The sequence below is a fragment of the Micromonospora sp. RP3T genome (assembly GCF_003027925.1).
Taxonomy (GTDB): Bacteria; Actinomycetota; Actinomycetes; order Mycobacteriales; family Micromonosporaceae; genus Micromonospora.
On the sequence record NZ_PYPS01000001.1, the window covers coordinates 280,282 to 392,980 of the forward strand.

Here is a 112,699-nt window from a genome sequence, read left to right on the forward strand (position 1 = left end):
CAGGCTTCCACGGGCTTCCAGGGCCTGATGACCCGCTGGACCGAGGACACGAACAAGCTGCTCACGGCGATGGACAACATCGCTGACCTGCTCGACAAGTCCGGCACGACGCACCAGGTCAACGACGAGGAGCAGCAGCAGATGCTGGACAAGTTCCACGCTGCGCTCAACCCGTGATCCGCGCAGACAGGCAGAGGGGGAATCGATGAGCATCAAGGTTGACTACGCCGTCCTCGAGAGCAGCAACCAGCAGATGCAGGCCATCTCGCGGACCATCGACGAGAAGCTGGACACGCTGCGGGCCATGCTGACCAAGCTCGAGTGGGAGGGCCAGGACCGGGCCGCCTACCAGCAGCACCAGGCCCAGTGGGATGCCGCCGTGCGGGACATCAACAAGGTCCTCAACGAGATCGGCGGCGCGGTGGGCATCGCGCGCGAGAACTACATGACCACGGAGATGAGCAACTCCAAGGTCTGGGGCAACTGACCTCGACCGGTCCGGCACGGCTCCGCCCCGGCTCGCGTCGGGGCGGAGCCGTGCCGTGTTCCGGGCCCCGCGGCTCGGTTCCGGCTCGGCTCGGCTCCGCTCCGGCCCGGTCCGCCCGGCCCGGGGGCTATCCGCGTCGCCGGCCGGTCGCGCGTCAGGCGTCGCGTGGGACGTCGCGCCGGCCGGGGCGCCATCCGCGTCGCCGGCCGCGCACCAGGATCGGGCGCACCGTCATCAGTACGCCGGCCAGCAGCATGCCGACCACGGCGACCCAGACCGCCGCGGTGCGCTGCCGGGCCAGCGGGTCGGTACGCGGGGCGGGCGGCGGCAGCGCGCCCAGCGGCGGGTCGCTCCGGGTGCCCAGCAGGCTGGTCACCGCCCGGTAGGGATTGACCATCCCGTAGCCGACCTGCGGGTTGTGGCCCTCGGGCGGGTTGTCCGCGGTGCGGGTCAGTCGGTAGGCCACCTGGTCCGGGCTGATGTCCGGGTACGCGGCGCGCACCAGGGCCGCCGCCCCGGAGACGTACGCGGTGGCGAAACTCGTCCCGCCCTGCGGCTCGGCCCGGTAGCCCGGACCCTGCGGCGCGGGGCCGACGATGTTCAGCCCGGGGCCGGCGATGTCCACGTAGTCCGCGCTGACCGAGCTGCCGACGTGCCCGCCCTGCTCGTCGATGCCGGCCACCGCGATGACCCCCGGGTACGCCGCCGGGTAGGCCGGCCGGTCCTCCCGGTTCTCCTGCCGGTTGCCGGCCGAGGCGACCACCACCACGCCCTTGTCGAGCGCGTGGGCGACCGCCGACCTCAACGCCGGGTCGTCCAGCGTGACCAGGGACAGGTTGATCACGTCGGCGTCGTGGTCGACCGCCCAGCGGATCGCCCGGCCGATCTCACCCGGCACGTCCGGGTCGAAGTTCTCCTTGTTCTCCGCCAGCACCCGCAGCGGCAGGATCCTGGCCTCCGGCGCGATGCCGGTGTAGGGCGTACCGCTGCCCTCCCGGCCGGCGATGATGCCGGCCACCATGGTGCCGTGCCCGACCAGGTCGCACTGCCCGCGCAGGTGGACCAGCCGGTTGAAGTCCTCGCCGGGCAGCACCCGGTCGCGCAGCAACGGGTGGCTCGGTGAGACGCCGGAGTCGACGACCGCGACGGTGACGCCCCGCCCCTTGCCGACCCGCCAGGCGGCGGCCGGGTCGAGCCGGCTCAGCGCCCAGGGCGCCTCGGTGGGGGCCGGGCCGCCGGTGGGCCCGCACTTCGGCGCCGCCACCGCCGGGGCGGGCACCGCCGCCGTGCCGGCGACGAGGGCGGCCACCGCCGCTCCGGACAGGACGGAGCTGACCCGGTGGCCGGCCCGGGCACGTCCCGTCCGGCCCGGCCGCAAGCTGTCGCGCACGCGGTGAGATTACCGTCGTGGCCGGTCGCGTGCGGGCGCGGACGGCCGCCCGGTCGCGGTCAACGCTCGGGGGTGGCGTCGGTGGCCGCCGGTTCGTCGGCGAAGAGGTCGAGCAACGCCCCGACCTGCTGGTCGGCCTCGGCGGGGTGCCGGAAGCGGCCGTTCGGGTTGATCGTGTACTCGTTGCGCCGACCCACCCGGGTGCGGTGGAGGTAGCCGCCCGCCTCCAGGTCGGCGACGATCGCCTGGGCCGCCCGCTCGGTGACGCCCACCTCGTCCGCCACGTCCCGCAGCCGCGCGGTGGGGTTGCGCGCGATGGCCAGCAGCACGTGCCCGTGGTTGGTGAGGAAGGTCCAGTGCCGGCGGCTCCCGTCCTCGCCTGGTGTGGTCGCCATGGTGGTCATCGTATGGCGTTCCGGGCAGACAGCCGGAACCGGAGCGGGTCGCGTCATGACGCCTGAAATGCGTATCACGAAATCTTGACGTGCCTTCGGTCCCGTGTGACTGTGGGTCGCGAGGCCGACACCGCCGCCGGCCGGCCTGGTCGTTCCGCCCGAGGACAAGGTGAGCAGCGATGATCCCGAGCACTCCCGAAGAGGCACTCGCCGAACTGCGGGCCGGTAACCACCGGTTCGTCACCGGCGTGCCGCAGCATCCGAACCAGGACGCCGGGCACCGGGCCGCGGTCGCCGAGGGCCAGCACCCGTTCGCGGTGATCGTCGGCTGCTCCGACTCCCGGCTCGCCGCCGAGATCATCTTCGACCGGGGTCTCGGCGACCTCTTCGTGGTGCGTACCGCCGGGCACACCGCCGGCCCCGAGGTGCTCGGCAGCGTCGAGTACGCGGTGACCGTGCTCGGCACGCCGCTCGTGGTGGTGCTCGGCCACGACTCGTGCGGCGCGGTCCAGGCGGCCCGCGAGGCGGTCCGCACCGGCTCCGCGCCGGCCGGGCACCTGGGCGCGGTGGTGGACGCCGTCTCGCCCAGCCTGCTCCGGGCCGCCCGGCAGGAGGTCACCGACCTCGACGGCATCATCGACATCCACATCGCGCAGACCGTGGAGACGCTGCTGGCCCGCTCGACGGTGCTCGCCGAGCGGGTGGCCGTCGGAGCGTGCGCGGTGGCCGGCATGTCGTACCGGCTCAGCGGCGGCGAGGTGCGGACGGTGGCGCAGTCCTCGGCGCCGGTGCCCGCGCCGGCCGCACCGGCGGACCCGGCGCTCGCCGGCTGACCACCCCCGGACACACGGAAGGGGCCGCCCGGAGGCGGCCCCTTCTCGCGTACGCGTCAGAGCAGTGACATGTGCACGTGGTCGGTGTGGTTCGAGGGACCGCTGTACGAACTCCAGCCGGTCGCCGGGAACCAGATCTGCCGGTTCCAGATCACGTAGTAGATGCCCAACCGGTCGGCGTTACGGATGAGGAAGGCGGCCACCTCGTTGCCGTACCGGCGGGTGTCGTTGTTGTGCCACGGCGAGAAGCCGCTGTTCTGCAACGACCAGTCGCACGCCTTGCCCTTGGGGTGCTCCCACGGCCCGCCGGGGCGGTAGCAGCCCACGAAGCGGTTGAAGCCGGCGCGCTTGACCTCCTTGTACGCGTGCAGCGTGCGCGGCGTCACGCAGCCGGAGGTGGTCGGGTCGTTCTCGCTGCACGACTCGGACCTCCACCCGCCGTCGGCGGTGCGGCCGGGGCCGATCTTGGCAACCGGCGAGGTGGCCGAGACCAGGCCACCGGTGAAGTCCAGCCCGCCGACCAGCTTCAGCGCCTTCTGCGCCTCGACCTTCTCGCGGGCCATCGCGTTCGTCTGCTTCTCCTGCTCGCGCACCTCGGCGTCGAGCGCGAGCTTGGCCTGCTCGGCGCGCGTCTTCACCGCGTTGATGGCGGCGAGCCGCTGCGCGTTGAACAGGTTGAGTTCGTCCAGGGCGCTGGCCCGGCGGACGAACGAGTCGGGCGAGTCGCTCTCCAGCAGCATCGCCATCGCGCCGACCCGACCGGTGCGGTAGGACTGCGCGGCGATCTCGGTGACCTGCGGGCTGAGCGCGTCGAGCTCGTTCTGCGCCGCCTTCACCTCGAGCGCGAGCTTGAGCTGCCGCTTGCGCGAGGTGTCCAGCTTGGACTTGGCCTGGAGGTAGGCCCGGTTGGCGGCGGTGACGGCCTCGCTGATCAGCGGTGGGTCGTCGTCCTCCGAGTGCCCGGAGGGGTTGGGGGCGGCGGTGTGCGGGGCCGCCGACGCCGGGGTCGGCCCGACCAGCACGGCGAGCGCGGCGAGCACGGCCACCACGGGTGTCAAGCAGCGGCGCAGGGGTGCCGTCACAGTGTTCCCTTCCGTCGGCCGCCGACCGGGTTAGCTGACGGGTTCGGGACGGAAGCGGCCCCTACCGCTGACGCGGATTCACCCCATGTACCTGGTTCCCCGGCTCGCCCGGAGGCGATTGGGCGGCGGCACCGCAGGCGCGGGTGCGCGCCTTCGGCGGTGACCGGCAGCGAGGTTACCCGAGATGTCGACCGGGGATCTACGCCCGGAAGCCGACCAATCGCGAGAATTCGACATTGCCCAGCGTGACCAGCATCGCGTTTCACGCGCGCCGTCACGCTGCGGAGTGTCACCATGCGACATCCGTACTTCCCCGGCGGCCGGGCCACCGTTCGGCCGGCGTCCCGCCGAGCGCCTCCAGCGCCTCGCTGCGGGCCGCCGGGGGCCGGTCCGGCGGTGGCGGCGACGCCCCGGCCGCCGGCCCGTGCCGCCCGGCGGTGGCCACGACCGCGGCCAGCGCGGTGGTGAGCGGTACGGCGGCGATCAGACCGAGTGTCGCCACCGCGCTGCGGACGATCTCCTGGGCCAGGAACTCGCTGGTGAGGATCTCGCTCACCGGGCGGGAGTCGGCCACCAGCAGGAGCAGCAGCGGCAGCGAGGCGCCCGCGTACGCCAGCACGATGGTGTTGACAGTGGACGCGATGTGCGCCCGGCCCACCCGGGTGGCCGCCCGGTAGAGCTGCCGCCGGGACAGGCCGGGGTTGGCGTGCGCCAGCTCGGTGACGGTGGCCGCCTGGGTGACCGTGACGTCGTCCAGCACGCCCAGCGAGCCGATGATGATGCCGGCCAGCAGCAGCCCGTGCAGGTCCACACCGCCCTGGAACATGGAGAGCGTGGTGGCGTCCTCGCTGCCGAAGCCGGTCAGGTGGGTGGCGGCGGTGGCGAGCGTGCCCAGCACGCCGGTGACCACCAGGCTGCCGAGCGTGCCGAGCACCGCCACCGACGTCTGCGCGGTGATCCCGTGGGTCAGGTAGAGCACCACGAACATGATGAGCGCGGCGCCGACGATCGCCACCGGCAGCGGGGACCGGCCGGCGCCGATGCCGGGCAGCACGAAGCCGAGCAGGATGGCGAAGCTCGCCACCAGCCCGCCCAACGCGGCCAGCCCGCGCCAGCGCCCGAACGCCACGATCGCGGCGGCGAAGAGCGCCACCAACCAGATCAACGGCGTGGCGCGCTGGTGCTCGGCGATGTTGTAGGCCTTCACCGACGGGTCGGCCGGGTCGGTCAGCTCGACCAGGATCACCTCGTCGCCGACCTCGACGCGTGGTGCCCCGGGCCCGTCCGGGATCGGCGCCTCGACCTGCCGGCCGGCGTCCGGGCCCTGCTCCGCGGCGACCGTCACGGTGCCGCACCGGCCGCCGCCACCCTCGGGAGCCTCCGGCGTGGGCGGGCAGGGCTCGGTCACCACCCGGGTCACCGTGCCGTGGTGGCGTGGCACGTTCTCGGCTTCGGCCGGCTCCGGGCCGCCGCCCCGGGGCCAGAGCACCAGCGCCGCGAGCACGGTGAGCACGAAGAGCGGCACCACGGTCGCGAGCAGGAGCCGGCGTACGCGCGGCGGCGCGGCGGGGGCGGGACGGGTGTGGTCGGCGCCCACGGTGGCTCTCCCTACGGGTCGCGGCGCACCGGTTCACCGGCCCGGTCGTCCACCGGCCGGCGCGGACGCGTCCTGACCACGCCCGGGGTCGCCGCCGGGCCATGGTAGCCACCCCACCTGCGCGATCTTGCAGTTGTGGCCCTGGCGAACGGCGTGAAAAGGGCGTTTCGCGGGCCGCAACCGCAAGATCGACGGGGAGGGGGGCGGGGTGGGGTGGGGTGGGGTGGGTCAGCCACGTTTCATGAGGCGGCCCACGGCGGCCATCATCTCGGTCGCCATCTCGTCGGCGCGGCCGTCGGCGGCGCCCTCGTGCATGCAGTGCCGGGCATGGCCGTCGAGCAGGCCCAGCGCGACCTTGTCCAGCGCGGCCTGGATGGCGGAGATCTGGGTCAGCACGTCGATGCAGTAACGGTCGTCCTCGACCATCTTCTCGATGCCCCGGACCTGCCCCTCGACGCGGCGGAGCCGCGCGAGCAGTTGGTCCTTGCTGGCGGTGTAGCCCCGGACCGGGGTGGACGGCGTGGTCATGCGTCGAGGATACCGTACCCCTCGGGGGTATGATACCGTTCGACTCGTACCCCCAGGGGGTATCTGATCGGAGGGCGAGATGGACACCACCTACCAGGTGCGGGGCATGACCTGCGGGCACTGCGTCAACGCGGTCAGCACCGAGCTGAGCGCGCTGCCGGGCGTCACCGACGTCCAGGTCGACCTGGCCACCGGCCGGGTCACCGTCACCAGCCGGGAACCACTGGACGCGGGCGCCGTGCGCGCCGCCGTCGACGAGGCCGGCTACGACCTCGCCGGGGCGTGACGGGTCCGCGGACCCGCAGAACCGAGGAGGCACCATGCACACGGCGACGAAGCTGAGTGGCTTCGCGCTCGGCCTCGCGGCGGTGTTCGCCGGGGCGTACGGGATCGGTCACGTGGCCGGTCCCGCCGCCCCGGCCGCCGAGATCCGGCACGACACCACCGACACCGACCACGGAGCCGCCGGCCACGGCGACGGGGACCCCGGCCACGGCGACGAGAGCGCCGGCGGCGCGGACCTGCCCGGCGGCCTGCTGGTCTCCGAGCGGGGCTACACGCTCCAGCCGGTCACCGCCCCGGCCGGCGAGTTCGCGTTCCGGATCACCGGCCCGGACGGCGCACCGGTCACCCGCTACGACGTGGCGCACGACAGGCGCATGCACCTGATCGTCGCCCGCCGCGACCTGTCCGGCTTCCGGCACGTGCACCCGGAGCTGGCCGCCGACGGCACCTGGCGGGTCGCCTCGCCGCTCGCCGGGCCCGGCGTCTGGCGGGCGTTCGCCGACTTCACGCCGACCGGCGGCGAGCCGTTGACACTCGGCGTCGACGTCACCGTTCCGGGCCCGCTGGCCGCCCGGCCGCTGCCGGCGCCGGCCACCACCGCCACTGTCGACGGCTACACGGTCACGCTCGCCGGCACGCCGGAGCCCGGCCGCACCAGCCGGCTCACGCTCACCGTCAGCCGGGACGGTCGCCCGGTCACCGACCTCCAGCCCTACCTCGGCGCGTACGGGCACCTGGTGGCGCTGCGCCAGGGCGACCTGGCCTACCTGCACGTGCACCCGGAAGGCACGCCCGACGACGGGCGTACGCCCGCCGGGCCGGCGGTCACGTTCGCGGCCGAGGTGCCCTCCGCCGGGGCGTACCGTCTCTACCTGGACTTCCGCCACGGCGACGCGGTGCACACCGCCGAGTTCACCGTCCTGGCCGGCGCCCAGCCCGCGCCGGCACCCACCACCGCACCGACCCCGGACGCCGGACACGGCACGCCGGGGCACGGGCACAGTTGACCGGGGAGGTGTCGCGATGACCACCACGGGCAAGACGCTGCCGACCGCGCCGAACCTGATCGAACTCGCGATCGGCGGCATGACCTGCGCGTCCTGCGCCGCCCGGATCGAGAAGAAGCTCAACCGGATGGACGGCGTCGAGGCCACGGTGAACTACGCCACCGAGAAGGCCACCGTCCGGTACGCCGACGACATCGCGCCGGCCGACCTGATCGCCACCGTGGAGAAGACCGGCTACACGGCCGAGGTGCCGCCGCCGCCCGCCCGCGCCGGGGAGGTCACGGCCGCCGAGCCGGTGGACGAGCTGCGGGTGGCGCGTACCCGGCTGTGGGTCTCGGCGGTGCTGACGCTGCCGGTGATCGTGCTGGCCATGGTGCCGGCCTGGCAGTTCGACCACTGGCAGTGGGCCTCGCTCACGCTGGCCGCGCCGGTGGTGGTCTGGGGCGGGCTGCCGTTCCACCGGGCCGCGCTGGTCAACCTGCGGCACGGCGCGGCGACCATGGACACGCTGGTCTCGCTCGGCACGCTGGCCGCGTTCGGCTGGTCGCTCTGGGCGCTCTTCCTCGGCGACGCCGGGATGCCCGGGATGACGCACCCGTTCCGGTTCGACATCACCCGCGGCGACGGCGCCGGCAACATCTACCTGGAGGCCGCCGCCGGGGTGACCGTCTTCATCCTGGCCGGGCGCTACTTCGAGGCCCGCGCCAAGCGCACCGCCGGCTCCGCGCTGCGGGCCCTGCTGGAGCTGGGCGCGAAGGACGTGGCGGTGCTGCGCGGCGGGCAGGAGGTCCGAATCCCGGTCGACCAGCTCGCGGTCGCCGACCGGTTCGTGGTCCGGCCCGGCGAGAAGATCGCCACCGACGGCGTGGTCGAGGAGGGCACCTCGGCGGTCGACGCCAGCATGCTCACCGGCGAGTCGGTGCCGGTCGAGGTCGGGCCGGGCGACGCCGTGGTGGGCGCCACCGTCAACGCCGGCGGCCGGCTGGTGGTCCGCGCCACCCGGATCGGCGGCGACACCCAGCTCGCCCAGATGGCCCGGCTGGTGGAGCAGGCGCAGACCGGCAAGGCGGCGGTGCAGCGCCTCGCCGACCGGATCTCCGGCGTGTTCGTGCCGATCGTGATCGCCCTGGCCGCCGGCACGCTGGGCTGGTGGCTCGGCACCGGAGCCGGGCCGACCGCCGCGTTCACCGCCGCCGTGGCCGTGCTGATCATCGCGTGCCCGTGCGCGCTCGGCCTGGCCACCCCGACCGCGCTGCTGGTCGGCACCGGGCGCGGCGCGCAGCTCGGCGTGCTGATCAAGGGGCCGGAGGTGCTGGAGTCCACCCGCCGGGTGGACACCGTGGTGCTGGACAAGACCGGCACCGTCACCACCGGCCGGATGACGCTGGCCGAGGTGCTGCCCGCCGCCGGCGAGGACGCCGGCGAGCTGCTCCGGCTGGCCGGCGCACTGGAGGCGGCCTCCGAGCACCCGATCGCGCGGGCGGTCGCCGAGGGTGCGGCCAAGGCCGGGCCGACGCCCGCCGTCGGTGACTTCGCGAACGCCGAGGGGCTCGGCGTGACCGGCACGGTCGACGGCCGGAGCGTGGTGGTCGGGCGGCTCCGACTGCTGCGGGAGCGCGGTCTCGACGTACCCGAGGAGGTCGTGCGGGCCGCGACCGGCGCGGAGGCCGCCGGCCGCACGGCGGTCCTGGCCGGCTGGGACGGGCGGGCTCGAGGCGTGCTCGCGGTGGCCGACGCGGTGAAGCCGACCAGCCGGGCGGCGGTCGACCGGCTGCGCGGCCTGGGGCTCACCCCGGTGCTGCTCACCGGCGACAACGCCACCGTGGCCGGGGCGGTGGCCGCCGAGGTGGGCATCGACGAGGTGATCGCGGAGGTGCTGCCCGCCGACAAGGTGGCCGTGGTGGAGCGGCTCCAGGGCGAGGGCCGGGTGGTGGCCATGGTCGGGGACGGGGTCAACGACGCCGCCGCGCTGGCCCGCGCCGATCTCGGGCTGGCCATGGGCACCGGCACCGACGTGGCCATCGAGGCCGCCGACCTGACGCTGGTGCGGGGCGACCTGCTGGCCGCGGCGGACGCCATCCGGCTCTCCCGCCGCACGTTGGCGATCATCAAGGGCAACCTGTTCTGGGCGTTCGCCTACAACGTGGCCGCGCTGCCGCTGGCCGCCGCCGGGCTGCTCAACCCGATGCTCGCCGGCGCGGCGATGGCCTTCTCGTCGGTGTTCGTGGTGGCGAACAGCCTGCGGCTGCGGCGCTTTCGCCCGATCGGGTGACGCCGGGCACCGGCATGGTTGGGCGGGCGACCGGCTGGGTAACTCGTTGTCGTCACGCAACTGTTGAGCTGGAGGTTCCGATGGGTCTCGACGACAAGATCGACAACGCTTCCCAGGACACCGCGGGCAAGGTCAAGGAGGGCGTCGGCCGGGCGACCGACAACGAGCGCCTCGAGGCCGAGGGCCGCAACGACCAGGCCGGCGCCAAGCTCAAGCAGGCCGGCGAGAAGATCAAGGACGCCTTCAAGAGCTGACGTACGATCGCACACCCACCGGGCCGGCCTTCGGGCCGGCCCGGCGTGCTGCGTGGCCAGGGACGGTGGTGCCGACCCGACGCCGGGTCAGCGCGGCACGCGGTAGCGGATGTGGGTGACGGTGGGACCCGCGACCACCCGCTCCGGCGTCAGGGCCACGTCCAGCGGTCCGTCGAAGAGCGGCGTGCCGCCGCCCAGCACGATCGGCACCACGTGCAGCCAGAGCGAGTCGAGCAGACCCGCCGCCAGGTAGCCGCGTACCGTGCCGCCGCCACCGGCCACACAGACGTCGCGGTCGCCGGCCGCCTCCCGGGCCCGCTCCAGCGCCGCCTCGGCGCCGTCGGTGACGAAGTGGAACTCCGTACCGCCGGCCATCAGCAGCGACGCCCGCGGGTGGTGGGTCAGCACGAACACCGGGGTACGGAACGGCGGGTCGGCACCCCACCACCCGGTCCAGGCCCGGTCCCACGGCCCCTCGCCGCCACCGAACATGCGCCGGCCCATCACGTACGCCCCGACGCCGGCGGTCATCTCCTCGACCACCTCGGCGTCGACGTTGCGTTCCCCGCCGGTGAGGGCGTGCTGCGCGCGCCAGCTCTCGGTGGCGAACGCCCACTCGTGCAGCCGCAGGCCGCCCTGCCCGAGCGGATCCTGCACGCTCTGATCCGGCGCGGCCACGTACCCGTCCAGCGACATCGACAGTTGACTGGTGACCTCTCCCATGAGGGGTGGACCCGCCGGGTCGGCGGAACTCATCGCTCGGCGGCCAGCCGCGCGGCGCGTCCCTCCAGGTGACGCCGCTCGGGCAGGCTGGTGGTGGCCCGGGCGGCGGCCAGGTAGGCGGTCCGGGCGTCCGCCCGGTCACCGGCCAGTTCGAGCAGGTGGGCGCGGACGGCGGCGAGTCGGTGGTGGCCGGCGGTCCGGTCGTCGGCGTGCAGCGGCGCGAGCAGCGCCAGGCCGGCCCGGGGGCCGTCCACCATGGCCACCGCGACGGCCTGGTTGAGCGTGACCATCGGGTTGGGCGCGAGCCGGGCCAGTACCCGGTAGAGCGCCACGATCTGCGGCCAGTCCGTGGTCGCGGCGGTGGGCGCCTCCGCGTGCACCGCGGCGATGGCGGCCTGCACCTGGTACGGGCCGGGCGCCGACCAGGTCAACGCGTCGGTCACCAGCGCGATCCCCTCCGCCACGGCAGTGGTGTCCCAGCGGGTGCGGTCCTGTTCGGCCAGCGGCACCAGCTCCCCGTCCGGTCCGGTCCGGGCGGCCCGGTGCGCGTCGGTGAGCAGCATCAGCGCCAGCAACCCGGCCACCTCGCCCTGGTCCGGCAGCAGCCGGTGCAGCTCCCGGGCCAGCCGGAGCGCCTCGCCGGTCAGCTCGACCCGGTGCAGCGCCTCCCCGCTGGACGCGGTGTAGCCCTCGTTGAAGATCAGGTAGAGCACGCGCAGCACCGCGCCCAGCCGTTCGTCCCGGTCGGCGCCCGACGGGAGCGTGAAGCGTGCCCCGGCCGCCTCGATCCGCTGCTTGGCGCGGCGGATCCGCTGGCTCATCGTCGCCTCCGGCACCAGGTACGCCCGCGCGATCTCGGCGGTGCTCAACCCGCCCACCGCGCGCAGCGTGAGCGCCACCTGGGCGTTGACCGGCAGCGCCGGATGGCAGCAGAGGAACAGCAGCCGTAACGTGTCGTCCCGGCTCGGCGGTTCCTCGTCGGCGGGCGGGGCGACCGCCGCGTACGCCGGCTGCCGGACCGCCACCGCGACCTCGCGCGCCCGGCGGGCGTGTTCGCTGCGCCACTCGTCGGTGAGCCGGCGGGTGGCCACGGTGACCAGCCAGGCGCGGGGATGCTCCGGCACGCCCCGCGCCGGCCACCCGGTGGCGGCGGCGAGCAGCGCCTCCTGGACCGCGTCCTCGCAGGCGTAGAACTGGCCGTGCCGGCGGACGAGCACGCCGAGGACCTGCGGCGCGAGTGTTCGCAGCAGGTCCTCGACCGCCCGGGAGGTCACATCTCCGTCCCGGCCTGCTCCATCACCGCGCGCACCTCCAGCACGCCGAAGCCGAGCCGCACGTCCGGCCAGCTCGCGGCGATCTCGACGGCCCGCTCCGGCGTCTCGCAGTCGACCGTCAGATAGCCGGCGAACTGCTCCTTGCTCTCCACGAACGGGCCGTCGGTGATCTCCGCGCCGCCGCCCGCCGGGCGTACGGTCCGGGTCTGCGACGGGTCGGCCAGCGCCTCCCCGCCGACCAGCTCACCGGACTCGGTCAGCGCCTTCATGATCACGTCGACCTCGCCGAAGATCGCGGTGCGCTCCGCCTCGGTCAGCTCGTCGGCGAAGCCGGGCCGGTTCCAGATCAGCAGCATGTACTTCACGGTCCACTCCTCGGGTACGGGCCACCGTCGGCGGCGCCTCACGGACGGGTCGGAGCCGGCCGGCCCGATCCGACACGTCGCGTCATGGGGAGGGGTGGGAAGTTGTTCGGGCTCGGCGACGAAGACGCCCTGACCCTGCTGGCCGTAGATCAGGTTTCGGGCGTGCAGTTCCTTCACCGCCCGGTAGGACGTCGAGCGGGCGACGTTGTACAACTCACCGATCTCGGAGACCGAGGGCGGTTGTTGGCCCGGCGCATACTCGCCCGACCGGATCTTGGCCTCGATGTCATCGGCGACGCGCCGGTAATGGGGTGGTCGGGTCGGCGTGGTCAGCTCTCCTGGACTTCAGCGGAGATCATGCTGCCAGCCGAAACCTGGTCGGACAAGCGAACAACCCGGCAAGGTGGAGACAGTGGGAGATCTTGGAGCGAAGTGGCCCCTGGAGGGGCACGTGGCTTCCAAGATCTCTCTACTCTCGACATGCGAGAAGAGTGACCTACCATGTGGGAGGTCTGCGACGGGTGGCACGTCCGGCGGACGCTCGACGGTGAACTTCCACAAGCGCCCCGCTTGCAGCGTCGGTCAGCGTGGGCCGCGTAGGGGGCGGGGCGTGGGGCGAGGGCCGGCGTCCAGCGAGGCGCGGTCGGCGGCGGTGGTGCCGGAACTCCACCCCTCCGTGTCGCGCACCTGGAGCCGGTGCCGGGTGGTGCCGGGAAAGAGCTGGTCGGCGCGTTCCCGGACGGCGTCCGACCGGGCCGCCAGCACCGGCAGCAGCCGGTCGTCGGCGTGTTCCTCGGCCGCCGCCGTGCTGGCCGCCCGCAGCCGCTCCCCGATCCGCAGCGCGAACGCGTTGAGGAACGACTCGTCGTAACCCTTCGTACGCCGGCCGCCGCCCTTGCCGCGCCCACTGCGCTCGCCGCGTCCGCGCAGCATCGCGGCGGTGGCCTGCACCAGCAGCGACGTGTGCAGCAGCTCCACCGCGGCCAGGTCGGCCGGGAACCCGAGCACGGTGGCGAAGCCCAGGTCGTCGGACCAGACCGACTCGCACCGGTTCGCCGCCGCCACCTCCTGGATCAGCAGCGCCTTCGCCGCCGCGTACGGGGCGTCGGCGCCGAGGCGCATCCCGCCCGGCCGGTCGGGCCGCTCGGCGGTGGCGGCGAGCAGCGCCGCGTCGATGCTGTGCCGGGCCATCAGCTCCTGCGCCTTGGCGGTGAACGCCTCCGCCTCGGCCGGGTAGCCGCTCGACTCGGCCTTGGCCAGCAGCGCGCGTACCCGGTCGAGCATCCGGGAACCGGTGGGCGGCACGGCGGCGAGCGGGACGGCGGGGGCGCCGGGCGGTGGCCGGAGCACCGCGATCGGCGGCAGCGACTCGACAAGCACCAGCGCGTCGACCGCGTCCCGCAACGCGGTGATCCGGTCGCCGTCGGCGCGGCGGTCCAGCCAGCCCGCGTCGGCGTCCCAGCGAGCGTCCAGGTCGGTGAGCTGCTCGTCGAACCAGGCCGGCACCGGTGCGGGCAGCGCGCGCCGCTGGGCGGCCAGCGTGTCGCGCAGCAGCCGGGCACCGCGCGCGGTCAGCCGGCGGGTGGCGAGCCGGTCCACGTCGACCGGCTGCCAGCCGCGCGGCCAGAGCCGCCCGACGGCGCGGGAGAGCCGGGCGAGCAGTGCCGCGTCCACCGCCGCGCCGTCGCCCACCACCAGCCGGTCCAGGGCGCGCTCGGCGGCGGGTACGTCGGTGCCGCGCGCCGCCGCGAGGGCGTCGTCGAGCAGCGTCTCGGCTGGTGACACGGGTGGCTCCCCCTGGAATCCGACAGGCGGCAGGTCGTCCACCCCGGCACAGACGGTACCCGGCCCTTCCGTTCAACCGTCCGGACCTGGTATCCGTACTCCTGGCCGGAACACGGGCGGGGCGACGGACGGAGAGCGACGTGGGCGGGCAGGACCGGGGCGTGCACCGCCGCCGACGACGGTCGGGGGCCGGCCTCCACGCGTTCGCGGTGGTGCTCGTCGTGATCGGCCTCACGGCGATCGGCGGGTACGCCGTACGACGCCATCCGGAGCTGCTGGCCTCGGTCGGGGTGGACCGGACCGTGCCGGCGGCGATGCCGCCGGTGGCGACCGCCCCGCCGGTGAAGGTCGCCCCGTCGCCGGTCCCGGCAGCCGGCCGGGTGCCACCCCGCATCAGCTACCCGCTCCGGGGCGGAGGCGGGTTCCGCACCGCCGACACCGCCGGCGCGGTCGCCGGGCGCGGCGGTGAGCTGCTGCGGTACCGGGTCGCGGTCGAGGACGGCATCCGCAACGTGGACGTGGAGCGCTTCGCCCGGGAGGTCGCGGCGACACTCGCCGACCCGCGCGGCTGGACCGGTGACGGCCGGTGGCGGCTGCAACGGGTGGGCCGGGACGCGCCGGCCGACTTCACCGTGCTGCTGACCACGCCGGTCACCCGGGGCGAGCTGTGCGGCGACCCGAGCGACCGCTACACGTCCTGCCGCAACGGCGACCGGGTGGTGATCAACGTGGCCCGCTGGGTGTACGGCGTGCCGCACGTTCCCGACCTCGGCCTCTACCGGCACTACCTGCTCAACCACGAGGTGGGCCACCGGCTCGGCCACGGCCACGAGCGTTGCCCCCGCTCCGGCGGCCCGGCGCCGGTGATGGTGCAGCAGACGCTCGGCCTGCACGGCTGCGCGCCGAACGCGTGGCCGCTGGTGGGTGGCGAGCCGCTGGCCGGCCCGTCCGGCCAGTACGACGACCCGATCCCGGCCGGGGACCACTGACCCGCCGACCCGCCGGGTGAATACTGGCCGGGTGGAGAGCCGTCCCCGCCTGCTGCTGGTCGAGGACGACCGCGCCCTGTCCGGTCTCCTCGTCGACCTGCTCACCGAGGAGGGGTACGACGTCGACGTGGCCGGCGACGGCCACCTCGGGCTGCACCGGGCGCTGAGCCGGGACTACCAGGTCATGGTGGTCGACCGGGGGCTGCCCGCGCTGGACGGGTTGGAGCTGGTCACCCGGCTGCGGGCACACGGCGTCACCTGCCCGGTGCTGCTGCTCACCGCCCGGGGCGCGCTGCACGACCGGGTGGCCGGCCTGGACGCCGGGGCGGAGGACTACCTGGTCAAGCCGTTCGAGGTGGCGGAGCTGTCGGCCCGGCTGCGGGCGTTGCGCCGCCGCCACCCGGACGGCGCGAGCTGGTTGCCGCTGGGCCGTGGCCGGCTCGACGTGGGCAATCGTCGGGTCGTCGACGGCGCCGAGGAGATCCCGCTCTCCGCGCGCGAGTTCGCCGTGCTGCACGCCCTCGCCGGGCGGCCCCGCAAGGTATTCACCCGGGCCGAGCTGCTCAGCACCGCGTTCGACCGCGCCGACGCGCCCGGCACCGTCGACGCCTGCGTCCACCACCTGCGCCGGAAGCTGGGGCGGGACGCCGTCCGGACGGTGCACGGGCTGGGTTACCGGCTCGGGGCCGGCTGAGCGTGGACGAGGCCCGGCTCGCCCGTGCCCGCCGGCGCAGCGTGGCGCAGACCGCCGGCGCGATCGGGCTGGTCCTGCTGCTCGTCGGCGCGCTGATGTTCGTGCTGACCAGCCGGCAGGAGTCCCGGGCGTTGGACGGTGAGCTGACCCGGGTGCTGGCCGCCGCCGAGGACGTCGACGATCCGCCGCCGGGGCAGTTCCTGGCGCGGCAGCGTCCCGGCGACCCGGTCGTCGAGGTGACGCCGGGCGCGTCCCCCGAGCTGACCCGCGTGCTCGACGAGGCGGTACGCCGTCCGCCCGGCCGCCACGACGCGACGGCCGGCGACGACCGGCCGGTCCGGGTGGCGGTGGCGCGCCGGGCCGACGGCACCCGCTGGGCGGTCGCCGCCGAGCTGGCCCCGCTCCGGCGCCGGCAGGGGCAGCTCGGCCTCGCGCTGCTGGTGGCCGAGCTGGCCGGGCTGGCCGGTGCGCTGGTGACCGCGACACTGCTGGCCCGCCGGGCGGTCGCCCCGCTGGCCGCCGCGTTGGGCATGCAACGCCGGTTCGTGGCGGACGCCTCGCACGAGCTGCGTGCCCCGCTGACCGTGCTGCACACCCGGGCGCAACTGCTGGCCCGGCGGGCTCGGGAACAGCCGGCGGAGCGGCTGGCCGGGCAGCTCGACCAGCTCGTGGCGGACACCCGGGCGCTCGGCGAGGTGGTGGAGGATCTGCTGGTGTCGGCCGCCGCCGAGCACCAGCCGTTGCCGGACACCGCGGTGGACCTGACCGAGGTGGCCCGCGAGGTGGTGGGCAGCATGTCCGCGTACGCCGGCGAGCGGCAGGTGGAGCTGCGGCTGGTGGCGGCCGGCCCGGCGCTGGTCCGGGGCGCCGGCCCGGCCCTGCGTCGGGCGGTGACCGCGCTGGTGGACAACGCGGTCGGGCACGTACCGGCGGGCGGGCACGTCACGGTGACCGTGTCCCACCGGGACGGGCGGATCGCCGCCGAGGTCGCCGACGACGGGGTCGGGCTGGACCCGGCGGAGGCGGACCACCTGTTCGCGCGGTTCGCCCACGGCACGGCCGGGGCCGGTCGGCGGTTCGGCCTCGGTCTCGCCCTGGTCCAGCACGTGGCACAGGCGCACCGGGGCACGGTCGAGGTGGCCGGCGCGCCGGGGCGCGGCGCCACCTTCACGCTGCTGCTGCCACCGGCCTGAGCGGGCCCGGCGCAAGAACTTCGCAAGAAGTGCCGGGCACTGTGGGACCGAACCGGACAACCCCACCGCCGAGGAGATCATCGTGCCGGACTCCGTGAACGGACTGCCCCTGCATCCGCTGGTGGTGCACGCCGTGGTGGTCCTGCTGCCGCTGGCCGCGCTGGGCGTGGTCGCGTTGGCCGTACGCCCCGCCTGGCGGGGCCGCTTCGGGTGGCTCGTGGTGCTGGTCGCCGCGCTGGCCACCGCGGCGATCCCGCTCGCCACCGAGAGCGGGGAGAGCCTGGAGCGGCGGGTCGGTGACCCGGGTCGGCACGCCGAGCTGGGCGACCAACTGCTCTGGTTCGCGTTGCCGTTGCTGGTCGTCGCCGTCGCGCTGGTCTGGTTGCAGCGCCGGGCGGAGCGGCCGGCCGGTGCCGGGGCGACGGCCGGGCCCGGCGTGCCGGGCGTGCTGGTGGCCGTGCTGGCGGTGGTGGTGGCCGCGGCGAACCTGGTGCAGGTCTACCGGGTGGGCGAGTCCGGGGCGAAGGCGGTCTGGGGTGACGTTCCGGCGGCCACCGCGGAACACGGCGACTGAGCCGCCCGTCCCGGTGGCCGGGCCGCCGGACTGCGGAGCCGGTACGGCGGTGGTGAGATGGACCGCATGGATTACGTGACGTTCGGCTCCACCGGCCTTCAGGTGTCCCGGCTCTGCCTGGGTTGCATGAGCTACGGCGAGCCGGGACGGGGCACGCACCCGTGGTCGCTGCCGGAGGACGACGCCCGGCCCTTCATCAAGCAGGCGTTGGAGCTGGGGGTGAACTTCTTCGACACCGCCAACGTCTACTCCGACGGCACCAGCGAGGAGATCGTCGGCCGGGCGTTGAAGGACTTCGCCGACCGCGACGAGGTGGTGATCGCGACGAAGGTCCACGGCCGGCGGGGGTCGGGACCGAACCGGGGCGGCCTGTCCCGCAAGCACATCATGAGCGAGATCGACGCGAGCCTGCGCCGGCTCGGCACCGACTACGTCGACCTCTACCAGATCCACCGTCTCGACCCGGCCACGCCGATCGAGGAGACGCTGGAGGCGCTGCACGACCTGGTCCGGGTCGGCAAGGTCCGCTACCTCGGCGCCTCGTCGATGTACGCGTGGCAGTTCGCCAAGGCGCTCGGGATCGCCGAGCGGCACGGCTGGACCCGGTTCGTCTCGATGCAGAACCACTACAACCTGATCTACCGCGAGGAGGAGCGGGAGATGCTGCCGCTCTGCCTCGACGAGGGCGTCGCGGTGATCCCGTGGAGCCCGCTGGCCCGCGGCCTGCTGACCCGCGACCCGGGGGAGCGGACCGCGCGAGCGGACACCGACGAGTTCGGCCGCAAGCTGTACGCGCGCACCGAGGAGCACGACCGGGCGGTGGTCGACGCGGTGGGCCGGGTCGCCGCGCAGCGTGGCGTGCCGCGCGCCCAGGTGGCGTTGGCCTGGGTGGCGCGCCATCCGGCGGTGACCGCACCGATCGTCGGGGCCACGAAGCCGCACCACCTGACCGACGCGGTCGCCGCGCTGGAGATGGAGTTGACCGACGCCGAGGTGGCGGAGCTGGAGGCGCCGTACGTCCCGCACCCGGTGTCCGGTTTCTGAGCCCTACCGCGAGAACGAGGCCCAGATGTGCTTGGTGGTGTCGGTGGCGTACCAGCCGACGTCGAGCGAGATCGACTGGGCCAGGAACAGCCCGCGCCCACCCGAGTCCATCGGGTGGATGTCGGTCAGCTCCGGCACCGAGCTGATGTCGTGGTCCGCCACGTCGAGCAGGAAGCAGTCGTCGCTGGCGAGCAACGTGAGGATGGTCGGTGGCCGCCCGTGCCGGAGCGCGTTGCTGGACAGCTCCGTGGCGACGAGCAGCACCATGTGCGGCACCTCGTCCAGGTCCTCGCCCTGCACCAGTCCGTGCCGGTTCAGCGCGTCACGTAGGGAGGCGCGCACGTCGCGGAGTTCCTCGGGGGTGTCGAGCACCCACTGCTCCAGCTCAGCGGCCTGTGGCGGCGGCGGCGACGTGCGCAACTGTCCCATGATCTGTCTTTACCCTGCGTAGCGATCTGCTAAGCCCGGCCGTCCGTCGTCGGCGGGTCCGGGGCATCAGCGACGCATCAGCGCGAACACCCCCCAACCCAGATACTCGCGCTGGAAGCGGACGTACCGCAGCGGGTCCTCGGTCACCTCCCGCCGCAGCTCCGGGGCCAGTTCGTCGTCCGGGTTGGCGTCCAGCCAGCGGCGCAGGTTCAACCAGTGCGCGGCGGCGTAGCGGTCCCAGCTGTCCTGGTCGGCGAGGACCATCTCGACCAGGTCCCAGCCGCACGCGCCGAAGAGCCGGACCAGGCCCGGTAAGTCGTGGAACTCGTCCCGGGACCGCGCCTGCGAGCCGGCCACGGTCTCGGCGTCGGGTGGGTCCCGCCGCCAGTACGGCTCGCCGACCAGCGCCAGGCCGCCGGGGCGCAGCGCGCGGTCGAGCAGGTCCAGCGTGCCGGGGACGCCGTCGCCGATCCAGGTCGCGCCGACGCAGGCGGCCACGTCGACCGGGCGTTCGGCGACGTACGCGGCGGCGTCGCCGTGCACGAACCGGACCCGGTCGGCGACGCCCAGCTCGGCGGCGCGGTCCCGGGCGGCGGCGGTGAACGCGGTGCTGATGTCGACGCCGGTGCCGGTGACGCCGTGGTCCCGGGCCCACGTGCAGAGCAGTTCGCCCTTGCCGCTGCACAGGTCCAGCAGCTCCGTGCCGGGCGGGAGCCGGAGCACCCGGCCCAGCGTGGCCAGCTTGGCCTCGTCGATCGGATTGAGGACGCGCAGGTCGCCCTCGCGGATGGTGAAGCTCCGTGGCAGGTCCATCCGCCGGGACGCTAGTTCGGGCCCCGGCGACGGTCCAGGGGATTTCCGGGGTGGTCGGCCCACACCGCCCCGGCGGGCGAGGTGTCGACCGTACGGATATCTGCTGTGGTCGATGTCACGCTAGCGTGCCGGCACGCCGGTCGTCCCGCCGGCGCTCGGACGGGAGAACGCCATGAAGACACCGTGGAAGGCCGTCACCACCCTCGCCGCCGCGCTCCTGCTGGTCCTGCCCGGTGGCGTCGCCGCCCGGGCCGCGAGCACTCCGTACACGAAGGCTCCGGTCGCCGGCACGCTGCGCGCGTACCCGGTCTCCGCCGTCTACGTCGCCGGGGTCTCCTCCGGCGGGTACCTGGCCACCCAGCTCCAGGTCGCCTACTCGGCCCGGATCCGGGGCGCGGCGATCTTCGCGGCCGGGCCGTACTACTGCGCGCAGAACAGCGTCCCGCAGGCGCTCTACGGCTGCGGAGACAACATCTACCCCACGTACCTGGGCAACCTGGAGGCGTACACCCGCGCCTGGGCCTCGTCCGGCTGGATCGACGGCACCGGCAACCTGGCCGGCCAGCCGGTGTACGTCTACCACGGCACCAGCGACGCCACCGTGAAGAAATCGGTCACCGACGACCTGGTCCGCTACTACCAGGACTTCGGCGCCGGCGTTCGCTACGACTCCGGCGGTTCGGCCGGGCACTCCTGGGTCACGCCCTACGGCACGGTCGGCTGCACGGCCACCGCCTCGCCGTTCCTCGCCGACTGCGGCACCGACCCGCAGGGCGCGTTCCTCGCCCACCTGCTCGGCCCGGTCGCCGCGCCGAACACCGGCCCGCTCGGCGGCACGCTGATCCGATTCAGCCAGGACAGCTTCGCGGTCAACGGCTGGGCCAACGGGCTGAGCATGGACGGCAGCGGCTTCGCGTACGTGCCGGCCGCCTGCGCCGCCGGCACCACCTGCCGGCTGCTGGTCGCGCTGCACGGCTGCGCCCAGGGGTACGCCCGGGTCGGCACCGCGTTCGTCGACCGGGCCAACCTCAACCAGTACGCCGACACCAACCGACTGATCGTGCTCTACCCGCAGGCGATCGCCTCCGGAGTCAACCCGAACGGCTGCTGGGACTGGTGGGGCTACCTCGGCACGAACTACCCGATCAAGGGCGGTGCCCAGGTCGAGACCGTGCTGAACATGGTCCGCCGGCTGGACGGCTGACCCCGGGTGCGGCCCGGCCCGTACCCCGGGTCTGGGCCGGACCGGGTCACCTGCGGTACGGTCAGTTCATGGTCGTCGAGGAACATTGGTGGAACGGCGTCAACATCCCCCGCGGGCGCCGCGACGTCTACATCTGCACCGACGGACAGCAGTGGCAGGTCCAGGCCCAGATCGGCGGCGCCGCCGGCCGGTCGAAGATCCAGCAGTGCCCGAGCCGGGTCTCGGCGAGCATCCTCGCCGGGGCGTGGCGGTCGAGCGGCACCGGCTGGCGGGAGATGCCCCGCTGATCCGGGCACGGCGGTCCGTCCCGCCGCCGGGCACCGCCCGGTCGACGAGTGACGCGGTGGTCCCCCACGCCCTCGGCAGCTGAGCAGGATTGACCCACCCGGAAGCGGGTACGCCCGGCCGTGGCTGGTGCGGGAGCGGGCGGCGGTGACCAGGCCGCCGGGGACAAGGCCGCCGGTGACCAGCGCCTCGCCCGCCGGCTACGGGCCGTGCCGGCGCTGCTGACGGACCGGCTCCGCCGGGTACGCGCAGGCGCCGGGCTGGCCGCCCAGGCCGGGTTGGCCGCCGGCCTCTCCTGGTGGGCCGCGGATTCGCTGCTGCACGTGGCCCAACCGGTCTTCGCCCCGATCTCGGCGGTGGTGGCGCTCGCCGCCTCGGTGGGGCAACGCCTGCGCCGTACCGTCGAACTGGTGCTCGGCGTGGCGGTCGGCATCCTGATCGGCAACCTGTTGATCAGCCTGGTCGGGGTCGGCGCCTGGCAGCTCGGCGCCATCGTGGCGCTGGCCGTCCTGGTGGCCGCGTTCGTCGGTCGCAGCCCGGCGCTGGTGGTCCAGGCCGGCGCGACCGCGGTGCTGATCGGCACCCTGACGCCGACCATGCCGAACCTCGAAGCGCCCCGGGTGGTCGACGCGCTGATCGGCGGCGGCGCGACGCTGCTGGTGACCGCCGTGCTGCTGCCCCTGAACCCGCTGCGGATCATCAACCGGGCGGCCGGCCCCGCGTTGACGCTGCTCGCCGACCAGTTGGACCGCACCGCCGCCGCCCTGCGCGAGCGGGAGGTCGAGGGGGCGATCGCCGCCCGGGACCGGCTGCGCGACAACAAGGAGGAGATGGGCGCCTTCGGCGAGGCCGCGCAGGGCGCCCGGGAGGCCGCCACGCTCTCGCCGGTCTACTGGACCGCCCGGCAGGGGCCGCTCGGCCGGTACGCGAACTCGGTCGAGCCGGTGGACCGGGCGATGCGCAACAGCGGCACGCTGATCCGGCGGGCGGTCACGCTGCTCGCCGACGGCGAGCGGATCCCGGACGCCATGCCTGCTGCCGTGTCGGGGCTGGCCGAGGCGGCCCGCCGACTGCGCAAGGAGTTCGCCCGGGGCGTGGCGGAGCCGACCCGCTGCCGGGAGTCCGCGTTGCGGGCGGTGGCCGAGGCCGGGCGCGCGTACCGGGCTGGGGTGGACTTCTCCGGCGCGGTCGTGGTGGCCCAGGTGCGCACCGCGGCCAGTGACCTGCTGGTCGCCACCGACGTCGACCAGGACGAGGCGAACCGCCTGGTGCGCTCGGCCTTCGGTCCGCTCGACCCACCCCGGTCCGGCGAGCGCGCCGGCTCGGGGGCGGCCAGCCCCGAGGGCTGACGCGAGCGCGTCAAGGCGACGTGAAAACGGTCCGGCTCCGCGTAGCGGATGCGTCAAAGGTGTCGACGGCGGGCCGCCGGCCCGGCTGGTATGGCTGCCAGTGCGGGCGTTTCGGGCCCGCGGTCGGTTCGCCGGAGGCGTGTCGTGGCTGTGGTACGAGATCAGGAAACCGGAATCCGGGTGGCCGGCGGCGTGCTGCTGGTGGTGGGCTCGGCCCTGGTGGCGGCGGCGGTCTTCGCGCCGGGGGAACTGCCCGGCCGAGTGCTGCTGATCGCGATCGCGGTCGGGGCGTACGCCGCGGTGGTGGCCGACCTGCGCGCGGTGGCCGCGGTGACCGCGCTGGGCGCGGCGACGTTCGTCGGTTTCCTGGCCCACCGCTTCGGGGAGCTGACCGGCTCCGGCGACGGCTGGTCCCACGCCGTGCTGATCGGTTTCGCCGCGGTGCTCGGCACCGGTTACCGGTACGCCCGTTCGATCAACTCCGGCCACCACGACGCGCCGCGCCCGCCGCTGCGCCGGGTGCCCGGGCCGGCGGCCGTGATCACTCCGCCGGAGCGCGCCGAGGGGCGCCGCGCGGCCTGAGCCGGCCGGTGACAGGTCGCTGTCGATCGAGGTGGAGCTGGTGACCGGGTGGGGCCGCAACTGGTGGCCGCGCCCGGGTGGTGTCTTCGCCGCCGGTCCGGCGCACACGTTCGCGCAGGTGGCGGAGGCGGTGGACCGCGCGTTCGGTCGATCGGACCTGGAGCACCTGCGGATGGTCGTGCTGCCCCCGCTGCTCGCCTCGTGGCGTCCGCGTCGGCCGTGACCGGCCTCACCCCCACCCGGGGGCGGCGTGAAAGGCGCGTCAAGAAACCACCGCCCGGCGTGATGGTCGTGTTATGGCCCCTGTCCGTCCGCGTGAACTGGCGTTTTGATTGCCCGGCGCGACCGGGAGGCGGTCGCGAGGACATTTTCCGCTAGGAGAGGTCAGCCGTGTCTGACGTGCTGTTCGTTTTGCTGACGGTGGGGCTGTTCGCGGCTCTCGCCCTCGTGGTGCGGGGTGTGGAGAAGCTGTGAGCGCCGTCAACGCAGTCGGCCTGGTGCTGGCGATCGGACTGGGCGTGTTCCTGGTCGTCGCCCTGCTGTTCCCGGAGCGCTTCTGATGAGCATGACAACAGCCGGGATGCTCTTCGTGTTGTCGCTGGTGGTGGCGCTGGTGGCCGTCTACCGGCCGTTCGGCGACCACATGTACCGGGTGGTCTCCGGCACTCGGTCCGCCCGCGTCGAGCGGGGGATCTACCGCCTGGTCGGGGTCAACCCGGCCGTCGAGCAGACCTGGGGCGTGTACGCCCGCAGCGTGTTGGCCTTCTCGGCCGTCTCGATCCTGTTCCTGTACGCGTTCCAGCGGCTGCAGAACCACCTCTGGCTCTCGCTGGGCTTCGACCCGGTGGTGCCGCACGGCGCGTGGAACACCGCGGTGTCGTTCGTGACCAACACGAACTGGCAGTGGTACTCGGGTGAGTCGACCATGGGTCACCTGGTGCAGATGGCCGGCCTGGCGGTGCAGAACTTCGTCTCCGCCGCGGTCGGCATCGCCGTCGCGGTGGCGCTGGTCCGGGGCTTCGCCCGCAGTCGTACCGGCGAGCTGGGCAACTTCTGGGTCGACCTGACCCGGATCGTCCTGCGGATCCTGCTGCCGATCGCGGTGCTCGGCACGCTCGCCCTGATGCTCGGCGGCGCGGTGCAGAACCTCTCCGGCGGCACCGACGTGACCACGCTGACCGGCGGCAGCCAGACCATCACCGGCGGCCCGGTGGCCAGCCAGGAGGTCATCAAGGAGCTGGGCACCAACGGCGGTGGCTTCTACAACGTCAACAGCGCCCACCCCTTCGAGAACCCGACCACCTGGACGAACTGGATCGAGATCTTCCTGATCCTGCTCATTCCGTTCAGCCTGCCCCGGGTCTTCGGCCGGATGGTCGGGCAGAACCGGCAGGGCTACGCGATCGCCGCGGTGATGGCGATCCTCGCGCTGGCCAGCATCACCCTGACCAACGTGTTCGAGCTGACCGGCCACGGCACGGTGCCGCAGGCGGTCGGCGCGGCCCTCGAAGGTAAGGAGGTGCGGTTCGACGTGTCGAACTCGGCCACCTTCGCCGCCGCCACCACGCTCACCTCCACCGGCGCGGTCAACTCGTTCCACGACTCGTACACCGCGCTGGGTGGGATGATGACGCTGGGCAACATGATGCTCGGCGAGGTCGCCCCCGGAGGCGTCGGCGCCGGCCTGTACGGCCTGCTCATCCTGGCGGTGATCACGGTGTTCGTCGCCGGCCTGATGGTCGGCCGCACGCCGGAGTACCTGGGCAAGAAGATCGGCTCGCGCGAGATCAAGTTCGCCTCGATGTACTTCCTGATCACCCCGGCGCTGGTGCTCGCCGGCACCGCCGCCGCGTTCGCCACCGGCAACAACTCGACCGCGCTCAACGTCGGCCCGCACGGGCTCTCCGAGGTGCTCTATGCGTTCACCTCGGCGAGCAACAACAACGGCTCGGCGTTCGCCGGCATCACCGTGAACACGCAGTGGTGGAACACCGCCCTGGGCCTCTGCATGCTGCTCGGTCGGTTCCTGCCGATCATCTTCGCGCTCGCCCTGGCCGGCTCGCTGGCCCGCCAGCAACCCACGCCCGCGTCCGAGGGGACCCTGCCGACCCACAAGCCGCTCTTCGTCGGCATGGTCGTCGGCGTCACGGTGATCCTCGTCGCGCTCACCTTTCTGCCCGCGCTCGCGCTCGGCCCGCTGGCCGAAGGGCTGTGACCACCATGAGAGAGAAGGACATGACCACGTCTACGCCGGCGCCGCACGGCGCGGCGGACGCCGCCACCCCCGCCACCCCCGGCACACCAGCCACCCAGGGCAACCGGGTCGGCGGTGGCCTCCTCGACCCGAAGCAGCTGGTCCGGTCACTGCCGGACGCGCTGCGCAAGCTCGACCCGCGTACCCTGTGGCGCAATCCGGTGATGCTGATCGTCGAGATCGGCGCGCTGTTCACCACCGTCCTCGCCGTCGCCGACCCGTCCGTGTTCGCGCTCGCGATCACGATCTGGCTCTGGTTGACAGTGGTCTTCGCCAACCTGGCCGAGGCGGTCGCCGAGGGGCGCGGCAAGGCCCAGGCCGACACGCTGCGGCGGGCCAAGCAGGACACCATCGCCACCCGCCTGCTCGGCTGGACGCCGGGCGCGGCGGCCAACGGCTACCGCGACGAGGCGGTGCCCGCGCCGCAGCTCAAGCAGGACGACATCGTGCTGGTCGAGGCCGGGCAGATCATCCCGGGCGACGGCGACGTCGTCGAGGGCATCGCCAGCGTCGACGAGTCGGCCATCACCGGCGAGTCCGCGCCGGTGATCCGGGAGTCCGGCGGCGACCGCAGCGCGGTCACCGGCGGCACCCGGGTCCTCTCCGACCGGATCGTCGTGAAGATCACGCAGAAGCCGGGGGAGAGCTTCATCGACCGGATGATCGCCCTGGTCGAGGGTGCCAACCGGCAGAAGACCCCGAACGAGATCGCGCTCAACATCCTGCTGGCCGCGCTGACGATCATCTTCCTGCTCGCGGTCGTCACGCTCCAGCCGTTGGCGATCTTCGCCAAGGGCTACCAGGCCGCCGCTCCGGACACGCAGGCGATCACCGACGGCGGCGTCACCGGGATCGTGCTGGTCTCGCTCCTGGTCTGCCTCATCCCGACCACCATCGGCGCGCTGCTGTCCGCGATCGGCATCGCCGGCATGGATCGCCTCGTTCAGCGCAACGTGCTCGCCATGAGCGGGCGGGCGGTCGAGGCGGCCGGCGACGTCAACACGCTGCTGCTGGACAAGACCGGCACCATCACCCTGGGCAACCGGCAGGCCGCCGAGTTCCTGCCGGTGACCGGCGTGGACGCCGCCGCTGTCGCGGACGCGGCGCAGCTCTCCAGCCTGGCCGACGAGACCCCGGAGGGGCGCTCGGTGGTGGTGCTGGCGAAGAACGAGTTCGGGCTGCGCGAGCGCGAGCCCGGCCTGATTCCGCACGCCACGTTCGTGCCGTTCACCGCTCAGACCCGGATGAGCGGCGTCGACCTGGCCGGTGACGGCGCCGTCGGCGGCCGGCAGATCCGCAAGGGCGCCGCCGCCGCGGTGATGAGGTGGGTACGCGAGAACGGCGGCCACCCGACCGAGCAGGTCGGTGAACTGGTCGACGCGATCAGCGGCACCGGCGGCACTCCGCTCGTGGTCGCCGAGCACGTGGCCGGCGAACCGGCCCGGGCGCTGGGCGTCATCCACCTCAAGGACGTGGTCAAGGCCGGCATGCGGGAGCGCTTCGACGAGATGCGCCGGATGGGCATCCGGACCGTGATGATCACCGGTGACAACCCGCGGACCGCGAAGGCCATCGCCGACGAGGCGGGCGTGGACGACTTCCTCGCCGAGGCCACGCCGGAGGACAAGCTCGCCCTGATCAAGAAGGAACAGGAGGGCGGCCGGCTGGTCGCGATGACCGGGGACGGCACGAACGACGCGCCGGCGCTGGCCCAGGCGGACGTCGGCGTGGCCATGAACACCGGCACGTCGGCCGCGAAGGAGGCCGGCAACATGGTCGACCTCGACTCCGACCCGACCAAGCTGATCGAGATCGTGGAGATCGGCAAGCAGTTGCTGATCACGCGGGGCGCGTTGACGACGTTCAGCATCGCCAACGACATCGCGAAGTACTTCGCGATCATCCCGGCCATGTTCGCCGGCATCTACCCGAGTCTGGACGCGCTCAACGTGATGCGGCTGGCCAGTCCCGAGTCGGCGATCCTGTCGGCGGTCATCTTCAACGCCTTGGTGATCATCGCGTTGATCCCGCTGGCCCTGCGCGGGGTGCGTTACCGGCCGGCCGGCGCCTCCAAGCTGCTCAGCCGCAACCTGCTGTTCTACGGCCTCGGCGGCATCGTGGTGCCGTTCGTCGGCATCAAGCTCATCGACCTGCTCGTCCAGTTCGTCCCGGGGATCTCGTGATGCGCCTTCCCAGTTGGCTCTCCCAACACCTGGCCGCCCTGCGCGCGGTGCTCGTCTTCACCGTGCTGCTCGGGCTGGCGTACCCGCTCGCCCTGGTCGCCGTGGGCCGGATCCCCGGTCTCGACGCCCACGCCGACGGGTCCCTGATCGAGGCCGGCGGCAGGCCCGTCGGCAGCTCGCTGATCGGGCAGTCCTTCACCGACTCCGACGGCAACCCCGTCCCGCGCTACTTCCAGTCCCGCCCCTCCGCCGCCGGCGACGGCTACGACCCGACCTCCACCGCGGCCAGCAATCTCGGCCCGGAGAGCATGGTGGACACCATCACCAGCGACGAGGAGACCTCGGCGCAGAGCCTGCTCACCCAGGTCTGCGCGCGCAGTAAGGCGGTCGGCGAGTTGGACGGCGTGGACGGTCGTCGCCCCTACTGCACGCCGGACGGGGTGGGCGCGGTGCTGGCCGTGTTCCGCGCCGACGGCCTGACCGGCCGGATCACCCGCGTGGTGAGCGTCAACCAGGTCGCGCCGGCCACGCCGTTCGTGTCGACCTGGCAGGGCGTCCCGGTCGAGCTGGCCCGGCCCGACCAGGACTACGTGGCCGAGGGCGGCCTGATCACCCCGGTCCGTGGGGACGCTCCGGCGGAGCCGGCCGTGCCGGCCGACGCGGTCACCGCCAGCGGCAGCGGCCTCGACCCGCACATCTCCCCGGCGTACGCGGAGATCCAGGTGGCGCGCGTGGCGCGCGAGCGCGGCGCGGACCCGGCGGCGATCCGCGAGCTGGTCGAGGAGCACACCACCGGCCGGTCGCTCGGCTTCATGGGCGAGCCCGGCGTGAACGTGCTGGAAGTCAACCTCGCGCTGGACGAGAGGTTCCCGGCGCGCTGAGCCAGCCTGTTAAGCGGGGCCCCCGCCTCTACCGGATGCGTTAAGCGGGGGCCCCTCCTTATCCCCTGGAAGGATGGGGCGGTGGGCAGGGGTGAACTGCGGATCTATCTCGGGGCGGCCCCGGGGGTCGGCAAGACGTACGCCATGCTGGAGGAGGCCCAACGTCGGGCCGAACGTGGCACGGACGTGGTGATCGGTTTCGTCGAGACGCACGGCCGTGAGCACACCGCCGCCATGCTCGGCGACCTGGAGGTGGTGCCGCGTCGGTCGATGACCTACCGGGGCGTCGACTTCACCGAGATGGACCTCGACGCGGTGCTGGCCCGCCGGCCCGAGGTGGTGGTGGTCGACGAACTGGCCCACACCAACGTCCCCGGCTCCCGGCACGACAAGCGCTGGCAGGACGTGCAGGAGCTGCTCGACGCCGGGATCAGCGTGCTCTCCACGGTCAACGTCCAGCACCTGGAGTCGCTCAACGACGTCGTCGCCCGGATCACCGGCACCACCCAGCGGGAGACCGTGCCGGACCAGGTGGTGCGCGCCGCCGAACAGGTCGAACTGGTGGACATGACACCGGAGGCGCTGCGTCGCCGGATGGCGCACGGCAACATCTACCGGCCGGACCGGATCGACGCCGCGCTGGGCAACTACTTCCGGGTCGGCAACCTGACCGCGCTGCGCGAGCTGGCGCTGCTCTGGCTGGCCGACAAGGTCGACGAGCAGCTCGACGCGTACCGGGCCCAGCAGGGCATCTCGGACACCTGGGAGGCGCGGGAACGCGTGGTCGTCGCACTCACCGGTGGCCCCGAGGGCGAGACGTTGATCCGCCGGGCCGCCCGGATCGCCGCCCGAAGCAAGGGCACCGACCTGCTCGCCGTGCACGTGGCCCGCAGCGACGGGCTGGCCGGCGCGGACCCGGCCCAACTGGCCCGGCAGCGGGTGCTGGCGGAGAGCCTCGGCGGCACGTACCACCAGGTGCTCGGCACCGACGTGCCGGCCGCGCTGCTCGACTTCGCCCGGGGCGTCAACGCCACCCAGCTCGTGCTCGGCGCCAGCCGCCGGGGCCGGTTCGCCCAGGTGCTCTCCCGGGGCGTCGGCGTGACCACCACCGCGCTCTCCGGCCCGATCGACGTGCACCTGGTCACCCATCCCCAGGCCGGGCGCGGACGCCGTGGCGCGGCGGTGCCGGCCGCGTTGTCCCGCCGCCGGCGGCTGCTCGGGTACGCGCTGGCCGTGCTCGGCATGCCGCTGCTCACGCTGCTGCTGCGGACGCTGCCGGACCTCACCCTGACCAACGACATCCTGCTCTTCCTCGCCGGTGTGGTCGGCGTGGCGCTGGTCGGCGGGCTGTGGCCGGCGCTGGTCGCCGCGCTCGGCGGCTCGCTGCTGCTCAACTGGTTCTTCACCCCGCCGTTCCACACGCTGACCATCGCCGAGGCGGACAACCTGCTCGCGCTCGGCGTGTTCGTCGGCGTGGCGTTCGCGGTGAGCGGGGTGGTCGACGTGGCGGCCCGGCGTACCCGGGAGGCGGCACGGGCGTCCGCCGACGCGCAGACGCTGGCCACCGTCGCCGGCAGCGTGCTGCGTGGCGCGCGCCCGCTTCCGGCGCTGCTGGACCGGCTCCGGGAGACGTTCGGGCTGCGCGCGGTCAGCGTGCTCGAACTCGCCGCCGAGGCGGAGGGACGGCCGGCCCGGTCCCGCGACGAGGCCGCCTGGCGGGTGGTGGCCAGCGTCGGCGACGCGCCGCCGGGCAGTCCGGACGCGGGCGAGACGGTGGTGCCGGTGGACGACCGGCTCAGCGTGGTGCTCGCCGGCCGGCGGCTGGCGGCAGCCGACCGCCGGGTGGTCGAGGCGTTCGCCGCCCAGGCCGCCGTCGCGCTGCGCCAGGAGCGGCTCGCCGAGGAGGCCGCCACCGCCCGCCCGCTGGCCGCCGCCGACCGGATGCGCACCGCGCTGCTCGCCGCCGTCAGCCACGACCTGCGGACGCCGCTGGCCTCGGCCAAGGCCGCGGTGAGCAGCCTGCGCAGCCACGACGTCGAGTTCGACGCCGACGACTCGGAGGAACTGCTGGCCACCGCCGACGAGTCGCTGGACCGGTTGGGCCGGCTGGTGGCTAACCTGCTCGACATGAGCCGGTTGCAGGCCGGCGCGCTCGGCGTCGCCGCGACCGCGATCGGGCTGGAGGACGCCGTACCCCGGGCGTTGGACGAGCTGGGCCCGGTGGCGGCCGAGGTGACCACGGACATCCCGGCGGACCTGCCGGCGGCGCTGGCCGATCCCGGCCTGCTGGAACGGGTGCTGGTCAACATCGTCGCCAACGCCCTGCGGCACAGCCCGCCCGGCCGGCCGCCGACGATCACCGGCAGCGCGCACGCCGGCCAGGTCGAGGTGCGGGTGATCGACACCGGCCCGGGCATCCCGGAGGACCGGTGGGAGCACGTGTTCCTGCCGTTCCAGCGCCTCGGCGACCGGGACAACCGGACCGGGGTGGGGCTGGGCCTGGCACTGTCCCGGGGGCTCGCCGAGGCGATGGGTGGCAGCATCACCCCGGAGACCACGCCCGGCGGCGGTCTCACCATGGTGCTGCGGCTGCCCGCCGCCACCGAGTCGGAAGGGCCGCGGGAATGACGCGCATCCTGGTCGTCGACGACGAGCCGCAGATCCTGCGCGCCCTGCGGATCAACCTGCGCGCCCGGGGCTACGACGTCGAGGTGGCCGATACCGGCGCCGCCGCGCTGAAGGCCGCCGCCGCCCACCCGCCGGACCTGGTGGTGCTCGATCTCGGCCTGCCCGACCTGGACGGCACCGAGGTCATCCGAGGGCTGCGCGGCTGGACCACCGTGCCGATCATCGTGCTCTCCGGTCGGGCCGGCAGCGAGGACAAGGTCGCCGCGCTGGACGCGGGCGCCGACGACTACGTCACCAAGCCGTTCGGGGTGGACGAGCTGCTCGCCCGGATCCGCGCGGTGACCCGACGGCTGGCGCCCGCCACCCCCGGTGTTCCCGCGCTGCGCATCGGCCGGACCACCGTCGACCTGGCCGACCGCACCGTCACCCGGGACGACGGCACCGAGATCAAACTGACCCCCACCCAGTGGGCGGTGCTGGAGAAGCTGCTGCGCAACCCCGGCAAGCTGGTCAGCCAGCGGCAGCTCCTGCACGACGTGTGGGGGCCGGAGTACCAGCAGGAGACCACCTACCTCCGGCAGTACCTGGCCCAGCTCCGCCGCAAGCTGGAGGACGACCCGGCCCGGCCCCGGCACCTGATCACCGAGCCCGGCATGGGCTACCGCTACCGGCCCTGACGTTTGCGCCGGCCCGGGCGGGGGACTCGGCGAGCCGGTCGGGCAGCGGGGGAGGGGCATGGCGGGCAACCGGTTCGTGACGCCGCCGCCGGAGGGGTTCGGCCGCCGCCTGGACGAGCACGCCGTCGACGCCGGCGCGGCCGAGCCGGAACGGCCCGAAGGGCTGGTCGACAGCGGCGTCTACGTCGACGGGATCCGGCGCGCGTCGCCGGTCGGCCTCGCCGACACGTTCCGCTGCCTGCAACAGCTCGACGGCGGCATGGCCTGGATCGGACTGCGCCGGCCGAGCCGGGAGCAGATCGCCTCGCTGGCCGCCGAGTTCCAGCTTCCCGAGCTGGCCGTCGAGGACGCCATCAACGCGCACCAGCGACCGAAGCTAGAGCGGTACGGCGACACCCTCTTCGTGGTGCTGCGCGCCGCCCGCTACCTGGACGCGCGGGAGGCGGTCGAGTTCGCCGAGCTGCACCTCTTCCTCGGCCCCGGCTTCGTGATCACCGTCCGGCACGGCGGCACGCCCGACCTGGCGGCCGTCCGGCGGCGGCTGGAGGCGGACCCGACCGTCCTCGCGCTCGGTCCCGAGGCGGTCCTCTACGCCGTGCTCGACCGGGTGGTCGACGGCTACGCCCCGGTGGTCGCCGGCCTGGAGAACGACATCGACGAGATCGAGACCGAGGTGTTCGGCGGCGACCCGAACGCCAGCCGCCGCATCTACCAGCTCAGCCGCGAGGTGATCCAGTTCCAGCGGGCGGCGCGACCGCTGCTCAAGGTCGTCGAGGCGCTCTCCGGCGGCTTCGACCGCTACGGCACCGACGAGGAGCTGCGTCGCCTGCTGCGCGACGTGGCCGACCATCTGACCCAGGTGGTGGAGCGGGTGGACGGGTTCCGGCACCTGCTTCAGAACATCCTCACCGTCAACGCGACGCTGGTCTCGCAGGCGCAGAACGAGGAGATGCGCAGCCTCACCGCGGCCAGCTTCGAGCAGAACGAGGAGGTCAAGCGCGTCTCCGCCTGGGCGGCGATCCTGTTCGCGCCCACCCTGATCGGCACCGTCTACGGGATGAACTTCACCCACATGCCGGAGCTGGACTGGCGGTACGGCTACCTGTTCGCGGTCGCCCTGATGTTCGCCGTCTGCGCGGCGCTCTACCTGCTGTTCAAACGCCGCGGCTGGCTGTGAGCCCGACCGCCCGGGCGGGCCGCGCGACCGTCCACAGCACCGCGGCGCCGAGCAGCGCGGCGGCGGGCGCGACCACCAGCCCGTACCGGACGCCGGCCGAGACGCCGGCGAGCGCCGAGCCGGCCGCGCTGCCCACCACGAAGGCGGTGCTCACCCAGGCGAACGCCTCGGCCACCGTGCCGGGCTCGGCGAGCCGTTCGGCGGTGAGGAAGACGGCGGTCAGCACCGGCGGCAGCGCCAGCCCGCTGACCGCGAGCAGGCCGGCCATCGGCACCGGACCGGGCGCCAGCAGCAGCGGCAGGAAACCGACGGTGAGCACGGCGGCCAGCAGCGGCAGCCGGCCGGGTCCGCCCGGCCGGACCCGGGTCCAGCACAGGCCGCCGACCAGCGCGCCGGTGGCCTGCGCGGCCAGCAGCCACCCGCTGAGCCGCCGGCCGCCGGCCGCCTCGGCGTAGCCGGTCACCGCCACCGCGATGCTGCCGACCGCCGCGCCGACGCCGACCACGCCGAGCATCATCACCGCGAACCGGGGTACGCGCAGCGGCCCGGCCCAGTGCCGCACCGCGGCCACCCCGCGCCAGGACCGGGCGGCGGGGCTCAGCGCGTACACCGCGGTGCCGGCGAGCTGCACCACGGCGGCGGCGAACAGCCCGGCGGACGGCCCACCGACGGTCACCGCGAGCAGCGTGACCAGCGGACCCACCACGAAGATCACTTCCTGGACGGCGATGTCCAGCGTGTACGCGGTGGGCACCGTGCCCGGCGGCAGCAGCGCCGGCCAGAGCGTGCGCAGGCACGCCTCCAGCGGCGGGGTGCCGAGGCCGGCGACCGCCGCGCCGGTGACCGCGCCGGCCAGGTGCCCGCCGGTGAGCGCCACCGCGCCGAAGCCGAGCCCGGAGACGATCGCCGCCGCCCAGAGCACCGGCGGCTGCCGCCAGCGGTCCACCGCCCGGGCCAGCAGCGGGGTGCCCACCGCCATCCCGGCCGTGTACGCGGCGACCAGCAGGCCGGCGACGGCCAGGCTCAGCGACTGGCGGGCGAAGAGCAGCAGCGCCAGCGGACCACTGGCGGTGGGCAGCCGGCCGAGCTGGCTGCCCAGGAGGACGCGGGCGACCTGCGGGGCACGCAGCACCGCCCGGATGGAGACGTCGACGGACATGGGGCATCGCTCCCGGAGTGCGGATCGGGTGGAGGCGTCGGCTGCGTCGCGCGCCTCAGGGAGCGAAGTCGGCCCGGTCGGGATCGTTGCCGTAGAGCGGGAGGCCGGGTGTGATCCACTGCGCGAAGGCGGTCGCCGGGATCATCCGCCGACGTTAACCCATAGGGTGTCGGAATGGTTGACCGGCGGAGCGACGTGCCGGCCCAGCGGGGGGCGCGCCGTCCCGGCGGCGCGGAACGGGGACTGGCGGCCCGATGTGCCCGGATCGTCGCGTCCCGGCCGTTCGAGGTCGCGATCGTCGTGCTCATCATGGCCAACGGCGTGGTGCTGGGCATCGAGACGTACCCGCATCCGGATGCCACGGCGGCGGTGCTGCGCGGCATCGAGTGGGTGTTCCGGGTGGTCTTCGTCGTGGAGATCGCCGTCCGGGTGCTCGCGTACGGGCGCCGGCCGCAGGACTTCCTCCGGCACGGCTGGAACGTGTTCGACCTGCTGGTGACCGTCGCGATCTTCATTCCGTGGCTGCACGGCGACCCGGCCGTGCTGCGCTTCGTGCGGGTGGCCCGGGTACTGCGGCTGGTCCGCTTCTCGCCCGGCCTGCGCACCATCGTCACGGCGCTGTGGCGCAGCCTGCCCGGCGTGGCGGCGTTCCTGGCGCTGGCCGGCGTCACGCTCTACGTCTACGGCATGGCCGGCTGGCTGATCTTCGGCGACCGCTATCCCGAGCAGTACGGCGACATCGGCCGCTCGCTGGTGACGCTCTTCGTGCTGCTCTCCCTGGAGACGCTGCCCGACCTGCTCGAACAGGGCCTGGAGGTGTCGCCGTGGACGCTGCTCTACTACGTCAGCTTCGTGATGATCGCGGTCAACCTGCTGCTGAACATCCTCATCGCCGTCATCGTCAACTCGATGGAGGAGGCCCGCCGGCTGGAGATGACCGAGGGGCTGGCGCCGGACTACGACTCCGACGGCGACGGGGTGCCGGACGAGGTGGACCGGATCGCCATCAGCCAGCGCCTGGACGACCTGCGTACGGTCGTCGCCGAGTTGGAGCGGGAACTGCGGATCGACCGGGAGGACGCGCACCGGCGCTGAGGCGCGCCGGACCGGCTGCGCCGCTGTGCCACCGGGGGGACGGCTGCGCCGCTGTGCCACAGTGTGGAGTCGTGGACATGCTCACGGTACGCGGCCTGACCCGGCGGTTCGGACAGTTGACCGTGCTGGATGACGTGTCCTTCGGCCTGGCCGCCGGCCGGCTCGCCGTGGTGGTCGGGCCGAACGGCAGCGGGAAGACCACGCTGCTGCGCTGCGTGGTGGGCGCGGACCGCCCCGACGCGGGCGAGGTGCTGCTCGACGGCCGGCGCTGCTACGAGACCGATGCCCGGACGCGCGCCCTGCTGGCCGCCGCGCTTGACGACATCGACTTCTTTCCGGACCTGTCCGTCGTGGAGCACCTCGAACTCGTCGCGTACGCCCATGGCGGCTCCGGTGCGACGGTGGCCGAGGTGATCGCCGAGCTGGGGTTGGAGCGCGCCCGCGACCAGTTGCCCTCGACGCTGTCCAGCGGGCAGCGCCGGCGGCTGGCGCTGGCCTCGTGTTTCGTCCGCCCCCGCCGCCTGCTCGTGCTGGACGAGCCGGAGCAGCGCCTCGACGCCCGGGGCCGGGCGTGGCTGGCCGACCGGCTGCTGCGCGAGAAGCGGGCGGGCACGGCCGTGTTGATGGCGACGCACGACGCCGAGCTGGCGGCGGCGACCGCGGACGACCGGCTCGAGATCGGCGGCGGTGCGTGAGCACGGAACTCGGCGTCCGGCCGGGCAGCCCGCCCGACGCGCGTCGGCTCCGGCGCCGGCTGCGGCGGACCCGGCGACGCCACCGGACGGTGTCGCTCGGTGACGTGCTCACCGACGCCTACGTCCTCGTGCTCTTCGCCGGCATGTACGGCTGGGCGCTGGTGAGCGAGGTACGCGACTACCTGGGGTCGCCGTCGGGCCGGCAGGGCGATCCGGGGGACCGGTACTGGCTCGGGGTCGCCGCCGCCCTGGCCGTCGCCGGGCTCGCCTGGCGGGGCCTGCGGGCGGTGGGCCCGCTGGTGGTGTCGCCGGCCGGGCAGTCCTGGGTGGTCAGCTCGCCGGTCGACCGGCGGGGCTGGCTGTTGCCCCGCTTCGTCGTGCTGCTGTTCGCGGCGGTCGCCGGCGGTGGCCTGGTCGGTCTGGCCGCGGCGGTGGCGACCGGCGCCGGCGGCGTGACCGACCTCGCCGGCTCGGCCGTGGCCGGGGCCGCCTGCGGCACGCTGGCCGTGGCGTCGGCGGTCGTCGCGCAGGGCAGCCCGCGCCGGGCCGGGTGGGCCCGGTTCCTCGACGGAGGGCTGTTCGCCGCCGCCGCCGTGGTGGCGGCCGCGCTGGTCGCGGGTCACCTGACCGGGTTCTCCGTGCCGCCGCCGACGGCGTCCCTCGGCTGGGCGCTCGGGTCCGCGGCGGTGCCAGCGGTCGTGGTGGCCGTCCTCCGGGCGTACCGGGCGCTGCCGTCGGTGGACCGAGCGTCCCTGGTCAGCGGCGCCCAGGTGGCGGACGCGGCGGCCGGTGCCGCGCTGCTGCTCGACCCGTCGTTCCTCACCGGTCTGGTGGAGAGCCGCCGTTGGCGGTCGATCGGCGTGGTGTCGAGTCGCCGGTTCCGCCCGCTCGGCCGGTTCGGCGTGCTGGTGCAGGCCGAGCTGTGGCGGCCGGTCCGCCACCCCAGCGCGCTCGTGGTCTGGGTGGCCCTGCTGCTCACCCTGTACGCGGTCGCGGTGGCGCTGCCCACGCTGGCCGGCCCGGCGCAGGTGGTCCTCGGGTTCCTGGCGGTCGGCCGGTTGACCGGTGGCCTACGTGCCGTCGGGCGTTCCGCCGGCCTGCGCCGCTCGCTGGGCGGCGGGGACACCGTGCTCAACCTGGCGCACCTGGTGGTGCCGGCGGTGTCCGTGCTGATCTGGTACGCGGTGTCCCTGCCGATGGTGCGCGCCGGCGTCGGCGTGCTCGACGGGCTGCTGGTGCTCGGCACCGTGGCCGCTGCCTACCGGGCCGCCACCCGGCCGCCGATGACGTACGGCGGCGTCGCCGTGGACACCCCTGTCGGAATGATCCCGGTCGATCTCATCCGGCAGGTGGTCCGGGGACCGGACGTGGTCGGCGCGTTGATCGTGGCGCAGCTTCTCTGGCCCTGACCTGGGCCGGCCCCACGGGGGTGGGGCCATGACAGTTCCGTGAAGAAACGCGACTCGCGTTTCGGCGACGGGTCGGGCGGGGCACCGAACGAGACGTCAGCCCATCGGAAGAACAGGACGGCTCCCGTGGAAGTTACCGGTTTCCTCACCGCGATCATCATCGGCCTCATCATCGGTGCGCTGGGCCGCCTGGTGGTGCCGGGCAAGCAGAACATCCCGATCTGGCTCACCCTGCTCATCGGTGTCGTCGCCGCGATCCTGGGCACCCTCGTGGCCGGCCTGTTCGGCGTGGACGACACGGCCGGCATCGACTGGATCGAACTGCTGCTCCAGGTGCTCTTCGCCGCGGCCGGCGTGTACATCGCCGCCGGGGCGTACGGACGCCGCCGCCACTGACGTGCAAGGCGGGGCCCCTTGTTAACGCATTCTGCATAACAAGGGGCCCCGCCTAACGGCTACTCCCGCCAGCCGGTCACCTCGACACCCTTGGCGAGCTCCACCCGGAAGCCCAGCGTGATCTCCCCGCGGTCGCCCGGTGCCAGCGACAACCGCCAGGTCAACTCGCCCAGCTCGGTACGCTCCGCCGGCTGCGGCGCCACCGCCGTCTCGCGTACCACCACCGTCTCGTCGCGGGAGACCGGCAGTTGGTCGCGTACCTCGACCGTCGCCGGTCGCGGCGTGTGGTTGGCAACGGTGATCAGGTACTCCACCTCCCGCCGCCGGGTCGACCCGAGCGTCGCCTTCGTCTCGGTGCGCCGGTGCAGCTTCCGCTCCACCCGCAGCCGGTCGTCCACCCCGAGCGCCAGTTCGGTCTCCTCGCCGGGCGCCCACGTCGGCAGCCGGGTCGCCGCGACGAAGTCGGTGCCGTGGAACACCGCCGCCGGGCCGGGGAGCAGCGTGTGCGCCGACGTGTTGCGTACCGTCGCCCGCAGGTGGGCCTCGGCGGCGCGGACCGGCACGGTCACGTGGTCCAGCCGGGCCGGCAGCTCCAGCACCGCGATGGTGGCCCGGTGCGCGCTGCCGTCGGCCGGCACCGCCACGGGCCGGGCCGGCCGGTAGGTGGCCGCGCTGACCCCCTGCTCGACCTCCGCGACGCTCTCCCGCAGGCGCGGCTTGGGCGCCGCGGACCGGGCCGGACCGCCGCCGGCCGGCGCCGCGCCGGGAGCCGGCGGCGCCGGCATGTCCGCCGACATCGCGCGCGGTATCGCCGGCCGGAACCGGTCGAGATACCAGGGCGAAAGCTCGGGTACGCCGGCAGACGCCGCCGGCCGGGCGGTGGAGAGCCGCACCTCGCACGCCGGCCAGTCCTCCCCGGTGCTCTGGCTGACCAGCCCGAACCAGGTGACGGTCATGGTGTCCTCGAGCAGCCGCAGATCGTAGGAGGGCGTCCAGCGCGCGCCGTCCACCAGGTAGCTCAGTTCCAGCTCGACCTCGGCGTCGTCGGCCGTCACCGCGACGGTCACCTCGGCGGCCAGCCGGTCCGGTGCCCGCTTGTCCTGCGCGGCGCTCAGGTCGCGTTCGACCGCGGCCAGTTCCTCGGCCAGCTCGGTCCGACGCCGGTTCAGCCCGCGACGCCGGGCCCGGGAGTCGGCGAGCTGACCGGCGAGCGAGTCGGTGAAGGCCGCCACGTCGGTCGGCGCGGCGTCGCCGGCGGCCAGCGCCCTGGCGTACGTGCCGCCGGCGCGCTCGGCCAGCCGGGTGAGGAACTGCTCGCGCTGCTCCTCGATGCCGTCCGCGTCCTCGGTCCCGGCCAGCTCGTCGGCCAGGTCGCGGCGGCGCTGCTCCAGACCGGCCACCTGCGGGTCGGTGCTGCGGGCCTGCCGCCACGTGGTCACGTCGACGCCGAGCACGGTGGCCGCGCCCCGGCCGCCGACCCGGACCGAGTCGCGTCGCAGGCCGAGCGGGAGTGGCGCGACGCGTACCCGATGGTCACCGGCGGGCAGCCGCACGCTGCCGCGGCGGGTGACCCGGGCCCGGTCCGGATAGACGGTGACGCCGACGACGGGTGCCTCGATCTCTGCGGTCTCCACGGCGGCGAGGGTAGTTCAGCGGCGCCCGCGCCGTTCGGGCCCGGTTTTCCGGAGGCGGCGGTGAACCGGAGCCGGGGTCGCCGCGTCATGGGGGGCGTCGATCGTCCGGCACCGGGCAAGGCGGGCCGGACCGAGCGGATGAGAGGGACGGTGCGATGGGATCGAAGGACAAGAAGAACAAGAAGGACAAGGACGGCCAGAGCATCAAGATGCAACGGCTGAAGTACGACCAGCGGCAGCGGGAGGTGAGCGGGGGCCGGGCACCGTCGGACCCGTCCAGTTCCGACTCGGAGACGGCGCAGATCCGCGACACCGCCGCGCAGAACGTCGACAGGCCCCAGTTCCAGGCGCAGGACGACGGCCAGTCGGCCCAGTGGGTGCCGAACCAGTCCGGGCCCAACACGGTCACCTACGACCCCACCTACTCCTACTACCCGCAGTCCGGCACGCCCGGGTACACCGCGCAGGCGACGTTCGACCACGAGATGCACCACGAGGACGCGAACAACGTCTACCAGCACCCGGTCGACCGCGACCTCTACGGGGCCAACTTCCACCTGCCCGGCACCGACGCCGACGCGCCGGAGCTCCGCGCGTCCTACGCCCGGCAGGCGGACACCATCTCCGCCAACTGGGACGAGGTGCGCTCGGCGTCCACCCGTGACACGGGCATCCAGAACACTCCCGGCTGGGCGGACTACGTCGACCGGCGGGTGGAGTACGTCCAGGCGACGCCGCACCAGCACAACGAGAGCGTGGCCGCCGAGATGATCGGCACGCTGAACAGCGCCGGCCTCCAGGGGCCGGTGAACAACCAGGTCCGGGCGATCTACAACGAGGCGTCCCATCGGCGCGTGGCCGGCGGTGAGGTGGCCCGGGTCCCTCCGGTCGAGTCGGCCACCTCCACCCGGACGTCGGCCTACACCAACGTCGAGGCGAAGGGGAAGGGCAAGGAGCCGGCGCGGCGCAAGTAGCCACCGCGCGAGATGGAGAGGGACCACATGACCGAAGCAGTCGTCGACGTCGACCGCGCGCCGGAGCTGCCCGCGCCGCCCCCGCCCCCGCCGGCCCGCCGGTCGCCGTTCATCGTGCACCTGGACGGCGACGAGTACGACGCCGCGCTGGCCGGGTTGGCCGTCTGGGTGGAGCACCTGCTGCTCCCGATCTACGGGCGGGAGGTCACCTCGCGGGCGCCGTGGTGCCCGCGCTGGTGGGAACACGCCGAGGCGGTCGCCCTCCTGCACGGCCTCTGGTTGGCCTGGCAGGAGCTGACCGGGGTGGGGGGCGGGCTGTCCGGCCCGGCGTCCTGGCACCGCGACCACCTCAATCCGGTGATGTCGTCGTTGCGGGACCCGGCGGGCCCGTTCGCCGGGTGCAAGGCCGGGGTCCACCGCGACAAGGAGAGTCCGGAGGTGGAGGACTACTTCGCCGGGTGAGGTGTCGGCCGATGGGCGGGTCCGCGAACGTCGCGGATCCGCCCATCGACGTGTTTCCCGTCTTGGCAGCGGTGCCACACTCCGCTACCTTCATGGGAACGCTCCCATGAACTTAGATACATCTATGTGATCAGGAGGAAACACGTCGTGGCTATCCTCTCCCCGCTGCGCCGCAGATCCGCGGCCCTCGGCGTCGCGGCCGTCGCGGCCGTCACGGCCGCCGGCGTCAGCCTCACCATCGGCGACGCGTCCGCCGGCACGGTGTCCGGCTCGCTCTACCGCGACCCGAGTTCGGCGGTCGTCCGCTGGGTCGCCGCCAACCCCGGCGACTCGCGGGCCGCCGTCATCCGCGACAAGATCGCGAGTCAGCCGCAGGCCCGCTGGTTCGCCAACTTCAACCCGTCGACCATCCAGTCCGAGGTTTCCGGGTTCGTCGGCGCCGCCAACGCCGCGCAGCAGATCCCGGTGCTCTCGGTCTACGAGATCACCAACCGGGACTGCGGCGGGGCCAGCGCGGGCGGCGCGCCGGACCTCAACCAGTACCAGACGTGGGTGTCCAACTTCGCCCGCGGGCTGGGCAACCAGACGGTCCTGATCATCCTGGAGACCGACTCGCTGGCGCTCCAGACGTGCCTGAGCAGCGGCGAGCTCAACGCCCGCAACCAGGCGATCTCGACCGCCACCCGGACCATCAAGTCGGCCAACCCCAACGCCAAGGTGTACCTCGACGGCGGTCACTCCACCTGGAACAGCGCGAACGAGACCGCCAACCGGCTCCGGAACGCCGGCGTGCAGTACGCCGACGGCTTCTTCACCAACGTGTCGAACTTCAACCCCACCTCCAGCGAGGCGAACTTCGGCCGGGGCGTCATCTCCGCCCTCAACGGCATGGGCATCTCCGGCAAGCGCCAGGTCATCGACACCAGCCGCAACGGCGGCGCCAGCGGGGACTGGTGCGGCGACGACAACACCGACCGGCGCATCGGGACGTACCCGACCACCGCCACCAACGACGCCAACATCGACGCGTACCTGTGGGTGAAGCCGCCGGGCGAGGCGGACGGCTGCCGCTACACGGCCGGTTCGTTCCAGCCCGACCTGGCCTTCAGCCTGGCCAACGGCGCACCCAACCCCCCGACCACCACGCCGCCGACGACCGCGCCGCCCACCACGGCCCCGCCGACCACGGCGCCCCCGACCACCGCGCCGCCGACCACGCCTCCGCCGAACGGTAACGGCTGCTCCGCGTCGGTGTCGCTCAACCAGTGGGCCGGCGGCTTCACCGCGAGCGTGACGGTCACCGCCGGCTCGGCGGACCTCAACGGCTGGACCGTGACCATCACGCTGCCCGGCGGCGCCGCGACCACCGGCGTCTGGAGCGCCCAGGCCAGCGGCACCAGCGGCACCGTTCGGTTCACCAACGTGAGCTACAACGGGCACGTCGGCGCCGGGCAGTCGACCAACTTCGGCTTCCAGGGCACCGGCACCGGCCCGGGCTCGACGGCCACCTGCGCGGCTGCCTGACCCGCGCGACGGGGCCCGGTGCGGAGGACGACTCTCCGCACCGGGCCCTCGGCGGGCACGACCGCCGGCCCGCGTCGGCTGGGGACGGCGGCTGCGTCGCGATATCCTGGCGGTGGGCAGAGCGCCTGCCCGCGCCCGATGTGACAGTCCACGCCTGCTCACATGCCCGGGGCCAAGGGTCTCCGACTCCGCGCTGTCGTGTCGAGTGTCCGGCGTGCCCGCCACGCCGCCGTTCGGTGGAGGGCGTGGGACTGCACCGGAGGCCCCATGTCCGATCCGAATCCGCGTCACACCCCCCGTCCCGGGCGTGCCCGCAAGCGGGCGATCCGAGAGCAGGCCGCCCGGTCCGGAGTCGCCTACTCGGTGGCCGCCCGGCAACTCGAGGCGGTCGGGCTCCAGCCCGGTGAGACGCTTTCCAGCTACGGGCGCACGATCTATCCGGCTGGCTCCGACGCCCACCGGCAGATGCTCGTCGAACGCCGCGAGCGGCGGTCGTTCGAGGAGCGGGTGGCGGACACCCGGCGGGCCGGGGCGCTGCCGGACGGCCGTGCCCACCATCTCGTCGAGCGTTTCCCGCCCACTCGGGGGCCGAAGGGCACCGGGGTAGGCCCGCTGTATCACGGCGAGGGTCGCCGGGAGCTGCTCGCGATGGCGTACCTCGTCGTCGCGGCCGAGTCGCCGGGGCTACTGCCCGAGGTGGGCGACCTGGCCTGGGTCTCCGAGATGGGCGAGGAAACCGCGCTCGACACGGCCTGCGCCGACCTGGACCGCGAGGCCCGCCGGCTGCTCGACCGGGAGCCGGCGGTGCTCTGGTCCGTGATCGACAGCGCGTTGGCCGCGGCCGAGCGCAGCGCCGACTGGCAGATCCGTCAGGAAGCGATCCGGCACGCCGCACTCTTCCGTGCCATGGTGAGCCCGCGCGAGGGATACGCGGGGGAGCCGTATGTGGCGGAGCTGCCGGTCGCGGGTGTCCGGCAGATCCTGGACGCGCTGCTCATCGTCGCCGAGGACGGGCACGCCCCCGGCACCCGGGTCCGTCTGCTCTCCGACTCCCACCGGGGACGCACGGCCACGATCACGGGTGCCCGGTGGGGGTCGCCGGGTCCACCCGTGGGCTACGACGTCTGGCTCGACGGGGCGCGGACGGCGCTGTCGGCGCGCGCGTCCGAACTGGTCGTGCTGGCCGGCCAGGAATCGTCGCCGCGTTGAGTCGCGCGGCTCCTCCGCCGCCACTCGACGCGCACGGGGGTCGACCCGGACGGGGCCGCCCCCGTGGCGCGGCTCATGGCGTGCCCCGCGGGCTCAGGCCGCGATGAATTCGAGCAGGTAGCGGTTGACCAGCTCCGGGTGCGTCCAGGCGATGTTGTGCGGGCCGCCCGGGATGACCTCGAAGCGCAGGTCGGCGATCAGCCCCGGCAGCCGGTTGGCGGTGGCGTCGATGGGCAGGATCCGGTCCGCGTCGCCGTGCAGCAGCAACGTCGGCACGTCGATCTTCGCCACGTCGTCCCGGAAGTCGGTCAGCCAGGAGTCGACGCAGGCGTACGCCGCGTAGGCCGAGGCGCCGACCGCGGTGATGAAGCTGTTCTGCCACGCCTGCTCGCTGATCCGGGCGCCGCCGAGCACGTCGACGTTGTAGAAGTTGTCCAGGAAGTCCTTGAAGTAGGCCGGCCGGTCGGCGATCACCGCCGCCTTGATGTCCTCGAACACCTGCCGGTCGACGCCGTCCGGGTTGTCGTCGGTCTTGAGCAGGAACGGCGGGATCGCGCCCATCAGCACCGCCTTGCGGACCCGCCCGGAACCGTACGCGCCGAGGTAGCGGGTCACCTCACCGGTGCCCATCGAGAAGCCGACCAGGATGATGTCGCGCAGGTCGAGGTGCTCCAACAGGGTGTTCAGATCCCCGGCGAACGTGTCGTAGTCGTACCCGACGGTCGGCTGGCTCGACCGGCCGAACCCGCGCCGGTCGTAGGTGACCACCCGGTGGCCGGCGGCGAGCAGTTCCCGGGTCTGCTTCTCCCAGGACGCCCCGCTGAGCGGGTAGCCGTGGATCAGCACGACGGCCGGGCCGCTGCCGTGGTCCTCGTAGTAGATGTCGATGTCCGCGCTGTTCTCTTCGCCGACCTTGACGTAGGGCATGTGGGTGTCCTTCCGGAGCGGGGGTCGAGGTGTTCGCTGCGGTCCGGCACCCCCGATGCCGCCGGTCCGTCGCCTCACCGAGTCAACCGGCCGGGACCCCGGCACACCACGAAGAAGACATGCAGAAGTACGCCCGCGGCGCTCGTCGCCACGCGAACGTGGAACACTTGATCCGGTCAGAGCAGCAGGTCAGGGAGGCTCCGGTGACCGACGGTGAGATCGCGTTCGGGCCCCGGCTGCGGGAGCTGCGGCTCGCCGCCGACCTGACGCTGGAACAGCTCGCCGAGCGGTCCGGCGTCAGCGACCGGGCCATCAGCGACATGGAACGCGGCGTCAGTCAGGGGCCGCAGGCCCGTACCGTGCAGGCCATCGCCGACGCGCTGGGTCTCGGGGCCGACGACCGCTCGGAGTTGGCCGCGGCGGCACGGGCGGGCCGTCGCCGCAGCGCCGGGCCGGTCACCCGGGGCCGGTGTCCGCTCCCGCGGCGGGTTACCGACTTCGCCGGCCGCCGGGACGAACTGGCCGCGATCCGTGCCCGGCTCACCGCGGCGGGTCCCGGTGACCCCGCGCCGGTGGTGCTGCTCAGCGGCGCGCCAGGGATGGGCAAGACGTCGCTGGCCGTGCAGGCCGCGACGGAGTTGGCCGACGCGATGCCGGACGGGCGGTTCTTCGTCGACCTGCGTGGGCTCGACGACCGGCCGTTGACCGCGGCCCAGGTGCTGGAACGGCTGATCCACGCGATCGACCCGTCGGTCGGGGCGGTCCCGCACGACCTGGACGAGCTCTCCGCCCTGTGGCGGACGCGGGTCGACGGCCGACGGGTCGTCGTGGTGCTCGACAACGCCGCCGGCGACGGGCAGGTGCGACCCGTGCTCCCCGGCACCGGGCCGGCGGCCGTGTTGGTGACCAGCCGCCGCACCCTGAGCGGGTTGGAGGGCGTCCACCGGATCCCGCTCGGCCCACTGCCCGACGCCGCCGCCGTCACGTTGCTGGCCGGGATCGTCGCCGGCCCGCCGGAACGGGCCGTCGGGCTGGACCGGCTCGCCCGGCTCTGCGCGAACACTCCGCTCGCCCTGCGGATTGCCGGCAACCGCCTGGCCAGCCGCCCGGCGTGGACGGTCGGCGACCTGGCCGACCGGCTCAGCGCCGAGGAGCGCCGGCTGGACGCCCTGACCGCCGGCGACCTCCAGGTCAAGGCGGCGTTCCGACTGTCGTACCAGCAGTTGTCCGGGGTGGGCCGGCGGCTGTTCCGCCGGCTCGCGCTGGTGCCGGGCCCGTCCACCGGGGCCGAGCTGGCCGCCGTGCTCGCCGAGGAGTCCCTCGTCGGCACCGAGGACGCCCTCGACGAGCTGATCGACCTGGGCCTGCTGCAACACGGCGCCGACGACCGGTACTCCCTGCACGACCTGCTGCGGCTCTACGCCGACCTGGAACTGCGGCAGGAGGAGTCCGCCGACGACCGGCGTGCCGCCCGCCGCCGGATGGTCGACTGGCTGCTGGACACCACCGTCGTCGCCGGCCGCTGGTACGAACCGGGCTTCGGCGCACCGCCGCCGGACGCCACCCGGCTGGTCGGGTTCGACACCGCCGACGCGGCCCGCGACTGGCTCCAGGCCGAGGCCGAGAACTGGCTGCCCGCCCTGGTCCAGGCCGCCGCGGCCGGGCCGCACCGGCGGGTCGTCGACGTCGCCGAGTCGCTGCACTGGTTCTCCGACCTGTGGCCGCACTGGGGGCACTGGCACGAGGTCTTCGCGCTCTCCGTCGAGGCCGCCGACCGGCTCGACGACGACCACCTGCGTGCCGTCCACCTCGGTTACCTCGCCTGGGCGCACATCGCCTGCCGGGGCGAGTTCGACGTCGGCTTCCGACACGCCGAACGCGCTGCCGAGTGCGCCGGCCGGGTCGGCGACGCCCGCCAGCAGGGGTGGGCCCGCTTCTACTGCGCCTGGGCCCGGCTGGAGGCCGGACGCTACGCGGACGCCCTCGAATACGCTCGCGGGTCCGCCGACCGGTTCCGCCAGGCCCGGGACTGGGACGGGCTCCCGCAGGCGCTGCTCAGCATCGGCCAGAGCCTGGGCGGGCTGGAGCGCGACGACGAGGCGGTCGCCGCCTACCAGGAGGTGACCGCGGTCGTCCGCAGCCCGGAGACCGCCCCGTCGGAGCAGGTCGCACAGATCGCCGACGTGATGGCGGCCCGCATGACCGCCCGGCTCCACCGGCGACACGGCCGGTGGAGCGAGGCGAAGCACCTCGTCGACGGCGCCCTGGACCTGGCCGAACGACTCCGGCTCCAGCGGATGGTGGCGTGGGCGCTTGTCGACCGCGCCGACGCGTTCCTCGGCCTGGGTGACCCGGTGGCCGCCGTGGTCGACCTGCGCCGGGCGGTGGCGGTGCATCGGGAGATCGGCGACGAGTCGCAGGCCCGGCAGCTCCAGGATCGGCTCGACCGGATACCGGCACCGGACCCGCCGCTGGAGCCGTGACCGGGCTGGGCCTCTCCGCCTACCGGTGCTCGACGCGGTAGGTGCCGTCACCGGTCACGGCGTGTTCGCTGAGCGCCTTCCAGGCGGTGCTGTCGAGGTCGAAGGCGTCGAGCAGGTAGGCCGAGACCGCGTCCGCGACGAGGGCGACGCGGGCCGGGTCCTCGTCGGTGGTCTCGGCGACCTTCTCACCGGCGACGCCGCCCAGGGTGTGCTGGCCCTCGGCGATGGTGAGCAGGCTCTTGGGCGCGGGGCTGAGGTGGTAGGCGTCGGTGAACCAGTCCGGCCCCCGGGTGGACATCGCCGACTGGTCTCTGTCGCCGGCGACGACGAGGGCCGGGGTGGCCATGGTGGAGTAGTCCGGCCGCATGAACGGCAGGTGTTCGACGGCGAACGGGGTGAGCGTGTCGCCGGTGCCGGTCGCCGCGATGAGCGCGCCCGCCCTGACCGCGGGGTGGGAGAAGTCCTCGCCGGGTGTGCCGTCGGCGTCGAGGACGCGGGCGCCGAGCAGGGTGCCGGCGGTCTGGCCGCCCCAGGAGTGCCCGACGACGGCGATCCGGTCGTGGTCGACGCTCGCCCGCAGCCCGGCGGCCCGGGCCTGGTCGAGCACTCCGTCGAGGTGGTCGAGGACGGCGTGCAGGTCGGCGATCCGGGCGCGCCAGATGGTGCCGAATCTCGGGTCGTCGAACCCGATGCCGTGCCGGCGGGAGTCGAGGTGGGTGGGTTGGACGACGACGAACCCGGCGCCGGCCCAACGGTCGACGAGCGGTCCGTACCCGTCCATCGACCAGGCGTTGCCGTGGGAGAAGACGATCACGGGAAGGTTGGTGCCGGAGACCGGCGCGGTGACCTTGACCTGGAGGTCGATGTCGCGGCCGGTGGTGGGGACCGGGATGGGCTTGACCGAGGCGACCAGGGTCGTGGGTTGGCCGATGGGCATGGTGGCGCCTGCCTTCTCAAGGGGGTCTGTCACAATCAAGCGGAACATGGTTCCGCCAACAACACTAGCGGAACCATGTTCCGCCAACAAGGAGGGGGAGCGGTGACCGAGTCGCTCGGCGCGCGTCAGGCAGGCGTACGGCGCAACCGCGAGGCCCTGCTGGCCGCCGCCGCGGCCGTGTTCGTGGAGCAGGGGGTGCAGGCACCGATCCGGGACATCGCCGGCCGCGCGGGCGTGGGCCTGGGCACTGTCTACCGGCACTTCCCGAGCCGCGCCGACCTGGTCACCGCCGTCTACCGTCACCAGATCGAGGAATGCGTCGCGCTGGCCGCCACGCTGCGACAGGAGCCCATCGCCCCCGGCGAGGCGCTGACGCGCTGGATCGACGCGTTCGTGGAGTTCCTGGTGACCAAACACGGCCTCGGGGTCGCCCTCCAGTCCGAGGACCCGAGCCTGCTCACCCTGCACACGCTGATGCTCGACGAACTCGTCCCGGCCTGCGCCTCGCTGATCGACGCAGGCGTGGCGGCCGGGGAGATCGACCCCGAGGTGACCGCGTACACGCTCATGCGCGCGGTGGGGAACCTGTGCATCCTCGGCCCGGGCTACGAGCGCGCGCACGCCCAGGACATGGTGGCCCGCCTGCTCCTCGGGTGCCGCGCCGACCGCTGACACCTGCTCCCGGGGCATCCGCACAACTACTTCTCCGAACCGTGCAACGTCCCGGGTGGGTGGCTCCGTTCTACCTCCGTCATGAGGAGGCAGTCGACGTGAGAGCCGAAGACGAGCAAGCGTTCCGCGAGTTCGTGACGTCGCAGATGGCGGCGCTGCGCAAGCTGGCGTACATGACCTGCGGGGACTGGCACGCGGCGGAGGATGCCGTGGCCAACGCGCTGGTCAAGCTCTACCCCCGCTGGCGGAAGCTGGACCGGCCCGATCTCTACGTCAAGACCATGGTCTACCGGGCCGCGGTCGACGAGACCCGCCGTCCCTGGCGGCGCGAGCGGTCGGCCGGCGACGCCGTGCCGGAGATCGCGCTGGGGGACCCGGCCGGCGCGACCGACGAGCGGATGCGCCTGCGCGCGGCGCTCGACGCCGTGCCGGCCCGGCAGCGGGCCGCGGTCGTGCTCCGGCACTACCTGGACCTGAGCCTGGAGGACACGGCCGGCGTCCTCGGCTGCACCGTGGGCACGGCCAAGAGTCAGGTCTCCCGTGGCCTGGCGAAGCTGCGCGAGTCACTCGGCGGCGAACACATCGAACTCACCGGGAAGCCGATGGAGGAGTGGACCAATGCAGTTGCATGACCTGGTGGACGCCGTGACGGGCGACGAGCCGCCGATGCGCCGCACCGCCGACGACATCGTCGCGGCGGGGCGGCGGGCCGAGCGGCGGCGCCGGGCCGGGTTCGCGTCGGCCGGCGCGGCCGGTCTCGTCGTGGTCGCGGTCGCCGGCGCGTTCACGCTGCCGACCCTGGGTGCCGGGCGGGACACCCCCGGCCCGCCGGCCCCGGCCGCCGCGGCGGCGTCCCGGCCGGCCGGGGCCGTCTGGCCCGCCGCCGCGCCGTTCACCTTCACCTTCACGGGGTACGACGCCGGCACGCTGCACGTGCAGGACCCGATCGCCACGTCGACCGCCTACCAGATCGCCTCCGTCTACTCCGACCGCCACACCTCGAACGACAAGCCCATGACGGCGGCGGAGGCCGAGGCGTCGGGGGACGTCCTCGGGGACCGGAAGAAGGCCGCCGGAGGGAAACCGTCCCTGTGGGCGTACCTGACCGTCTACCGGCCGGGCGCCTTCGACCCCGACGGGATCCGGAACGGCAGGAAGGTCACCGTGGCCGGGCACCGGGCGGTGCAGGCGACGCTGCCGGTCGACCTGGACCCGAAGAATCCGATCGACGCGGGCAACAAGCTGTTCGCCTGGGAGTACGCCGACAACGCGTGGGCGGCCGTGACGTCGTTCTCCAGCGACAAGGCCACGCCGAGCTTCGCGGATCTGGCCGGCCTGGTCGACGGGCTGAAGCCCGGCCGGCCGACGCCGGCCCTGGTGCCGTTCACGGTGGGCTACGTGCCGGCCGGCTACCTGCCGTTGCAGACCGGCACGCACGCCATGCCCGGCCTGATCGGCATCGCCACCGCCCGCGCCGGTGACTACGGCGGCGCGACGTACGCCCGGCCGGCCCCGCCCACCTCGGGGCTGACCGCGCCGTACGACGCGGTCGAGGGTGGCATCAGGGACGGCTTCCACATCTTCGTCCTGCCGCGCACCAGCGCGAACCAGTCACCGGAGCCCGGCACGACGAGGTGTCAACAGGTGCCCAAGCAGCGGGCGCGGGAAGCGGGACTCGCGATCGGCGACTTCTGCAACGTCTGGAGCGCCGACGGCAGCGTCGTCCTCCAGGTCACTGCCACCGGCCTCGGCGACACGTTGCCCTCGACCGAGCTGGAGAAGATCGCCAAGGGGATCACGGTCGCCGATGTCCGGGACGAGTCGACCTGGACCCCGGCCGCGACCGCGCTGCGGCAGTGACGGTCGACGCCGATCCCTGCGGGGCGCCCCCCGCCCCCGGCGAAGAACGTCGGGGGCGGGAACCAGAAAACCTGGGCTGACGGGACTAGACATCCTCCAGGGCGTGGCATACTCTTCCTCGAGTCGAGAGAGAAGATCCGTCAAGACGTGGACGGGCCGTCCGGCCGTGAGGTCATGACGGACGGCGAAGTGCAGGTGGAGTCAGGGCTCTTTTCGGGGCTGCACCTGATGCTCGCCGCGCGTGCCGGGGCCATGAAGTCGCGTGGGCTCCGACACCGGCGGGCCGTACGACAGCACGTGCCGAAGGTAAGCAGAGGAAAGGGAGGGCCGTACACCGTTGGATCGCCCGCCCACGGCCGCCACGTCAGGCCGGGCGGACACCGCAGTTTCCATCGAACGAGAGGTGGTCTCCGGTCACGCATACGCGATCCTCGCGCCCGAAGCCGTCCCTGACGGCTGGCGCGGACACGACAAGCCGACGTTCCCGTCGGCAGTAGGTGTTCTGACCCGTAACCCTGGGCCCCGGCGCACAAGCGCCGGGGCCCTCGACGTGGAGGTGACATGGGGCAGCAGCCCGACGACATGTTCGGCGATGAGAACTACCCGGCCTACACCATCGGCCAGGCCGCGGAGATGCTCGGCGCCACGCAGGACTTCCTGCGCCGCCTGGACGAGGCAAAACTGATCAACCCGCACCGCTCCGGCGGCGGGCACCGCCGCTACTCCCGCTACCAGCTGCGGCTGGCCGCCCGGGCCCGCGAGATGGTCGACCAGGGCACCGCCCTGGAGGCCGCCTGCCGGATCATCATCCTGGAGGACCAACTCGAGGAAGCCCTCAGGCAGAACGGGAAGCGGTGACGGGGCCGGCCGGGGGGTGGGCGTGAGCGCGGTCAGCAGACCCGCAACGGTCGGAAGATCGTCAGTTACCCACGGTGTGGGGGGTTGAACCGACAGTCCACAATGGTGGGGTGACGACAGGCAGCGCCGGGAGTCGGCCTCGGAGCACCGGGGCGAGCATCCATGACGCGACGGAGGCGGAGATCGCCGAACTCGTCGCTCTGGACGAGGCCTGCTTTCCGCCCGACGACGAGACCCAGAAGCCCGCCGCCCCGGGCGAGATCGAGAACGCCGTACGCGAGGGCCGCGTCCGGGTCGTCCGCCTCGACGGTCGGGTCGTCGGGTTCCTCCGCCGGGAAACGCCGTCCATGCACCACCTCTACATCGGCGCGTTGGGCGTGCATCCCGACCGCCGTGGCCAGGGGTTCGGGGCCGCGTTGCTGGACGACATGCTCGATTCCGGTTGGGCGCCGGAGCGTCGCGACCTGCCGTCCGTGTCCACGGTCACGAGCCCGCAGAACCTGGCGATGCTCGGTCTCCTGCTGTCCCGGGGCTTCGTGGTGCGCACGCTCATGCCGGACTACTTCGGCCCGGGCAAGGACCGGTTCTACTGCCAGTACAAATCCCGGGTCGAGTACGTCGACCCCGACGACCGGTTCATCGTGCCGGTGAACGGTGCGGTCCAGTGGTCCGCGCTGCTCGCGTCGGAGTCGTACCAGATCACCGCCCTGCTGTGGCTGCCCAGCGGGCCGGCGTTCGAGATCTCGCGCTTCGAGAAGGACGACCTGGGTGCGCTCCAGTCGGACGAGACAAACGCCAGCGTCGCGTTCGCCAGCGGCATCCTCGCCTCGATAACCTTCCTGCTGGGCCTCTCCTTCGCCTACGCCACGTTCCCGGACGCGGTACGCATCCTGCTGATGGGCGCGGCCCTGGCCACCACCTCGTCCCTGATCATCTACGCGAACACCTCGGGTGAACTGGCCCGGCTACGCACGAACAGCTTCGGGCGGTACGCCAAATGGGGCAATGTGCTGTCCGAGTTCGGGGGTGTCTTCCCGTTTCTGGTTTCGCTACCGGTGACCTTCGCCGAGGTGACCTCCTCGCTGACGGCCGCGCTGTTGGCGGCCCTGCTCTTCTCCGCGGCGCTCCTCCTGTACGACCGGTCGGCCTTCACGATCTCCGCGCGGTTCCGGCAGAGCGGCTGGACGCGGTCGCTGTCCCTGGTCACCGCGGCCGCCCCGCTGGCCGGAGCCGCGGCGATCAGCCTCGCCCCGTCCTGGCTCACCTGGGTCTGGACGGGCACCGTCGCTCTCGCCCTGATCTCCCGGTCGTACATCTGCCTGGCCCGCCGCGGAGACGAGACCACACCTAACATCGCCGTCGACCGTCGTTGGCAGATCCGGCGCTGAGCCGCAGGCTGAGCCAGGTGACCGACACTCGGTATTCGCCGGGTCGGACGGGCGGAGGTAGCGATGCTCACGATGGGTGAGGTGCACACCGGCCTGCTGCAGAACAGCACCGCCCTGGTGCAGGAGCAGACCTGCGAGGTGTTGAACCTGGTGCAGGGCGAGGACGTGCTCACCTCCCGGCGCCCGTCCCTGTACGCGGTGTCGCCGGATCTCCGCACCGGAGTGGACTGCTGGCTACCCAGCGCCAGGAACCGGCAGCTACGCGGGGTCGGCGCGGTGGTCACCCGGGCGATCGTCACGGGCGGCCGGATCGGGCAGGCGTCCTCGATCGTCCAGGTCGTCGGCGGCACGCGCCGTCGGCCGTGGTCGCACTACCTGGCCAATCCCGGGGTGCTGGAGACGGTCGGCCAACTCGACCCCACCGACCTGGCCGCGGGCTTCCGCCAGGGCTCGGCCGCGGACGTGTTGAACCTGGAAGCGATCACCGGTCGAACGCTCGACATCGTGCAGATGTCCGACCTGCTGGACCGACGCCCGCCGCTCCGCGCGGCGCGGACCCGACTGCGCTGGACCGCGCAGGTCGATCCGGAGCCGGACGCGACGGGCCGCGCGACGGTGACTGTGGAATCGCCCACCCTGCGGACGGTCGAACTCGTCGTCAGTCCGCAGGACGTGCCGACCGCGGTGGCCGGCCTGTGCGAGGATCTCGCCCTGCACGACTGGTTGCTCACCGTCCTGTCCGCCGTGGTGGAGACCGCGGTCGCTCGCAGCGTGCCCGCGCAGCAGCACATCGACCAGCTCCGACCGGTGCTGGAGCACCTGCTGCACCTGTGGCTGCCCGGCGCCCGGGTGGACCCGCGGCTGCTGCCGATCTGGGAGCGGCTCGAGGAGGTCCCCGGCTTCAGCCGGCAGTGGACCTCGTCGGTCAACTGGATCCGCGACCAGCTCACGGTGGGCACCACGGCCCTGGTACGTGAACTGGCCGACCGCGCGGCGGCCAGCCGGCCCGGCGGCGCGTAGGCGTGCGGCCCTATCCGCCGGTGAACACGTAGCTCAGCCGGTCGACGAGATCAACGGGTAGCTGTACGCCCTCGCCGGTCGCCCGCTCGGCGACCTGCCGGGCCACCACCGGGGGCACCGCGACCTGGCCGAGGATGGTCCGCACCGCCAGCTCCACCGGAAGGTACCGGGGGTCCATCAGGGTAACCGTCCGGTACGCGCAGAACGGCGCGGCGGCCCGGTTCAGTTGGACGATCGCCGGCAGCTTGTCCCAGTCGGTCGGCAGCGACTCGTCGGCCGGCAGTCGGTACGGCTGGGTGACCGGCTCACCCCGGTGCCGCAGCACGCCCAACCGGATCATCTGCCAGACCGAGGCGAGCAGCGCGCAGGCCCACACCCGACCCTGCGGCTCGTCGGACCACAGCTCGACATCGACGAAGATGGAGTGCCGGGGGTCACCGGACTCCACCGGTGGGGACCACCGCTTCGGCGGAGTCAGCGCCGGGGCGCCGGCGTGGCCCGGGGAGCGCCTGCCGTTGGACAGCCACCCGGTCTCGCTCAACGGCGGCCGGATCCCGGTGGTGTGCCGGGGTGGCTCGACCACCAGGGTGTCGACCACCAGTTGGGCCAGTTCCACGTCGCCGTACCGGGCGAAACTGGATTCCCGGGCCACGTAGTCCAACGTGAGGCCGTGTGCCTTCGCAGCTCGCTGGACCTGCGGTATCACCTCTCGAGGGCTGCCGAAGCGGTGGAAGTAGTCGTCCACCAGGAAACACGTGCTTATCCGTGGCCGCCGGTCGGGCGGCAGCCCTCGCTGGGCCAGCGCCGGGATCGCCTGGGCCCAGACCGCGATGCGCTCGAACTTGCGAGCCAGTTCCCGGCACCCGTCGCCGAAGTCCTCCGCGTAGATGTGCCCCAGCTCAACCGAAAAGTGCGAGTAGGCCACGCTCTCCGTACGACGCACCGCCGCCGTCTCCTGGAAACTGACGTCCACGGATCTCACAAGGTCTCCCACACGGTGTCGTCGAAGAGCCGTTCCGTCAGCGTGGCGAAGGCGCGCACGGTCTCCGCGCTGGCGATCCCGCGAGATACGTCGTGATCCGTGATGAGCTGCTCCCGCCACTGCAACAGCGGATCCAGCGGAACGGTGCCGAGCAGCGCGTAGCGTCCGATGCCCCGCCGACGGGCCAGCTCGGACAGTTCCGCGTCGCATCTGCGCAGGAAGGCCTGCTGCGCGACGCCGAGATGCTGCACCTCCGGGCCGTGCGAACTGAGCACGGCGGTACGCACGAACCGCAGCGACTCCCGGAGCCGTTCCGGCTCGTGGCCGTACTCCTTGCCCATCGCGATGATCCCGCCGGCCTCGAAGGCCAGATCGGCGGCCGCCGTGACGTGCTGCGGCGTCCACCGGTGGAAGACCACCCACCGGGCGGTCACCTTCCGCAGCACCGGCGTGGCGGTGGCGGCCAGGGCGAGCTGGTTGGCGTAGGACCGGCCGGCGCTCAGATCCACCAGGGTGAGATCGAACTCCTCCTCCAGCCGGAGAAACAGCTCGGCGCAGCGCCTGGCGATGTCGTCGGTGAAGCCGAAGTCGCTGCCGTAGCGCTGGCCGGGCAGCACCACCAGGGGGCCGGCGCCGATCGGGCGCCCTCGCCGGCGCGTTCCCGCACCGTTCCAGACGTCCAGCTGCGCCGGTGCCGGAATCTCTCCGCGCAGGTACCGGTGCAGGCCGCCGCCGTCGGGCCCGGTGCCCTCCACCCCGTTGGCGGCCCAGGGAATCTCGAACGTGGTGCCGGCGGTCGGCGAGCCGAAGTCGTAGTCCAGGTAGCAGGTCGGCCGGCCGGACAGCGCGCTGCGGTAGGCGATGTTCGCGCCGGTCACGGAGCGCCCGGTGCCACCCGTCGGAGAGGTCATGAAAACCAGCATGGGAAACCCCTCGCTCGCCCGGCGTGGCGCGGTGGCGATGTCATCGAGCATCGACGGCGGGTTGAAGGCGGGGGTGGCGGCCGGTTCGGGGCGGTCAGCAGCGCCTCGTCGGGGTGGCGGTGGACCGCCGGTGGTCGGGCCGTCGATCGGTGACCTTCGGGCGGGCCCGGACCGAACCCGGGCCGGCACCGACCGGACACGGTCATCGCCGGTCGTGGGTACGGCCGGTGACCAGCAGCATGCTGAGGTCCTCTTCGCGCAGCGGTGGCTCGGCGCGTACCTCGTGGAGAGCCAGGTCGTCCGCGCCGGCTCCGACCGTGGCCGCCACGTCGTCGGCTCGTAACGTCACGGCCGGGAAGTAGTGCTCGCCGACGAGGTAACCGCGGGAGCCGAGCATGAAGCCCGCGGCAAACGGCGACCCGGGTCGAAGGGCCCCGAGGAACCGGGCGATCGCACGCTCGAACTCCGCCGCGTCCGAGGAGATCGAGCACGCCACGAAGAACATCGTTCCCGCGTCCCAGCTCTGCGCCGGCAGATCGAAGACGCTCATCCTGTGCACCCGGCCCACCCGCGCGAGACGGCGCCGCGGATCGGCCACCGCCGAGTACGCCGGCTGCTCCGCGCACACCTGCCAGAAGGGGTCCCAGGACGCGTCGTAGCCGTCGAGCTGGGTACGGAGCCAGTCGACGTTGGCGGCGGACCATTCGCACAGGTCGAGGCGCTCCGCAAACGGCAGCATGGCCAGTGCCGGGTAGAGGTTCGCGCCCGAACCCGCGTCCAGGCACCGGGCGTCGGACAGCTCCGCCGCCGCGAAGAAGTCCCGGAGATGGCGCAGGATCTCGCGGTCGTCGGTGCGCAGGGTCACGTAGTTCGACCTCAGGTACGACCGCGGATCGAAGGTGTCCCAGTCGATCTCCGAGTTGTGCCTAGGGTGGGACCAGTCCGGTGCGAGTCCGGCGGGCTCCGGCTGGTACGCAGAGCCGTCCACGGGGGTCGATGCCATCCGCCTGCCTCCACGACTGGCCGGTGCTCCGGCGACTGTCCGATATCGGAAGTCTCGATGCCAACTTTGTATCCGACGCGGTAGCGCACCGCAAGGGACGCCGCAGCCCGGTGCGCAGGCCACGGCGGCGCTGGTGCCGGCGGCGCTGGTGCCGGCGGAGGTGGGAGCGGACACCGTGGGTGCTGATTCTCCGCGAGCCCTAGGCTCGATGCGATGAGTCGGACAACCGAGCCCCCGCGTCGGACCCTCCGGGAGGCGGTGGACGACCGGGTGGTCGACGCCACCCTGATCGTGCTGGCCGGTGCGGTCGGACTGATCTCGGTGGTCTCCCAGGTCAACGACGCGGTGCCGGGCTCCGCCTGGATCCGGTACGCGGACTGGGCCACCGGGATGCTCGGCGCTCTGGCGCTGTGGTGGCGGCGCCGGTTCCCGGTCGTGCTCGGCGCTGTCCTGGCCGTGGCGAGTTCGTTCTCGGAGACGGTCGCTCCGGCCGCGATCGTCGCGTTGTTCACCGTCGCGGTGCATCGCTCCACCAGGGCGACGGTCGCGGTGTGTGCGGTCAGCCTGGCCGCGCTCACCGGTTACCAGTTGCAGTGGCCCGAGACGGCGGCACCGCCGATGACGGTGTTCGTCATCATCGGGCTGGGGAACCTCGCCATCGTGGCGTGGGGGCTGTCCGTACGCAGCCGCCGGGCGCTGGTCGCCGCCCTGCGGGAGCGGGCGGCGGCGGCCGAGGTCGAGGCGCTGCTGCGGACCGAGCATGCGGCCCGGGAGGCCCGGGAGGCGCTCGCGCGGGAGATGCATGACGTCCTCGGACATCGGCTCTCGCTGCTCAGCGTCCATGCGGGCGCCCTCGCCTATTCGCGCGACGCGCCGGCCGAGGACCGGGCGCGGGCCGCCGAGGTGGTCCGCGAGAACGCGCACCGCGCCCTGCAGGACCTCCGCGAGGTGATCGGGGTGCTCCGGGCTCCCGTGGGTGAGCTGCCACTGCCGGGCGTCGAGAACATCCCGGAGCTGATCGACGAGGCCCGTCAGGCGGGCACGCCTGTCGAGTTACGGGACGAGGCGGGGGTGACGACCGAGGACCGGAACCTCCCGGAGACGCAGGGTCGCACGCTCTACCGCCTCGTGCAGGAGGGCCTGACCAACGTACGCAAGCACGCGCCGGGTGCGCCGGTGGTGGTCCGCCTCACGGGACGGCCCGACGACCAGGTGACCGCCGAGGTGGTGAACGCGCCGCCGACGGTTCCGTCCTCGCGTCCCGATGGTTCCGGGGCGGGGCTGCGCGGGCTCGGAGAGCGCGCCCGGCTCGTGGGCGGGCAGCTCGACCACGGGCCGACCGACTCGGGCGGCTGGCGGCTCCGGCTGCGGTTACCCTGGCCGTCGTGACCCTTCTCCCGCCGGCCGACGGCACGCCTGCCGGGGACGGGCCGGTCATCGACGTGCTGGTCGCCGACGACGACCCGGTGGTCCGGTTCGGGCTGAAGATGATGCTGAGCGGGGCGCCCGACCTGCGGGTGGTGGCCGAGGCGAGCGACGGCGCGGAGGCGGTGGAGTTGGCCCGACGCCACCGGCCCGACGTGGTGCTGATGGACATCCGGATGCCCGGCACCGACGGGCTCACCGCCACGGAAACGCTGCGCGGGGGATCGTCCGCTCCGCAGGTCATCGTGTTCACCACCTTCGACGCCGATGCCCATGTGCTGCGTGCCCTGCGGGCGGGCGCGGCCGGGTTCCTTCTGAAGGACACCCCGCCCGACGAGCTCGTCGTGGCGATCCGGCACGCGGCGCAGGGACGTCCCGTGCTCTCGCCCGAGGTGATGCGTCGACTCATCGCGCGGGTCGCGGATTCGGAGCAGGACGGTCGGCAGCAGGCCGCCCGACGTCGTCTCGGCGTGCTCGCCGACCGGGAGCGGACGGTGGCGGCCGAGATCGGCGCCGGGCGCACCAACGCGGAGATCGCCGTGCGGCACCACCTCGGCCTGACCACTGTCAAGACCCACGTGTCGGCGATCCTCACCAAGCTGGATCTCACCAACCGCGTACAGGTGGCACTGCTCGTGCAGGAGGCGGGACTCGTTCCCCCGGATTGACCGCTCCTCCTTTGGTTCGGGGATCCGGAGCCTTGGTCGGATAACGGAGCCGGTTGGCCCGCCTAGCGTCGATGACATGCGACTCTCCCACCGACATATCAGCGTGTCACCCCGACCGCTACGGATCGCCGCGGCGCTGGCCGCCGCCGCGCTCGCCCTGACCGCTTGCACCGGTGGGGCCAGCACGGCGGCGGCGGACCGCGCCACGGAGACCGCCGGCCCGGCCGTGCCCGCGCCGACCCCGGCGCCGGCGCGGTGGGCGGAGTGCGGTCAGGGCCTCGACTGCGCCACCGTCGAGGTGCCCCTGGAGTACGCGGACCCCGACGGCGAGCAGATCAAGCTCGCCGTGACCCGGCACCGTGCCACCGACCCGGCCCGACGCATCGGCAGCCTGTTCATCAACCCGGGTGGTCCGGGGGTGCCGGCCACCGAGACGGTCGCGTCCATCGACACCGCCAACGACACGGGCCCCTATTCACCCGACGTCGTCGCCCGGTTCGACGTCGTCGGCATGGACCCGCGCGGGGTCGGGAAGTCCGGCGCCGTGCGCTGCCTCACCGACGAGCAGCGCGCCGAGCAGGCAGCCGAGAACCGCGACCCCACCATCCCCGGCGGGAAGCCGTTCGGCACGCTGCTCACCGACGCCCGCACCGTCACGAAGGGCTGCCTGGCCCACCAGAGCCCCGAGTTCCTGGCGAGCCTGTCCACCGACAACGTGGCCCGGGACCTCGACCAGGTACGCGCCGCGCTCGGCGAGGAGAAGATCACCTTCTACGGCGCCTCCTACGGCACGGTCGTGGGACCGATGTACGCCACGCTCTTCCCCGACCGCGTACGCCAGATGGTGATCGACGCCCCGGTCGACACCAGCCTGTGGCAGAACGACCCGCTGCGGCTGCTGGACGACGTCGCCCGCTCCAACGAGGAGACGCTCGACGCCTGGTTCAGGACCTGCCGTGCCGAAGGCGTGCGGGTGTGCGCCTTCGGCGACGGTGATCCGGAGGCCGCGCTCGACGCCCTGATCACCAAGCTGGAGGCGAAGCCGCTGCGGGTTCCCCCGGCGGAGGGCCTCACGCCGGGCGGCACGCTCGACGGGGCGATGGCCCTGGAAGCCGTACGGGCCGCGGCCGGCAACCGGGTGCTCTGGCCCACCCTCACCGCGGGCCTGCTCGCCGCGCAGCAGGGCAACGGCACGGCTCTGCACTTCCTGGTCTCAAGGATCACGGTCGCGCCGTTCGGTGGGCCGTTCGCGATCCTCCAGGAGCCGCACAACGCGGTCCGGTGCGTGGACTGGCCGAAGCTGGGCAAGCTGTCCGAGCATCACGCGGCGGCGAAGAAGATCGCCGAACGCGGGGAGCGGCTCGGCAGCCGGGCCGCCTACAGCGCGTTGAACTGTGCGCTGTGGCCGGTCGAGAACGAGGACCGCTTCACGCGGGAACTCACCGGCGCCGGCGCCCCGCCGATCCTGGTGGTCGGTGGCCGGCTGGACAACGTGTCCCCGTACCACTGGGCCGAGGCCATGGCGGAGCGGCTGGAGAACGCCGTCCTGCTCACCCGCGAGGGCGTCGCCCACACCTCTTACCGCACCAGCGGCCCGTGTATCGATGCCGCCATTGACGCCGCGTTGATCGATGGAAAGCTGCCAGCGGACGGCACCACCTGCGAGGCCGTGCCCCCGGCCACCACCCGCCCGCCTGCCCGGTAGGCGCCGAACTGGCCGGATACGCCGTAGAGCCATCGCTGGATGAGCATGCTCCACGGAATGAGCAGGGCGAGGGAGAGCATGGTGCTGGCCTGGTAGGGCGGCGTGTAGTCGGCGCCGCCCGGCCAGGTCGGTCGGGACCTTCTACCCGTCCGACTGGTCCCGATCGCCCTGCCGCGGGATGGCTGGTGGTCGTAGCGTCCGAGCCAGGTGCACATGACCTGGAACGTGCGGGTCCGGCTGGTGCAGGCGGGTGAGCGGCGATGACGGGATCCGGCGGGTGGCTGTGGCCGCTGCTGATGGCGGCGGCGCCGATGTCGGTCGGTGGCGGGTCCGCGTGGCGGGTCCGGGCCGGCGGGCGGGACGTCGGCCGTCAGATTCATCACGAGCGGTTCGTCTGCGCTGAGATGGACGACGACAAGTGCCATCGACGGGATGTGTCGTGGTGACCGGGCCGCGGCGGGTTTCGCGTCGTCAGGTGCTTGTCGGCGCGGTGGGCGCGGTCGCGTTCGGTGCTGCCGTCAGCGGGTGGACGTGGGCCGTGGGCGGGTCCGCGCGGCTGGTCGCCCCGGACGGTACGGCGGCGGCCAGCGTCGAGGCGGCCCGCCGCCGTGCGGGTGGCCGGACGATCCCCGCGACACTGACACCTCGGCCGGTGAGTCTGGACCTGGGCGGTCCGACCGTGTCCACCTGGGGTTACACCGACAGCCCGGACGGGCAGGTGATCCGGGCGCGCGCCGGTGACCTGCTGCGCGTCGAGGTGGACAACCGGCTGCCCGTGGACACCAGCGTGCACTGGCACGGGGTGGCGCTGCGCAACGACATGGACGGCGTGCCCGGCCTCACCCAGGCGCCCATCCCCGCCGGTGCCCGGCACACGTACGCGTTCACCGTCCCCGACCCCGGCACGTACTTCTTCCATCCGCACACCGGACTGCAACTCGACCGGGCCCTGCACGGCGTCCTGATCGTGGACGACCCGGCCGAGCCGGGCCGCTACGACGCCGAGTGGATCGTCGTGCTCGACGACTGGGTCGACGGGACCGGCCGCACCCCGGACGAGGTCCTCACCGGGCTGCGGAGCATGGGAGCCATGGGCGACATGGCAATGGCCGGCGGTGGGACGGGCATGGAGCGGTACGTCTCGCCGCTACTCGGCGGCACAGGCGACGTCGCCTACCCCTGGTATCTGGTCAACGGCCGCGTCCCGACGGCCCCTGTCACGTTCACCGGCCGCCCTCGCCAGCGGGTGCGGCTGCGCCTGGTCAACGCCGCCGCCGACACCGCCTTCCGGGTGGCGCTGGGCGGGCACCGGCTCACCCTCACCCACACCGACGGTTGGTCCGTCACCCCGACCGACGCCGACGCGCTGCTGCTGGGCATGGGGGAGCGCGCCGATGTCACGGTCACCCTCGCCGACGGGGTGTTCCCGTTGGTCGCCTCGGCCGAGGGCAAGAGCGGGCAGGCGGTCGCCGTCGTGCGCACCGGCGCCGGCGACGCGCCGCCTGCCGACGCGCGTCCCGGCGAACTCGATCAAGCGGTCCTCGTCACCGGTGCTCAGCCCGTGCCCGACGCCGTTCGTCTTCCCGACCGCGCGGTGGACCGCACCCACGACCTGGTGCTCGACGGGGCGATGATGCCGTACCGGTGGACCATCAACGGCGCCGACTACGCGCACTCCGCACCGCTGACGGTGCGGCAGGGGGAACGGGTGCGGCTGCGGTTGATCAACCGCAGCGCCATGTTCCACCCCATGCACGTGCACGGGCACACCTTCGCCGTCGTCGGCTCAGGCACCCGCAAGGACACCGTCATCGTGCCCGCCCGACAGACCGTCACCGTCGACCTCGACGCCGACAACCCGGGTCAGTGGATGACCCACTGCCACAACCCGTACCACGCCGAAACCGGCATGATGGTCAACCTGGCGTACCTGGCCTGAGCGCGGGCGGCGCGGTGGCCGGACGCCCACCCGGGTCCGGCCACCGCGTTCCTGGTCAGATCCTGGCCAGGATGGACCTCATCGTGTCGATCTCGGTCTGCTGGCTGGTGCTGATCCGTTCCGCGAGGGCCTTCGCGTCGGTGTTGGCGTCCTGGGTGGCCTCCGTCCGGCCCATCGAGATCGCACCCTCGTGGTGGGCGATCATCATGGTGAGGAACTGCTTGTCGAAGTCCCGCCCCGAGGCCGCCGCCAGCGCCACCCCGAAGCCGCCGATGACCGCCAGGCACACCGCCCAGCCGGGCAGCACGCTACCGGCCACCCGTCCCCGATTGCCGGACAACCCGTCACTGCTGGTCCTGCGGGCGTAGCCGCACCCGGCGCAGCAGCTGGGCGTTGAGCGCCACCACGATCGTCGACGCTGACATCAGCACCGCGCCGACGGCCGGACTGAGCGTCACACCCGCCCACGCCAGCGCGCCCGCCGCCAAGGGAAGAGCGACGACGTTGTAGCCGGCCGCCCAGGCCAGGTTCTGGATCATCTTGCGGTACGAGGCGCGGGACAGGGCGATCACTCCCGTCACACCGCGCGGATCCGAGGAGGCCAGCACCACCCCGGCCGACTCGATGGCCACATCGGTGCCGGCGCCGATGGCGATGCCCACGTCGGCCCGCGCCAGCGCCGGGGCGTCGTTCACCCCGTCGCCGACCATCGCCACCCGCAGGCCCCGCCGCTGCAGGTCCGCCACCGCGTCGTCCTTGTCCGCCGGCAGCACCTCGGCGAAGACCTCGTCCTCGCCGGGCCGGAAGCCGAGATCGGCGGCGACCGCCTCGGCGACCGGCCGCGCGTCACCGGTGATCATCACGATCTTCCGGACTCCCCGGTCGCGCAGGTCGGCGATCGCCTGCCGGGCCTCCGGGCGGACCTCGTCCTCCAGCGCGAGACTGCCGACCACGACGGCCCGGCCGTCGCCGTCGCCGTCGACGCGCAGCAGGTGCAGCACCGCCGCTCCTCGGTCGGACCACTCCCGCTGGTGGCGGGCCAGATCGTCGGGTACCGCCGCGTCCAGTTCGCGCAGCAGCGCCGGGCCACCGACCGCGTACGTCGTGCCGTCGACCTCAGCCCGCACGCCCCGGCCGGTCAGGGACCGGAATCCCGACGCCCGCCGGGACATCTGCCGCTGCTGCGCGGCGGCGACGATGGCCCGCGCCAGAGGGTGCTCGCTGTCGGCCTCGACCGCGGCGGCGACGGCGAGCACCTCGTCGTCGGAGACGTCGCCCACTCCGGCGACCCCGGTCACCGCGTGCTCGCCGCGGGTCAGGGTGCCGGTCTTGTCGAACAGCACCGCGTCCACCGTGCGCATCCGCTCCAGGGCGAGCCGATCCTTCACCAGGATGCCGCCCTTGGCCGCCACCGCGGTGGACAGGGCGATGACCAACGGAATGGCCAGGCCGAGGGCGTGCGGGCAGGCGATCACCAGCACCGTCACGGTGCGGACCACCGCCTCGTCGAGGTTCCCGACCAGGGTCCACACCACGAGGGTGACCACGGCGGTGGCGGTGGCGATGTAGAAGAGCCAGGCGGCGAACCGGTCCGCGAGCACCTGCGCCCGCCCACTGGACTGCTGCGCCTGCGCCACCAGCCGCTGGATGCCCGCGAGCGCGGTGTCGTCGCCGACCGCGTCCACCCGGACCCGGATCGCCGCGTCGGTGGCCACCGTGCCGGCCACCACCCGGTCCCCGACGCCCCGGGCGACCGGCCTCGACTCCCCGGTGATCATCGACTCGTCCAGCTCGGCGCCGCCGTCGATCACCTGCCCGTCGGCCGGTACCCGCCCGCCCGGCCGGACCAGCACCACGTCGCCGAGCCGCAGATCGGTCACCGACACCCGGTGTGGCTCGCCGTCGTCGCCGATGCGTTCCGCGTCGTCGGGCAGCAGCGCGGCGAGGGCCGCAAGCGCCCCCTGGGCCTGGCCGATCGCCTTCATCTCCTGCCAGTGGCCGAGCAGCATGATGGTCACCAGGGCGGCCAACTCCCACCAGAAGTCCAGGTCGAAGGCCCCGAGCGCGGTCGCCAGCGAGGCCACGTAGGCCACGCTGATCGCCATCGCGATCAGCAGCATCATCCCCGGCGCCCGGTCCCGCACCTCCCGCACCGCGCCCTGCAGGAACGGCCAGCCACCGTACGCGAACACCACGGTCCCCAGCACCGGCCCGACCAGGCCGATGCCCGGAAAGTCGAGCCGGTAGCCGAACCAGTCCATCACCATGTGACTCGTCGCCACGATCGGCACGGTGAGCGCGAGGCTCAGCCAGAACTTGCGACGGAACGCCTCCGGATCGTGCCCTGCGTGCTTGTCGTGCCCGCCGTGATCCCCCTGCCCGGACGTGCCGTGCCGCTGGCCCGCAGCTGCCGGGTGATCGCCGTATTGATGCGCGTCGTGGGACATCGTCTCGCCTCCTCACCGTCACCCTACCCCCCGGGGGTATCCTGTGATGGTGACTCACGACTCTTCGCCCGGACGGTCGACCCTGGCCACATGAGCATCCGCCGACGCGAACCCATCGCGCCGGCTGCCCACCGTGTGCGTCATGATCAACTACGGTCGTATGGAGTCTTCGAGTGTGGTCCTGGGCTGGGCGAACGAGGGCCCGGGGAACATGGGTGGACGCCTGTCGCTCTCTGCCACCCCAGGTGAACGCCCAGGTCGCTAGACTGTGCGCTCGCGCCCCCGTAGCTCAGGGGATAGAGCATCGGTTTCCTAACCCGACGCTCCACCGCTGTCCGCAGGCCGATGACCTGCGGCTCTTCGTTTCTTGGCCTCGTGTGCCGGTCGCTGCGCGGTCCAGTTGCGATCGCTTGCTGAAGATCAGCAGACCACGCCCTTTCGGTCCTCGGTGGCCCTGACCGGCTGAGGAGTGACCTGCGGGCGAGGTCAGTCTGCGGTCGAGGCGGAAACCTGCCACAGGGTACTTACCGGCATGGCGCGGAGTCTGTCGCCGAACGGCAGCGTGGAGGTTCCGGTATAGAGGACGATGCCGGCGATGAAGTCGTCGCCGAGGCGGTCGGCGAGTCGGCGTAGCCCGCGGAAGTCGTCGGGTCCGACGGTGGTGGCTGCTTTGACTTCGATCCCGACTACCTGACCAGCTCGGTTCTCCAGCACCGCGTCGACTTCGTACCTGCTCTGGTCGCGGTAGTGGGACAGGTCGACGGGCTGCTCGGACCAGGTTAGCTGCCGGGACAGCTCGGACAGGACAAATGATTCGAGCAGCGGGCCGAACGGTGCGCCCGGCCGGAGCAGTGCCCGGGCGTCGGTCGCGATCTCGTTGGCGGCGATGCCTGAGTCGACGAAGATCAGTTTCGACGCGGCGGTGGCCCGGGTGCCCAGGTTGCGGGACCAGCCCGGGATCCGTTTGATCAGGAAGATTTCTTCCAGGGCCTGGAGGTAGCGGGCGATCGTCGGCCGGCTCAGTCCGAGGGCGGATTCGAGGGAGTTGGCGGCGATGATGGTCGCGGACCTGGCCGCAAGCAGGCGTACCAGTTTGCGTAGCTCGCCCTTGTGCTGAATGTCGGACAGTTGCCGGACATCGCGGTCGATGAGCGCCTGGACGTAGGCGTCGAGGAACCGTTGGCGGCGGCGCGGGTCGGTACGGGTGGTGGCCTCGGGTAGGCCGCCGCGCACGATCCGGGCCGCGTAGTCGGCGCGGGTCACCTTCGACTCGTGTCGCAGGTCCGGACCGAGCGTGAAAACGGCGTCGATGAACCCGTCCGGCTCAGCGTCGAGTTCGCCTTGGGAGAACGGCCAGAGTTCCACGGTCTCCATCCGGCCGGGCAACGCGTCCGGGGCGGCGACCATGCCGAACAACCGTGACGAGCCGGTGAGCAGATACCGGCCCGGACGAGGGTCCTCGTCGACTGCTGCCTTGATGGCCAGCAGGAGTTCCGGAGCGCGCTGGATCTCGTCGACGACCAGGAGTTCGGAGGAGTCCACGAACCCGACCGGGTCGGCGATCGCCGCCGCCCGGTCCTGAGCCCGATCAAGATCGCGGCGCTCGGCCAGGCGATCGCCGGCAACGAGGCGAACCAGGGTGCTCTTGCCTGCTTGGCGTGCTCCGCTGATCAAGACGACGCGGGTGTCCGCCAGAGCGGCATTGACCTGCGCGGCGGCGCGGCGGGGGATCAGGTGCGAGGTGGGCACGGCGTCATGATAACGGGTGTATTTTCGATCTGCGAGGGCTTAGTCTTTCGATTTGCGGCACCAGTCGCGTTCGCTATGCGGTGATCTGGTGTTCGATATGCGGGCCACCTGGGCGGGGACGTTCGTGGAAGGGGTCGGCACCGCTCTCGAAGGTGCCCCAACCCCTTGCCGTACAGACGACAGTTGCGGCGGCAGAGCCGGTCCGGGCAGCCGCCGGTTCGGCTACTCGCCCGCCAGTGCGGTCGGATTTATCGCCCGGCAGGGGGTTTGGGCTTCGCGCTCTGTGGAGTCGGCTGCCCAACTAGCCACCCGTCCTTGGCCGTTGACACCAAGGCCGGGCGCAGCAGCAGGATATGCGTCCCATGGCTGGCAAGATCGGGGTTATGCGCAATCCGCGCGCAGCCAGCCTTGCAGCCTGTGCACCGCGAGGAGTGGGACCCGGGCGAGGGTGTAGGTCTTCGATGATGTGCGCGGTGTGTGCTCTCCAGCGGATGCCAACCCGGGTGAACCGGCGCCAACACGGGTCACTGCGGCCGACCGCCGGGCGCAAACCGGGGTTCGTGTGCTCGGCGTGTGGTCCTGGGCTGCGACAACGGCGGACGGGGGAACGTGGGTGAACGTGGGCCACTCCCTGCCACCCCAGGTGAACCCCAGGTCGCTAGACTAGGCCCTCGCGCCCTCGTAGCTCAGGGGATAGAGCATCGGTTTCCTAAACCGTGTGTCGCAGGTTCGAATCCTGCCGGGGGCACAACCAAGGCCTGACCAGCAGGGAGCCAGCCAGGCCCTTGGCGTTCATCCATGTGATTTCGAAACGCTCCGTACGCCCCTCAGTGAGCGCTTTTCATCCTGTGTAGTGGTTGGCTTCGACGTGCCGCCTGCCGCCGCGGCTGGACGCCGAGGCGTCACGGGACGACCAGGCGAGCGGATCGGGGTATCATATACCGGTCAGGCCGAGAGGCGCTGCAACGGGCGAAGCCCGCCACGCTCGGCTTTTGTGTCATCGACAAGGGCGCCTCCGAGCATCGGAGGCGGCTTTGAGCGCGTTACCTGACCATGGCAGTGCCGCATCGTCGCTGCGGCAGCTGATGTCGCAGCGTGTTCTGGTGCTGGACGGTGCCTGGGGAACGATGTTGCAGGGCGCGAAGCTCACCGCCGCGGACTATCGAGGCGACCTGCTCGTCGACCATCCGCAGGATGTCAGCGGTGATCCCGACCTGCTCAACCTCACCCGGCCTGATCTCATTCTGGACGTGCACCGGCAGTATCTGGCCGCCGGCGCCGACATCACCACCACCAACACCTTCACGGCGACGAGCATCGGCCAGGCCGACTACGGGCTCCAGCCACTGGTTCGTGAGATGAACGTTCAGGGTGCCCGGCTGGCCCGGCAGGCGGCGGACGAGTTCGATGGCCGGTTCGTGGCCGGCTCGGTCGGGCCCCTGAACGTGACGCTGTCGCTGTCGCCGCGGGTCGAGGACCCGGCGTATCGCGCCGTCGACTTCGACGAGGTGCGCGCGGCGTACGCGGAGCAGATCTCGGCCCTGGCCGAGGGCGGTGTCGACCTGCTTCTGATCGAGACGATCTTCGACACGTTGAACGCGAAGGCCGCGATCGCCGCCGCCCGCGAGGTCGCGCCGCAGCTGCCGCTGTGGATCTCCGTGACCATCGTCGACCTCAGCGGCCGGACTCTGTCGGGGCAGACCGTGGAGGCTTTCTGGCGCTCGATAGAGCGGGCCGATCCGCTGGTCGTCGGCGTGAACTGCTCGCTGGGCGCGGCCGAGATGCGCCCGCACGTCGAGGAGCTTTCCAAGATCGCCGGAACCTACGTGGCGTGTCACCCCAACGCCGGTCTGCCGAACGCTTTCGGCGGCTACGACCAGACGCCGGAGGAGACCGCCGGCCTACTCGGTGAGTTCGCCGCGTCCGGCTTGCTCAACATCGCCGGGGGATGCTGCGGCACCTCACCCGACCACATCGCCCGGATCGCCGCCGCCGTGGCCGGCACACGGCCACGGGCCGTTGCCGCCCTGCCGGAAACCACCCGGTTCAGCGGGTTGGAGCCGTTCGCGATCGGACCCGACACCGGGTTCGTGATGATCGGTGAGCGCACCAACGTCACCGGCTCGGCCAAGTTCCGCCGGCTCATCGAGTCGGAAAACTATCAGGGCGCGGTCGACGTGGCCCTGGAGCAGGTCCGCGGCGGCGCCAACCTGCTCGACGTCAACATGGACGCGGACCTGCTCGACAGCGAGCGCGCCATGACGACCTTCCTCAACCTCATCGCCACCGAGCCGGAGGTCGCCCGTATCCCAGTGATGATCGACAGTTCCAAGTGGACGGTTCTGGAAGCCGGCCTCAAGTGCGTGCAGGGCAAGGGTGTGGTCAACTCGATCAGCCTCAAGGAGGGCACGGAGTCCTTCCTGGCTCAGGCCCGCCGGATCCACGACTACGGCGCCGGCGTGGTGGTGATGGCCTTCGACGAACACGGCCAGGCCGACACCACCGAACGCAAGGTGTCCATCTGCGGCCGGGCCTATGACCTGCTCGTGGAGCAGGCCGGGTTCGCGCCGGAGGACATCATCTGCGACCCGAACGTCCTCGCGGTCGCCACCGGCATCGCCGAGCACAACGGGTACGCGAAGGCGTTCATCGACGCCCTCCCGCTGATCAAGGCGCGCTGCCCGGGGGCCCGCACCAGCGGCGGCATCTCCAACCTGTCGTTCTCCTTCCGCGGCAACGACGTGGTTCGCGAAGCCATGCATTCGGCGTTCCTGTTTCACGCTGTGCGCGCCGGGCTGGACATGGGCATCGTCAACGCCGGCCAGCTCGCTGTGTACGCCGACATCCCCGCCGACCTCGTCGAGCTCGTCGAGGACGTGATCTTCGACCGCCGCCCGGACGCCACCGATCGCCTGGTCACCTTCGCGTCGACCGTTACCGGTTCCGGTACGAAGCGTGCGGTCGACCTGTCCTGGCGCGAGGCGCCGGTGCACGAGCGGCTGTCGTACGCGCTGGTCCACGGCATCGTCGACTTCATCGAACAGGACACCGAGGAGGCCCGGCTGGGCCTCGACCGACCTCTCGATGTCATCGAGGGTCCGCTGATGAACGGAATGAAGATCGTCGGCGATCTGTTCGGCGCCGGCAAGATGTTCCTGCCGCAGGTGGTCAAGAGCGCCCGGGTGATGAAGCGCTCGGTGGCCTACCTCGAACCGTTCATGGAAGCCGAGAAGGAGCAGGCCCGTCTGGAGGGGCGGATCGATCCGGGCCGCGGGCAGGTCAAGGTCGTGCTGGCGACCGTGAAGGGTGATGTGCACGACATCGGCAAGAACATCGTGGGCGTGGTCCTGGGCTGCAACAGCTACGAGGTCATCGACCTGGGCGTGATGGTTCCGGCCAGCCGGATCCTGGACACGGCGGTCGCCGAGGGCGCTGACGTCATCGGCCTGTCCGGTCTGATCACGCCATCGCTCGACGAGATGGTCACAGTCGGTGCCGAGATGCAGCGCCGCGGCCTCAAGGTGCCCCTGCTGATCGGCGGGGCCACGACATCGCGTCAACACACCGCCGTGCGCATCGCCCCCTCGTACGACGGCACAACTCTGCACGTGCTCGACGCGTCCCGGGTCGTCGGCGTGTTGTCCGATCTGCTCGACGATGGCCGGGCCCGCGAGCTGGACCGCGCCAACCGCGTCGACCAGGAGCAGTTGCGCGAGGCGCATGCCAACCGGCGCTCCCAGCCGATGCTCGGCTTGACCGAGGCGCGCGCCAACCGCGAGGAGGTCGACTTCAGCGACCTGCCGACCCCGGACTTCACCGGCCGACGGACGGTCCAGCCCACCCTTCCCGAGCTGCGCGAGATGATCGACTGGCAGTTCCTCTTTCTGGCCTGGGAACTCAAGGGCAAGTTCCCGGCGATCCTGGATCAGCCGGTCGCCCGCGAGCTCTACGACGACGCCAACACCCTGCTCGACAAGATCACGAAGGACGGCTCCTTCCAGGCCCGAGGCATCTACGGCTTCTGGCCCGCGCACTCCGAGGGCGACGACATCGTCCTCGGCAACGGGGTGCGCCTGCCGATGCTGCGCCAGCAGACGGTCAAACCGGCCGGCCGCGACAACCGCTGCCTGGCCGACTACGTGGCCCCTGCCGGCGACCACCTGGGCGGCTTCGCCGTGACCATCCACGGCGCCGATTCCCTGGCCGCGCAGTACGAGGCCCAGCATGATGACTACCGCGCAATCATGGTCAAGGCATTGGCCGACAGGCTTGCCGAAGCCTTCGCCGAGTACATCCACCTGAAGGCCCGCCGCGACTGGTTCGAACCAGATGCCATGCCGGACCTCGCCGACCTGCACGCCGAACGCTTCCGGGGCATCCGACCGGCGCTCGGCTATCCCGCCAGCCCGGACCACAGCGAGAAGCGGGAACTGTTCGACCTGCTGAACGCCGCCGAGCTCGGCATCGGCCTGACGGAGTCCTTCGCGATGACGCCGGCAGCCAGCGTCAGTGGGCTGATCTTCGCCAACCCGGCGGCGAAATACTTCACCGTGGGCCGTATCGGCAAGGACCAGGTCGAAGACTACGCCGCTCGCCGCGCCACCAGCGTCGCCGACGTCGAGCGGTGGCTGCGACCGAATCTGGCCTATGAACCGTCGTGACGCCTATGCCGGCGAGGCGGGAGCACCACGCCGTGCGCGGTCGGTGACGACGAAGCGCGGCGTATGCCCGCCTCACATCACCTGATCGACGCCGTAGACGGCCTGTGCGTGCGTGTACCCCTCGAACTCCAACTGCTTGACCAGGCCCGAACGGGAGAACGCCTGGGTGTCGAGGTAGTTCTTCGCCGTCTTGGAGGCCTGTTTTCTGTAGTCAACCTTCAGGGAATCCACGGCTGCGGTCGCGATCTTCCTCGGGTAGCCCTCGAACTCCAACTGCTTGATCAGACCGGAGCGGGAGAACGCTTGAAATTGGAGGTAATTGGAGGCGGCCTCGATGGCGTTCTGCTGCTCTACGGACAGCTTCGGCTCGGCCGGCGCCGTGGTGGTGGCCTTCGGCTTCGGCTTCGGCGCCGCTGCGGTAGGCGCTGCGGTGGTGGGTGCTGCGGTGGTGATCTCCACCACCGGCGCTGCGGGGCTTTCTGTCGGGATTGAGGCTGCGGCGGTCGTCTCCGCGTTGGCGCTTCTTGCGGGCGGCGAGTCGTCACCGCCGACCGCCGCAGCGATAGTCACTCCGCCGCAGCAAAGCACCAGGACAGCGCCGACGGCCGCTCCAACGATGAGCTTCATGGGGCGTTTCTTCGGAAATTGCTGCGACTGCACAGCTGGATAACCGGGGGGCGGCGGAGCGCTGTAGCTCACTGATAGGACCCTTCGGGAGACTGTGTGTAACGGCGTACACGGCGAGTCTGCTCAGCCGGACCATCAAGAACCATCCCCGCTTCAGCCGATGATCTCCTCAGCCGTTGCTGGAGGTATGTCGGCCGACTGCCCGGACGTTCTGCTGCATCAGTTCGCCAGGGCGGGACATGTGGTTGTGAGCGCCTTGGGCGTTTCGTCTCCGTAGGGGACGGCGGTATCCACCATGCAGCGGACGCGCAAGGGTTTTCGTCTCGAAACCGAACGGTGATGTATGAGTACCGTCAGATGTCGGTGGCCGATGACGGTGCGTTCGGGCACCTGTTGACGAATCTGCATCGCTCCCCGAAACCCTCGGTGACCCACGACCCGCGGGAACGATTCCGGTGCGTCGAGGTCAGGCGTCGTGTCAGGCGGGAGCGATCAGCTCACCGTCGTCGTCGCGTACGGTGATCGCCTCGACCGGGCACGACTCGGCGGCGTCGATCACCGTCTCGTCCGGTTCGACAGTCGTCGCGACCGGGGTGGCCGACCCGGCCTCCAGGCGGAAGTGGGCCGGCGCCATGCCGACGCAGCCACCCGACCCGATGCAGCGCCGTGCGTCGACGGCGATCCGCCAGCCCGCGCTCACCAGGCCACCGGCATCCGGGCCAGACCTCGGACGATCATGCCGCTCTTCCAGGTGAGTTCCGGCTCGGGGACGGCGATCCGCAGCTCGGGCAGCCGGGCGACGAGCGTGCCGATCCCGACCTGTAGCTCCATCCGGGCGAGCTGGGCCCCCAGGCAGTGGTGCACGCCGTGCCCGAAACCGATGTGCGGATTGGTCTCCCGTCCGAGATCGAGCCGATCGGGGTCGGCGAAGACGGTCTCGTCGCGGTTCGCCGACGAGATCGAGCCGATCACTGGTTCCCCCGCCCGCACCAGCACCCCGCCGACCTTGATGTCCTCGGTGGCGTACCGGGCGAACGAGGAGGCCACCCCGAGCGGGACGTAGCGCATCAGCTCCTCGATCGCGGTCGGCACCCGGGCGGGGTCGGCCCGCAGCCAGGCCAGCTGCTCCGGGTGGGTGAGCAGGACGTACGCGAAGTTCGGCAGTTGGGTGACGGTGGTCTCGTGGCCGGCGGCGAGCAGCCCGGCGGCGAGCTGCACGATCTCCTGTTCGGTGAACCGGTCCTGGTCCTCGTCGCGCGCCCGCACCATCGCGCAGATCAGGTCGTCGGTGGGCGCCCGGCGTCGCTGCTGGACCAGCTCGCCGATGTACGCGTACAGGTTGTCGAGGTATTCCTGAATGCGCTCGGGCGGCAGCGAGGTGGTCGAGACGATCGCCTCCGACCAGACGTGGAACAGGTGCCGGTCGGCGAAGGGCACCCCGAGCAGCTCGCAGATCACCTGGATGGGCAGCGGGGTGGCGAAGTGCTCCACCAGGTCGGCCGGCGTCCCGCCGGCCACCATGGCATCGATGAGGTCGTCGGCGATCTGCCGGATGCGGGGCCGGAGCTGCTCGACCCGGCGGGCGGTGAACGCCTTGGCGACCAGCCGCCGCAGCCGGGTGTGCTCCGGCGGATCCATCGACAGGATGCCGCCCTCGATCTGCCTCGGGGTGAGCCGTGGCTCGTCCCGGCCGACGCTGGCGGCCCGGCTGAACCTCGCGTCGCCGAGGACGGTCCGCACGTCGGTGTGTCGGGTGGCGAGCCACCCCTCCTCGCCGAACGGCAGCCGCACCCGGATGAGCGGCTGGGTGCGCCGCAGCTCGGCGTAGCGCGGGTCGAGGTGGAGCCGGTCGGGTGGGCTGAACGGGTACGGCTGCGCGGTGACCTTGGCGACGTCCGGCATGGATCAACCCCCGAAGCAGGTCGGGTCACCCCCTGAACCACCAGGGGAGATCAGCTCATCGTGACGCATCGATTGCTGATCGTAGCGGAGCGCATGGGTCGGTGCCAGTGCGCTCGCGCGGCGCTCAGGCCAGCCGGTAGACCGACACGTGGGAGCGGGACTCCGCGGTGAACTCCGCGCCGGCCCAGTCGGCGTGCCGGCTCTCCAGCGTGAAGCCGGCCAACCGGCCCATCAGGTCCAGTTCGGACGGCCAGATGTAGCGGTGCGGGGTGCGGAAGACCCGCGCCTCGCGGCCGTCGCCGAAGTGGAAGTGGTGCGACACCACCCGCTGGCGCAGCACGTCGTAGGTGTCCAGGCCGATGTAGCCGGCCTCGGTGTGCCACACGGTCGCCTGCTGGCCCGGGGGCAGCTTGCGCAGCTCCGGCACCCACAGCTCGATCACGAACCGGCCGCCCGGCCCGAGGTGCCGCGCCGCGTTGCGGAAGCAGGCCACCTGCTGGTCCTGGTCGAGCAGGTTGGCGATGGTGTTGTAGACCAGGTAGACCAGGGTGAACTCACCCGGCGCGGTCGCGCCGGCCATGTCGCCGACCACCACCGGCACCGTGGCGGCGTCGACCTTCGTCCGCAACTGCTCCACCATGGGTACGGAGAGTTCGATCCCGCTGACCGGCACGCCGCGGGCGGCGAGTGGCACCGCCACCCGGCCGGTGCCGATGGCGAACTCCAGGGCCCGGCCGGTCCCGGCGAGCGCGGCGAGCCGGTCGACGGTGGGACCGAGCACCTCCGGCGCGAACATCCCGGTGCCCGGCGTGTCGTAGCGTCGGGCGGCCTCGCCGTCCCAGATCTCGTCCTGGCGCATCGGCCCACCATCGACGTCGACGACGCCGCGTGTCCAGCGCTTTCCGGTCGTCGTACGCGGCCTGCTTGTTACTCTCCGTCAATGGGTGGAGCCCCCCGGCGCTCAGGAACGCGTCAGGCCGCATCGGTACCCTGCTAGTCCCGACCAGCCCGCGACGACACATGAGGTATTCGTGAACGATCTTCGAGTGGTGGCGTTCGACCTCGACGACACCCTGGCGATTTCCAAGTCCCAGATCGATCGTCGGATGGCGGACCTGCTCGGTCACCTGCTCACCGAGGTGGACGTCCTGATCATCTCCGGTGGGCGGTTCGAGCAGTTCCAGTCGCAGGTGCTGGCCCACCTCGACCTCACCGAGGAACAGCGCGACCGGCTGCACCTGATGCCGACCTGCGGCACCCGCTACTACCGCTGGTCGTCCGGCGACTGGCGGCTGGTCTACGCGGAGGATCTGAGCGAGGCGGACAAGGCCCGGGTGATCGCCGCGCTCACCGAGTCGGCGCAGGCGCTCGGGCTGTGGGAGACGAAGACGTGGGGTGACATCGTCGAGGACCGGGGCAGCCAGATCACGTTCTCCGCGCTCGGGCAGTCCGCTCCGCCGGCGGAGAAGTACGGCTGGGACCCGGACGGCAGCAAGAAGAAGCGGCTGCGCGACGCGGTCGCCGCGAAGCTGCCCGACCTGGAGGTCCGGAGCGGCGGCTCGACCTCGATCGACGTGACGCGCCAAGGCGTGGACAAGGCGTACGGCATGCGGAAGCTGCTGGAGCACCTCGATCTGAAGATCGACAACGTGCTGTTCGTGGGGGACCGGCTCGACGTGGGCGGCAACGACTACCCGGTCAAGGCGATGGGCATCCGCAGTGTCGCGGTGACCCGCTGGGAGGAGACCGCCGACTACGTCGAGACGCTCGTCGACGATCTCGTGAAGCGGCGCGCCGAGCGCGCCTGACCGCCGGTCGGGGCGGCCGGGCGCGGCGGCGTCGTCAGCGTGCGGCGCGGATCGCCTCGGCCAGCGTGGTCGGCGCGCGGCCGAGCAGCTTGGCGAGATCGTCGCCGACCTCCAGTTCGCCCCGGGCGAGACCGAGGTCGCTGTCGGCGAGCACGTCCGCGTACCCCTCGGGCAGGCCGGCGGCGACCAGCACCTCGGTGTAGCGGTCCGCCGGCAGGTCGGTGTAGCCGACCGGCGCGCCGGTCTGCCGGGCCACCTCGGCGGCGAGGTCGGTGAGCGTGAACGGTGCGCCGCCCAACTCGTACACCTGCCGGTCGTGACCGTCGGAGGTGAGCACCACGGCGGCGGCCTCGGCGTAGTCCGCGCGGGTGGCGGCGCTGACCCGCCCGTCGCCCGCCGCGCCCGCCACCCCGTGCTCCCGGTACGCGTCGAGCTGGTCGGTGTAGTTCTCCAGGTACCAGCTGTTGCGCAGGAAGACGTACGGCAGCCCGGAGTCGCGGATGAGCCGTTCGGTGTCCCGGTGCTCGCCGGCCAGCCGCATGTCGGCGGTGTCGGCGTGCGCGATGCTGGTGTAGACGACCAGCCCGACGCCGGCCTCCCGGGCGGCGGTGACCACGTTGGCGTGCTGGGGGCGACGCCGGCCGACCTCGCTGCCGGAGACGAACATCAACTTCTCGGCCCCGGCGAGGGCGGCCCGGAGCGAGTCGGGGTCGTCGTAGTCGGCCGGCCGGGTGACGACGCCCTGGCCGGCGAGGTCGGCCAGTCGTTCGCGGTCGCGGCCGATCGCCACGATCTCCCCGGCCGGTACGCCGCGGTCGAGCAGCGCGGTGACGACGAGGCGGCCGAGCTGGCCGGTGGCCCCGGTGACGGCGATGGACATGCGCGCTCCCTGTGGTTGCGAGTTCAACTTCTTCGAGGACAACCACCGCTGCGCCGCGATGCTTCCCGGTTCCGGAACCGGCGGGCTCTGGTGGGATCGACGGGGATGCGGTAGGAACGGCGAGAGAGCGCTCTCCGCTCTCCTTCCACCACCGAACAGGCAGGCAGATGCGATCATCCGACCCCTCCCGCCGCCGCTTCCTCGCGCTCACCGCCTCGGCGGCCTCGCTCACCGCCCTCGGCCTCCCGGCCGGCGCCGCCGTCGCGTCCCCGACCGCGCGGCCCGCCCGCGAGCCCGACCTCGGCCCGAACGTCTTCGTCTACGACCCGAGCACCCCGACCGAGGAGATCCAGTCCACCCTGGACCAGATCTTCACCGCCCAGGAGCACAACGAGATGGGCGCCGACCGGTACGCCGTGCTGTTCAAGCCCGGCCGCTACGAGGTGGACGCCCGGCTCGGCTACTACACCACCGTGGCCGGCCTCGGCGCCCACCCCGACGACGTGGAGATCCACGGCGCGGTCCGGGTGGTCGGCCAGCCCGACCCGAACTCGCCCGCCGGCATCTCGGCGCTGACCAACTTCTGGCGCTCGGCCGAGAACCTCGCCGTCACCCCGACCGACTGGTCGAACCAGTGGGCCGTCTCCCAGGCGTCGCCGATGCGCCGGGTGCACGTCAAGGGCGTGCTCTGGCTGGAGCCCGGCAACGGCGGCTACTCCAGCGGCGGCTTCATCGCCGACTCCAAGGTGGACGGCATCACCATCAACGGCTCCCAGCAGCAGTGGCTCACCCGGGACAGCGAACTCGGCGGTGAGTGGACCAACGGCGTGTGGAACCAGGTCTTCTCCGGTGTGATCGGCGCGCCCGCGCAGGGCTTCCCCGACCCGCCGTACACCACGCTGCCGACCAGCCCGGTGATCCGGGAGAAGCCCTACCTCTTCGTGGACGACGCGGGCCGCTGGCGGGTGGCGGTGCCCCGGCTGCGCCGCGACACCGCGGGCACCACCTGGGCCGCCGGTGGCGCGCCGTCGCCGTCGCTGCCGCTTACCGACTTCTTCGTCGCCCGGCCCACCGACACCGCGACGCGGATCAACACCGAACTCGCCCGGGGCAGCCACCTGCTGCTCACCCCCGGCGTCTACCGCCTGGACCGGGCGTTGCGGGTCCGCCGGCCGAACACCGTCGTGCTCGGCCTCGGCATGCCCAGCCTCGCGCCGGTCACCGGCGACGCGGCGCTGCGGATCGAGGACGTCGACGGGGTACGGATCGCCGGGGTGCTCGTCGACGCCGGGCCGGTCGAGTCGGAGGTGCTGGTCGAGGTCGGTGGGCGGCACAGCCACCGGGCGCACGCCGACAACCCGATCTCGTTGCAGGACGTCTTCTTCCGCGTCGGCGGCCCGTCCGCCGGCCGGGCGGTGACCAGTCTGGTCGTGCACAGCCGGCACACGCTGATCGACAACATCTGGGCCTGGCGGGGCGACCACGGCCAGCCGGGCACCATCGGCTGGGACGTCAACACGGCCGCCACCGGGGTGGTCGTCAACGGCGACGACGTCACCGCGTACGGGCTCTTCGTCGAGCACTACCAGCGCTGGCAGACCCGCTGGCACGGCGAGCGCGGCCGGACCGTGTTCTACCAGAGCGAGCTGCCCTACGACCCGCCGAGCCAGGCGGCCTGGCGCAGCCCGACCGGCGACGGCTGGGCCTCCTACCGGGTGGCCCCGCACGTCCGCACGCACGAGGCGTGGGGGCTGGGCGTCTACGCGTACTTCAACCAGGGCGTGGACATCCGTTGCGACCGGGCGATCGAGGCGCCGCGCCGGGCCGGCGTGCGCTTCCACGACGCGATCACCGTGTTCCTGAACGGCAGCGGCGGGATCGAGCGCACGATCAACGAGGCCGGCACCCCGGTGGTCGGCGCGTACGGCACCAGCCCGGTGGTCAGCTACCCCTGACCAGAGGCCGAGGGCCCGGACCGCCCGGTCCGGTGACCGTGGCGCTCAGCGTCGCCCCCGGGCGACGCTGACACCATGCGGGACCGGGCGGCCATCGGCTACGTGCTGGCGGCGTACACGATCAGTTGGGGTTGCTGGCTGCCGCTGGCGGCGACCGGCCGGGTGGTGCGGGTGGGCGGCGCGGCCACCCACCTGCCCGGCCTGGTCGGGTCGGCTGGCACGCGCCGCTGTTCGTGGTCCTGGCCAGCTATCGGGGATTCTCCGCCGGCACCCTGGTCGGCTTCGCCATCGGGATCTTCTGCGGCGCGGTGGTGCTCGGCTGGCTCTGGAACCGCACCGGCAGCGTCCCGGCCGTCGCCGTCTGGCACGCCCTCTACAACCTCGGCGCGGCCACCGTGGCGGCCACCGGCACGATCGCCGCCGTGGTCACCAGCGTCGTGATCACGCAGGCGGTGGTGTTCGTGGCGGCCGAACTCGCCGGCCGGGGCGGGGTGCTCACACCGGTGCCGGCGGCCCGCGACACCGACGACCAGCGGACCCGCCCCGGCGTGCCGATCGGCGGACCGGGTCAGGCGGCGAGCTGATCGACCCGGGAGAGGACCTGGTCGACCAGTCCGTACTCGCGGGCCTCCTCGGCGGTGAACCAGCGGTCCCGGTCCCAGTCGCGCTGGATCTCCTCAAGCGTGTGCCCGCTGTGCCGGGCGATCAGCTCCTGCATGGTGTGCTTCACGTGCAGCATGTTCTCGGCCTGGATGGTGATGTCGGCGACCGTGCCGCCGAACCCGCCGGAGGGCTGGTGCATCATGATCCGCGAGTGCGGTAGCGCGAACCGCTTGCCCGCCGTGCCGGCGCAGAGCAGGAACTGCCCCATCGAGCCGGCCATCCCCAGCGCCAGCGTCGCCACGTCGTTCTTCACCCACCGCATGGTGTCGTAGACGGCCATCCCGGCGCTGACCGAGCCGCCCGGCGAGTTGATGTAGAGGTAGATGTCCCGCTCCGCGTCCTCGGCCGCGAGCAGCAGGATCTGCGCGCAGATCTGGTTCGCCGAGTCGTCGGTGACCTCGGTGCCGAGGAAGATGATCCGTTCCTTGAGCAGCCGCTCGAAGACCCGGTCGCCGAAGACCGGCTGTCCCTCGTCCCGCATCCAGATGCCACTCATGACTGCCCACCTCCGTGACGCCGGTGGGCGGGGGACCGCCCGGCGAGCCGGCGGTCTCCAGCGTCCGCCGGGCGCACCCGCGCGGCCCAGACTTTCTGCCCCGGGCAGACTCGCCCTCGGCAGAACCGGGTGAGGCCGCCGGTCGGTGCGGGCCGCACCCCGGTCGTGCGTCGCGGCGACCGGCACCACGCGCGGTCGGCGTTCGTCCGGCCCGACCGAGGGCGCTACGCCGCGACCGGCCGCCGTCGGGCCGCGCGGGCCCGGCGCCGGGCCAGCGCCGGTGAGGTACGCGGGCGCGGGCGCGCGGCCGGCGTCGGGATCAGCCAGATCCGGGTGCCGGTGCCGAACAGCTCCGGTGTGCCGTGGCCGAGCGGCGGGCCGACCGGCGTGGGGGACACGCCCATCGGGCGCAGCCCGCCGCCGAGCAGCGGGGTCGACCGGACCGGGTGCGCGGTGTGCGGCGGCGTGACCGGCCGGGCCGGATGCGGCGCGTGCGGGCCGCCCGGGCGTCGGGTGGCGTGCAGGCGGGGCGGCCCGACCCGGAGCTGTGGGCCGCTGCGGGCCGCGGGCACCCGGTCGAGCCGGGCCAGTGGCACCCCGGGGCCGACCGGCGTGGGCCGCTCCCGGCGCAGCTCGTCGCGCGCCTCCTCCAACAGGTCGGCGAGGTGGATGCCGAGCGCCCGGCAGATCGCGGCCAGCACCTCGGAGGAGGCCTCCTTACGCCCGCGCTCGACCTCGGAGAGGTAGGGCAGGGAGACGCCGGCCGCCTGCGCCACCTCGCGCAACGTGCGGCCCTGCCGCAGGCGGATCCGCCGCAGCACCCCGCCGATCACCCGTCGCAGCAACGACATGCCGGCCTCCTCGCGGTCGCCGTTCGCCGACGCTACCCATCATGCCCCGTCCCGGCGGCGTGGACCGGCCCGGTCGGCCCCGTGGTACCGACCGGGCCGGGATCGGTCAACGCCAGACGACCGCTCGGCTGTGGAAGCTCGGCGAGAGGAAGTCCGCCTGGCCGACGATCAGACCGGCGTCGTTGACATTGATCGCGACGCTGCCCACCGACCCGACCGGCAGCGGCAGCAGTTGGGAGCCCGCCGTCGGTGCGGGCCAGAGCATCGCCCGGCCGTCGGTGCCGTCGGTGCCGACCACCAGACCCGAGTCGTTCACGGCCTGTGCTGTCGGGGACGCCGAACTGGTGGACAGCCGGCGCATCGTCGAACCGTTCCAGAAGAAGGCGGCGAACGCGCCGTCCGCGGTCCGGCTGGTGCCGACCACCTGACCGAGGTCGTTGATGCCGCTCGCGTCGCTGGTGGGACCGCCGAGGGTGCCGAGCGGCCGGACGACCCCGTCGCGCCACACGAAGGCCTGGTTGACGAACGGCGGGTCGGTCCAGTCCCGGTAGCCGTAGGTGCCGGCGACCGTACCCGCCTCGTTGACCGCGACGGCGCTCGCGCCCGGCGGCGCGTCGATGGTGATCTCGGTGTTGCCGGTGCGGACGAACGCCCGCCGCCCGGCGAAGCTGTCGGTGACGTGATACACGCCGACCACCCGGTCCCCGGCGGTGTCGTACGCGATGGAGAAGATGCCACCGGTGAGGCCGAGATCCTGGATCTTCCCGTCGACCCAGGCCACGGCGTGGCTGCTGCCGTCCGCGGCCTGGGCGGTGCCGACGATGCGGCCCCGCTCGTCGATCGCCTGGGCCTGACTGTTCGGCCCGCCGAGCGTGCCCAGGTCCTCGATCCGCCCGTCCACCCAGCGGACCGCGTGCCAGTAGCCGCCGGCCAGCTCCGCCGACCCGACCACCACCCCGGCCCGGTTGACGTCGTACGCCGTGCTGCCCCGGCCGGTCAGCGACGGCAGCACGACGGCGGTGCGCTTCGCCGTCGGCATCGCCGTGGCGGGCGTCGGCCGGGCCGCCACCGCGGGTGAGGGGCCGGCCAGAGCCACCCCGACGACCACGGCCAGCGTGGTCAGTGCCGCACCTGTACGCATCCGACTCCCCCTCGTCACATTCGTCGGGGTCGAGTCTCACCCACCGGGGCGTCGACGGATGTGACGAGATCCTTACCGCTTGCGGGCGCCGGGGCCGGTCCCACGGCCCGCCCGGCCGACTCCCGGCGTACCCGCTATCTTGAGGGCGTGCAGGCGACGGTGGCGGAGCGGGGCCGACGGTGATCCATTTTCCCGCGCAACGGCGGGGGCCGCTGAGCGCGCTGAGCCTGCGCCTGCTCGCCGCCCTCGGCCTGGTCTTCGCCACCGTCTTCGTGGTCTGGCTCGATCGTGACGGCTACCGCGACGTCAACGAGGACGGCCTGACGCTGCTCGACTGCTTCTACTACACGGTGGTCTCGCTCTCCACCACCGGTTACGGCGACATCACGCCGGCCAGTCCGTCGGCCCGCCTGATCAACGTCCTGTTCATCACCCCCGCCCGGGTGCTCTTCCTGATCATCCTGGTCGGCACCACCCTGGAAGTCCTGACCGAGCAGTACCGGACCGGCCGTCGCCTGTCGCGGTGGAGGAGATCCGTGAAGGACCACGTCATCATCTGCGGCTACGGCACCAAGGGCCGCAGCGCGGTCTCCGCGCTGCTGGAGAACGGGGCGGACAAGTCCAAGATCGTGGTGGTCGAGCGGAGCGGTCCGGCGCTGCGCCAGGCCACCTCGAACGGGCTGGTGACGATCGAGGGCTCGGCGACCCGCTCGTCGGTGCTGGAGGAGGCGCACATCCGCACCGCCAAGGCGGTCATCATCGCGACCGACAGCGACGACGCCTCGGTGCTGGTGGCGTTGACCGTCCGGCAGCTCACCGCCGGTCAGGTCCGGATCATCGCGGCGGTCCGGGAGGCGGAGAACGCGCCGCTGCTCAAGCAGAGCGGCGCGCACCACGTGATCGTCTCGTCGGCCACCGCCGGTCGGCTGCTCGGCCTCTCCACCTCGGCCCCGCCCCTGATCGACGTGGTGGAGGACCTGCTCACCCCCGGTCAGGGCATGGCGTTGGCGATGCGCTCGGCCGAGCGCAGTGAGGTGGGCCGCTCGCCGCGTGAGCTTGAGTCGCTGGTCATCGCACTGGTCCGGCGCGGCAAGGTGGTCGCGCTGAACGACCGGGCCGGTGCGGTGATCGAGACCGGCGACATGCTGGTCCACGTCCGCGACGACCGCCCGCAGGCGACCACCACGGCCTGAGCGCCGCCTGCCGTCCCGGCGTGACCGGCGTCGGCCCGGTCAGCAGGCGTCCGGGCTCTCCGTGGCCGCTTCGGTGCAGGTCGGGGCGCAGCCCTGGCTGGCCCGCCGGAGCAGGTCGTAGAGCAGTTCCCGCTCGTCGGGCGCCAGCGCGCCCAGCACCTCGTCCTCCGCGTCGGCGAGCGCGCACTCGGCCTCGCGGATCCGGGTGGCGCCCGCCCCGGTGAGGCTGACGACGTGCCGCCGGCGGTCGGTCGGGGAGCGGCGGCGCTCGACCAGGCCCGCCGACTCCAGGTCGTTGAGCAGCCCGACCACGTTGGTGCCGTCGATCTGGAGCGTGCCGGCCAGCCCCTGCTGGCTGATGTCGCCCGAGTCGCGCAGCACGGTGAGCGCGACCAGGTGCCGGACGCGCAGGCCAAGCGGGGTCAGCACCGATTCCGAGCGCAGCCGCATCCGCCGGGCCAGGTGCTGGAGCAGCGGCCCGGAGCGGCGCTCGTCGGCGGGCTCGGCTGGCATGTGACCCAGTCTACGTCGAACAAGGAACATCGACCTGCTATAAATAGTTCGTGCTACACGAACGATCGATGGAGGAGTAAACGATGGCCCACCTGTTGCACATCGACTCGAGCATCAACGGTGAGCGGTCGGTCAGCCGTCGCCTCACCGCCCGCGCGGCCGACGCCTGGCGTGCCGCCCACCCCGGCGGCACGGTCACCTACCGGGACCTCGGTCAGGACCCGGTGCCGCACCTGGACACCGCCGGCGGTCTCGCCCGGGCGGTGCCGCCCGACCAGCACACGCCCGAGCAGCGCGCGTCCTGGCGGGTGACCGAGGACCTGGTGAGCGAGGTCCTGCGCGCCGACACGATCCTGCTCGGCCTGCCGCTCTACAACTTCGGTCCGCCCAGCAGCGTGAAGGCCTGGGTCGACCACCTGATCGCGCCCGGGATCGCGCTCGACCCGGCCACCGGCGCCGGGCTGCTCGGCGGTCGCGAGTTCATCGTGTTCGGCACCCGGGGCGGCGGCTACGGCGCGGGCACTCCGCGCGCCGGCTGGGACCACGCCGAGCCCTGGCTGCCGCACGGCCTGTCGCGCACCGGCCTGGAGCCGCGGTTCATCTCGGCCGAGCTGACCCTGGCCCCGGTCAACCCGGCGATGGCCGAGTTGATCCCGCTGCACGAGGCGAGCCTCGCCGCCGCCGAGCGGGCGATCGACGAGCTGTGGGTGCCGGCGACCGTCTGACCGGTCCGGGAACCGCGAAAGGGCGGGCCGTCCCCCGGGACGGCCCGCCCTTTCGGATGCGCGGATCAGGAGTTACATGATCGTCCAGGTGTCACCGCTGCCGAGCAGCGCCGAGAGCTGCTGCTCCGGGGTCTGGTCGACGCTCGCCCGCGCGGACGCGACCTGCTCCTGCACCACGCTGTCGTAGGAGGGCCGGTCCACCGACCGGAACACCCCGAGCGGCGTGTTGCGCAGATCCAGCCCGGGCAGCCGGGACAGCGCGAACGCGTACGCCGGGTCGGCGACCGTGACGTCGTGCACCACGATCTGCTCCGCCGGGGTGGCCGCGGTCTCCCGCACCTCCAGCCCGAAGCCGCCCGGCGGGTGGACGACGCAGAACTGCCCGTCGGTGCCGAACGTGATCGGCTGCCCGTGCTCCAGCCGGATCAGGTAGTCGTCCCGGGTGGTCGGCTCCTTCAGCGGCTCGAACGCCCCGTCGTTGAAGATGTTGCAGTTCTGGTAGATCTCCACGAACGCCGAGCCCTGGTGCTCGGCGGCGGCCCGCAGCACCGACTGGAGGTGCTTGCGGTCCGAGTCGAGCGTCCGGGCCACGAACGTGGCCTCGGCGCCGAGCGCCAGCGACAGCGGATTGAACGGGGCGTCCGCGGAACCGACAGGCGTCGACTTGGTGATCTTGCCGACCTCGGAGGTGGGCGAGTACTGGCCCTTGGTCAGCCCGTAGATCCGGTTGTTGAACAGCAGGATCTTCAGGTTGACGTTGCGGCGCAGTGCGTGGATCAGGTGGTTGCCGCCGATGGAGAGCGCGTCGCCGTCACCGGTGACCACCCAGACCGACAGGTCCGGCCGGGACACCGACAGGCCGGTGGCGATCGCCGGCGCGCGACCGTGGATCGAGTGCATGCCGTACGTGTTCATGTAGTACGGGAAGCGGGACGAACAGCCGATGCCCGAGACGAAGACGATGTTCTCCCGGGGGATGTTCAGCTCCGGCATGAAGCCCTGCACCGCGGCCAGCACGGCGTAGTCGCCGCAGCCGGGGCACCACCGCACCTCCTGGTCGGACTTGAAGTCCTTGGCGGTGAGCTTCAGGGCGACGGGCTCAGACATTCTTCAGGACCTCTTCCAGCATCGTCTCCAGCTCCGCGGCGGTGAACGGCAGGCCGCGGACCTGGTTGTAGCCGATCGCGTCGACCAGGTACTTCGCCCGGATCACGTGGGCGAGCTGGCCGAGGTTCATCTCGGGAACGACCACCCGGTCGTAGGAGCGCAGCACCTCGCCGAGGTTGGCCGGCATCGGGGCCAGGTGCCGCAGGTGCGCCTGGGCCACCGGCAGCCCGCGCTGGCGCAGCCCCCGGCAGGCCGCGCCGATCGGGCCGTACGTCGAGCCCCAGCCCAGCACCAGCACCCGGGCGTCGCCGTCCGGGTCCTCGACCTCCACGTCCGGCACTTCGATGGTCTCGATCCGGGCCGCCCGGGTCCGCACCATGAAGTCGTGGTTCGTCGGGTCGTACGAGATGTCGCCGGTCTTGTCGGCCTTCTCCAGGCCGCCGATCCGGTGCTCCAGCCCCGGCGTGCCGGGCACCGCCCACGGGCGGGCCAGCGTCTGCGGGTCACGCAGGTAGGGCAGGAACGTGGTGCCGTCCTCGCCGTTGGGCCGGGTGGCGAACTCGACCCGCAGGTCGGGCAGGGACTCCACGTCCGGCAGCAGCCACGGCTCGGAGCCGTTGGCCACGTAGTTGTCGGAGAGCAGGATGACCGGGGTGCGGTAGGTCAGCGCGATCCGCGCCGCCTCCAGCGCGGCGTGGAAGCAGTCCGACGGCGACTTCGGCGCGATCACCGCGACCGGCGCCTCACCGTGCCGGCCGTACAGGGCCATGTTCAGGTCGGCCTGCTCGGTCTTGGTGGGCATGCCGGTGGACGGCCCGGCCCGCTGCACGTCGACGATGACCAGCGGCAGCTCCAGCGCCACCGCCAGGGAGATCGTCTCGCTCTTCAGCGCCACGCCCGGCCCGCTCGTGGTGGTGATGCCGAGTGAGCCGCCGTACGACGCGCCCAGCGCCGCGCCGACCGCGGCGATCTCGTCCTCGGCCTGCATGGTGACCACGCCGAACTTCTTGTGCTTGCTCAGCTCGTGCAGGATGTCCGAGGCCGGGGTGATCGGGTACGCGCCGAGGAACACCGGCAGCCCGGAGCGCACCCCGGCGGCCACCAGGCCCAGCGACAGCGCCGCGTTGCCGGTGATGTTGCGGTACGTGCCGGGCGGCATCTTCGCCGGCTTGACCTCGTACCGGACGGAGAAGTCCTCGGTGGTCTCGCCGAAGTTCCAGCCGGCCCGGAACGCGGCCACGTTCGCCGCCACCAGCTCCGGCCGGCGGGCGAACTTGCGCTCCAGGAACCGCAGCGTCGACTCGTACGGCCGGGAGTACATCCAGCTCAGCAGCCCGAGCGCGAACATGTTCTTGGCCCGCTCGGCGTCCTTCTTGGACACCGTCAGCTCGGCCAGCGCGCCGATCGTCATCGAGGTGAGCGCGACCGGGTGCACCGCGTAGCCGTCGAGCGTGTCGTCGTCCAACGGGTTGGTCGCGTAGCCCACCTTGGCCAGGTTGCGGCGGGTGAACTCGTCGGTGTTGACGATGATGTCCGCCCCGCGCGGCAGGTCGGCCAGGTTGGCCTTGAGCGCGGCCGGGTTCATCGCCACCAGCACGTTCGGCGCGTCGCCGGGGGTCAGGATGTCGTAGTCGGCGAAGTGCACCTGGAAACTCGACACGCCCGGCAGCGTGCCGGCGGGCGCGCGGATCTCGGCCGGGAAGTTGGGCAACGTGGAGATGTCGTTGCCCAACTGTGCCGTCTCCGAGGTGAACCGGTCGCCGGTGAGCTGCATGCCGTCGCCGGAGTCGCCGGCGAACCGGATGACCACCCGGTCCAGTTGACGGATCTGCTTGGTCACGCCCGCACCTCGCTTCGCTGAGCGCCGTCGCCCTCGTCGACGCGGCCCGCTCCGTTTCTCACCGTCAGAGCCTACGTCGGATGGTTAGGGCCGCCTTGGTGGTGGTCCGACGGGTGAGACCCGAACGGGCTGCTGTATGCCCTGATTAGGGGCGGTTAGTACCGCCGACCGTAATCCAGATCACCGCGCCGCGCGCCTCACCGCTCCGTTGTCGGCTCCGGCACCGTGATGTCGCTGCGGCGACGCAGTGAGCGCGTGGCCAGCGTCAACGCGAAAACGACGAGCAACGCCGACATGATGATCAAGGCGATGGCGATCCCTCGCGCCGGGCCGTCGCCGGAATCGGACCGCTCCGACGCAGTCAGCACTCCCTGAGAACCCGTCGGCGCGGGCGTCCCGGCAACCGGCGTGGACTGCGCCGCCGCCGCGCTGATCCGGAAGCTCATCTGCACCTGTCGGTCCCGCCCGCTGCGCGGGTCCAACCGGCCGATCACCGCCCCGGCGAGCGGGGCCATGCGCTGGGCCTCCGCCGACGCGGTCACCGGCAGGCGCAGCGTCGCGGTCCGGCCGGCCGGCAGCGTGCCCAGCTCGCACCGGGTCCGGTCCGGGGCCACCGGGGCGCAGGCGTTCCCCGCGTCGCTCACCGTCACCCCGGCCGGGAGGAGCACCTCCACCCGCCCGGCGGCGTCCACCTCGCCGGTGTTGCCCAGTCGTACGGTGAGCGTGCTCGGCGCGCCGCTGATGTCGAAGAGGACCTCGTCGGCGCGGAGCGAGATGCCGGGCACCGGCGGGCCGGGCGGGAACAGCACCGCGAAGCCCTCGTCGTCGTACGCCGCTCCGGCGACGCCGGGCGCGACGGCGGTGACCTGGACCGATCCGCTCAGCGGCATGGTCCGCCAGGCGTCCCCGGCGACCCGGATCCGGATGGTGGCGCTGAACCGGGCGTCGGGTGCCACGGTCCACCCGCCGCAGCGGTGGTTGCCGCCTCCGGCGTCGACGCAACCCGGCGTGCCGCCGTCGACCAGCCCGGCCGGCAACGAGTAGCCGAGGCTGATCTGCTCCTCGCGTCCGCCGGTGTTGGTCACCGTCACCCGCAGCGTGGCCACCGTGCTGTCGGCGTTCCAGTAGTCCGGCGTCAGTGCCAGGTCGCCGGTGCTGACCTGCACCCCCAGCGGCCCGCCGGCGGCCTGGGTGGGCGGTGGCGGCGGGGGCTTGACGGGCGGCCCGACCGGCGGCGGGGCCGGCGCGGTGGTGGTGGCCGGCGCGGTGGTGGCCGGCGGGGCCGGCGCCGTGGTGGGCGGCGGGGCCGGCTCGGTGGTGACCGGCGGCGGGGGTGTGGTCGGCGGCGGGGGTGCCTCCGTCGGCGGCGCCGTGGTCGGGGTCGGTGCGGTGGTGGTCGCGTCCCCGGTCGGGGTCGGCTCGGTCGGGTCGCCGGGGTCGCCGCCCGGGTCGCCCGGCGCGCCCGGGTCGGCCACCCGGACCACCCCGGCCGCGGCGGCGGGGGTGACCGCGGCCCATCCCGGCGCCACCACGGCGACCGCCGCGGCCGCGGCGATCAGCGCGGGCGCGAACAGCGCGAGGGTACGGCGAGGCGTGACCCGGTGGGCAGGCCGGACGCGGGGGCGGGTCATCTGTCCTCCGGGGACGTGTCAACGAGGTCTCATTATTCGGGGACGGTTGCCCTCCGGCACTAGTCCCGCCAGGAAACGAATTCGTAACGTGTCCGAGACGTCTCGACGGGACCGGTACGCTCCGGGTCGTGACCGGATACCTCGGCTCGTACGCCACGCTCGGTCTACTGCTGCTCGCCGCCGTGCTCTTCTTCCTGACGGCGTTCTCGGCGAACCGCATGTTACGTCCGGCCCGACCGGCGGAGCCATGGGGCAAGCGGGCCACGTACGAGTGCGGGCTCGACCCGGTCGGCGGCGACTGGGCCCAGATGCAGATCCGCTACTACGTCTACGCGTACCTCTATGTCCTGTTCGCGGTGGAGGCGGTCTTCCTCTTCCCGTGGGCGCTGGTCTTCGACCGGCCCGGCTTCGGGGCGACCACGGTGGCGGAGATGGGCGTCTTCGTGGCGATCGTGGCGCTCGGCATCCTCTACGCCTGGCGGCGCGGCGTGCTGCGCTGGACCTGACGACCCCTAGGCCAGCCCGCGCCGGGTCGCCGCCGGCGGCCGGTCCCCCCGGATCGACGCCACCATGTCCAGCACCCGTCGGGTCGGGCGGACCTGGTGCGCGCGGAACACCCGGGCGCCGAGCCAGGCCGAGACCGCGGTGGCGGCGAGCGTCCCCTCCAGCCGTTCCGGCACCGGCAGGTCCAGCGTCTCGCCGATGAAGTCCTTGTTCGACAGCGCCACCAGCAGCGGCCAACCGGTGTCGGTCAGCTCGGCCAGCCGCCGGGTGATCTCCAGCGAGTGCCGGGTGTTCTTGCCGAAGTCGTGCGCCGGGTCGATCAGGATGCCGTCCCGGCGCACGCCCAGCCCGACCGCGCGTTCCGCCAGCCCGGTGACGGTGTCGAGCACGTCGGTCACCACGTCGTCGAAGGCCGCCCGGTGCGGCCGGGTACGCGGGGCCAGCCCGCCGGCGTGCGAGCAGACCAGCCCGGCGCCGGTCGCCGCGGCGACCCGGGCCAGTGCCGGGTCCGCCCCCGACCAGGTGTCGTTGAGCAGGTCCGCGCCGGCCGCGACGGCCTCGGCCGCCACCTCCGCCCGCCAGGTGTCGATCGAGACGACCACGTCGGGAAAGGCGGCCCGGACCGCGGCGATGGTGTCCACCGTGCGGCGGATCTCCTCGGCCACGTCCACCTCGTCGCCGGGTCCGGCCTTCACCCCGCCGATGTCGATGATCTCCGCGCCCTCGGTCACCGCCCGCTCGACCGCCCGCAGCGCGCTGTCCCGGGCGAACGTGGCGCCCCGGTCGAAGAACGAGTCCGGGGTGCGGTTCACGATCGCCATCACCACCAGCTCACCCGGGGCGAAGGCCCGTCCACCGAGCCGCAACATCCCGGTCATCCCCGCCTCCTCGTCCCGGTGTCAACCGTCGCACCCTCGCACGTCCCCGCGGTGCCGCCCGCCACCGCCCCGGGATCTTGGTACGCAACGGCCCCTTCCGGGGCACTTTCGCACCAAGATCTTCGGTTTTCCTGACATGTGGAAGCCGGGCGGCGGTCGGGGAGGAACCTCCACCACGCCGGGAGCGCGGGTTTTGCCGACCGGAGGCCGTGGAGGGCTCGCCCGATCCCGGCCCGCATGCCACGATCTCTCCATGGGTGAGGTTCTGCTCCTCTTGGTCGTCGCGCTGACCGTCGCGGCAGTGGTGTTCGGAGTGACGGTGCTCGTCTCCGGGCGGGATCCGGGGCTGGTGCCGGCCGAGCCGGACGGCCGGGCCGTGCCGCTGCCGGGCGGCCGCCCGCTCGACGAGTCGGACGTGACCGGGGTCCGGTTCGACACCGCGCTGCGCGGTTACCGGATGGCCCAGGTCGACGTGGCGCTCCGGCGGGCCGCCTACGACATCGGCTACAAGTCCGAGCTGATCGGCGTGCTGGAGGCCGAGAACACCGCACTGCGGGAGGGGCGGACCGAGGAGGCCGACGCGTTGCGCCGGGCACGCGAGGAGGCCGTCGTCGCCGGGACCGGGACCGGGACCGACGAGTCGGCCCTCGACCCGTCGGGCACCGGTCCGGTGACCATCGACCTGTCGACGCCCGAGCCGCAGACCGCTGCGCCGGCCGAGGCGGGCGTGGCGGAGGCGCCGGCCGCCGCCGCGGTCGAGGACACCACGCCCCCGGCCGGTGGCATCACCGCCGGGCCGGCCGGTGCGAGCACTGACGACAGCGACGTGGACCGGGTACGCGGGCCGGTGGCCCGCTCGGAGCCGGCGTGACCGGCGCGGAGGGTTCCGCAGGCTTCGCCGAGGCGGCCCAGCCGGGTGCCGCCGAGGTCACCGCCACGGTGATCGTCGACGCGCCGGCGGAGCGCGTCTTCGCGGCGCTGACCGCGTGGGAACGGCAGTCGGACTGGATCCCGTTCACCACGGTCCGGGTGGTCGAGGGCGACGGCGGCGAGGGCAGCCTGGTCGAGGCGGTCACCGCGGTCGGCCCGGCCGTGCTCCGCGACGAGATGCGGGTGGTGCGCGTCGACGCGCCGTACGAGGTCGGCGTGGTGCACTGCGGCAAGCTGCTGCGCGGCCCGGGCGTGCTGCGGTGCACCCCGATGGACCGGGAGCGCACCCAGGTGGTCTGGCACGAGTGGTTCCACCTGCCGGGCGGGGCGGCGGGCCGGGTGGCCTGGCCGGTGCTCTGGCCCGGCTCGAAGTTCGGCCTGACCCAGGCGCTGAAGAGGTTCGCCCGGCTGGTCGAGCAGGGCCGCCTGCCCTGACCGTGGCGTGCCGGCGGCGTCGGTGGCTCGCACTACCCTGTGCGACGTGACTGACCTGGTGACCGGCCCGGACGGGCTGCCCCGTTGCGCCTGGGGGGCGAGCACCCCCGACTACGCCGCCTACCACGACGAGGAGTGGGGTCGGCCGCTGCGCGGCGACGACGCGCTCTACGAGCGGCTCACCCTGGAGGCGTTCCAGTCCGGCCTGTCCTGGCTGACCATCCTGCGCAAGCGGCCGGCGTTCCGGCTCGCCTTCGACGGGTTCCGGATCGAGTCGGTCGCCGGCTACGGCGAGACCGAGACGGCCCGGCTGCTGGCCGACGTCGGGATCGTCCGCAACCGGGCCAAGATCGAGGCGGCGGTCGCCAACGCCCGCGCCGCGCTGGAGCTGCCCGAGGGGCTCTCCGCGCTGCTCTGGTCGTTCGCGCCCCCGCCCCGACCGGCGCGCCCCGCCTCGTTCGACGACGTGCCGGCGCTCACCCCGGAGTCCACCGCGATGGCCAAGGCGCTCAAGAAGCGCGGCTTCCGCTTCGTCGGCCCGACCACCGCCTACGCGTTGATGCAGGCCACCGGCATGGTGGACGATCACCTCGCCGGATGCCACGCCGGTGGTGACCGGGCCGGGGTGTGACGACGCGGCGTGATGGGATTGGGGCATGACCGACACCGAGCCACGGACGAGCGGGACGACCGACGCCGACACCACGCCGGGCGCCTGGGCGGTGCTGCTGCCCGCCGAGCGCTACCAGGCCGAGCGGTTGGTGCACCACGACGTGCTGGAGCTGACCGGGTTGCCGGGGTCGGCCCGGCCGCGCCCGGGTGACCGGGTGGCGGTGCTGGTCGAGGAGCCGCTGCGGCTGGTGGCGCTCGGCCGGGTCACGCGCCCCGGCGCCGAGGGCCGGGAGGATCCGGACGACCCCCAGTCCGACCCGGCGGCCGGCGCGCTCGTGGTGACGTACACCCGGCGGGCGCTCGACGAGCCGGTGCCGGTCGACGGCCCGGCCCCGGACGGCCCGGTCGCCGCGCTCGACCCGGCGCGCTGGCGGGCGCTGGCCGACCGGCTCGGTCCGCCGCCGGCCCGGCGTACCTGGCTGGTCAGCCTCGACCTGCCGATCGAGGCGGCCACGCGGGCCGAGGCAGTCCGGATCTTCTGGTCCTACGTGCAGGAGCTGGGCCCGCGTGAGTTGCCGGCGTTCGTCTCGCCGGCCGGCGACGAGCTGGCCATGCAGGCGTTCGTGCTCGGCGTCGAGGCCAACCAGGACCCGGAGGAGGACGACTGAGCCTCAGCGTCCCTCGAAGACCGGCTTCTGCTTGTTGACGAACGCCATCGTGGCGGCCCGGTGGTCGGCGGTGCCGCCGCAGATGGCCTGCGCCTGCGCCTCGGCGGCCAGCGCATCGGCGAGCGTGCCGGCGTCCGCGATGGAGAGCTGACGCTTGATCGCCCCGTACGCGACGGTCGGGCCGGCGGCGAGCCGGACGGCCAGCTCCTGCGCGGCCGGGAGCACCTGCTCGTCGTCGTCCACCAACCGGGTGAGCAGGCCCAGCCGGCAGGCGTCCTCGGCGCCGACCGGCTCGGCGAGCATGAGCAGCTCGACCGCCTTGGCGTGGCCGACCAGCCGGGGCAGCGTCCAGGAGGCCCCGGTGTCGGCGGCGAGCCCGACCCCGGCGAACGCCATCAGGAACCGCGTCTTCGGGCCGCCGATGCGGAAGTCGGCCAGGAACGCCAGCGAGGCGCCGGCCCCGGCGGCCATCCCGCGTACCGCGGCGACCACCGGCTTGGGCAGGTTGGCCAGCCGGGCGGCGATCGGGTTGTAGTGCGCCCGCACGGTGGCCAGCGGGTCGGCGTCCGCCGACTCCAGCGTCTGCACGTGCTCCCGCAGGTCCTGCCCGGCGCTGAACGAGCCGCCCGCGCCGGCCAGCACGACCGCCCGGCAGGAGCGGTCGGTCTCCAACTCGGCAAGCGTCTCCCGGAGCGCCTCCTTGAGCGCCACGTCGAGCGAGTTCATCGCCGTCGGGCGGTTCAGCGTCAGGGTGACGACGGCGTCGGTGCGGTCGACGAGCAGCGGCTCGGTCACGTTTCTAACGACCCTTCTGTCGGGCGAGGCGGTGGCTGGCGTCGAGGCACTGCTCGACGTACCGGTCGGCGGCCGGCCGGAGCCGGGCCGCGTGCCGGTCGAAGAACCCGGCCGCGCTGGTGCCCGGCCAGCGCTCGGGGAGCAGCGCCGGGGGCAACTGCGGGTCCCGGAACAGGAACGTACGCCACGCGTGCACGAGCCGGAACCGGGCCGCGTACGCCTCCTCGTCGCTGCTGCGGACCGTGACGCCGGACAGCAGCGGCTTCTGTTCGGCGACGAAGCGTTCGTACGCCCGGCCGATCTCGACCAGGTCCCAGGCCCGGCGGACCACGCCCATGGCGCCCGGGGTACCGGCGGCGTGCGCGGCGGTGAACCGTTCGAAGCGCACGCCCGCCTCGGCGAGCAGCAGGTCGACGTCCTCGCCGGGGCGGGTGGCCACCCAGGTGCAGTCGTCGAGTGTGCCGTAGCCGAGGAAGGTGAGGTTGGCGGCGAGCCGCTGCCGGTCCCGGCGGGAGGCGGGCGCCGTGAGGACGAGAAGATCGAACCGTCCGTCCCAACTGTGCCGACCGGTCCGGTAGATCCGGGAGGCCGCCTCGTCGAGTCGACGACCCGCTTTCGGAGTGATCGAATATCCCGGTCCGGAGGCGAGCCGGAGTGGTTCCAGCCAGCCCTGACGGACCATCCGGGAGACCGCGGTGCGTACCGCCGGTGGGGCGATCCCGAGCGGCGCCAGCAGCTTGACCAGGGCGGCGACCGGTGCACGGCCACCCCGGACGCGGAGGTGGTCGCCGTACAGGTCGAAGAGTGCCGACCGTGCCTGCATGACCGCACATTGTGACAGGCCTACCCAAGATAAGCTAGATGCTGTTACATCAATGCTGCTTCGGTTTGGGTCCGGCGGTGTTCATCAGGGAAAATCGTCTGTCGACGCCTCCGCGACTGTTGCGGGTGCGATGGCGAAGTGGCTGTGGGGCAACCCACCGACCCTGGCGTAGGTCTGAGGGGAGACAACATGGCGGCGATGAAGCCGCGGACGGGCGACGGTCCGCTGGAAGTCACCAAGGAGGGTCGGGGCATCGTCATGCGGGTCCCGCTGGAGGGTGGTGGCCGGCTCGTCGTCGAGATGACTCCCGACGAGGCCACCGCGCTGGGTGACGCGCTGAAGGCGGCCGCCGGCTGATTCGAGGAGCAGGCCGCGTGGTGTCCCACCGCGCGGACGGTTCGTCCTACCCTGAGCCACCGGCTTGCCCGGTGGCTCAGGGCCTTCCTCGGCCGGCAAGCGGCAACGCGTCCCGCTTAGAGCGTTTTCGGAGGTACGGTCCAGCGTGCTGGCCATTCGTCTGGTGAGCGGGTCCACGCGACCCGACGCCCTCGTCCTGCCCATCCGTCCCGGTGGGTCGGACGCCCCGCCGGCGCTGGTCCCCACCGCCGTCCCGCCCGGGGACGACGTCCGGGCCGAGGCGACCGCGCTGCTGCCCGCCGCCCGCCTCACCGGGGCCGCCGGCGAGATCCGCGAACACCTGCGTCCCGGCGGCGCCCCGAGCCGGCTCTGGCTGCTCGGCGTCGGCGACGGCGACGAGGCGGGCTGGCGCTCCGCCGGGGCCGCGCTGGCCCGCGCCGGCAAGGATGAGACGCAGATCACGATTTCGGTTCCGGGCGGGTCCGAGTCCGCGCTGCGCGGCCTGGCCGAGGGGCTGCTGCTCGGCTCCTACCGGTTCCGGCTCACCGAGGCCGGCGCACGACCCGCCCTGGCCCGGGTGGACGTGCTGGTGACCGACCCGGACGCGCTCGCCGACACGCTGGCCGCGGCCCGGGTCACCGCCGAGATGACCCGGCTGGCCCGCGACCTGACCAACACCCCGTCCTCCACCAAGCACCCGGCGTGGTTCGCCGACCAGGTGGCCGGCGCCGCCGCCGACCGCCCCGACCTGCACCTGCGCGTGCGGGGCCCGGAGGAGCTGTCGGCCGAGGGCTTCGGCGGCATCCTGGCCGTCGGCGGCGGCTCCGTCCAGGGTCCGCGCCTGGTCGAACTCGACTGGCGGCCGGCCGGCGCGCGTACCCACGTGGTGCTGGTGGGCAAGGGCATCACGTTCGACACCGGCGGCATCTCGATCAAGCCGGTGCCGGCCATGAAACTCATGCGCAAGGACATGGCCGGCGCCGCCGCCGTAGTCGCCGCCACGCTGGGCGCCGCCGCGCTGCGCCTGCCGGTCCGGATCACCACGTTGGCCCCGCTGGCCGAGAACATGGTCAGCGGCTCCGCGTTCCGCCCCGGCGACGTGATCCGGCACTACGGCGGGCTGACCAGCGAGAGCACCAACTCCGACGCCGAGGGGCGGCTGGTGCTGGCCGACGCGATGGCGTACGCGGTCCGGGAGCTGAAGCCCGACCTGCTCGTCGACCTGGCCACCCTGACCGGGGCGAACGCGGTCGCCCTGGGCAAGCGGCACGCCGCGCTCTACGCCGAGAACGACGACCTGGCCGCCGACCTGCTGGCCGCGATGACCGCGGCCGGCGAGTGGGCCTGGCGGATGCCACTCGCCGACGACTACCTGGAATACCTGGCCAGCGACGTCGCCGACCTGCACAGCTCCCCGGCCCGGGGCGCCGGCTCGGTGGTGGCCGCGCTCTTCCTCCGCGAGTTCACCGGCGACCTGCGGGACCGCTGGGCACACCTGGACATGTCCGCCCCGTCCTGGTCCGACGACGTGCACGGCGAGCTGACCAGGGGCGCCACCGGCTGGGGCGTACGCGGGTTGCTGCGCTGGCTGGCGACGCTGGGCTGAGCGGGCGGCGTCAGCTCTTCACGGCGGCGAGCAGCCCGTGGCCGACCGGCAGCAGCGCGGGCACCCAGTGCTCCGACTCGCGGATCGCCTTGATGGTCTCCCGCACCGTCACCGTCTCCATGTCCCGCGCGGCCGGGTCACCGATCCGGCCGGCGGCCAGCGCGCCGTTGAGCGCGAGCACCCCGCCGGGGCGCAGCAGCCGCAGCGCCGCGTCCACGTACGCCGCGAAGCCGGGCCCCGGCGCGTCCGCGAAGACCAGGTCGTAGACGCCGTCCGCGAGACGCGGCAGCACGTCGAGCGCCCGACCGGTGATGATCCGGGTACGCCCCGACGGGAAGCCCGCCTCCTGGAGGAGCCGCCGGGCGATGCGCTGGTATTCCACCTCCACGTCGATCGTGGTGAGCACGCCGTCGGGGCGCATGCCGCGCAGCAGCCACACGCCGCTGACCCCGGTGCCGGTGCCGATCTCCACCACCGCACGGGCGTTACCGGCGGCGGCGAGCAGGCGCAGCGCGGCACCGGCGCCGGGCGTCACCGCCTCCACGCCCACCTCGTGGGCGAGGGCGCGGGCCGTGCGCAGCACGATGTCCTCGGTGACGTACGACTCGGCGAACTGCAGCGCCTGGGCCGTCGAACCGCCGGGACCGGCGACCGTGGCGATGGGGCACCTCCTGGGGGCGGGGCTGGTGCGAGGGGTCGGTTGGCACTGTGAGCGTAGAGGCGAGCCGGTACGCGCGCAGCCGCGAGTCGGCCCTCGGGCGATCACGGGCGGCAACCCCTGACTCCACCCGGGGCATCCGTGCAATCCTGGATGGGTCCCGCGCGTCTCGATCGTCCGGCTCCGCCGGCGTCGGCGCGGGGCGCGCGGGACGAATGTGGGAGGCACGGACGTGACCGACGGCTGGGACTGGCGCCGGCCCGGCGGCTCGGGCGCACCGGCGGGAGGGCCGGTGCCCGGGCAGCCACCACCGGGCGCCGGGGGTGGCACGACGTCGCCCTGGTGGTCCGACGCGCTGGCCGACCCGTGGCGGGACCCGTACGCGCCCGCGGCCGTGGTGGTCCCGGCCACCGCGCCCACCGGGGCGGGTGAGCCGGAGCCGGTCTCCGACCCGGACGCGCCGAGCCGGCCGGGGCTGCGTCAGGTGGTGCTGATCTCGCTGATCACCGCGCTGCTGGCCGGTTCACTGGGCAGCGCCCTGACCTACGCCTTCCTGGGCGGCGGCGCGGTGCCGACGCTGGGCGCGCAGGCCGGGCAGGCCCCGGCGCTCGCCCAGCGCAAGCCGGAGTCGCTGGCCGGGGTAGCCGAGCGGGTGCTGCCCAGCGTGGTCACCATCCGGGTGGCCAGTCTCGGCGGCACCAGCGAGGGCTCCGGCTTCGTGGTGAGCACGGACGGGCACATCGTCACCAACGACCACGTGGTCGCGGACGGCCCGGGCAAGGCCACCGTGATGTTCAACGACGGCAGCACCGCCGCCGGCACCGTGGTCGGGCAGGACCCGGAGTCGGACATCGCGGTCATCAAGGTCACCCGCAGCGGGCTGACGCCGGTGCAGTTCGGCGACTCGGACGCGCTCGCGGTGGGCGATCCGGTGCTCGCCATGGGTTCGCCGCTGTCGCTGGCCAACACCGTCACCGCCGGCATCGTCAGCGCGTTGGACCGCACCATGCAGGCGGGCGAGCCGGGCGGGCCGACCCGCTACTACGCGGCGATCCAGACCGACGCCGCGGTCAACCACGGCAACTCCGGCGGCCCGCTGGTGGACGGGGCGGGCCGGGTGGTCGGCGTGAACTCGACGATCAAGTCGCTGGTGGCCGACGGGCAGGAGGCCGGCAACATCGGGCTCGCCTTCGCCATCCCGATCAACCAGGCCAAGCGCGTCACCGAGGAGATCATCGGCACCGGCAAGGCCCGGCGTACGGTGATCGGCGCCTCGGTGGGCGGCACCGGCGCCACCGGCGGCGGGGTGCGGCTCAACGCCGTCGAGCCGGCCGGTCCGGCGGCGGCGGCCGGGATGCGCACCGGGGACGTGGTGCTCCGGCTGGACAAGCACCCGATGACCGACCCGACCGACCTGGTGGCGTTGGTGCGCAAGTACGCGCCGGGTTCGGTGGTAACGGTGGAGTACCGGCGTGGCTCGGCCCGGCAGAACACGTCGGTGACGCTCGCCGCGGACGCCAAGTGAGGACCGGTGACCCCCTCCCGCCGGGCCGCCTTCCGTGCGTAGTCTTGCCCTGACACGGACGAGGAGGCCGGAGTGTTCGAGAACCTGAACTGGTGGGAGATCGGCGCCCTGCTGCTCCTGGCACTGTTGATCTTCGGGGACCGGCTGCCCAACGTGATCAACGACGGCCTGCGGATGGTGCGCAACCTGCGGAACATGGCGCGGAACGCGACCGGAGACCTGAGCCGCGAGCTGGGGACCGACATCCAACTGGAGGACCTGCACCCGAAGGCGTTCATCCGCAAGCACCTGCTCAGCGAGGACGACGAGCAGGCGATCCGGAAGCCGCTGCAGAGCATGTACGACAACCTGCGCTCGGACGTCACCGGCGTGCACGACGAGCTGAAGGACGTGGCCAAGGCGGCGGACCTGCGCACCCCCACCCCCCGCCCGGCGGTGGCGACCCCCACCGCCGCCACCCCGACCCCGCGCCCGTCCTACGACGACGCCACCTGACCCCGTCCCCCAGGTATCGGGGGAGGGGCCAGGGGAAGTGGGTCAGCGGCCGGCGGGCTTGAGGCCGAGCGGCTTGCCGAGCAGGGACTCGCGGCGGACGGCGAGCCGGTCGGCCACCTCGAACATGGCCTTCGCGGCCGGCGCGTCCGGCTGGGTCAGCACGATCGGCTGGCCGGCGTCGCCGCCCTCGCGGACCCGGGTGTCCATCGGGATCTGCCCCAGCACCGGCACCTGCGCGCCGATGGTCCGGGTCAGCGACTCGGCCACCGCCGCGCCGCCGCCGGCGCCGAAGACCTCCATCCGGGAACCGTCCGGCAGTTCGAGCCAGGACATGTTCTCGATCACACCGACCACCCGCTGGTGGGTCTGCAACGCGATGGCGCCGGCCCGCTCGGCCACCTCGGCGGCGGCTGCCTGCGGCGTGGTGACCACCAGGATCTCCGCGTTCGGCAGCAGCTGGGCCACCGAGATCGCGATGTCGCCGGTGCCCGGCGGCAGGTCGAGCAGGAGGACGTCCAGGTCACCCCAGTAGACGTCGGCGAGGAACTGCTGGAGCGCGCGGTGCAGCATCGGGCCGCGCCAGACCACCGCCGCGTTGCCGGGGGTGAACATGCCGATCGAGATGACCTTCACGCCGTGCGACTGCGGCGGCATGATCATGTCTTCGACCCGGGTCGGCGCGCCGTCGGCGCCGAGCATGCGGGGCACCGAGTGGCCGTAGATGTCGGCGTCCACCACGCCGACCGACAGCCCGCGAGCGGCCAACGCGGCAGCCAGGTTGACCGTGACGCTGGACTTGCCGACGCCGCCCTTGCCGCTGGCCACCGCGTAGACGCGGGTCCGTGAGCCGGGCTGGGCGAACGGGATCACCGGCTCGGCGGTGCCACCGCCGCGCAGCTTCGACTGCAACTCCTGGCGCTGCTCCGGGCTCATCACCCCGAAGATGATCTCGACGCGGCTCACCCCGGGCACCGCCCCGACCGCTGCGGTGATGTCGTTGCGCAGCTTGTCCTTCAGCGGGCAGCCGGCCACGGTGAGCAGCAGCTCCACCCGCACCACGCCGTCGTCGTCCCGCTCCGCGGAGCGGACCATGCCGAGTTCGGTGATCGGCCGGCGGATCTCCGGGTCGTTGACGGTGGCCAGCGCGGCCTGGATCGCGTCGGAGACGGTGCTGACGGGTGCTGACATGCCGGTAATGCTACGTCGGGCTCTGGTGGCGGGCGTCGTGGGCGTGGTCACCGTCGAGCTCGTCGCGGGGCTCGTCGAGCGGGCCGCCGCCGGTCGGTCGCCGCGCCCCTCGGTCGTGCTGTCCTCGATCCTGCTGTCCCCGCTCGTGCTGCCGCCGTTCCAGCTTGCGCCGCCGCTCCGCCGCCTCGTCCAGCTCCTCGGCCAGCCGGGTCAGCTCGGAGCGGAGGAAGTCCCGGGTCGCCACGTCCCCCATCGCGATCCGCAGCGCGGCGATCTCCCGGGCCAGGTACTCCGTGTCGGCCTTCTGCATGGTGGCCCGCCGTCGGTCCTCGTCCAGTGAGACCCGGTCCCGGTCCGCCTGCCGGTTCTGCGCGAGCAGGATCAGCGGGGCGGCGTACGAGGCCTGGAGGGAAAGCACCAGCGTCAGGAACGTGAACGTGTACGGGTCGAACCGCAGGTGCGCCGGGGCGAGCGTGTTCCACAGGAACCAGGCGGCCAGGATCAGCGTCATGTAGACCAGGAAGTTGGCCGTGCCCATGCCCCGGGCGATGCCCTCGGCCCAACGGCCGAAGGAATCCGCGTCGATCCGGGGCAGGTGCAGGCCCCGGGGGGCGCGCGGCTGGTCGAGCCGCTCCCCGCGTCGCTGCTCACTCATCGTCCACGTTCCCGTCGTCGGTGGCGGACGGGGTCGGTGCCGCGTCCCGGTCCCGCCAGTCGCGCGGCAGGGAATGGTCCAGCACGTCGTCCACCGTGACGGCGCCGACCAGCCGGTTGCTCCGGTCCACCACCGGCATGCCCACCATGTCGTAGGTGGCCATCCGGCGGGTGATCTCGGTCAGCGGGGTGGACGTCCGGAGCGGGTCGATGTCGTTGACCACGATGCCGCCGAGCAGGTCGGCCGGAGGCTCGCGGAGCAACCGCTGGAAGTGCACCATACCCAGGTAACGCCCGGTCGGCGTGGTCAACGGTGCGCGGGTCACGAAGACCTGCGCGGCCACGGCGGGCGAGAGCTGCACCTCCCGGATCCGGGCCAGGGCCTCGGCGACGGTGGCGTCCGGCGGCAGGATCACCGGCTCGGAGGTCATCACGCTGCCGGCGGTGCCCGAGGCGTAGCGCAGCAGCTGGCGCACCGGGTCGGCCTCGTTCGGCTCCATCAGGTCGAGCAGCACGTCCTGCTCCGGCGGGGGCAGTTCGTTGAGCAGGTCGGCGGCGTCGTCCGGGTCCATCTCCTCGAGCACGTCGGCGGCCCGTTCCCGGTCCAGAGCGGCCAGGATCTCCACCTGGTCGCGCTCGGGCAGCTCGCTGAGCACGTCGGCGAGGCGCTCGTCGTCGAGCGCGGCGGCCACCTCGTTGCGCCGGGCGTCGGGCAGGTCCTGGAGCGCGTTGGCCAGGTCGGCCGGGCGCATGTCCTCCAGCACGGCGAGCAGGTTGGCCGTACCCCGGTTGTCGCCCACGACGCCGAGGCCGCGGACCCGGTCCCACTCGACCTGGTGCAGGTGGCCGCGGCGGGTGAGCCGGCCGGTCTGCTCGCGGACGGCGACCCGGGTCAGCGCCCACTCGCCGCCCCGGCTGTGCTCCATGGCCACGTCCACCACCGAGCCGGCCTGCCCGCTCTCGAGCTGGACCCGCCGGTCGAGCAGTTCCTGGAGCACCAGCAGCTCGTTCGGTCGTTTCTCGAACCGGCGCAGGTTGAGCGTGCCGCTGCCGAGCACCACGGCGTCCGGGTCGATCGAGGTGATCCGGTTGATGGAGAGGAAGATGCGTCGCCGCATGGGCATCTCGGCGACCAGCCCCACCACCTCCGGCGGCCGTTGGGTCGGACGCATCCGGGCGACCGCGTCGCGGACGCGGCCGACCTGGTCGCCGTTCGGGTCGAAGACGGCGACTCCGGCGAGTCGAGCGATGTAGACCCGGTTCGGCGTGCTCACGGGCACCAGCCTAAGGGCCTACTCTCTAACAGCATGTCGACCTTGGCCTACGAGATCGTGGACGTCTTCACCGACCGCCCGTTCGCCGGCAACCCGCTGGCCGTGGTGTTCGGCGCGGAAGCGCTGGCCACCGAGCAGATGCAGGCGCTCGCGCTGGAGTTCAACCTGTCCGAGACGGTCTTCGTGCTGGCGCCCACCCAGGCCGGCGCCACCTACCGGGCCCGCATCTTCACCCCCACCGACGAGCTGCCGTTCGCCGGGCACCCCAGCGTGGGCGCCGCGGTGACCGCCGGCCGGCGCGGCCTCTTCGAGGTGGGCCGGGTCACCCAGGAATGCGGCGCCGGCGTGCTGCCGATCGAGGTGAACCCCACCGGCGCGACGCTGACCGGGGGCACCCCGACGCTCGGCCCGGAACTCGACCCGGAGCCGCTGTTGGAGATCGTCGGGCTCACCGCGGCCGACCACGCCGGCCCGCCGCCGCGCGTCGCCGGGTGCGGCCTGGAGTTCCCCTACCTCCCGGTACGCCCCGACGCGGTGGCCCGGGCGCGGCTGAACACGGCGGCGGCGGAGCGGTACGGCGTCGAGCACGTCAGCCTCTTCTCCTGGGACCCGGAGTCGCAAACCGCGCACGCCCGGGTCTTCGTGCCCGGGATCGGCGTCCCGGAGGACCCGGCCACCGGTTCGGCCGCGCTCGGGCTGGGCGTCTGGCTGGTCGCCAGCGGCCTGCTGCCGGGCGAGGGTCGGACGCCGTACGCGGTGCGCCAGGGCATCGAGATCCACCGGCCCTCGTCGTTGGCCTGCACCGTGACCGCGGCCGGCGGGACGGCCGTCGGCGCGACCGTCTCCGGTCAGGTGGTGCCGGTGGCTCGCGGCGAGATCACCGTCCCGCCCTTCGTCGGCTGAGCGGCCCGTTGACGGTTGAGCCGTCTCGGCGGCGGGCCATGTGCGGGGGCGCCGGCGTTGTCGGCGCGCAGGAGGGAGCAGCCCGCCGCGCCTACGAACTTGATGGCGTGAACGGTTCACCGGTCCCGTGAACCGGCATCGGCTGCTGGCGACCGGGTAGCGGTGACCCGTCGACGCCATCAAGTTGGTAGCGCCGTGGGTGAGGTCACCCGCGCGAGCCCGCCCGCTCCGAGGAACCCCTCCGGCGGTGGAAGTGCGGGAGGATGGGCGGGTGAGCGACGAGGTGGACGAACGGGTGACCCCGCCGTTGGTGGACGAGGCGGTGAAGAAGGCAGCCGTCTGTTGGGTCGGCGTCGGCGACGGCCCGGCGTACGCGCTGTGGTGCCTGCCGCTGGACGGCGCGTTGCTGGTGGTGACCGGCCCCGGCGAGCAGGCGGCACCCGGGCTGGCTGACACCGACGCGGCCGAGGTGACGTTGCGTGGCGACCACGGTGGGCGGATCGTGAGCTGGCCGGCGCGGGTGGATCGGCTCCGGCCGGGCACCGAGGAGTGGGACACCGTCGCGCCGCTGGTGGCGGCGAAGCGGCTCAACGCGTCCGGCTCGGCCACCGAGCTGGTGGCCCGGTGGGCGGCCGAGGGCTGCGCGCTCAACCGGCTCACGCCGGCCGGCACGGCGCTGAGCGGCGCCGACCTGCCGGACGGCCCGTTGACCGAACAGCCGCGCCCGGCGTCCGTGGTCCGGGCCGTCCGCAAGCCGTTCCGCCTGCACCGCGTCCGCCGCCGCTGATCGCCGCCGCTGATCGCCGCCGCTCACCCGCCCGCCGTTGACCCGCCACGGGGCCGTGGGGGCCGGCGGTCAGTCCCGCAGCGGCGGGGGGTCGACCGGCACCGGGACCGGTGCGGCGCGTCGACCGGCCCGCGCGCCGCCGAGCACGACCACGGCGACGCCCACCAGCAGCAGCGCAAGCCCCGGCAGGGCCAGCGGCCGGGGTAGCTGCCCCAGCCAGACCCAGCCGATCAGCGCCGCGCCGGGCGCCTCCAGCAGGATCAGCACGCTGACCGTGGTGGCGGAGACCCGGTGCAGCGCGTAGTTGAACATCGAGTGCCCGAGGAGTTGGGCGCCGGCCACCAGGCCGAGGATGGCCAGCCACGTCCCGCCGTCGTAGCCGTGCAGGCGTACGCCGCCGACCAGGCAGACCACCAGCAGGATCAGCGCGCACACGCCGTAGCAGACGGTGGTGTAGCCGGTGGTGCTGACGCTGGCCCGGGCGCGCTCGCCGAGGGCGGTGTAGACGGCCGCGAACATGCCACCGGCCACGGCCAGCAGATCGCCGGCGAACGCCCGGCCGGAGACGGCGACGTCGGCGCCGGTGGCGAGCGCGGCACCGAGCACCGCCACCGCGATGCCGGCCCAGACCGCCGCCGGCAGCCGACGCCCCTGCCAGCGGGCGATCAGCCCCTGCCACACCGGCTGCGTCGCGCCCAACGCGGTCGCCGCCGCGACCGAGGTGAGCTTCGCGCTCGGCATCCAGGTGGCGAAGTGGGCGGCCAGCGCCACCCCGGAGAGTACGCAGTACAGCCCTTCCCGACGGCCCGGCCCGACCAGGAGCGCCCGGAGTTCGGCCCGTCGACGGGTCACCGCGACCGGACCGAGCACCGCCACCGACAACATGTTGCGCCAGAACGCGACGGCCAGGGCCGGCGCGGCGGCGAACGCCACCAGCGGCGCGGACGACGAGACGGCGGCGACGGCCAGCGCGAGCGCGCCGACGGTCAGCGTGTCGAGCGGCGGGCGGTGTCCAGCGGTGTGCACGGCTCCGATCATGCGCGTTCCGGCGATCCGGGATGCCGGAGACGTCTCCCCGGGCCGATCGGAGGTGTCTCCCCGGGCCGAACTGTCGCCGAACCGGCCACCGGAAGGGCCGCGGTGCACGACAGTGCGGGAGTGGAGGCAGAGCGGGACGACGCGGCGGAGCCGGGGACCGTGGTCACGCCGTCGGCCGAGTTCCCGCCGCTCGGCGCCGAGGAGCGGGCCGCGCTCGGCCGGCTCGGCACCCGCTGGCACGGTCCCCGGGATGCCGGCGACCTGCCCGTCGACCCGACGCTCGGCCGGCGCGGGCAGCCGCCCCGACCCACCCGGTTCGGGCGGTTGGCCCCGATCGACCTGTTCACCGTGGCGCAACCGGACGAACTGGTCGCCACCGGGCCGGCGTACCTGCCCGGCAACCGGGCCGGCCGGGTGGTGGCCCGGGTTCGCCGGACCCTGATCGGCCCGCCGCTGGCCAGCAGCTCCGTGCTCTACGAGCGGATGCGCAAGCTGGTCGCGCTGCCGGTGCTCTCCTCGGACCTGCTCAGCTCCGTCGCGTACGGGCCGGAGGCGATGCTCGCCGTGCTGGTGCTGGCCGGCGGTGCCGCGCTCGGGCTGGCGTTGCCGCTGGCCGCGCTGCTGGCGGTGCTGATGGTCGCGGTCGGGCTCTCCTACCGGCAGACCATTCCGGCCTATCCGCACGGCGCCGGGTCGTACCTCGTGGCCTCAGACAACCTGGGGCGTACGGCGGGACTGGCCGCCGCGGCCGGGCTGATGCTCGACTACGTGCTGACCGTGTCGGTGTCGGTGGCCGCCGGCGTGCACGCGGTCACCTCGGCGCTGCCCGGGTTCACCAGGTGGACCGTGCCGCTCGGGGTGCTGGTGATCGCCGTGCTGCTCGCCGGCAACCTGCGTGGCGTTCGCACCGCCGGCAACATCTTCGTGCTGCCCACGTACGCGTTCGTGGTGGTGGTCCTCGCGGTGCTGGCGGTCGGCTACGCGAAGGCCGCGGCGCGGGGTTTCGCGCCGGTGCCGCCACCGGCGGTGCCGGCCGCGGAAGGGCTGGGGCTGCTGCTGGTGCTGCGCGCGTTCTCCTCCGGCGCGGTGTCGATGACCGGCATCGAGGCGGTCTCCAACGCGGTGCCGGCGTTCCGCCCGACCGAGTGGCGCAACGCCCGCACCACGCTGGGCTGGATGGTTGCCATGCTGGTCACGCTCTTCGCCGGACTGGTCGGGCTGATCCACCTGGACGGCCTGGTGCCCCGGGCGGACGAGACGCTGCTGTCCCAGCTCGGCCGCGTCACGTTCCCCACCGGCCCCGGGTACGCGATCCTCCAAGCCACCACCGCGTTGATCCTGCTGCTGGCCGCGAACACCGCGTTCAACGACTTCCCCCGGCTGCTGTTCTTCATGGCCCGGGACGGGCACGCGCCGCGCCGCTTCCTGCACATGGGTGACCGGCTGGCGTTCAGCAACGGGCTGGTCGCGCTCGCGCTCGCCGCGGCGACCGTCTTCGTGGCCTTCGGTGGGCACACCCAGACGCTGATCCCGCTCTACGCGGTCGGCGTCTTCCTCGCGTTCACGCTGTCGCAGACCGGGATGGTGGTGCACTGGCGACGCCGGCGCGGGCGGGGCTGGCGCCGGCCGCTCGCGGTCAACGCGGTCGGCGCGACGCTCTCCGGGCTGGTGCTGCTGACCGCCGCGGTCGCCAAGTTCACCGAGGGCGCCTGGGTGGTGGTGGTCGCGGTGCCGCTGCTGGTGCTGCTGTTCCGTCGGATCCACCGGCACTACGCCACGCTGCACCGGGCGCTGGCGCTGCACCCGCCGCCGCCCGGGGCGCCGCCCGGCCCGGCCGGCTCCGCCGAGGGCGAGGAGCTTCCCCAGCAGGTACGCCACCTGGTGATCGTGCCGGTGGCCCGGCTGAACCGGGCCTCGCTGCGCGCGCTGGCGTACGCGGCCTCGCTGGGCCGGCCGACGCTGGCCGTGCACATCGCGCCGGAGGAGGCCGAGGCGGACCGGTTCCGGGACCAGTGGCGGGCCTGGGGCGACCACCTGCGGCTGGAGACGATCGTGTCGCCGTACCGGTCGGTGATCGGGCCGCTGGCGCACTACCTGGAGGCGCTGCACGCCGCCGGCCCGGAGCTGACGCTCACCGTGATCGTGCCGGAGGTGGTGCTGCGCCGGCGTCGGCACCGGTTGCTGCACAGCCGCGCCGAGCAGCGGCTGCGCGCCGCGCTGCGGGCGCTGCCCGGCGTGGTGGTGACGAGCGTCCCGGTGCACGTGTCGCAGTGACGCCTCAGACGTCGTGGACCTCCAGCACGCGGGTGGTGGGGGCGGCGTCGCCGAGCTCCGCGCGGAGCGCGGCGCGCTCCGGGTCGACCAGGAACGCGTCGAGCCCGTCGCGGGCGGCGAACCGGATCACGTGCACCTCGGTCTCCCCGTCCTCGGTACGCAGCCGTCGCTCCAGCCGTCCGCCGTGCCGGTCGAGCAGCGCCAGCACCGCGTCCTCGTAGCGCCGGCCGGCGTCGGCGTCGGCGCTCAGGTCGACCAACGCGACCAGCAGGACCTCGTTCCCCGTCGTCATGGCGTCGAGTGTCCCAGCCGGCCGACCGGCGCGGTGTCCCGCAGCGTCCCGGCCGATCGGCGCGGTGTCCCTCAGCCGGCGAGACCGACGGCCTCGGCGCTGGCCGTCCAGAGCCGGGCCGCCAGCGCCGGGTCGGCCGCCCATTGGCGCGGCCGGTGCGGCCTGCGGTCGGCGTAGTAGCCGCCGTCGATCAGCCGGGACGGGTCCTGGCCGGCGAGCCAGACCAGCGTCTCCGCGCCCTTCTCCGGGGTGCGGAACGGCAGCAGCCGCATGCCGAGCGCCACCACCCGGCTCTCGTTGCCGAACCGGGTGCTCACCACGCCGGGGTGGAACGCGTACGACCGCACCCGTGGCCAGCGCCGCGCCGCCTCGGCGGTGAACAGGATGTTCGCCTGCTTGCTGGTGCCGTACGCCCGGAACGGCCGGTAGTGGCGCAGCGCGGCGTTGAGGTCGTCCGGGTCGAGCACGCCGCTGCGGTGCGCGTTGGAGGCGGTCACCACCATCCGGCGCACCCGGTCGGCCAGCAGGTTGCTGAGCAGGAACGGGGCGAGGTGGTTGGCCTGCATGCTCAGCTCGAAGCCGTCGACAGTGGTGACCGGTTCGAGCACGATCGCGCCGGCGTTGTTGGCCAGCACGTCGATCCGGTCGTAGTTCGCGCGCAGCCGCTCGGCGAGCCCGCGTACGTCGTCGAGCACGGCGAAGTCGGAGCGGAACAGCTCCGGCTGCTCGCCGCTGGACTCGCGCACCCGCTCGCCGGCGGCGCGCAGCCGGGCCGGGTCCCGGCCGACCAGCACCACCTGGTCGCCGCGGCGGGCCAGCTCGACGGCGGCGGCCAGCCCGATGCCCGAACTCGCGCCGGTCAGCACCACGATCCGACGCTCAGTGAGATCTTCCACAGGTCCATTCACCCCGGTCACGGCACGAGGTTACCGTGACGTAGCCCCGTCCTTTGGGATCGTTAAGTTCCGACTTCCACCGCCGCGTCGCGTGCTGCCGCCGGACGCTGATAGGAGCGCATCCATGACCGCTGTCGGTCGCCCCCGCCGGTCCTGCCTGGCGGTTCCCGGTTCCAGCGTCAAGATGCTCGGCAAGGCCCAGGGCCTCCCCGCCGACCAGGTCTTCCTGGACCTGGAGGACGCGGTCGCCCCGCTGGCCAAGCCGGACGCGCGCAAGAACATCGTGGCCGCGCTGAACGAGGGGGACTGGGCCGGCAAGACCCGCGTGGTCCGGGTGAACGATCTGACCACGCCGTGGACCTACCGGGACGTCATCGAGGTGGTCGAGGGCGCGGGCGCGAACCTGGACTGCATCATGCTGCCGAAGGCGCAGAACGCCGCGCAGGTGCACTGGCTGGACCTGCTGCTCACGCAGATCGAGAAGACGCTCGGCCTGGAGGTCGGCCGGATCGGCATCGAGGCGCAGATCGAGAACGCCGCCGGGCTGGTCAACGTGGACGCCATCGCCGCCGCCTCGCCCCGGGTCGAGACGATCATCTTCGGCCCGGCCGACTTCATGGCCTCGATCAACATGAAGTCGCTGGTGGTCGGCGCGCTGATCCCGGACTACCCGGGCGATCCCTACCACTACATCCTGATGCGCATCCTGATGGCCGCCCGGATGCACGACAAGCAGGCCATCGACGGCCCGTTCCTCCAGATCCGCGACGTCGACGCGTTCCGCGAGGTGGCGAAGCGCTCGGCGGCGCTGGGCTTCGACGGCAAGTGGGTGCTGCACCCGGGCCAGATCGACGCCGCGAACGAGGTCTACTCGCCGGCGCAGGCCGACTACGACCACGCCGAGCTGATCCTCGACGCGTACGACCACTACACGTCCGAGGCGGGCGGGAAGCTGGGCGCGGTGATGCTCGGCGACGAGATGATCGACGAGGCGTCCCGCAAGATGGCGTTGGTGATCTCGGCCAAGGGCCGGGCCGCCGGGATGACGCGTACCTCCTCGTTCACCCCGCCCTCGGCGTGACCGCGCGCCGGGCCGCCCCGCGCGGGGCGGCCCGGTCGGGTCAGTAGCTGCTGGAGCTGTCCGAGTTGATGGCGATCGCGATCATCACGATGTAGAAGATGATGCCGGCGACCAGCAGGGCGGTGAGGATCCAGCCGACGATGATGGCCGCCTTCGCCATGCCCTCGCCCTGCTCGCCGGTCTCCCGGATCTGCCGGCGGGCCACGTGCCCCATGATCGCGCCGATCGGCGCGGTGATGCAGGACGTGAAGCCGACCAGCGAGAGCACCAGCGCCACGATGGCAAGCGTGTTCGTCCGGCTCGCCGGCGGCGCGTAACCGGGGTACACGGGCGGCGGGTACGCGCCCGGCGGCGGGTAGCCGGCCGGTGGGTAGCCGGGCGTCGCGTACGGGTCGCCGGGCGGGGGCGCGTAGGGCGACTTCCCGACCGCGTACGGATCCTCGGGCGCGTAGGGGTCGACCGGCGGGGGATAGCTCATCTGATCATCTCCAGGTACGTGGTCCGGGTCAGGGTAGCCACCACCGGAAAACCCGCAGTACCCCCTTCCGGGTGCCGCATTGCCCGGAAGGTCCACAGCGGGCAGGATCCTCGACATGGCACTTGACGCGCGTGGGGGTCGGTCGCGACGGGACACGAGCCGGCCGGGGTCGGTGCGCCGCCCGCGCGCCGGGGAGCCGGCGGGCGCCGCCGACCAGGAACGGGCCGCGCCCCTCCCGGAGCCGGCCACCATGCGGCTGGACGGCCGGGTCGCGCTGGTGACCGGCGCGGGCAGCGCGGACGGCATCGGGTACGCGACCGCGCGCCGGCTGGCCGACCTGGGCGCCCGGGTGGCGATCGTGTCGACCACCCGGCGGATCCACGACCGCGCCGAGGAGCTGGGCGTCACCGGTTTCGTCGCCGACCTCACCGACGAGTCGGAGGTGGGCGCGCTCGCCGACGCGGTGGCCGAGCAGCTCGGCGACGTCGAGGTGCTGGTCAACAACGCGGGCCTGGCCAGCCGGGCCAGCCCGGAGGTGCTGCGACCGGTGGCCCAGTTGACCTACGACGAGTGGCGCGGCGAGATCGACCGCAACCTGACCACCGCGTTCCTGTGCAGCCGCGCGTTCATCAACGGGATGTCCGAACGCGGCTGGGGGCGGATCGTCAACCTGGCCGCCACCGCCGGTCCGGTCAACGCGCTGCCCACCGAGGCGGCCTACGCGGCGGCCAAGGCGGGCGTGGTGGGGCTGACCCGGGCGCTGGCGATGGAGATGATCGCCGACGGGGTGACCGTGAACGCCGTGGCGCCGGGCATCATCCACACCGCCGCGTCCACCATGGCCGAGATCAAGCAGGGGCTCGGCACGCCGGTGGGCCGGCCCGGCCTGCCGGACGAGGTGGCCGCCGCGATCGCGTTCCTCTGCTCACCGGCCGCGTCGTACATCACCGGCCAGATGCTGGTGGTCGACGGCGGCAACAGCGTCCGGGAGGCGCAGTTCCGCTGACGCGTCAGTAGCCGTTGTTGTCGGCGTTGGCCCAGATCGCCAGCCCGATCCAGCCGCAGCAGACCAGCAGGCCGAGCGCGGTGAAGACGTAGCTGAGGATCAGCCCCCAGGTGGCGAGCTGGTCGCCCTCCTCGCCGGTCTGCCGGATCTGCCGTTTGGCCAGGTGGCCGCAGACGATGCCGGCGGGCGCGAAGACGAACGCGAAGACCAGCGACAGGATGGCGAGCACGTTGGGTCCGCCGCGCGGGCGCGGGCCCTCGCCGGGCGGGCCGTACTGGCCGTAGGGCGGCTGCGGGGCGTACGGCGGCTGCTGCCCCCACTGCGGCTGGTGCCCGTACGGCGGTTGCGGCCCGTGCGGCTGGCCGCGGTCCGGCGGCTCGTACGGCGACGGTGGCTGCTCGTCGGTCACGCCGGCCCCCTCGGATCCCCAGGTCAACCGCCCTTTCTCTTGCGGACGCTACCCGGAGCGGTGAACCTTTTCACAGCGGTTGTGTGGACTGGTCACCTTGGCGCGGCCGGTTGCGGGGCCGATACTGATCGAGCGTTCAGTTACCCATGAGTAATGCGCCGACCCCGGAGGCTGAGATGGCCCGACTCGCCCAGACGCCCGGCCTGACCGATGTGCAGCGGTCGATCCTGGAAACGGTCCGGGAGTTCGCCGACAAGGAGATCATTCCGCACGCCCAGCGGTTGGAGCACGCCGACGAGTACCCGACCGACATCCTCGACGGGATGCGCGAGATGGGGCTGTTCGGCCTCACCATCGACGAGGAGTACGGCGGTCTCGGCGAGTCGCTGCTGACCTACGCGCTGGTGGTCGAGGAACTGTCCCGGGGCTGGATGTCGATCTCCGGCATCGTCAACACGCACTTCATCGTGGCGTACCTGATCTCGCAGCACGGCTCCGCCGACCAGAAGGCCCGCCTGCTGCCGAAGATGGCCACCGGCGAGGTGCGCGGCGCGTTCTCCATGTCGGAGCCGGAGTGCGGCTCGGACGTCTCGGCGATCAAGTCGAAGGCGGTCCGCGACGGCGACACCTTCGTGCTCAACGGCCAGAAGATGTGGCTGACCAACGGCGCGTACTCCTCGGTGGTGGCCACCCTGGTCAAGACCGACACCGGGGCCGACTCGGTCTACGGCAACATGAGCACGTTCCTGCTGGAGAAGGAGCCCGGCTTCGGCGAGACCGCGCCCGGCCTGACCATCCCCGGCAAGATCGACAAGATGGGCTACAAGGGCGTCGAGACCACCGAGATGGTGCTCGACGGCGTCGCCGTCCCCGCCTCCGCCGTGCTCGGCGGCGAGGAGCGGGTCGGTCGCGGCTTCTACCAGATGATGGACGGCATCGAGGTCGGCCGGGTCAACGTGGCGGCCCGCGCCTGCGGCATCTCGATCCGCGCGTTCGAGCTGGCCGTCGCGTACGCCCAGCAGCGCAAGACGTTCGGCCAGCCGCTCGCCCGACACCAGGCGATCGCGTTCAAGCTCGCCGAGATGGGCACCAAGATCGAGGCCGCGCACGCGCTCATGGTCAACGCGGCCCGGCTCAAGGACGCCGGCCAGCGCAACGACGTCGAGGCCGGCATGGCCAAGCTGCTCGCCTCGGAGTACTGCGCCGAGGTGGTCCAGGAGGCGTTCCGGATCCACGGCGGCTACGGCTACTCCAAGGAGTACGAGATCGAGCGCCTGATGCGGGAGGCCCCGTTCCTGCTGATCGGCGAGGGCACCTCGGAGATCCAGAAGACCATCATCTCCCGCGGCCTGCTCCAGCAGTAC

109 protein-coding genes, 1 tRNA gene, 1 pseudogene and 2 riboswitches (2 of these 113 running past the window's edge) are annotated in these 112,699 nt (G+C 73.0%); of the genes and pseudogenes, 65 read left to right on the forward strand and 46 right to left on the reverse strand.

Annotated elements, in window-relative coordinates:
* On the forward strand, positions 1-177 hold the 3' portion of the coding sequence (locus tag C8054_RS01355; protein ID WP_107154813.1) for a WXG100 family type VII secretion target. Its footprint begins 132 nt before the window's first position; the window shows 177 of its 309 coding nt (coding positions 133-309); the start codon falls outside the window, past its left edge; its stop codon occupies positions 175-177.
* Between the two features lie 28 nt (positions 178-205).
* Positions 206-487: a WXG100 family type VII secretion target gene (locus C8054_RS01360; RefSeq protein WP_013283773.1), complete on the forward strand. Its 282-nt coding sequence runs from the start codon at positions 206-208 to the stop codon at positions 485-487.
* A 154-nt stretch (positions 488-641) separates the two neighbouring features.
* Here the strand turns inward: C8054_RS01360 and mycP are convergent, their stop codons facing one another.
* Both mycP and C8054_RS01370 read right to left on the reverse strand, forming a co-directional pair.
* The gene (mycP, locus tag C8054_RS01365; protein ID WP_233219416.1) at positions 642-1,877 is read right to left on the reverse strand and encodes a type VII secretion-associated serine protease mycosin; all 1,236 of its coding nucleotides are present in this window, start codon (positions 1,875-1,877) and stop codon (positions 642-644) included.
* Between the two features lie 59 nt (positions 1,878-1,936).
* Positions 1,937-2,281: a helix-turn-helix domain-containing protein gene (locus C8054_RS01370; protein WP_107154814.1), complete on the reverse strand. Its 345-nt coding sequence runs from the start codon at positions 2,279-2,281 to the stop codon at positions 1,937-1,939.
* 170 nt (positions 2,282-2,451) lie between these two features.
* Between C8054_RS01370 and C8054_RS01375 the strand changes: the two genes are divergently transcribed.
* Complete coding sequence (locus tag C8054_RS01375) at positions 2,452-3,105, forward strand: carbonic anhydrase (protein ID WP_107154815.1); 654 nt, start codon at positions 2,452-2,454, stop codon at positions 3,103-3,105.
* A gap of 56 nt (positions 3,106-3,161) precedes the next feature.
* Here the strand turns inward: C8054_RS01375 and C8054_RS01380 are convergent, their stop codons facing one another.
* From C8054_RS01380 to C8054_RS01390, 3 genes are all read right to left on the reverse strand, one after another.
* Positions 3,162-4,187 (reverse strand): hypothetical protein, encoded by a 1,026-nt coding sequence (locus C8054_RS01380; protein ID WP_107154816.1) that lies wholly within the window; start codon positions 4,185-4,187, stop codon positions 3,162-3,164.
* 3 nt (positions 4,188-4,190) lie between these two features.
* Positions 4,191-4,322: riboswitch (cyclic di-AMP (ydaO/yuaA leader) on the reverse strand.
* Between the two features lie 154 nt (positions 4,323-4,476).
* A complete protein-coding gene (locus C8054_RS01385) occupies positions 4,477-5,784 on the reverse strand; it encodes a YibE/F family protein (RefSeq protein WP_107154817.1) in 1,308 nt (435 codons plus the stop codon).
* Between the two features lie 228 nt (positions 5,785-6,012).
* Positions 6,013-6,312, reverse strand: a complete 300-nt coding sequence (locus C8054_RS01390; protein WP_107154818.1) for a metal-sensitive transcriptional regulator — start codon at positions 6,310-6,312, stop codon at positions 6,013-6,015.
* Between the two features lie 79 nt (positions 6,313-6,391).
* Here C8054_RS01390 and C8054_RS01395 point away from each other — a divergent pair, with 79 nt between their 5' ends.
* The 4 genes from C8054_RS01395 to C8054_RS01410 all read left to right on the forward strand — a co-directional run bounded on the left by C8054_RS01395 (position 6,392) and on the right by C8054_RS01410 (position 10,130).
* Entirely contained in the window at positions 6,392-6,598 is a 207-nt protein-coding gene (locus C8054_RS01395; protein WP_107154819.1) for a heavy-metal-associated domain-containing protein, read from the forward strand.
* 34 nt (positions 6,599-6,632) lie between these two features.
* The gene (locus C8054_RS01400) at positions 6,633-7,604 is read left to right on the forward strand and encodes a hypothetical protein (protein ID WP_107154820.1); all 972 of its coding nucleotides are present in this window, start codon (positions 6,633-6,635) and stop codon (positions 7,602-7,604) included.
* Between the two features lie 16 nt (positions 7,605-7,620).
* The gene (locus C8054_RS01405; RefSeq protein WP_107154821.1) at positions 7,621-9,876 is read left to right on the forward strand and encodes a cation-translocating P-type ATPase; all 2,256 of its coding nucleotides are present in this window, start codon (positions 7,621-7,623) and stop codon (positions 9,874-9,876) included.
* 80 nt (positions 9,877-9,956) lie between these two features.
* A complete protein-coding gene (locus tag C8054_RS01410; protein WP_013283784.1) occupies positions 9,957-10,130 on the forward strand; it encodes a CsbD family protein in 174 nt (57 codons plus the stop codon).
* Between the two features lie 87 nt (positions 10,131-10,217).
* Here the strand turns inward: C8054_RS01410 and C8054_RS01415 are convergent, their stop codons facing one another.
* The 5 genes and pseudogenes from C8054_RS01415 to C8054_RS01430 all read right to left on the reverse strand — a co-directional run bounded on the left by C8054_RS01415 (position 10,218) and on the right by C8054_RS01430 (position 14,277).
* Positions 10,218-10,853: a dihydrofolate reductase family protein gene (locus tag C8054_RS01415; RefSeq protein ID WP_107154822.1), complete on the reverse strand. Its 636-nt coding sequence runs from the start codon at positions 10,851-10,853 to the stop codon at positions 10,218-10,220.
* Positions 10,854-10,882: 29 nt separating this feature from the next.
* Positions 10,883-12,127: an RNA polymerase sigma factor gene (locus tag C8054_RS01420; protein WP_107154823.1), complete on the reverse strand. Its 1,245-nt coding sequence runs from the start codon at positions 12,125-12,127 to the stop codon at positions 10,883-10,885.
* Positions 12,124-12,483 carry a YciI family protein gene (locus C8054_RS31635; RefSeq protein ID WP_233219438.1) on the reverse strand — a complete coding sequence of 120 codons (360 nt, stop codon included), beginning with the start codon at positions 12,481-12,483 and terminating at the stop codon, positions 12,124-12,126. Before C8054_RS31635 ends, C8054_RS01420 begins: the two co-directional genes overlap by 4 nt.
* A gap of 138 nt (positions 12,484-12,621) precedes the next feature.
* Positions 12,622-12,825, reverse strand: a pseudogene (locus C8054_RS33035) (GntR family transcriptional regulator); the annotation flags it as partial.
* Between the two features lie 249 nt (positions 12,826-13,074).
* The gene (locus C8054_RS01430) at positions 13,075-14,277 is read right to left on the reverse strand and encodes a DUF2786 domain-containing protein (protein WP_107154825.1); all 1,203 of its coding nucleotides are present in this window, start codon (positions 14,275-14,277) and stop codon (positions 13,075-13,077) included.
* 140 nt (positions 14,278-14,417) lie between these two features.
* On the opposite strand from C8054_RS01430, the gene C8054_RS01435 reads away from it, so the two are divergent.
* The 5 genes from C8054_RS01435 (at position 14,418) to C8054_RS01455 (ending at position 18,771) form a co-directional block, all read left to right on the forward strand.
* Positions 14,418-15,266, forward strand: coding sequence for a DUF3152 domain-containing protein (locus C8054_RS01435; RefSeq protein WP_199199452.1), 849 nt, complete (start codon positions 14,418-14,420; stop codon positions 15,264-15,266).
* A gap of 31 nt (positions 15,267-15,297) precedes the next feature.
* Positions 15,298-15,960 carry a response regulator transcription factor gene (locus tag C8054_RS01440; protein WP_107154826.1) on the forward strand — a complete coding sequence of 221 codons (663 nt, stop codon included), beginning with the start codon at positions 15,298-15,300 and terminating at the stop codon, positions 15,958-15,960.
* A 2-nt stretch (positions 15,961-15,962) separates the two neighbouring features.
* Positions 15,963-17,153: a cell wall metabolism sensor histidine kinase WalK gene (locus tag C8054_RS01445; protein WP_107154827.1), complete on the forward strand. Its 1,191-nt coding sequence runs from the start codon at positions 15,963-15,965 to the stop codon at positions 17,151-17,153.
* An 82-nt stretch (positions 17,154-17,235) separates the two neighbouring features.
* Positions 17,236-17,727: a DUF2231 domain-containing protein gene (locus C8054_RS01450; RefSeq protein ID WP_233219417.1), complete on the forward strand. Its 492-nt coding sequence runs from the start codon at positions 17,236-17,238 to the stop codon at positions 17,725-17,727.
* Between the two features lie 66 nt (positions 17,728-17,793).
* Positions 17,794-18,771 (forward strand): aldo/keto reductase, encoded by a 978-nt coding sequence (locus tag C8054_RS01455; RefSeq protein WP_107154944.1) that lies wholly within the window; start codon positions 17,794-17,796, stop codon positions 18,769-18,771.
* A 3-nt stretch (positions 18,772-18,774) separates the two neighbouring features.
* Here C8054_RS01455 and C8054_RS01460 read toward each other — a convergent pair whose 3' ends face one another.
* Together C8054_RS01460 and C8054_RS01465 are read right to left on the reverse strand one after the other, a co-directional pair.
* On the reverse strand, positions 18,775-19,200 hold the full coding sequence (locus C8054_RS01460; protein WP_107154829.1) for an ATP-binding protein: 426 nt from the start codon (positions 19,198-19,200) through the stop codon (positions 18,775-18,777).
* Positions 19,201-19,266: 66 nt separating this feature from the next.
* Positions 19,267-20,013 carry a cyclopropane-fatty-acyl-phospholipid synthase family protein gene (locus tag C8054_RS01465; protein WP_107154830.1) on the reverse strand — a complete coding sequence of 249 codons (747 nt, stop codon included), beginning with the start codon at positions 20,011-20,013 and terminating at the stop codon, positions 19,267-19,269.
* A 172-nt stretch (positions 20,014-20,185) separates the two neighbouring features.
* Between C8054_RS01465 and C8054_RS01470 the strand changes: the two genes are divergently transcribed.
* The 12 genes from C8054_RS01470 to C8054_RS01525 all read left to right on the forward strand — a co-directional run bounded on the left by C8054_RS01470 (position 20,186) and on the right by C8054_RS01525 (position 33,233).
* Positions 20,186-21,217 (forward strand): PHB depolymerase family esterase, encoded by a 1,032-nt coding sequence (locus C8054_RS01470; protein ID WP_107154831.1) that lies wholly within the window; start codon positions 20,186-20,188, stop codon positions 21,215-21,217.
* A gap of 68 nt (positions 21,218-21,285) precedes the next feature.
* A complete protein-coding gene (locus C8054_RS01475; RefSeq protein ID WP_091062509.1) occupies positions 21,286-21,504 on the forward strand; it encodes a hypothetical protein in 219 nt (72 codons plus the stop codon).
* A gap of 207 nt (positions 21,505-21,711) precedes the next feature.
* Positions 21,712-22,851 (forward strand): aromatic acid exporter family protein, encoded by a 1,140-nt coding sequence (locus C8054_RS01480; protein WP_233219439.1) that lies wholly within the window; start codon positions 21,712-21,714, stop codon positions 22,849-22,851.
* A gap of 144 nt (positions 22,852-22,995) precedes the next feature.
* Entirely contained in the window at positions 22,996-23,433 is a 438-nt protein-coding gene (locus C8054_RS01485; protein WP_146179830.1) for a hypothetical protein, read from the forward strand.
* Between the two features lie 40 nt (positions 23,434-23,473).
* Positions 23,474-23,656 carry a hypothetical protein gene (locus C8054_RS01490; protein ID WP_146179831.1) on the forward strand — a complete coding sequence of 61 codons (183 nt, stop codon included), beginning with the start codon at positions 23,474-23,476 and terminating at the stop codon, positions 23,654-23,656.
* 247 nt (positions 23,657-23,903) lie between these two features.
* Entirely contained in the window at positions 23,904-23,993 is a 90-nt protein-coding gene (kdpF, locus tag C8054_RS01495; RefSeq protein ID WP_036343797.1) for a K(+)-transporting ATPase subunit F, read from the forward strand.
* Positions 23,993-25,648 carry a potassium-transporting ATPase subunit KdpA gene (gene kdpA, locus C8054_RS01500; RefSeq protein ID WP_107154835.1) on the forward strand — a complete coding sequence of 552 codons (1,656 nt, stop codon included), beginning with the start codon at positions 23,993-23,995 and terminating at the stop codon, positions 25,646-25,648. The genes kdpF and kdpA overlap by 1 nt, the downstream gene beginning before the upstream one ends.
* Before the next feature lie 20 nt (positions 25,649-25,668).
* Positions 25,669-27,870 carry a potassium-transporting ATPase subunit KdpB gene (kdpB, locus tag C8054_RS01505; protein WP_107154836.1) on the forward strand — a complete coding sequence of 734 codons (2,202 nt, stop codon included), beginning with the start codon at positions 25,669-25,671 and terminating at the stop codon, positions 27,868-27,870.
* Positions 27,870-28,751: a potassium-transporting ATPase subunit C gene (locus tag C8054_RS01510; protein WP_107154837.1), complete on the forward strand. Its 882-nt coding sequence runs from the start codon at positions 27,870-27,872 to the stop codon at positions 28,749-28,751. Before kdpB ends, C8054_RS01510 begins: the two co-directional genes overlap by 1 nt.
* 81 nt (positions 28,752-28,832) lie before the next feature.
* Positions 28,833-31,379 carry a DUF4118 domain-containing protein gene (locus C8054_RS01515; protein WP_107154838.1) on the forward strand — a complete coding sequence of 849 codons (2,547 nt, stop codon included), beginning with the start codon at positions 28,833-28,835 and terminating at the stop codon, positions 31,377-31,379.
* Positions 31,376-32,056 carry a response regulator gene (locus tag C8054_RS01520; RefSeq protein WP_107154839.1) on the forward strand — a complete coding sequence of 227 codons (681 nt, stop codon included), beginning with the start codon at positions 31,376-31,378 and terminating at the stop codon, positions 32,054-32,056. Before C8054_RS01515 ends, C8054_RS01520 begins: the two co-directional genes overlap by 4 nt.
* Before the next feature lie 58 nt (positions 32,057-32,114).
* Positions 32,115-33,233 carry a magnesium and cobalt transport protein CorA gene (locus C8054_RS01525; protein ID WP_107154840.1) on the forward strand — a complete coding sequence of 373 codons (1,119 nt, stop codon included), beginning with the start codon at positions 32,115-32,117 and terminating at the stop codon, positions 33,231-33,233.
* Here the strand turns inward: C8054_RS01525 and C8054_RS01530 are convergent.
* Positions 33,211-34,392, reverse strand: coding sequence for an MFS transporter (locus tag C8054_RS01530; RefSeq protein WP_107154841.1), 1,182 nt, complete (start codon positions 34,390-34,392; stop codon positions 33,211-33,213). The genes C8054_RS01525 and C8054_RS01530 overlap by 23 nt on opposite strands.
* Before the next feature lie 174 nt (positions 34,393-34,566).
* Here C8054_RS01530 and C8054_RS01535 point away from each other — a divergent pair, with 174 nt between their 5' ends.
* From C8054_RS01535 to C8054_RS01550, 4 genes are all read left to right on the forward strand, one after another.
* On the forward strand, positions 34,567-35,487 hold the full coding sequence (locus C8054_RS01535; RefSeq protein WP_107154842.1) for an ion transporter: 921 nt from the start codon (positions 34,567-34,569) through the stop codon (positions 35,485-35,487).
* A 77-nt stretch (positions 35,488-35,564) separates the two neighbouring features.
* The gene (locus tag C8054_RS01540) at positions 35,565-36,182 is read left to right on the forward strand and encodes an ABC transporter ATP-binding protein (protein WP_107154945.1); all 618 of its coding nucleotides are present in this window, start codon (positions 35,565-35,567) and stop codon (positions 36,180-36,182) included.
* Positions 36,179-37,591, forward strand: coding sequence for a DUF6297 family protein (locus C8054_RS01545; RefSeq protein WP_107154843.1), 1,413 nt, complete (start codon positions 36,179-36,181; stop codon positions 37,589-37,591). The genes C8054_RS01540 and C8054_RS01545 overlap by 4 nt, the downstream gene beginning before the upstream one ends.
* 126 nt (positions 37,592-37,717) lie before the next feature.
* Positions 37,718-37,987, forward strand: a complete 270-nt coding sequence (locus C8054_RS01550; RefSeq protein WP_107154844.1) for a GlsB/YeaQ/YmgE family stress response membrane protein — start codon at positions 37,718-37,720, stop codon at positions 37,985-37,987.
* Positions 37,988-38,046: 59 nt separating this feature from the next.
* Here C8054_RS01550 and C8054_RS01555 read toward each other — a convergent pair whose 3' ends face one another.
* On the reverse strand, positions 38,047-39,621 hold the full coding sequence (locus C8054_RS01555; protein ID WP_107154845.1) for a mucoidy inhibitor MuiA family protein: 1,575 nt from the start codon (positions 39,619-39,621) through the stop codon (positions 38,047-38,049).
* Positions 39,622-39,776: 155 nt separating this feature from the next.
* Between C8054_RS01555 and C8054_RS01560 the strand changes: the two genes are divergently transcribed.
* The 4 genes from C8054_RS01560 to C8054_RS01575 all read left to right on the forward strand — a co-directional run bounded on the left by C8054_RS01560 (position 39,777) and on the right by C8054_RS01575 (position 43,790).
* A complete protein-coding gene (locus tag C8054_RS01560) occupies positions 39,777-40,595 on the forward strand; it encodes a hypothetical protein (RefSeq protein ID WP_107154846.1) in 819 nt (272 codons plus the stop codon).
* 27 nt (positions 40,596-40,622) lie between these two features.
* A complete protein-coding gene (locus tag C8054_RS01565) occupies positions 40,623-41,057 on the forward strand; it encodes a DUF4913 domain-containing protein (RefSeq protein ID WP_107154847.1) in 435 nt (144 codons plus the stop codon).
* Between the two features lie 147 nt (positions 41,058-41,204).
* On the forward strand, positions 41,205-42,581 hold the full coding sequence (locus tag C8054_RS01570; protein ID WP_107154848.1) for a glycoside hydrolase family 6 protein: 1,377 nt from the start codon (positions 41,205-41,207) through the stop codon (positions 42,579-42,581).
* 267 nt (positions 42,582-42,848) lie between these two features.
* Complete coding sequence (locus tag C8054_RS01575; protein ID WP_146179832.1) at positions 42,849-43,790, forward strand: hypothetical protein; 942 nt, start codon at positions 42,849-42,851, stop codon at positions 43,788-43,790.
* A gap of 93 nt (positions 43,791-43,883) precedes the next feature.
* Here the strand turns inward: C8054_RS01575 and C8054_RS01580 are convergent, their stop codons facing one another.
* A complete protein-coding gene (locus C8054_RS01580) occupies positions 43,884-44,717 on the reverse strand; it encodes an alpha/beta fold hydrolase (RefSeq protein WP_107154850.1) in 834 nt (277 codons plus the stop codon).
* A gap of 203 nt (positions 44,718-44,920) precedes the next feature.
* Between C8054_RS01580 and C8054_RS01585 the strand changes: the two genes are divergently transcribed.
* A complete protein-coding gene (locus C8054_RS01585; protein ID WP_158273775.1) occupies positions 44,921-47,200 on the forward strand; it encodes a helix-turn-helix domain-containing protein in 2,280 nt (759 codons plus the stop codon).
* Positions 47,201-47,219: 19 nt separating this feature from the next.
* Here C8054_RS01585 and C8054_RS01590 read toward each other — a convergent pair whose 3' ends face one another.
* Positions 47,220-48,137 (reverse strand): alpha/beta fold hydrolase, encoded by a 918-nt coding sequence (locus C8054_RS01590; protein WP_107154852.1) that lies wholly within the window; start codon positions 48,135-48,137, stop codon positions 47,220-47,222.
* Between the two features lie 102 nt (positions 48,138-48,239).
* On the opposite strand from C8054_RS01590, the gene C8054_RS01595 reads away from it, so the two are divergent.
* The 6 genes from C8054_RS01595 (at position 48,240) to C8054_RS01620 (ending at position 53,935) form a co-directional block, all read left to right on the forward strand.
* Entirely contained in the window at positions 48,240-48,809 is a 570-nt protein-coding gene (locus C8054_RS01595; protein WP_233219418.1) for a TetR/AcrR family transcriptional regulator, read from the forward strand.
* Between the two features lie 98 nt (positions 48,810-48,907).
* Positions 48,908-49,441: a SigE family RNA polymerase sigma factor gene (locus C8054_RS01600; RefSeq protein WP_107154854.1), complete on the forward strand. Its 534-nt coding sequence runs from the start codon at positions 48,908-48,910 to the stop codon at positions 49,439-49,441.
* Positions 49,428-50,669 carry a hypothetical protein gene (locus tag C8054_RS01605; RefSeq protein ID WP_107154855.1) on the forward strand — a complete coding sequence of 414 codons (1,242 nt, stop codon included), beginning with the start codon at positions 49,428-49,430 and terminating at the stop codon, positions 50,667-50,669. Before C8054_RS01600 ends, C8054_RS01605 begins: the two co-directional genes overlap by 14 nt.
* Before the next feature lie 561 nt (positions 50,670-51,230).
* Complete coding sequence (locus C8054_RS01610) at positions 51,231-51,527, forward strand: helix-turn-helix domain-containing protein (RefSeq protein WP_107154856.1); 297 nt, start codon at positions 51,231-51,233, stop codon at positions 51,525-51,527.
* 110 nt (positions 51,528-51,637) lie between these two features.
* Positions 51,638-52,915 carry a GNAT family N-acetyltransferase gene (locus C8054_RS01615; RefSeq protein WP_158273776.1) on the forward strand — a complete coding sequence of 426 codons (1,278 nt, stop codon included), beginning with the start codon at positions 51,638-51,640 and terminating at the stop codon, positions 52,913-52,915.
* Between the two features lie 63 nt (positions 52,916-52,978).
* Positions 52,979-53,935: an SCO2521 family protein gene (locus C8054_RS01620; protein WP_107154858.1), complete on the forward strand. Its 957-nt coding sequence runs from the start codon at positions 52,979-52,981 to the stop codon at positions 53,933-53,935.
* 10 nt (positions 53,936-53,945) lie between these two features.
* On the opposite strand, the gene C8054_RS01625 is transcribed toward C8054_RS01620, so the two are convergent.
* From C8054_RS01625 to C8054_RS01635, 3 genes are all read right to left on the reverse strand, one after another.
* Entirely contained in the window at positions 53,946-54,917 is a 972-nt protein-coding gene (locus tag C8054_RS01625) for an SCO2522 family protein (RefSeq protein ID WP_107154859.1), read from the reverse strand.
* The gene (locus C8054_RS01630; RefSeq protein ID WP_233219419.1) at positions 54,914-55,828 is read right to left on the reverse strand and encodes an SCO2523 family variant P-loop protein; all 915 of its coding nucleotides are present in this window, start codon (positions 55,826-55,828) and stop codon (positions 54,914-54,916) included. Before C8054_RS01630 ends, C8054_RS01625 begins: the two co-directional genes overlap by 4 nt.
* 214 nt (positions 55,829-56,042) lie before the next feature.
* The gene (locus C8054_RS01635; protein WP_107154860.1) at positions 56,043-56,843 is read right to left on the reverse strand and encodes an SCO2525 family SAM-dependent methyltransferase; all 801 of its coding nucleotides are present in this window, start codon (positions 56,841-56,843) and stop codon (positions 56,043-56,045) included.
* A gap of 213 nt (positions 56,844-57,056) precedes the next feature.
* Between C8054_RS01635 and C8054_RS01640 the strand changes: the two genes are divergently transcribed.
* The 4 genes from C8054_RS01640 to C8054_RS01660 all read left to right on the forward strand — a co-directional run bounded on the left by C8054_RS01640 (position 57,057) and on the right by C8054_RS01660 (position 62,580).
* Positions 57,057-58,232 (forward strand): sensor histidine kinase, encoded by a 1,176-nt coding sequence (locus C8054_RS01640; protein ID WP_107154861.1) that lies wholly within the window; start codon positions 57,057-57,059, stop codon positions 58,230-58,232.
* Positions 58,229-58,936, forward strand: coding sequence for a response regulator transcription factor (locus C8054_RS01645; RefSeq protein WP_233219420.1), 708 nt, complete (start codon positions 58,229-58,231; stop codon positions 58,934-58,936). The genes C8054_RS01640 and C8054_RS01645 overlap by 4 nt, the downstream gene beginning before the upstream one ends.
* A gap of 103 nt (positions 58,937-59,039) precedes the next feature.
* Positions 59,040-60,641 (forward strand): alpha/beta hydrolase, encoded by a 1,602-nt coding sequence (locus C8054_RS01650; RefSeq protein WP_199199453.1) that lies wholly within the window; start codon positions 59,040-59,042, stop codon positions 60,639-60,641.
* A 442-nt stretch (positions 60,642-61,083) separates the two neighbouring features.
* Positions 61,084-62,580 carry a multicopper oxidase family protein gene (locus tag C8054_RS01660; RefSeq protein ID WP_233219421.1) on the forward strand — a complete coding sequence of 499 codons (1,497 nt, stop codon included), beginning with the start codon at positions 61,084-61,086 and terminating at the stop codon, positions 62,578-62,580.
* A gap of 55 nt (positions 62,581-62,635) precedes the next feature.
* On the opposite strand, the gene C8054_RS01665 is transcribed toward C8054_RS01660, so the two are convergent.
* From C8054_RS01665 to C8054_RS01675, 3 genes are all read right to left on the reverse strand, one after another.
* On the reverse strand, positions 62,636-62,899 hold the full coding sequence (locus tag C8054_RS01665; RefSeq protein ID WP_233219422.1) for a DUF305 domain-containing protein: 264 nt from the start codon (positions 62,897-62,899) through the stop codon (positions 62,636-62,638).
* 25 nt (positions 62,900-62,924) lie between these two features.
* Positions 62,925-65,027 (reverse strand): heavy metal translocating P-type ATPase, encoded by a 2,103-nt coding sequence (locus C8054_RS01670; protein ID WP_107154865.1) that lies wholly within the window; start codon positions 65,025-65,027, stop codon positions 62,925-62,927.
* A gap of 486 nt (positions 65,028-65,513) precedes the next feature.
* The gene (locus tag C8054_RS01675; RefSeq protein WP_107154866.1) at positions 65,514-66,776 is read right to left on the reverse strand and encodes an ATP-binding protein; all 1,263 of its coding nucleotides are present in this window, start codon (positions 66,774-66,776) and stop codon (positions 65,514-65,516) included.
* Positions 66,777-67,451: 675 nt separating this feature from the next.
* Between C8054_RS01675 and C8054_RS01680 the strand changes: the two genes are divergently transcribed.
* Together C8054_RS01680 and metH are read left to right on the forward strand one after the other, a co-directional pair.
* Positions 67,452-67,524: transfer RNA gene (locus tag C8054_RS01680), tRNA-Arg, on the forward strand.
* 198 nt (positions 67,525-67,722) lie between these two features.
* Positions 67,723-67,798, forward strand: a riboswitch (S-adenosyl-L-homocysteine riboswitch).
* A 51-nt stretch (positions 67,799-67,849) separates the two neighbouring features.
* Positions 67,850-71,437, forward strand: coding sequence for a methionine synthase (gene metH / locus C8054_RS01685; protein ID WP_255562914.1), 3,588 nt, complete (start codon positions 67,850-67,852; stop codon positions 71,435-71,437).
* 72 nt (positions 71,438-71,509) lie between these two features.
* On the opposite strand, the gene C8054_RS01690 is transcribed toward metH, so the two are convergent.
* From C8054_RS01690 to C8054_RS01705, 4 genes are all read right to left on the reverse strand, one after another.
* Positions 71,510-72,064: an Ltp family lipoprotein gene (locus C8054_RS01690; RefSeq protein ID WP_107154868.1), complete on the reverse strand. Its 555-nt coding sequence runs from the start codon at positions 72,062-72,064 to the stop codon at positions 71,510-71,512.
* A gap of 478 nt (positions 72,065-72,542) precedes the next feature.
* Positions 72,543-72,764: a ferredoxin gene (locus C8054_RS01695; protein WP_107154869.1), complete on the reverse strand. Its 222-nt coding sequence runs from the start codon at positions 72,762-72,764 to the stop codon at positions 72,543-72,545.
* Positions 72,761-73,966 carry a cytochrome P450 gene (locus C8054_RS01700; RefSeq protein WP_107154870.1) on the reverse strand — a complete coding sequence of 402 codons (1,206 nt, stop codon included), beginning with the start codon at positions 73,964-73,966 and terminating at the stop codon, positions 72,761-72,763. Before C8054_RS01700 ends, C8054_RS01695 begins: the two co-directional genes overlap by 4 nt.
* Before the next feature lie 124 nt (positions 73,967-74,090).
* Entirely contained in the window at positions 74,091-74,825 is a 735-nt protein-coding gene (locus tag C8054_RS01705; RefSeq protein WP_107154871.1) for a class I SAM-dependent methyltransferase, read from the reverse strand.
* A gap of 172 nt (positions 74,826-74,997) precedes the next feature.
* On the opposite strand from C8054_RS01705, the gene C8054_RS01710 reads away from it, so the two are divergent.
* Positions 74,998-75,774 carry an HAD-IIB family hydrolase gene (locus C8054_RS01710; protein ID WP_107154872.1) on the forward strand — a complete coding sequence of 259 codons (777 nt, stop codon included), beginning with the start codon at positions 74,998-75,000 and terminating at the stop codon, positions 75,772-75,774.
* 34 nt (positions 75,775-75,808) lie between these two features.
* On the opposite strand, the gene C8054_RS01715 is transcribed toward C8054_RS01710, so the two are convergent.
* Complete coding sequence (locus C8054_RS01715) at positions 75,809-76,654, reverse strand: SDR family oxidoreductase (protein ID WP_107154873.1); 846 nt, start codon at positions 76,652-76,654, stop codon at positions 75,809-75,811.
* Between the two features lie 167 nt (positions 76,655-76,821).
* Here C8054_RS01715 and C8054_RS01720 point away from each other — a divergent pair, with 167 nt between their 5' ends.
* Positions 76,822-78,609 carry an adenylyl cyclase gene (locus tag C8054_RS01720; protein WP_107154874.1) on the forward strand — a complete coding sequence of 596 codons (1,788 nt, stop codon included), beginning with the start codon at positions 76,822-76,824 and terminating at the stop codon, positions 78,607-78,609.
* Positions 78,610-78,740: 131 nt separating this feature from the next.
* Positions 78,741-79,193 (forward strand): CPBP family glutamic-type intramembrane protease, encoded by a 453-nt coding sequence (locus C8054_RS01725; RefSeq protein ID WP_146179833.1) that lies wholly within the window; start codon positions 78,741-78,743, stop codon positions 79,191-79,193.
* On the opposite strand, the gene C8054_RS01730 is transcribed toward C8054_RS01725, so the two are convergent.
* The 3 genes from C8054_RS01730 to C8054_RS01740 form a co-directional block, all read right to left on the reverse strand.
* Positions 79,178-79,768: an ATP-dependent Clp protease proteolytic subunit gene (locus C8054_RS01730; RefSeq protein WP_107154876.1), complete on the reverse strand. Its 591-nt coding sequence runs from the start codon at positions 79,766-79,768 to the stop codon at positions 79,178-79,180. The two genes, C8054_RS01725 and C8054_RS01730, sit on opposite strands and share 16 nt — an antisense overlap.
* Positions 79,769-79,992: 224 nt before the next feature.
* On the reverse strand, positions 79,993-80,619 hold the full coding sequence (locus tag C8054_RS01735) for a helix-turn-helix domain-containing protein (RefSeq protein WP_107154877.1): 627 nt from the start codon (positions 80,617-80,619) through the stop codon (positions 79,993-79,995).
* A 106-nt stretch (positions 80,620-80,725) separates the two neighbouring features.
* A complete protein-coding gene (locus tag C8054_RS01740) occupies positions 80,726-81,760 on the reverse strand; it encodes a hypothetical protein (protein WP_107154878.1) in 1,035 nt (344 codons plus the stop codon).
* 179 nt (positions 81,761-81,939) lie between these two features.
* Here C8054_RS01740 and C8054_RS01745 point away from each other — a divergent pair, with 179 nt between their 5' ends.
* Entirely contained in the window at positions 81,940-82,953 is a 1,014-nt protein-coding gene (locus C8054_RS01745) for a TrkA family potassium uptake protein (RefSeq protein WP_107154879.1), read from the forward strand.
* A 39-nt stretch (positions 82,954-82,992) separates the two neighbouring features.
* Here the strand turns inward: C8054_RS01745 and C8054_RS01750 are convergent, their stop codons facing one another.
* Positions 82,993-83,466 carry a MarR family winged helix-turn-helix transcriptional regulator gene (locus C8054_RS01750; RefSeq protein WP_233219424.1) on the reverse strand — a complete coding sequence of 158 codons (474 nt, stop codon included), beginning with the start codon at positions 83,464-83,466 and terminating at the stop codon, positions 82,993-82,995.
* A gap of 83 nt (positions 83,467-83,549) precedes the next feature.
* Here C8054_RS01750 and C8054_RS01755 point away from each other — a divergent pair, with 83 nt between their 5' ends.
* The gene (locus tag C8054_RS01755; protein WP_107154881.1) at positions 83,550-84,191 is read left to right on the forward strand and encodes an FMN-dependent NADH-azoreductase; all 642 of its coding nucleotides are present in this window, start codon (positions 83,550-83,552) and stop codon (positions 84,189-84,191) included.
* 72 nt (positions 84,192-84,263) lie between these two features.
* On the opposite strand, the gene C8054_RS01760 is transcribed toward C8054_RS01755, so the two are convergent.
* From C8054_RS01760 to C8054_RS01770, 3 genes are all read right to left on the reverse strand, one after another.
* Positions 84,264-85,298 carry a 2-oxoacid:ferredoxin oxidoreductase subunit beta gene (locus C8054_RS01760; protein WP_107154882.1) on the reverse strand — a complete coding sequence of 345 codons (1,035 nt, stop codon included), beginning with the start codon at positions 85,296-85,298 and terminating at the stop codon, positions 84,264-84,266.
* Positions 85,291-87,138, reverse strand: a complete 1,848-nt coding sequence (locus C8054_RS01765) for a 2-oxoacid:acceptor oxidoreductase subunit alpha (RefSeq protein WP_107154883.1) — start codon at positions 87,136-87,138, stop codon at positions 85,291-85,293. Before C8054_RS01765 ends, C8054_RS01760 begins: the two co-directional genes overlap by 8 nt.
* A gap of 197 nt (positions 87,139-87,335) precedes the next feature.
* On the reverse strand, positions 87,336-88,769 hold the full coding sequence (locus C8054_RS01770; RefSeq protein WP_107154884.1) for a hypothetical protein: 1,434 nt from the start codon (positions 88,767-88,769) through the stop codon (positions 87,336-87,338).
* A gap of 128 nt (positions 88,770-88,897) precedes the next feature.
* On the opposite strand from C8054_RS01770, the gene C8054_RS01775 reads away from it, so the two are divergent.
* Positions 88,898-89,275, forward strand: a complete 378-nt coding sequence (locus C8054_RS01775; protein ID WP_107154885.1) for an NADH-quinone oxidoreductase subunit A — start codon at positions 88,898-88,900, stop codon at positions 89,273-89,275.
* A gap of 6 nt (positions 89,276-89,281) precedes the next feature.
* Here C8054_RS01775 and folP read toward each other — a convergent pair whose 3' ends face one another.
* Entirely contained in the window at positions 89,282-90,151 is an 870-nt protein-coding gene (gene folP / locus C8054_RS01780; RefSeq protein WP_107154886.1) for a dihydropteroate synthase, read from the reverse strand.
* Positions 90,152-90,404: 253 nt separating this feature from the next.
* Between folP and C8054_RS01785 the strand changes: the two genes are divergently transcribed.
* The 4 genes from C8054_RS01785 to C8054_RS01800 are packed head-to-tail and all read left to right on the forward strand — an operon-like array spanning position 90,405 to position 92,796.
* Positions 90,405-91,022, forward strand: a complete 618-nt coding sequence (locus C8054_RS01785; RefSeq protein WP_107154887.1) for a DivIVA domain-containing protein — start codon at positions 90,405-90,407, stop codon at positions 91,020-91,022.
* A complete protein-coding gene (locus C8054_RS01790; protein WP_107154888.1) occupies positions 91,019-91,516 on the forward strand; it encodes an SRPBCC family protein in 498 nt (165 codons plus the stop codon). The genes C8054_RS01785 and C8054_RS01790 overlap by 4 nt, the downstream gene beginning before the upstream one ends.
* A gap of 46 nt (positions 91,517-91,562) precedes the next feature.
* Positions 91,563-92,147: a DNA-3-methyladenine glycosylase I gene (locus C8054_RS01795; RefSeq protein WP_107154889.1), complete on the forward strand. Its 585-nt coding sequence runs from the start codon at positions 91,563-91,565 to the stop codon at positions 92,145-92,147.
* Positions 92,148-92,172: 25 nt separating this feature from the next.
* The gene (locus C8054_RS01800; RefSeq protein WP_107154890.1) at positions 92,173-92,796 is read left to right on the forward strand and encodes a hypothetical protein; all 624 of its coding nucleotides are present in this window, start codon (positions 92,173-92,175) and stop codon (positions 92,794-92,796) included.
* 3 nt (positions 92,797-92,799) lie between these two features.
* Here the strand turns inward: C8054_RS01800 and C8054_RS01805 are convergent, their stop codons facing one another.
* Both C8054_RS01805 and C8054_RS01810 read right to left on the reverse strand, forming a co-directional pair.
* A complete protein-coding gene (locus tag C8054_RS01805; protein ID WP_107154891.1) occupies positions 92,800-93,591 on the reverse strand; it encodes an enoyl-CoA hydratase/isomerase family protein in 792 nt (263 codons plus the stop codon).
* Positions 93,592-93,595: 4 nt separating this feature from the next.
* Complete coding sequence (locus C8054_RS01810; protein ID WP_107154892.1) at positions 93,596-94,414, reverse strand: PaaX family transcriptional regulator C-terminal domain-containing protein; 819 nt, start codon at positions 94,412-94,414, stop codon at positions 93,596-93,598.
* A 189-nt stretch (positions 94,415-94,603) separates the two neighbouring features.
* Here C8054_RS01810 and C8054_RS01815 point away from each other — a divergent pair, with 189 nt between their 5' ends.
* Both C8054_RS01815 and C8054_RS01820 read left to right on the forward strand, forming a co-directional pair.
* Positions 94,604-94,771, forward strand: coding sequence for a DUF3117 domain-containing protein (locus C8054_RS01815; protein WP_013283866.1), 168 nt, complete (start codon positions 94,604-94,606; stop codon positions 94,769-94,771).
* Between the two features lie 145 nt (positions 94,772-94,916).
* A complete protein-coding gene (locus C8054_RS01820; RefSeq protein ID WP_107154893.1) occupies positions 94,917-96,377 on the forward strand; it encodes a M17 family metallopeptidase in 1,461 nt (486 codons plus the stop codon).
* 10 nt (positions 96,378-96,387) lie between these two features.
* Here the strand turns inward: C8054_RS01820 and C8054_RS01825 are convergent, their stop codons facing one another.
* Positions 96,388-96,960: an O-methyltransferase gene (locus tag C8054_RS01825; protein ID WP_107154894.1), complete on the reverse strand. Its 573-nt coding sequence runs from the start codon at positions 96,958-96,960 to the stop codon at positions 96,388-96,390.
* 292 nt (positions 96,961-97,252) lie between these two features.
* Between C8054_RS01825 and C8054_RS01830 the strand changes: the two genes are divergently transcribed.
* Both C8054_RS01830 and C8054_RS01835 read left to right on the forward strand, forming a co-directional pair.
* Complete coding sequence (locus tag C8054_RS01830) at positions 97,253-98,560, forward strand: S1C family serine protease (protein WP_199199459.1); 1,308 nt, start codon at positions 97,253-97,255, stop codon at positions 98,558-98,560.
* A 72-nt stretch (positions 98,561-98,632) separates the two neighbouring features.
* Complete coding sequence (locus tag C8054_RS01835; protein WP_107154896.1) at positions 98,633-99,055, forward strand: preprotein translocase subunit TatB; 423 nt, start codon at positions 98,633-98,635, stop codon at positions 99,053-99,055.
* A 42-nt stretch (positions 99,056-99,097) separates the two neighbouring features.
* On the opposite strand, the gene C8054_RS01840 is transcribed toward C8054_RS01835, so the two are convergent.
* Genes C8054_RS01840 through C8054_RS01850 form a run of 3 tightly spaced genes read right to left on the reverse strand, consistent with a single transcriptional unit; the run spans position 99,098 to position 102,171 of the window.
* Positions 99,098-100,243 (reverse strand): P-loop NTPase, encoded by a 1,146-nt coding sequence (locus C8054_RS01840; RefSeq protein WP_107154897.1) that lies wholly within the window; start codon positions 100,241-100,243, stop codon positions 99,098-99,100.
* 10 nt (positions 100,244-100,253) lie between these two features.
* The gene (locus C8054_RS01845) at positions 100,254-100,898 is read right to left on the reverse strand and encodes a DUF1003 domain-containing protein (protein WP_107154898.1); all 645 of its coding nucleotides are present in this window, start codon (positions 100,896-100,898) and stop codon (positions 100,254-100,256) included.
* The gene (locus C8054_RS01850) at positions 100,891-102,171 is read right to left on the reverse strand and encodes a CBS domain-containing protein (protein ID WP_107154948.1); all 1,281 of its coding nucleotides are present in this window, start codon (positions 102,169-102,171) and stop codon (positions 100,891-100,893) included. The genes C8054_RS01845 and C8054_RS01850 overlap by 8 nt, the downstream gene beginning before the upstream one ends.
* Before the next feature lie 33 nt (positions 102,172-102,204).
* Between C8054_RS01850 and C8054_RS01855 the strand changes: the two genes are divergently transcribed.
* Positions 102,205-103,074: a PhzF family phenazine biosynthesis protein gene (locus tag C8054_RS01855; RefSeq protein WP_107154899.1), complete on the forward strand. Its 870-nt coding sequence runs from the start codon at positions 102,205-102,207 to the stop codon at positions 103,072-103,074.
* 253 nt (positions 103,075-103,327) lie between these two features.
* Positions 103,328-103,861, forward strand: a complete 534-nt coding sequence (locus tag C8054_RS01860) for a hypothetical protein (protein WP_199199481.1) — start codon at positions 103,328-103,330, stop codon at positions 103,859-103,861.
* Positions 103,862-103,930: 69 nt separating this feature from the next.
* Here C8054_RS01860 and C8054_RS01865 read toward each other — a convergent pair whose 3' ends face one another.
* Entirely contained in the window at positions 103,931-104,887 is a 957-nt protein-coding gene (locus C8054_RS01865) for a DMT family transporter (RefSeq protein WP_107154949.1), read from the reverse strand.
* Positions 104,888-105,019: 132 nt separating this feature from the next.
* On the opposite strand from C8054_RS01865, the gene C8054_RS01870 reads away from it, so the two are divergent.
* Entirely contained in the window at positions 105,020-107,173 is a 2,154-nt protein-coding gene (locus C8054_RS01870) for an APC family permease (RefSeq protein ID WP_107154901.1), read from the forward strand.
* Between the two features lie 4 nt (positions 107,174-107,177).
* Here the strand turns inward: C8054_RS01870 and C8054_RS01875 are convergent, their stop codons facing one another.
* Both C8054_RS01875 and C8054_RS01880 read right to left on the reverse strand, forming a co-directional pair.
* On the reverse strand, positions 107,178-107,465 hold the full coding sequence (locus C8054_RS01875) for a hypothetical protein (protein WP_107154902.1): 288 nt from the start codon (positions 107,463-107,465) through the stop codon (positions 107,178-107,180).
* A gap of 71 nt (positions 107,466-107,536) precedes the next feature.
* On the reverse strand, positions 107,537-108,361 hold the full coding sequence (locus tag C8054_RS01880; RefSeq protein ID WP_199199462.1) for an SDR family NAD(P)-dependent oxidoreductase: 825 nt from the start codon (positions 108,359-108,361) through the stop codon (positions 107,537-107,539).
* A 124-nt stretch (positions 108,362-108,485) separates the two neighbouring features.
* Between C8054_RS01880 and C8054_RS01885 the strand changes: the two genes are divergently transcribed.
* Positions 108,486-109,442 (forward strand): CoA ester lyase, encoded by a 957-nt coding sequence (locus tag C8054_RS01885; RefSeq protein WP_107154904.1) that lies wholly within the window; start codon positions 108,486-108,488, stop codon positions 109,440-109,442.
* A 40-nt stretch (positions 109,443-109,482) separates the two neighbouring features.
* On the opposite strand, the gene C8054_RS01890 is transcribed toward C8054_RS01885, so the two are convergent.
* Positions 109,483-109,920, reverse strand: a complete 438-nt coding sequence (locus C8054_RS01890) for a DUF4190 domain-containing protein (protein WP_107154905.1) — start codon at positions 109,918-109,920, stop codon at positions 109,483-109,485.
* Between the two features lie 115 nt (positions 109,921-110,035).
* Here C8054_RS01890 and C8054_RS01895 point away from each other — a divergent pair, with 115 nt between their 5' ends.
* Positions 110,036-110,926, forward strand: coding sequence for an SDR family NAD(P)-dependent oxidoreductase (locus C8054_RS01895; protein WP_107154906.1), 891 nt, complete (start codon positions 110,036-110,038; stop codon positions 110,924-110,926).
* A 4-nt stretch (positions 110,927-110,930) separates the two neighbouring features.
* Here the strand turns inward: C8054_RS01895 and C8054_RS01900 are convergent, their stop codons facing one another.
* Complete coding sequence (locus C8054_RS01900; protein ID WP_107154907.1) at positions 110,931-111,335, reverse strand: DUF4190 domain-containing protein; 405 nt, start codon at positions 111,333-111,335, stop codon at positions 110,931-110,933.
* A gap of 176 nt (positions 111,336-111,511) precedes the next feature.
* Here C8054_RS01900 and C8054_RS01905 point away from each other — a divergent pair, with 176 nt between their 5' ends.
* Positions 111,512-112,699 carry the 5' portion of an acyl-CoA dehydrogenase family protein gene (locus C8054_RS01905; RefSeq protein ID WP_107154908.1) on the forward strand. It continues 9 nt past the right edge of the window, so only the first 1,188 of its 1,197 coding nucleotides appear in the window; it begins with the start codon at positions 111,512-111,514; its stop codon lies beyond the right edge, outside the window.

Bases quoted from the DNA above. Each gene is read 5' to 3' on its own strand.
- C8054_RS01890 (WP_107154905.1), bottom strand. From the start codon at position 109,920: ATGAGCTATCCCCCGCCGGTCGACCCCTACGCGCCCGAGGATCCGTAC.
- C8054_RS01760 (WP_107154882.1), bottom strand. From the start codon at position 85,298: ATGTCTGAGCCCGTCGCCCTGAAGCTCACCGCCAAGGACTTCAAGTCC.
- C8054_RS01370 (WP_107154814.1), bottom strand. From the start codon at position 2,281: ATGACCACCATGGCGACCACACCAGGCGAGGACGGGAGCCGCCGGCAC.
- C8054_RS01510 (WP_107154837.1), top strand. From the start codon at position 27,870: ATGCGCCTTCCCAGTTGGCTCTCCCAACACCTGGCCGCCCTGCGCGCG.
- C8054_RS01410 (WP_013283784.1), top strand. From the start codon at position 9,957: ATGGGTCTCGACGACAAGATCGACAACGCTTCCCAGGACACCGCGGGC.
- kdpA (WP_107154835.1), top strand. From the start codon at position 23,993: ATGAGCATGACAACAGCCGGGATGCTCTTCGTGTTGTCGCTGGTGGTG.
- C8054_RS01720 (WP_107154874.1), top strand. From the start codon at position 76,822: ATGCGATCATCCGACCCCTCCCGCCGCCGCTTCCTCGCGCTCACCGCC.
- C8054_RS01470 (WP_107154831.1), top strand. From the start codon at position 20,186: ATGAAGACACCGTGGAAGGCCGTCACCACCCTCGCCGCCGCGCTCCTG.
- C8054_RS01520 (WP_107154839.1), top strand. From the start codon at position 31,376: ATGACGCGCATCCTGGTCGTCGACGACGAGCCGCAGATCCTGCGCGCC.
- C8054_RS01460 (WP_107154829.1), bottom strand. From the start codon at position 19,200: ATGGGACAGTTGCGCACGTCGCCGCCGCCGCCACAGGCCGCTGAGCTG.
- C8054_RS01395 (WP_107154819.1), top strand. From the start codon at position 6,392: ATGGACACCACCTACCAGGTGCGGGGCATGACCTGCGGGCACTGCGTC.
- C8054_RS01405 (WP_107154821.1), top strand. From the start codon at position 7,621: ATGACCACCACGGGCAAGACGCTGCCGACCGCGCCGAACCTGATCGAA.
- folP (WP_107154886.1), bottom strand. From the start codon at position 90,151: ATGACCGGGATGTTGCGGCTCGGTGGACGGGCCTTCGCCCCGGGTGAG.
- kdpB (WP_107154836.1), top strand. From the start codon at position 25,669: ATGACCACGTCTACGCCGGCGCCGCACGGCGCGGCGGACGCCGCCACC.
- C8054_RS01620 (WP_107154858.1), top strand. From the start codon at position 52,979: ATGCTCACGATGGGTGAGGTGCACACCGGCCTGCTGCAGAACAGCACC.
- C8054_RS01730 (WP_107154876.1), bottom strand. From the start codon at position 79,768: ATGAGTGGCATCTGGATGCGGGACGAGGGACAGCCGGTCTTCGGCGAC.
- C8054_RS01525 (WP_107154840.1), top strand. From the start codon at position 32,115: ATGGCGGGCAACCGGTTCGTGACGCCGCCGCCGGAGGGGTTCGGCCGC.
- C8054_RS01605 (WP_107154855.1), top strand. From the start codon at position 49,428: ATGCAGTTGCATGACCTGGTGGACGCCGTGACGGGCGACGAGCCGCCG.
- C8054_RS01735 (WP_107154877.1), bottom strand. From the start codon at position 80,619: ATGTCGTTGCTGCGACGGGTGATCGGCGGGGTGCTGCGGCGGATCCGC.
- C8054_RS01630 (WP_233219419.1), bottom strand. From the start codon at position 55,828: ATGACCTCTCCGACGGGTGGCACCGGGCGCTCCGTGACCGGCGCGAAC.
- C8054_RS01360 (WP_013283773.1), top strand. From the start codon at position 206: ATGAGCATCAAGGTTGACTACGCCGTCCTCGAGAGCAGCAACCAGCAG.
- C8054_RS01845 (WP_107154898.1), bottom strand. From the start codon at position 100,898: ATGAGTGAGCAGCGACGCGGGGAGCGGCTCGACCAGCCGCGCGCCCCC.
- C8054_RS01705 (WP_107154871.1), bottom strand. From the start codon at position 74,825: ATGCGCCAGGACGAGATCTGGGACGGCGAGGCCGCCCGACGCTACGAC.
- C8054_RS01530 (WP_107154841.1), bottom strand. From the start codon at position 34,392: ATGTCCGTCGACGTCTCCATCCGGGCGGTGCTGCGTGCCCCGCAGGTC.
- C8054_RS01610 (WP_107154856.1), top strand. From the start codon at position 51,231: ATGGGGCAGCAGCCCGACGACATGTTCGGCGATGAGAACTACCCGGCC.
- C8054_RS01690 (WP_107154868.1), bottom strand. From the start codon at position 72,064: ATGAAGCTCATCGTTGGAGCGGCCGTCGGCGCTGTCCTGGTGCTTTGC.
- C8054_RS01855 (WP_107154899.1), top strand. From the start codon at position 102,205: ATGTCGACCTTGGCCTACGAGATCGTGGACGTCTTCACCGACCGCCCG.
- C8054_RS01535 (WP_107154842.1), top strand. From the start codon at position 34,567: ATGGTTGACCGGCGGAGCGACGTGCCGGCCCAGCGGGGGGCGCGCCGT.
- C8054_RS01635 (WP_107154860.1), bottom strand. From the start codon at position 56,843: ATGGCATCGACCCCCGTGGACGGCTCTGCGTACCAGCCGGAGCCCGCC.
- C8054_RS01560 (WP_107154846.1), top strand. From the start codon at position 39,777: ATGGGATCGAAGGACAAGAAGAACAAGAAGGACAAGGACGGCCAGAGC.
- C8054_RS01800 (WP_107154890.1), top strand. From the start codon at position 92,173: ATGACCGACACCGAGCCACGGACGAGCGGGACGACCGACGCCGACACC.
- C8054_RS01715 (WP_107154873.1), bottom strand. From the start codon at position 76,654: ATGTCCATCGCCGTCACCGGGGCCACCGGCCAGCTCGGCCGCCTCGTC.
- C8054_RS01590 (WP_107154852.1), bottom strand. From the start codon at position 48,137: ATGCCCATCGGCCAACCCACGACCCTGGTCGCCTCGGTCAAGCCCATC.
- C8054_RS01750 (WP_233219424.1), bottom strand. From the start codon at position 83,466: ATGCCAGCCGAGCCCGCCGACGAGCGCCGCTCCGGGCCGCTGCTCCAG.
- C8054_RS01895 (WP_107154906.1), top strand. From the start codon at position 110,036: ATGGCACTTGACGCGCGTGGGGGTCGGTCGCGACGGGACACGAGCCGG.
- C8054_RS01455 (WP_107154944.1), top strand. From the start codon at position 17,794: ATGGATTACGTGACGTTCGGCTCCACCGGCCTTCAGGTGTCCCGGCTC.
- C8054_RS01815 (WP_013283866.1), top strand. From the start codon at position 94,604: ATGGCGGCGATGAAGCCGCGGACGGGCGACGGTCCGCTGGAAGTCACC.
- C8054_RS01540 (WP_107154945.1), top strand. From the start codon at position 35,565: ATGCTCACGGTACGCGGCCTGACCCGGCGGTTCGGACAGTTGACCGTG.
- C8054_RS01375 (WP_107154815.1), top strand. From the start codon at position 2,452: ATGATCCCGAGCACTCCCGAAGAGGCACTCGCCGAACTGCGGGCCGGT.
- C8054_RS01670 (WP_107154865.1), bottom strand. From the start codon at position 65,027: ATGTCCCACGACGCGCATCAATACGGCGATCACCCGGCAGCTGCGGGC.
- C8054_RS01465 (WP_107154830.1), bottom strand. From the start codon at position 20,013: ATGGACCTGCCACGGAGCTTCACCATCCGCGAGGGCGACCTGCGCGTC.
- C8054_RS01640 (WP_107154861.1), top strand. From the start codon at position 57,057: ATGAGTCGGACAACCGAGCCCCCGCGTCGGACCCTCCGGGAGGCGGTG.
- C8054_RS01885 (WP_107154904.1), top strand. From the start codon at position 108,486: ATGACCGCTGTCGGTCGCCCCCGCCGGTCCTGCCTGGCGGTTCCCGGT.
- C8054_RS01840 (WP_107154897.1), bottom strand. From the start codon at position 100,243: ATGTCAGCACCCGTCAGCACCGTCTCCGACGCGATCCAGGCCGCGCTG.
- C8054_RS31635 (WP_233219438.1), bottom strand. From the start codon at position 12,483: ATGCTGCTGATCTGGAACCGGCCCGGCTTCGCCGACGAGCTGACCGAG.
- C8054_RS01565 (WP_107154847.1), top strand. From the start codon at position 40,623: ATGACCGAAGCAGTCGTCGACGTCGACCGCGCGCCGGAGCTGCCCGCG.
- C8054_RS01580 (WP_107154850.1), bottom strand. From the start codon at position 44,717: ATGCCCTACGTCAAGGTCGGCGAAGAGAACAGCGCGGACATCGACATC.
- C8054_RS01415 (WP_107154822.1), bottom strand. From the start codon at position 10,853: ATGGGAGAGGTCACCAGTCAACTGTCGATGTCGCTGGACGGGTACGTG.
- C8054_RS01875 (WP_107154902.1), bottom strand. From the start codon at position 107,465: ATGACGACGGGGAACGAGGTCCTGCTGGTCGCGTTGGTCGACCTGAGC.
- C8054_RS01770 (WP_107154884.1), bottom strand. From the start codon at position 88,769: ATGACCCGCCCCCGCGTCCGGCCTGCCCACCGGGTCACGCCTCGCCGT.
- C8054_RS01475 (WP_091062509.1), top strand. From the start codon at position 21,286: ATGGTCGTCGAGGAACATTGGTGGAACGGCGTCAACATCCCCCGCGGG.
- C8054_RS01575 (WP_146179832.1), top strand. From the start codon at position 42,849: ATGTCCGATCCGAATCCGCGTCACACCCCCCGTCCCGGGCGTGCCCGC.
- C8054_RS01755 (WP_107154881.1), top strand. From the start codon at position 83,550: ATGGCCCACCTGTTGCACATCGACTCGAGCATCAACGGTGAGCGGTCG.
- C8054_RS01785 (WP_107154887.1), top strand. From the start codon at position 90,405: ATGGGTGAGGTTCTGCTCCTCTTGGTCGTCGCGCTGACCGTCGCGGCA.
- C8054_RS01400 (WP_107154820.1), top strand. From the start codon at position 6,633: ATGCACACGGCGACGAAGCTGAGTGGCTTCGCGCTCGGCCTCGCGGCG.
- C8054_RS01390 (WP_107154818.1), bottom strand. From the start codon at position 6,312: ATGACCACGCCGTCCACCCCGGTCCGGGGCTACACCGCCAGCAAGGAC.
- C8054_RS01810 (WP_107154892.1), bottom strand. From the start codon at position 94,414: ATGCAGGCACGGTCGGCACTCTTCGACCTGTACGGCGACCACCTCCGC.
- C8054_RS01700 (WP_107154870.1), bottom strand. From the start codon at position 73,966: ATGCCGGACGTCGCCAAGGTCACCGCGCAGCCGTACCCGTTCAGCCCA.
- C8054_RS01740 (WP_107154878.1), bottom strand. From the start codon at position 81,760: ATGCGTACAGGTGCGGCACTGACCACGCTGGCCGTGGTCGTCGGGGTG.